Origin of the sequence: Crystallibacter permensis, assembly GCF_025960875.1 — a bacterium.
In the GTDB taxonomy this organism is placed as follows: domain Bacteria; phylum Actinomycetota; class Actinomycetes; order Actinomycetales; family Micrococcaceae; genus Crystallibacter; species Crystallibacter permensis.
The window spans coordinates 172580-286908 of record NZ_JAODLR010000005.1 but is presented as its reverse complement, the minus strand read 5'-3'; the positions used below and the strand labels follow the sequence as shown (position 1 = coordinate 286908).

Here is a 114329-nt window from a genome sequence, read left to right as displayed (position 1 = left end):
AGCAGCACGCTCTTGCGCAGGGGCGCGGCGCAGTGTTCCAGATGCCGGGTGGTGATGCGGCCGAAGCGCTCATAGAGAAGCTTGCGGTTCACGCGCGCGGCGTTCTCGAAGCCGGAGCGGTCCAGGTGGTTATCGCCCAGCCCGATGCGGGTGGAGGCCTCGATGAACTTCGTGATGCCGCCGGGGGAGAAGAACACGTGCGGGCCCACCGGGCGGCCGAAGAACATGTCGTCGTTGGAGTACAGGAAGTGCTCGCTCAGGCCCTCGATGTGCTGCAGCTGGGCCTCGACGGCCTGCGAGTTGTGCGTGGGCAGGACCGAGGGGTCCATGAAATGCTCTTCGCTGCGCACAATGTTGATGGCCGGATGCTCGGCATCCAGCCACTCCGGCACGGGGGAGTCCGTGGCGATGTAGATGTTACGGATCCACGGCGCGAACATGTACACCGAGCGCAGCGCGTACTTGAGTTCGTTGATCTGGCGGAAACGCGCGTCGGCTTCGTCGCCTTCGCCGAGGATGACCCCTTCCATCCGCTTGCGGCGGGCGGCCTGGTAGGCCGGGTCATTCCCGTCCACCCAGGAGAAGACGATGTCGATCTCGAAGTCAATGTCCGTGGCGTGGTCCGCAAACATGTTCTCGATGGTGGGCCAGTCCAGTCCGTACCGGCGCACGGTGCCGCGGACGGCTTCGGCGGCAGGGAGGGAGCGCCGGGTCAGCGAGTTTTCAATAGGCAGGATCAGCTTCTCGTCCTGCCACATCCACAGTTCCAGCTGCACGCCGGCTGACTGGCCGTAGACCAGCCCGCCGTTCGGCTCGATGCGGGGACGGTAGAGCCGGAAGATACGGGCCTGGTTGCCCTCGGCGAGCCGGCCGTCGCCGACCAGCAGCGCGCGCTTTTTCTTGGCGTCCACCGTCATGGAATAGAACGGTTCGTTCAGGCAGGCCTCGGCCAGCGCGTCCTGAAGTTCCCGGCGGTCATCCCAGTTGATGGCGATGACCGGGCGAGCGTCATTGCCCCGGACCAGCAGGTAACCGATGCCTGCATCATCGAGCACGCGGCGGATGAACAGCAGGTCCTCCACCATCGCCTCATGCTGGGTGCGGTCCTTGTTGACCAACGCATAGCGGCGCTTGACCTTGACCACATCCTCGCGGTCGCTCAAGCGGGCGACGGCGGCTGGAGAGGTTACCTCAACGACGTCGCGCTGGCTTTCCTCCGGTTCAGGAGAACCAAAGTAGGCATCCGAAATGTCACTGGGGGCAAGCGATTCGGTAATGGAAGTCTCCTTCTAGTTGAGGGCAGGGCGTGCCACCTCCATAGTAAGCCCGCCTTCCAGCCCGGGAACGCGGCTGCCGGCTCAGCGGGCTTCGAGGGCCGGAGAGGACGCGAGGAGCTGCTGTGTGTAGGGATGCTGCGGCGCCGAGAAGAGCTGCTCCGCCGGGCCTTGTTCGACGATCCGGCCGCGCCGCAGGACGGCAACGCGGTCGCTCATGTGCCGCACCACCCCCAGGTCGTGCGAGATGAACAGGTAGCTCAGCCCCAGTTCCCGCTGCAGGTCATCGAGCAGGTCCAGGATCTGGGCCTGGATCGAGACGTCCAGCGCCGAGGCCGGTTCGTCGCAGATCAGGATCCGGGGCCGCGGCGCCAGGGCACGGGCGATGGCGACGCGCTGGCGCTGCCCGCCCGAAAGGGTGCGCGGGCCGCGGCGGGCGAAGTCCGCAGGCAGCCCGACCATCTCCAGCAGGTCCTTGACCTGCTTCGCGGAGCCCCGGGGATTCAGCGTCCGGCCGCCGGTGGCCGCATCCGCCAGGGTCTGGCCGATGGTCAGCCGCGGGTCGAAGGAGCTGAGCGGGTCCTGGTACACGGTGCCGATCAGCGGCCGCCGGCTCCGGCGGTCCTTCTCGGTGAGCGTGCTCCAGGGTTCGCCGAAGAGCCGGACCTCGCCTGCGTCAGGCACGGTGAGGCCGAGGGCGATGCGGGCGATGGTGGTTTTGCCGGAACCGGATTCGCCCACCAGCCCGAGCGTCTCCCCGGCACCCAGTTCGAAGGACACATGATCGACGGCGGTAAAGCTGGTTTTGTCCGGGGTACGGAACCGCTTGGCCAGGGCTGTGGCCGCCAGGACGGGTACGCCGGCGCCGGACTGCGGGACACCGCTGTCCGCCGCTTTCGGTTTCGCAGCAGCCGGGCCGTACGAGACTGACAAGCTGGACGGGCCGGGCAGGCCTGACAGCCGGGCACCGCGGGGATGGCCGGAGGGCACCGCGCGCAGGAGCTTCTTCGTGTAGTCGTGCTGCGGCGAGCCAAGGACCTGCGCCACCGGACCCTGCTCAACGATCCTGCCCTCGGTCATCACCGCCACCTGGTCCGCCACCGAGCCGACCACGGCCAGATCATGGCTGATCAGCAGCATCGCCGTTCCCCGCTCGCGCAGCGATGCCAGCAGGTCAAGAATCTGCGCCTGCACCGTGGCGTCGAGTGCCGTGGTGGGCTCGTCGGCGATGAGCAGCGCCGGATCCAGTGCGATGGCGGAAGCGATCAGGGCCCGCTGGCGCAGGCCGCCGGAGAGTTCGCCGGAGCGCTGGCCTGCCCGCAACTGAGGGTCATCCATGCCCACGTCCGCCAGCAGCGACAACACGCGGCGGCTGCGTTCGGCGCCGGTCAGCCGGGTGCGCAGCCGGAGCGAATCCTCGATCTCGCGGCCGACGGTCCGCAGCGGATCCAGCGAGACCAGCGCATCCTGCAGCACAAAGCCCACCTTGCTGCCGCGCAGCTGCCGCCAGCCGCGCCGGCCCAGCCCGGTCAAGGACTCACCGCCCAGTTCCATCCGCTCCGCCGAAACATCCGCGGTATCTCCGGCGAGGCCGATCAGGGACCGCGCGGTCACCGACTTGCCGGAACCGGATTCGCCAACCAGCGCCAGGCACTGCCCGCGGTCAATGGACAGGGACACCCCGCGCACTGCCGGGACGGCACCAAAGCCAACGTTGAGGTTCTCAACCCGCAGCACGGCGTCGTTCTTAGCATTCACCGTCCGGCCACCCTTCGCTGCAGGGCACGCCCCAGCACCGTCGAGGACGCCGCCGTCAGGACAATAGCGACGCCGGGGAAGAACGTCATCCACCAGGCCGTGCCCAGATAAGTCCGGCCGGCCGCCAGCATCGCGCCCCACTCGGCTGCCGGCGGCGGTGCCCCGAGGCCGAGGAAGCTCAGCGAGGACGCCCACACCACGGCCTGGCCCAGCCCGAGGGTGCCGAGCACAAAGACGGGGGAGAGGGCGTTGGGCAGGATGTGGCGGAAGAGCACCTGCGCCGGCCGGCGGCCAAGTACGACGGCGGCCTCCACCATCGCGGACGACCTCACCTGGCTGATTTGGCCGCGGATGATGCGCGCGTAGCCCGGTGCCGTGGAGAGTCCGACGGCGACAACAGAGGTGGTGATCCCCGGTCCGGCCAGTGCGATGAAGACCAGCGCCAGCAGCAGGCCCGGTAGGGCGAACAGGACCTCGAGGATCCGGCCCACACCGAAGTCCAGCCAGCGGCCGCCGAGCCCGGCGAGCGTGCCGAGCACCAGAGCCAGGCCCACGCCGATGGCGGTGGCCGCGGCGCCGATCAGCAGGGAGGGGCGGGCACCGTGGATCACGCGGGAGTAGATGTCGCGGCCGGACTCGTCGGTGCCGAACCAGTGCTTGGAGGACGGGCCCTGGAACGAATCGGCCGGGTTGATGGCCAGCGGGTCGAACGGCGCCAGCAGCGTGGGGAAGCAGGCGGCCAGCACCAGGAACAGCGCGACGGCGGCGGCCCCGAGTTCGACGGCGCGCAGGCCGGACACCCGGCGCAGGCTGCGGGTGGGGCCCAAGGTTCCCATGGTGCCCGGGGCGCCGGGCGTGCCGGGAGTCGCTGCGACATCAGGGGTTCCAGCCGCGCCTGAGGTGCCGGCGAGCACCGGGTCCTGGTGGTTGCGCTTGTTCGAAAAGATGCTCATGCGGCCCGCAACCGTGGATCGGCGGCGCGCTCGGCCACGTCGCTGGCGGCCATGACCACCACGTAGGCCAGTGCCGAGACCAGGGCGACGCCGGTGACCAGCGGGATGTCGCGCAGGGTGACGGCGTTGAGCAGGGTCCGGCCCAGCCCCGGGCGCGCAAAGATGGACTCGACCACGACGGCGCCGCTAAGCAGGCTGCCGAAGGCCCAGCCGGAAAGCGCGATACCGGGTAGGGCGGCATGGCGCAGGGCATGGCGGAACAGCACGCCGGTTTCGCCTTCCCCACGGGCGCGGGCCGAAAGGGCGAACGGCGACGTCATGGCGTTGAGCATCGATTCGCGCATCACCTGGCCCAGGAACCCGGCCAGCGGCAGCGCCAGCGCGAGCACGGGCAGCACCAGCCCGTCAGCGGAGTTGGTGCTGACCGGCGGCAGCCAGCCGAGGGTGTTACTGAACAGCAGGATCAGGATGCTGGCCAGCCAAAAGTGCGGCACCGCGGCTGCGGCGATCTCCAGCCCCGAAGCAACGACGGCGGCCGCCTTGCCGTTCAGTGTGGACCAGCCGGCCAGCCCGAGCGCGAGCAGCCAGGCGACCAGCAGGGCCAGGGCGGACAGCAGCAGCGTGCCGGGCAGCTGGTTGCCGAGCAGTTCGGCCACAGGCATCCGCAGCGAATAGGAGTCGCCCAGGTCGCCCTGCACCAGGCGGCCCAGCTGGGTGAAGTACTGGACCAGCAGCGGCTGGTCCAGCCCGTAGTCCCGGCGGACCTGCTCCAGCGCCTCGGGGGATGCCTGCGATCCTGGCCCGCCCAGAATGGCTTCGGCCGGATCGCCGGGGATCAGCCGGATGCCGAAAAAGATCAGCGTGGCCACGGCCCAGAGCACAAAGACCGCGCCCACCACTTTGGCCAGCAGCCAGCGGACGGTTGTTGGAAGGCGGACACCGTCAGCCAGTGTCCGCGCCGGCCCCCGGCCGTCGTCGCTCAGCGCCGGCCGGCCGGGAGCCGGTTGCTCAGGAGTTGAGCCAGACATCGTAGAACGCCGGCGTGGACACGGTGGGCAACGCCCGCAGCCCGGAGACTTCCGAGCGGTACAGGAAATGGTTCTGCTGGTCGTACAGCGGCAGGATGTAGTAGCCCTCCAGCACGATCTTCTGCGCCTCTTCATACAGCGCCGCGCGATCGGCCGGGTCGGAGGTTTCGCTGCCCTTGGTCAGCAGTTCATCGAGTTCGTCGAGCTTCACCTGGGACAGGTTGGCGAAGTAGCCGCTGGGTGCCGGGACGGTGCTGTCCGAGTGGAACAGGATCCGCAGCACGTCCGGGCCCACCTTGGTGTACGGGGCGCTGACCAGGTTGTAGTCGTTCTCGGCCAGGGCGCCGTACCAGCTGGACAGGTCCAGCAGGTTCAGCTTGATCTCGAAGCCGGCTTCCTTGGCCGTGGCCTGCAGTTGCTCGAACAGGGACTGCTCGGCCGGGATGGACTGGTTGGTGCTGACCGGGAATTCCAGGCTCAGCCGCTCGCCGTCCTTCACCCGGTAGCCCTCGGCATCCCGCTCGGTCCAGCCGGCCTCGTCCAGCAAACGGTTGGCCTCGGCCGGGTCGTAGCCGAACAGGGATTCGTCGGAGTAGCCCAGCGGCTCGACGCTGGAGAGCGGCGAGTACGAGCGTTCGGCGGTCCCGAAGAACAAGGAGGAAACGCCGTCGTTCACGTTCACCGCCCGCACGAATGCCTCGCGCACCAGCGGGTCGTTGAAGGGCGCCTTGCTGGTGTTCAGCTCCAGCCGGTTGGAGGCGCCGGGCCGCGGGGCGTCCAGGTGCTTGATCACGTCGTTGTTCTCGGCTGCGGCGATGGTGTCCGGCTGGGCGTTGTCGATTACGTGCACCTCGCCGGCCTGCAGCGCGGCGTAGCGGGTGGCGGATTCCGGAATGAACTTCCAGGTGATGGACTCCAGGTAGGCCGGGCCTTCATGGGCGGCATCGGCCGGCGGGGAGTTGTAGTTCTCGTTGCGGACCATGGTGATCGAGTCCTGCTTCACCCAGTCCTCCACGATGAACGGACCGGTGCCGACCGGCGCGGCGCAGTTCTCTTCCTGGCTGCGCTCGAGGGCTTTGGGGGACTGGATGGCGACCCACGGCATGCTGAAGGATTCCAGCAGCGCGCTGTCCGGAGCCTTGAGGTTCAGCTTGAGGGTGAGGTCGTCGACGGCCTCGGCGCTCTCGATCTTCTGCAGCGCCAGGTAGCCGGTGGAGGACGCGGTTTCGGGGTCCTGGACGTGCGCGATGTTGGCCTTCACCGCCTCGGCATTGAGCGGGGTGCCGTCGGTGAACTGCACACCCTCGCGCAGCGTGAAGGTCCAGGTCAGGCCGTCTTCGCTTTCCTGCCATTCGCCGGCCAGCCACGGGATGATCTCGCCGTCGTCGTTCTTGGAAACCAGCGGTTCCAGGTACTGGCTCGCCGCCAGCGCCTGCGGGTAGTTGCCGCCCACATGCGGATCCAGGCAGGTGGGTTCGGCGTCGCCCGTGGCGTAGACGAGGTTTCCGCCGCTGACCGGCTCGCCCGCGTTCTCCTCGGAACCGGTGCCGCCGGCGCTGCAACCGGCCAAAAGTACGACGGCGGCCACGGCACCTGCCGCGGACACGACGGCACGGCGCGGGGTACGGAAGGGAAACGACATAGGATACTTCCTCAACTGGATCCGCCCGGCGGTGGCCTGCGGCGGTGTTGCGCGGCCGGAAAGGCGCCGGCCGCAGTTTGCTCCCATTAAGGGTAGGTCAGCAGCGCAAACCGGCGCATGACGGGCCGCACAGTGTGAGCAACTTCTCGGGTGGGCCGGCGGGGCCAGCGGGTGGGCCGGGCCGGCGGGGCCAGCCGGTGGGCGGCGGGCATCCCCTCCGGCGTACGGGCGGGCTGTAATGGAAGTCTCATGGCAGCGCGGGGAAACGTACGATGGTGCTGTGGCCGCCCGGCACCGACGCCGAAGGGCAGGACCACCAGACCGGACGGGGGTTCCGTCCGGCTGCCGCAGCTGATGACTTTTGGACTGGAGCCTGTCGCGTGCTTGATCAGACGACTATTGAGAAGATTGCCGATGAGCTGGTGGAGGCCGGGCGCACCCGTACCCCGGTGCCTCGGCTGACGGCCCGCTACCCGGAGATGACCGTAGAGGACTCCTACGCCGTGCAGAACCTCTGGCGGGAGCGCAGCGAAGCCAACGGCCGCAAGCTCGCCGGGCGCAAGATCGGTCTGACCTCCAAGGCGATGCAGGCCGCCACCGGCATTACCGAACCGGACTACGGCATCATCTTCGACGACATGATCCTCGAAAACGGCTGCACGGTGAAGTGGGACCAGTACACCCACCCCCGCGTCGAGGTGGAGCTCGCCTTTGTGCTGAACCGCGATGTCAAGGGCCCCAACGCCAGCATCTTCGATGTCCTGAACGCCACCGAATACGTGGTCCCCGCACTGGAGATCCTGGACTCGCGGATCGAGATGGAAGGCCGCACCATCGTGGACACCATCTCCGACAACGCGGCCATGGGCGCCATGGTGATCGGCGGCAACCCGGTCCGCCCGCAGGACGTGGACCTGCGCTGGATCGCCGCGATCCTGTACAAAAACCAGACCGTTGAGGAGACCGGCGTCGCCGCCGGCGTCCTGAACCACCCCGCCGCCGGCGTGTACTGGCTGGCCAACAAGATCGCCCCGCACGGCGACCACCTCAAGGCCGGCGAAACCATCCTCGCCGGATCCTTCACCCGCCCGATGTGGGTCTACGAGGGTGACACCGTCCACGCCGACTACGGACAGCTGGGATCCATCACATGCCGATTCGAGTAGAGGCAGCGCCGTCCTTCAAGGACCTCGTCAACAACGCCGACCGCACCATCGCCGGCATGTTCGTGTGCTCCGGCGACGCGGGCATCGCCGAGATCTGCGCCGGCTCCGGGATCGACTACCTGCTGATCGACGCCGAACACGGACCCAACGGGTTGGAAACGGTCCTGGCCCAGCTGCGCGCGATCTCCGGCTACCCGGCGGTCCCCGTGGTCCGCGTCCCCTTCAACGATCCGGTGCTGATCAAGCAGTTCCTGGACATAGGGGCGCAGTCGCTGATAGTGCCGATGGTCAACAACGCCGAGCAGGCCCGGGCGGCGGTGGCGGCCATGCACTATCCGCCGCGCGGCATCCGCGGGGTCGGCTCCGCGCTGGCCCGTTCGGCACGCTGGAACCGCATCCCCGATTACCTGAACCGTGCCGAGGACCTGGTCACCCTGGTGGTGCAGGTCGAGGCGGCCGAGGCAGTCCAGAACGCTGCCGAGATCGCGGCGGTGGACGGGATCGACGGCATCTTCATCGGCCCGTCTGACCTGGCCGCCTCCATGGGCGTGCTCGGCCAGCAGGAGCACCCGGAGGTGGTGGCCGCGGTGGCCAAGACCATCCAGGACGTGAAGGCCGCAGGCAAGTTCGTCGGCGTCAACGCGTTCGTCGAAGCCTCTGCCCGCCGCTACGTCGACGCCGGGGCGGACTTCGTCAACGTCGGCGCCGACGTGGCGCTGCTGGCCCGCGGAACCGAGGCGCTCGCCGCCAAATACATTCCGGAAGAAGCAGGGGTCGGAGCAGAAGCACAGGCGCCCCGCGCCAGCTACTGATTTCCGCTCACTGTGCAGCTGGTGCCCTTTTGAACGCTGGAAAGGGCACCAGCTGCACAATGGATCCGCCTGGCCCCCAGCTGGTCCGCCCCGGGAGCCTTGCTCAGCGCAGGTATTCCCGCGCCTGGACGTTCAGCGCGCGCCGCTTCACCGAGATCGCCTTCGCGTAATACCCGACCAGCTGTTCGCACAGTACCGGCCAGGTCCGGCCCTGGACCGATTCAAAGGCCGCTTGGCCGAAGGCGCGGCGCTTGATGTCGTCGCCGATCAGGTCCTGCACGCGGGAGCGCAGTTCCTCCAGCCGTCCCGGGGCATAGATCCAGCCCGTCCGCGACTGGTCCACCAGATCCAGCGGACCGCCCCGTCCTACCGCCACCACCGCCACCCCGGAGGCTTGTGCTTCCTGGATGGTCTGGCAGAACGTCTCGGATTCGCCCGGGTGGACAAACAAGTCGAAGCTGGCCACCATCCGCGCCAGCTCCTCGCCGCCCTGGAAACCGGCGAAATACGCGCCGGGCAATTTGCCACGCAGCGAGTCCTTCAGCGGCCCGGACCCCACAATGACCAGCCGGGTGCCGGGCAGGTCGGCGAGCACGGCAAGATCCTCCACCTGCTTCTCCGCGGCCAGTCGGCCCACAAAACCGATGATCCGCTCGCCCTTGGGCGCCACGGAAGCCCGCCACCCGGCGTCGTACTTTTGCGGGTTGAAACGCGAGGTGTCCACGCCGCGCCGCCACAGGTGCACCCGGCGGACGCCGTGGCTGTGCAGCTGGTTCATGGCGAAACTGGACGGCGCCAGAGTGAGTGTGGAGAGTTCGTGGATGTTCTCCACGTGCTGCCACAACAGCTGCTCCAGCCACGGGGCACCGTAGCGCGCGGCGTACGCGGGAACCTCGGTCTGGTAGATGGACACGGTGGGGATGCCCAGTTGGTGCGCGGCCTGCACGGCCCGCCACCCGAGGACGAACGGCGAGGCCACATGCACCACCTCGGGCATGAAGTCCGCGAAGATCCGGCGAAGCCGCGCCGGCGTCACGGCGGCGACGCGGACATTGGCGTAGCCGCGCAGCGGGACGGACGGCAGCCGGTGCACCGGGTAGCCCTCCACCTCGGCCGGCGCCTCGTCATCCGGCCAGGACGACATCGGCGCGATGACCAGCACGTCGTCGCCCCGCCGGCGCAGGTGTGCAATGACCTGCAGCAGCGAGTGGGTGACGCCGTTCATATGCGGCAGGAACGATTCAGCAACAATGGCGATCCTCACGCTTCTACCGTGGCGGCCGCGCGCAGACTCCCGGCGATGACAGGGTTTCGCCCCGGTGAACAGTTGCAAAAGACTCACGACGGCGCCGGTCCGGGCCGGCGGCGGGAGAGCCGGTCCGGGCACGCGGCGTGAGAGGGCTAGGGTGGTCGGGTGACTCTTGGACTTCTGAGCGTGATTCTGGTGGCGATTTTCCTCGGCTCGGTAGCCCAGCGGATTGCCGGGGTGGGCTTCGCGCTGCTGCTCTCGCCCATCCTGGTGATGCTGCTCGGCGCGCACACGGGGATCATGATGATCAATATCTGCTCGGTGGTCTCCTGCGGCCTGATCGTGCCGCGGGTCTGGGCGGACATCAACTGGAACATGTTCTGGTGGCTGACCATCCCCGCCACACTCGGGACCATCGGCGGCTCCTTCATTGCCGTCAACGTCCCGTCCGCGCCGCTGGTGGTGACGGTCGGCGCCGTCGTTATCTTTGCCCTCGTTCTGTCCGTGATGCTCCACCGCGCTTCCGTGACGGTCAGCGGCAATCCGCCCAAGGCGCTGGCCGGGCTGGGGTCGGGACTGACCAACTCCCTGGCCGGCGTGGGCGGTCCTACCGTCAGCGCCTACGCCGTGCTGGCCCGCTGGCCGCAGCGCGAGTTCGCCGGCACCCTGCAGCCCTATTTCTTCGTGATCTGCCTGATCACCGTCGGCGTGCGGACCTGGCTCAATCCGTCCCATCTGCCGCAGCTGGATTGGTGGATGTGGGCTGCGTTGGGGGTCATGATCGTGGTCGGGATCTTCACGGGCGAGAAGCTGCTGCGGCACATCAAGGACGACCACGCACGGGTGGCGGTCATCATCATGGCGTTCGTGGGCGCCGTCGCGGCTTTGATCAAGGGGCTGCTGGACCTCAACGGTTAAGGCTGGGCTTCAACGGTTAAAACGGTGCCTTTGTTCCCGTAGCGCTCCTTTTACACTGGTTCCGTCCCGCACTGGCTTTTTATTTTAAAGCAGGTATGGTCTCTCATACCGTTGTATTTCGCCTTGAAAAAGGAGCTGGAATGGCAGGAAAGTCCCCGCAGGGGTCCAACACCAAGAAGCAGGGTAAATCTATCAAGGAAAAGCGCGCCGAGAAGCGCTCGAAGTCCTCAGCTGAGGAGGAGATCATTCCCAAGCGCCGCAAGGGCGCCTAAACTGGGGCTGGATGGGAAAACCTAGGCTGGCGGAAATCCGGAGGCAGTCCGCGGCATTCTTGCCGTGTTGATTTCCCGGAATATTCCGCCTTTCCGGGCGGCTGGTTCTTTTTGAACCAGCCGCCCGCTTCCCTTTAAAGTCCATTGATTCAGAAACGCCACCGAAATTGTTTGCCTAAAACACCTTTTTCCGTCAAAGCGGGTTTTCCTTTCCGCGCCGGCGAAAGTGCTGGATCGTCCCGCGCCCACCGCTCAATTTTGGTGCTGGCTGCCCGTCGCTGCCCGGCGTAACATCTGTCTCGGGTGGCCCATGGTGCGAAGGAGCAGACCATGGAATGGATCCGGCCGGAGGACGCCGGCTACGACGAAGCACGCACACTTTTCAACGCGATGATCGACCGGCGGCCGGCCGTGATCGCCCAATGCTCGAGCACGGCCGACATCCGCGAAGCGCTGTTGTACGGGCGGCAGCACGGCCTCGAGGTCGCCGTCCGGTCAGGTGGACACTCCGTTGCCGGCATGTCCATGAACGATGGCGGACTTGTCATCGACGTGCGCGGTCTGAAGGACATCGCCGTGGACCCTCAGGCCCGCACCGCAACCGTTGGCGGCGGCGTGACCTGGGGCGAGTTCGACCGGGCGGGGCAGCCCTACGGCCTGGCGGTCACCGGCGGCCGGGTCTCCACGACCGGCGTTTCCGGTTTTACGCTGGGCGGCGGCTCCGGCTGGATGGACCGCGGTTGGGGACTGGCCTGCGACAACCTGGTCTCCGTTGATCTGATGACGGCGGCAGGGGAGGAAGTGACGGCCAGCGCGACTGAGAACCCGGAGCTGTTCTGGGCGCTGCACGGCGGCGGCGGGAATTTCGGTGTCGCTACCTCCCTCACCTTCAAAATGTACGACGTCGGCGAGCAGGTCCAGTGCGGCCTGCTGCTGTGGCCGCTCGGACAGGCCCGGGACGTGGCGCGCGCCTACCGGGACTTCGTACCGGCCTCGCCCGAAGCCCTGGGCTCTTGCCTGCTCACGGTGATCGCTCCGCCCGAGGAGTTCGTGCCGGCCGAACTGCAGGGCAAGCCGGCACTGGCCATCGTGGTGGTCTATGCGGGCGACCCGGAGGAGGGCAGGGAAGCAGTCCAACCGCTGAGGGCGCTGCAGCCCGCGGCCGACATTGTTGAACCCCGCCCGTATGCGGATTTCCAGTGCATGCTCGACGATGCCCCGGGGCAGCTGAACTACTGGACTGCGGACTACCACGACGAGTTTCCGGACGCGGCGCTGGATGTCTTCCTCCGGTTCGGGGAAGCGCTGCCGCATGAATCCTCGCAGATGCTGCTGGCACCCTGGGGCGGCCAGGCCGGCAGGGTTGACCCGGGCTCCACACCGATGGCCCGGCGCACTGCTCAATGGGTCACCCACCCCTTTGCCTTGTGGCAGGATCCGGCACAGACCGCTGAAGCTATCGGCTGGGCCAAGGGCTTCCGGCGCGATATTGCTCCGTATGCCAGCGGCGGCGTATATCTGAACTTCATCGGCCACGAGGGGCAGGAGCGGATCAAGGCGGCCTTCGGGCCCGAGAACTACGCCAGGCTCGTCCGGATCAAACGGGACTTTGATCCGGACAATATCTTCCGCGGGAACCAGAACATCCTGCCCGCTGCCGGCGAGCCGGCCGAAAGGGAAGGTGCCGTTGCGCCCTGAGGTACGTGCCGCCGTCGTTCGTTGACGCGTTTTCCCGCCGGGGCCTGTCAACCTCTAGCCCGAACCAGAACCGGCGCGTAGCGTTGAAAAGGTTCCCGCCGCCGAGACATCAGGCGGCCCGGCACGCGAATCATTGACAGGAGTTCCAGACATGAAAGCTCTGACCTGGCAAGGCAAACGTCAAGTGTCCGTCGAGGAGGTGCCGGACCCGGCCATCCAGGACCCCACGGATGCCATCATCCGCGTCACCTCCACCGCCATCTGCGGCTCGGACCTGCACCTGTACGAGGTGTTGGGCCCGTTCATGAACAAGGGCGACATCCTCGGCCACGAGCCCATGGGCATTGTGGAGGAAGTCGGCAGCGCCGTCACCAACATCAAGCCCGGCGACAAGGTGGTCATTCCGTTCAACATCGCCTGCGGGAACTGCTTCATGTGCGGGCTCGGCCTGCAGTCGCAGTGCGAGACTACGCAGGTCAGGGAGAAGGGGTCCGGCGCGGCGATGTTCGGCTACACGGAACTCTACGGCTCGGTGCCGGGCGGGCAAGCGGAGTATCTGCGGGTGCCGCACGCGGACTACGGCCCCATCAAGGTGGCCAACACCAGCATTCCGGACGAGCGCTACCTGTTCCTTTCCGACATCCTGCCCACCGCCTGGCAGGCCGTGGATTACGCCAATGTCCCGGGCGGCGGCACGCTGGCCGTCTTCGGGCTTGGCCCCATCGGGCAGCTGGCCAGCCGGATCGGCAAGCATCTGGGCTACCGTGTCATCGCCGTCGAACGCATTCCCGAGCGGCGGCAGATGGCAGAGCGGCACGGCATCGCCACGCTGGACTGGACCCGGAACTGTGCCGATGACCTGCGCGACATGACCGGCGGGCGCGGGCCGGACTCGGTGGTTGACGCGGTCGGGATGGAATCGCACGGTTCGCCAGTGGCAGCCGCCGCCCAGGCCGCTGTCGGGATCCTGCCGCACCCCGTGGCCAAGCTGGCGATGACGACGGCGGGGGTGGACCGGCTTGCCGCCCTGCACGCCGCCATTGATTCGGTCCGGCGCGGCGGGACCGTCTCGCTCTCCGGGGTCTACGGCGGGGAAGCGGATCCGATGCCGATGCTGAAGATGTTCGACAAGCAGCTCCAACTGCGGATGGGCCAGTGCAACGTCAAGCACTGGATTACCGACCTGCTGCCCTTGGTGGACGACGACACCGACCCGCTGGCCTTGTCCGATCTGGTCACCCACCGCGTCTCCCTGGACGAGGCGCCGGCCATGTACGAGATGTTCCAGAAGAAGGAGGACGGCTGCATTAAGGTTGTGCTTCAGCCTTAGTGTTGCGCGGCTGCCGGGCGGATCTCCTCGTTGCAGGGGCGGCGGGCTGTTAGTACCGCTGCTTTTGGCTGCTCCGCCGCGTCGCTGGCCGGACGATGGCCCGTCAACTGGCACCATGGAGACAATGAAACTCAAATGGCGCCCGGGCGGGCAAAGCGGACTGCCCATGCCCCTCTGGCTGCAAGGTGGTTTCGAACTTTTCCAGAGCGCGCTGCTCTCGGCGATCGTCGTGTTGCTGCCGCTCGTCGGTGTGTGGTTCGCGGACGGGTTCGAAGACCGCAGCTTCGACTCGCTGGCCAGGCTTGGCGGACAGGCCTGGCTGCTGATCCATGGCGTGCCGCTGCAGCTGGAGATCCTCATGGGTCCCACGTCCGCCGACATGGAGCGGGGAACACTGTCCCTCGTCCCGCTGGGGCTGACCCTGCTGCCCTTCTTCCTGTCCTGGCGGGCGGGACGCCGCCTGGCGCGTGCCGCGTACACCGACCAGCTCTGGCAGGCTCTGCTCGGAGCCCTCGGGGTGTATGCGTTTGTCGGCGGTGCAACGGCTTATCTGGTGCAGAGCAACGAAGTGGAAATCTCCATGGTGGCCGGCGCCCTGATACCGCTGATCCCGGCCGGGGCCGGCCTGATCATCGGGGCCTACCGTGCGGCCGGATCGTGGGGCCGGCTGATCGGCGTCGACGCGGCGGCCTGGGTGGCCAAGGCCAGCCAGCATTCACGCTGGGCCGGTTCCTATGTCTGGTCCGTCATCCGGGCGGGCCTGCTGGCCGTCACCGCCGCGGTCTGCTTGTCCGCCCTGCTGCTGGCCGTGGACATTGCCCTGCATTGGGCGGACATCATCGAGATCTACCAGGAGCTCAACACGGGCGTGGTCGGTGGGATCGTGCTTACTGTCGCGCAGCTGGGCCTGCTGCCGAACTTCGTTGGCTGGACCTTGGCGTGGTCCTCCGGCGCCGGCTTCGCCGTCGGCACCGGCAGCTCCATCAGCCCGCTCGCCACCACGGTGGGCCCGCTCCCGGCGTTCCCGCTGCTCGGCGCCCTGCCCACTGGCGAACTGACCTACGGCATGGCGGCCCTGCTGCTGCCGGTAGTTGCCGGAGTACTGGCCGGCTGGTGGTTCCTGCGCGAAGGTGAAAACCACTTTGACGAATGGTTGTCCATCAAGGTCCAGGCCCGCTGGTTTACGGCCGCAGCTTCCACCCTGGCACTTGGCCTGTTGATCGGCGCCGTCGCCGGCGCCGGCGCTGCCTTCATTGCCTGGCTGTCCCGCGGTTCCCTGGGCATCGGCCGCTTTGTGGACCTGGGTCCGGACCCGATGTGGACGGCACTGTGGGTAGCGCTGGAAGTGGCTGCCGGCGTCGTTATTGGTTACGCCGTGGGGCCCTGGCTGGAGCGCGAACCGCGCCGCGCTGCAACAACGACGGTGGAGAGCCGCGGCAAGAAAGACTAGTTGCCGCACGAGGGCTGCAGATGGCTGCCGTCATAACGACGGCGGATAGCTGCCGCCGCGCTAACGGCGACGGCGGATCCGTCAGCCCTCCGGGTTGAACAGGCTGTTGTAGTCGAGCAGCTTCTCCGAGTACTCGCTGGTGCACTGCTCCTGCGCGCTCTGGGTGACCGCCAGCCGCGTGCACTCCTCGTACTGTGCCGTGAGCGGCCAGAAGACCATTTGAGCCAGGGCGGTCAGCGCGAAGAAACCGCCGACGATGATGCCGAAAATGAACGTGATCCGCAGCGTCCCCGGCAGGCCGTGCCGGACTGACTTCACCAGGCCCACGATCGAAACCACCACGGTGGCCACGGCCAGGACGAGCGCCGCAATTTTCCACGGTAGCGGCAAGGCCGCCGCCAGGAACGTGGCCAGCACCAGTAACAGCAGAACCCGCAGATAGAGACTGGCGTTTTTTGTTTGTTCCTCGCTGGGCCGCGGCCGAGTGTCATGTTCCATGGGTTTAAGCCTAGGCGAGCCGGGAGCATAAAGTTGACGCATGCGCATCGTGGTACTCGTCTCCGGCTCCGGCACCAACCTTCAGGCAGTCATCGAAGCGGTGAAAACAGGGGAGCTCGACGCCGATGTCGTCGCCGTGGGCTCCGACGTTCCGGGTTGCCTGGGGCTCAAGCGCGCTGAGAGTGCAGGCATCGAGACGTTCGTGGTGGCGCCTACCGACTACGGCAGCCGGCCGGAATGGAACCGCGCGCTGCAGGCCGCCGTCGCATCCTACTCACCTGATGTTGTGCTGCTCGCCGGTTTCATGCGCATCCTGGATGCTGAATTCGTCGAGGCCTTCGATGGCCGCATGGTCAATACCCACCCCGCACTGCTGCCTTCGTTCCCCGGTGCGCACGGCGTCCGGGACGCGCTGGCCCACGGCGTGAAGATCACCGGCGTCACCGTGCACATCGTCGATTCCGGTGTGGACACCGGCCCCATCCTGGCGCAGGCCGCCGTGCCCGTCCGTGAAGAGGATACCGAGGAAGTCCTGCACGAGCGCATCAAAGTGGAGGAGCGCAAGCTCCTGGTGCAGACGTTGGCGGACCTAAGCACACGCACTGGCTAACTGTTCTGGCAGCCATGGCGGCTGCATGGACTGCTATAGCCCTCACGACTTATTACGCTCCCGGAGCCCGGTTTCCTGTGGATAACCTTCCTGCGTAGTTAAACGTGTGATTACACTGGCTCGAACACATCAGTCAGCAACCCGACCAGTGCATAGGGGTCTCGGTGAACCGCAGGACAAAATTCGATACTTTCACGCGTGCCCGATCGTCGGTGTTTGCCGTGCTGGCTGTGGCCGCTCTCGGTCTCACGGCTTGCGGCGGTGACGCGGAGGGCGAGCCAGGCAGCTCTGCCTCACCCGCAACGTCAGCCGTTGCTGCTGAAACTGCTACGCCAACGCCTACACCAAGTGCCACGCCTGAATACAAGCCAGCTTCGGCTGATGGACCCGCGGAGAATGTGCCCGTGCCGAAGTTTGATGCAGAGTCGAACGCGGAAACGAAGGAAGGCCTCGATGCTTTCGCACGCCATTGGTACGCAATGTTGAACTACGCGTACGAGTCAGGAGACTTGGAACCGCTCCAAAACATAACCGAGGACGGATGCGAGCGATGTGACATCGTCTACAAGGGAATCGAAGATTGGACCAAGAAAAACCGCTGGTCAGTCGGCGGTGATGTGCAAATCCTGCAGATCAGCGAAAACTTTGCTGCTGACGATGCCGGAATTTATTAGTTGCCCGTTCAGATAAAACGCAATAGCGCCGCAGTATATGAGAACGGAAATAAAGATTCATCAGAGCCTGCGTCTTCGCCAACCGTCGACTTGTTCATGGCCAAATTCGAAAAGTCTGGATGGGTCGCACATGACGTCGGCGTGATCGACACGCCATAAGTCATGCGCCCACAAATCAGAACCCTCAGACCATACATATTCGCGATGGTCCTGCTAGCGACTATTGGTTTTGGCCCGTCAGCGGCAACTGCCGCCGCTGATCCGTTCTTTTGGGACCAGGCCGGTCTCGAGGTCGGCGGCTACAAGAAACTTCCTGGCGATAAAGAGTTGTGGGCAAAGCTTCCTGGCGCCAGTACGTCGACAGACGACACAGAATACAAGTTCGAACTCGCCTGTCACGAGGGAGACAACATTGTTCAGGCATGCCTTCCTCGGGTGCCTGATTGCGATGCTGGTGACGACGGCATGGCGGTTCAATGGTTTTGGCGGAGTGAATCGTTGGGGTTTGCAGATTGGACTGCGAACTCCCGGTTTGGATGTGTTTATGCAAGCAATCCGAACGAGGTTTTGGAACAGATTGCCGACAGAATCCTCTCGGAATTCCGATCACTTCCTATCGACGCTGGTCGCCTGACACTTCAGCCCAGCCCGCATACTCTAATCCGTGCGAATACGAACGTCTATGCGGAATCAGAAGAACAGATTCATGAGATTGACTTGCTGGGTCAGAATGTCGTTATTGAAGCGATCCCGCAGGACTACAGCTGGAATTACGGCGACGGTACCAGCTTGGGACCCACGTCCACTCCCGGTGGCCCCTTGCCTCAGGGGCGTTGGGGCGAGCAAACGGCGACGAGTCATGTCTACACCAGTACTGGAGACTTCAATGTTTCCCTCACAACCACTTTCAGCGGAACCTACAGCGTAAATGGGGGACCGGCGATACCCATCCCTGGAACAGGAACATTTTCAGCTGAGCCGGTGACGATAAGTGTGTGGCGGTCCGTAGTGAACAACTTCGCCGATAACTGTCTTGAGAATCCGAACGGGGCGGGCTGCTGATCGGCGGAACCGCGATGCGCTTATGCGTCGACTGACAAGTAGGACTGGGCCAGAGCATTCAGTGCAGTTCTGCGCCTTTGGTTTCTGGGGAGAACCGGGCCATCCAGAGAACGGCGATCAGCACCAGACCGCCTGCGATGGCGAAGGACCAGGCGAGGCCGAGGTAGGGCCACATGATGGAGACGAAAATCAACGGGCCGAAGCCAGCGCCGATGCGGGAGAACGTGGAGGCCCAGCCGAAACCGGAGCCGCGCAGTTCGGTGGGATAGAGCTCGGAGACGTACGCGTAGAGCACCGGGATGGCGATCTGGACGACGAAGCCGTAGATAAGCAACCAGGTGATCACGGCCGCGGGAACCTCGATCACGAGTGCAACAACGACCAGGATCAGAGCAGAGAGCGGTCCGGTGACAGCGAGGATCCACTTTCGCCCTGTCTTTTCCACGAAATACGCGGCGACGATGACGCCCAGCAGCCCAACGCCTGCCATGCCAGCGGTGGTGATGAAGGCGCGGACTTCGGCGAAGCCGGACTCGATCAGAATGCGTGGCATCCAGGTCAGAGCCAGGTAATAGACCAACAGAATGCTGAAGAATAAGGCCCACACCGCCGTCGTTATTTTCCAGTTGTGTTTCCAGATGGCCGGGAACTGTTCAAAGATGTTGCCGACGGTAAGCTTCGTAATGGCCTCGGGCTCGGGCAGTCGCCATTCGGTGGGTGTGCCGCCGGTCCGTCTGACCAGATCGTTGATGACGCGCGCCGCCTCTTCGCCGCGGCCTTTGCTGATCAGGAACAGGGGAGACTCAGGGACGGATCGGCGGATCCAGAAGACCAGAAGCGCCGGAAGCACCATGATCAGCATGGTGTAGCGCCAGTCCGCGAAGGTGGCCATGATGCCGGCGGAGACGAAACCGCAGAGGGCTGCGCCCACCGGCCACCAGCCGTCCATCGCGGTGAGGACGCGGCCGCGCTGTTTGCGTGGCGTGAACTCACCGACAAGCGCGTAGTCCACGGGCACACAGCCGCCGAGGCCGAAGCCTGCGATGAAGCGGAAGATGCAGAACCAGACTATGTCCGGGGCGAAGGCGCCGAAGACCGTGAAGATGGAAAAGACCAGCAGCGTGGCTGTGAAGGCTTTCTTCCGCCCGATGAGGTCGGCGATGGTGCCCCAGACGAACGCTCCGACTGCCATGCCGATGAGGTTGGCGGTGCCGATCCACGCTGCTTGTGACGGTTCGAGGCTCCAGTGATCGGACAGCAGGGGGATCAGGACGCCGTTGAGGGTGACGTCCCATGCATCGAACATGAATCCCAGGCCGCCGATGACGAAGATCTTCCCCTGTACCCTCCAGCGCCAGGGGAGTTCCTGCACTATGTGGTCGCCCGTGGGGATCCTCTGGGTTTCGGTCATGACGCCTTCCCTTTGCTACGCCTACAAAAACTCTACTGCGCTCGGTCTTGAGGTGCGCCGCGCGCGCGGAAACATCAAGATGAGAACTCTCTCATCGTCTTCTCCTGTTTATCTCACGTTCCAGGCGCACTGTTGTTACTAGCAAAGCACTCGGCTCGCATCGGAAGGTCACCTCATGAAGAAGCGGAACATCTGGATTGCAACGGGCTCCCTCGGAGTCATGGCACTTGGCCTGGGGGCCGCGGTTGCCGATAGCGTGCCCAGTCAGCAACATCTGGGCAGCAGCATCACGGCACAGGCAGGAGTTTCGGCAAGCACGCCTGTGCTGGAGCGGGCAGTTTCGCCTGCGGAGGTGAATGTCGGGGACCAACCGCTTACGACGGCGGATTCACCCACCAGCGCGCAGACGGCAGACTCGCCCGCGTCCCCGGTGTCCGCGCAGTCCGCGCCATCGCCCGTTTCCGCGCAGTCTGCAGCGTCGCCGGTGTCGGCCCAGTCTCCTGCTACACCGGAGTCGGCGCCCAGCCCCGTGTCTTCGCCCAGCCCGGTCTCTTCAGCAAGCCCGGCGTCCGCCCCGAGCGCAGATACCGCCGCTGACTAAACCCGCCAGAACCGCTTCAACAGACTCGCCGAGTCCCGGATGTTCCCCCATCCGCCGGGGCTCGGCGGATTTATGTCTGATCTCCGGAAGGATGGTCGCGGGGGAGCGGCCTGCCCGGCGCCACTTCACACTCTCCGCTCAAGTCACCCGTGAACTAAACTGATGCCATCCCCCATACTTTTGCATCCTTGGAGATTTGCGTGAGCTTGAAGCAGCTTGACCGTGTTCCCATCCGCCGGGCCTTGATCTCGGTGTACGACAAGACCGGACTGGAGGAGCTGGCGCAGGGCCTCCACCAGGCTGGCGTACGCATCGTCTCCACCGGTTCCACGGCCAAGAAGATCTCCGCGGCGGGCATCCCCGTAACAGAGGTGTCCGAGGTCACCGGCTTCCAGGAGTGCCTGGACGGCCGCGTCAAGACCCTGCATCCGCTGGTCCACGCCGGCATCCTGGCCGACCGCCGCCGCGAGGACCACGTCCAGCAGCTCAAGGAGCTCGGAGTGGAGGCGTTCGACCTCGTCGTCGTCAATCTTTACCCGTTTGTCGACACGGTGAAATCCGGCGCAGGCCAGGACGAGGTAGTCGAGCAGATCGACATCGGCGGACCGTCCATGGTGCGCGCGGCCGCGAAGAACCACCCCAGCGTCGCCGTCGTCGTCGACCCCACCAAGTACGCCGACGTGGTAACGGCCGCTGCCGAAGGCGGCTTTGATCTGACCGCACGACGTCGGCTCGCGGCTGCCGCTTTTGCGCACACCGCTGCATACGACAACGCCGTGGCGTCCTGGACTGCGGCGCAGTTCGGCGACGATACGGATGAGTCCAACCAGTGGCCGCCGTACGCCGGCCTGGCCCTGGAGCGCTCGGAAGTGCTGCGCTACGGCGAAAACCCGCACCAGGGCGCTGCCCTCTATGTCGAGAAGGGCGCGACGCCGGGCATTGCCCAGGCCGACCAGCTGCACGGTAAGCCGATGAGCTACAACAACTTTGTCGATGCCGACGCTGCCCTGCGTGCGGCGTTCGACCATGCGGAACCCGCCGTGGCGATCATCAAGCACGCCAACCCGTGCGGCGTTGCCGTGGCCACGCCCGGTGCTGCCGATCCTATTGCGGACGCCCATGCCAAGGCCCACGCCTGCGATCCGGTTTCCGCGTTCGGCGGCGTCATTGCGGCCAACCGCACCGTGACCGCGGGCATGGCCAACACTGTGAAGGACATCTTCACCGAGGTGGTCATCGCACCGGACTTCGAGCCCGAGGCCGTGGAGATCCTCTCGCGCAAGAAGAACATCCGCCTGCTCACCCTCCCGGACGGCTACCGCCGCGATCCGGCCGAAATCCGCCAGGTATCAGGCGGCGTCCTGGTCCAGGTGTCCGATACTTTGGAGGCCGACGGCGACAGCCCCGCGAACTGGACGCTTGCCGCCGGCGAGGCCGCGGATGAGCAGACGCTGGCCGATCTGGCCTTCGCGTGGAAGTCCGTCCGCGCCGCTAAGTCCAATGCGATCCTGCTGGCCAACGACGGCGCCGCGTTGGGCATCGGCATGGGCCAGGTCAACCGGCTGGACTCCTGCAAGCTCGCCGTAGAGCGCGCCAATACTCTGGGCGTGGCCGTCGACGGCGGTGCCGACGCCGCCGGCGGAGCCGCCAACGTCGAAGGCGCCGGTGCGCCGGAGCGGGCCCGCGGTGCGGTGGCTGCATCGGATGCGTTCTTCCCGTTCGCGGACGGGCTGCAGATCCTGATCGACGCCGGCGTCCGCGCCGTCGTTCAGCCCGGGGGCTCGGTTCGTGACGAGGAAGTTGTTGCGGCAGCCAACGCCGCCGGCATCACCATGTACTTCACCGGAGCGCGCCACTTCTTCCACTAAAGGTTCCGCCGCTGGCCACCTCAGCCGGATAACCCCTTGCCTGCACTGTGCCGGGCACTTAGGTTCGAAGCAACCGTTGTGCCCGGCAACGGCGTTTAAGAGGTGGCCATGCTTCCACTGCAGACCGTCGAATCAGCCGACTCGTCCGACGTATGGATCGGTCTCGCCGTCGTACTCATTGTTGTGGCGGCGGCGCTGGCCTTTTGGCTGGTGCCCCGGTTCAGGGAGCCGCGTTCGAGCTCCACGCATGAGCAGGCAGCTGTCCGCGAGGCCGAAGCACCCGGCGGCGCCATGCGGGACACGCACCTGGAGCAAAACAACGATGCGCACCGCGGCCAGATCTTCGGACCAGCCAGCGGGTTCTAGCCGCGGCGAATCACAGCGGCAGGCCTGCGTGGCGCGGCAGGAGCGCGGTCATGAAATGGCGTATATCGGGCCACGATAGGGATCGAAGCGGCCTCCTCGGGTAAGTTAGATGGTGAATTCAACAGGATTTACAGAGTTCCGTAGACCTTAGGGAGACGCCTCACCAATGGCCAAGATTATCTATACCCACACCGACGAAGCGCCGATGCTGGCCACGTATTCGTTCTTGCCGATTGTCGAAGCCTTCGCTTCGACAGCAGGTGTGGAGGTGGAGACCCGCGACATCTCGCTGGCTGGCCGCATCATCGCCGTCTTCGGTGACTACCTCACTGAAGACCAGCGGACCGGCAACGCGCTGGCCGAGCTCGGAGAGCTGGCGAAGAAGCCCGAAGCCAACATCATCAAGCTGCCGAACATCAGCGCGTCCATCCCGCAGCTGAAGGCCGCCATTGCCGAGCTCCAGGGCAAGGGCTACGCCCTGCCGGACTACCCGGACAACCCCTCCTCGGATGAGGAGACGGATATCCGCTCCCGCTATGACAAGATCAAGGGTTCCGCGGTGAACCCGGTCCTGCGCGAAGGTAACTCGGACCGCCGCGCACCGCTTTCGGTGAAGAACTACGCCCGGCAGAACCCGCACTCCATGGGTGCCTGGTCGGCGGATTCGAAGACCAACGTCGCCACCATGGACGCCGATGACTTCCGCTCCAACGAGAAGTCCGTGGTCATTCCGGCCGATGACACGATCAAGATCCAGCTCGTTGCCGCAGACGGCACCGTCTCCGTCCTGAAGAAGGACTTCCCGGTCCTGGCCGGCGAGGTCATCGACGGCACCGTGATGCGCGCCGCCGCGCTGGACGAGTTCCTCGCCGCACAGGTTGTCCGTGCCAAGGAAGAGGGCGTGCTCCTCTCAGCGCACCTCAAGGCCACCATGATGAAGGTCTCGGACCCGATCATCTTCGGCCACGTGGTCAAGGCCTACTTCCCTGAACTGTTCGAGACCTACGGCGAGCAGCTCGCTGCCGCAGGCCTGAGCCCCAACAACGGCCTGGCCTCCATCCTCAACGGTCTTGAGGAACTGCCGGCCGACGTCCGCGAAGGCGTCCAGGCTGCCATCAAGAAGGGTCTGGAAGAGGGCCCGGCACTGGCCATGGTGGACTCCGACAAGGGCATCACCAACTTGCATGTTCCCAGCGACGTGATCGTGGACGCTTCCATGCCGGCCATGATCCGCACCTCCGGCCACATGTGGGGCCCGGACGGCCAGGAGGCGGACACGCTCGCCGTGCTCCCCGACAGCTCCTACGCCGGTATCTACCAAGTTGTCCTCGACGACTGCCGTGCCAACGGCGCGTACGATCCCACCACCATGGGCACCGTCCCGAACGTCGGCCTAATGGCCCAGGCCGCCGAGGAATACGGCAGCCACGACAAGACGTTCGAGATCCAGACCGCCGGCACCGTCCAGCTTGTGGACGGCTCCGGCACCGTGCTGATCGAGCACCAGGTTGCCCCGGGCGACATCTGGCGTGCCTGCCAGACCAAGGACGTGCCCGTTCGCGATTGGGTCAAGCTGGCCGTCAACCGTGCCCGCGCATCCAACACCCCGGCCGTGTTCTGGCTGGATGAAACCCGCGCCCACGACGCCAACCTGATCGCCAAGGTCAAGGAATACCTGCAGGACCACGACACCGAGGGCCTGCAGATCGAGATCATGTCCCCGGTAGAGGCCACCGCCTTCACCCTGGAGCGCATCCGCAAGGGCGAGGACACCATCTCCGTTTCCGGCAACGTGCTCCGCGACTACCTGACGGACCTGTTCCCGATCCTCGAACTCGGCACCAGCGCGAAGATGCTGTCCATCGTTCCGCTGATCAACGGCGGCGGCCTGTTCGAGACCGGCGCCGGTGGATCTGCTCCGAAGCACGTGCAGCAACTGCTGAAGGAAAACCACCTGCGCTGGGACAGCCTCGGCGAGTTCCTGGCCCTGGCCGTGAGCTTCGAACACCTGGCCAACTCCACGGGCAACAAGCGTGCGCAGATCCTGGCCGACACGCTGGACCGCGCCACCGGAACCTTCCTGCTGGAGGACAAGTCGCCCAAGCGCAAGGTCGGCGAGCTCGACAACCGCGGCAGCCACTACTACCTTGCCCGTTACTGGGCCGAGGAACTGGCCAAGCAGACCGAGGATGCCGAGCTGGCGAAGTCCTTCGCCGCCGTTGCCGACGCCCTGACCTCCAACGAGGATGCAATTATCGGCGAGCTGCTCGCCGTGCAGGGTTCCCCCGTTGACATCGGCGGCTACTACGAGCCGGACGATGCCAAGGCGGCTCAGATCATGCGCCCGTCGGCCAAGCTCAACGAAGTTCTGGCCACGCTGAGCTAAACGCCGACCAGGCACAGCCAAAAGCCTGAAACGTACGACGACGGCCCGCACCTTTGCACTAAAAGGTGCGGGCCGTCGTCGTACTTTGCTATGGAGTAAGGCCAAGCTGCTGGAACCGGGCCAGGGAGTCTTCCAGTCCCCAAGCCCGTGCGATCAGGCCGTCTTCAAAGGTGAAGAAATACACTTCATCAACATTGTTGAAGTGGCGTCCGGTGGGAGCGTGGCCCCGCCAGGTTCCGAGGTGTGTGCCTGAGCAGCGGAACCGGGCGGCCACCGAGGAGCCGTCCGAGATCAGCTGCACTACAGACATCCGGACGTCCGGGAAGGAAACCCGGAACGGCTCGATCCAGCGGCGTGCAACCGGCACCATCCGGGGGACGTAGAACCGTTCCAGGGCGGCCAGATCCCCGCCCACCAGCACTTCGTCGACCAGTTTAATGATGGCTGCTTCGTGGGACATGTTCATGGCCTACACCATAAGCCTGCGGGGAGAAACCACGACCAGGTCTTCGTAGGGGTGTCGGCCGGATCCGTTGCCCAAGTGCGGCAGGATAGGAAGCATGCGATTTATTCCGAAGCGCCAAGCATCGACCGCCCGGTCGGTGACGAGCACCCTGAAAGCCGATCCGGACGCCGTGGAGTCAGCCACCGGCCCCGGGGTGAAGCCGCAGGAACCACGGGGGATTTTCGCCGCCGGCGTTGATCGCACGGCTCGATGGACCGGCCGGGCCGTTGTCATCTCCATCGGCTTGGTGCTGGCCTGGTGGCTGGTGCGTTCGCTGTGGTCGGTGGTTTTCCCGACGATCCTGGCCCTGCTGCTGGCCAGTATCCTGTGGCCGGTGAACCGTCTGGTCCGGCGCATCATGCCCAAAGCACTGGCGGCCTTTGTCACTGTGCTCGCGGCGCTGGCTGCCGTTGTCGGTGTGCTGATGCTGGTGATTCCGTCGCTCGCCTCGGGAACCGCGGGGCTGGCCGGAAGGGCGCGTGAAAATCTCGGGCAGATCACGCAGTTCCTGGCCGGACCGCCGTTCAATCTTGAAGACGCTGACCTGAATTCGCTGGTGGATAGCGCGGTAGCCCAAATCCGCGAGCACGCCGGCGGCATTGTCTCCGGAATCACCACCGGACTGGGGGCCATCACTTCGGGCACGGTCATCTTTATCCTGGTCCTGGTCTTTACGTTCTTCTGCCTCAAAGACGGCGACCGCTTCCTCGCCTGGACCAGCCGGTGGACGGACGCAAAGGTTTACGTCCACACCGCCGCCGTGACCTCCCGCGCTTGGCAGACCCTGTCCGGCTACATCTCGGCCCAGGCAGCCGTTGCCCTGGTCGACGCGGTCTTCATCGGCGCCGCCCTGTTCATCCTGGGCATTCCGCTGGCCTTCCCTTTGACCGTCCTGATCTTTATTGCGGCCTTCATCCCGGTGGTCGGTGCTGTGGCAACGGGCTTGTTGGCCGCCTTGATCGCCCTGATCTCCCATGGCTGGGTCACGGCCCTGATCGTGCTCGGTGTGGTGATTGTGGTTCAGCAGTTGGAGAGCAACCTCCTGCAGCCGTTCCTGGTGGGAACCAGACTGAAGATCCACCCGGCCGTGGTGCTGGCCTCGGTAACGGTCGGCGGCACCCTGTTCGGCATCGTCGGGGCTTTCCTGTCGGTACCGACAACAGCGGTGGGAATTGTCGTACTACGTTATCTGCGGGACGTGGTCTTCCCGGTCCAACCGGAGGGAGACGCAGAGGCGGACGGTTCAGACAGCAGCCCACGGGAAGCCGAGGCAACCGTGGCTGGTGCACAGGCCGAGCGGGACTAGCTGCCCAATGTCAGGCTGATCCTGTCTGGCCCAAAACGTCCAGGTAATGCTGGTTGTACATAACGCCGAGAATGTTGCCGAACGGGTCGACCACTGAAGCGGTCACGAATCCCTCACCTCGCTCGGTGATGGGTTCGTGCTCGGAAGCGCCCATGGCGAGCAGCTTCTCTACCGTGCCCGGCAGGTCATCGACATGCCAGAAGACGACGGCACCGGCTGGTGATGCAGCGGAACCGTCAGGTGCGTAGCCGCTGTCGATAATCCCCAATTCGTGTTGGTAATCGCCGATGCGAAATTCCACGTAGGCGGGCGGGCCTTGTTCCGGCCGCACAAAGTACGCCTCCATTCCCAGCAACTGGCTGTACCAGTCCTTGGCCGCCGTCACATCTTCCGCATAGAAGCTGACAGTAGTGAGTCCTCGCAACATCGGCTCTCCCTCGTCGGTGACGGCACGCCGTCGTTAATGGTTTCCGCCAGCCAAATCCTGTGTCTTGGCCGGAGCTGTTAACCCGCCTCACCCTCCACCGGCCAGGTGTGCACCGGCTCGTTAGTGTGCATGTTGTGCGAATACTGCCGCGTCATCTCGGCCAGCGCTGCCGGACGGTCCAGCCCGCCTGCCTCGAGCAGCCGCAGGGTCTTTATCTGCCAGCTGGCACCGGTCTGTTCCGTCTGGGCGCGGGCGCGCAGGATCTCCATGTAGCGGTCGATCAGATCCGGGGCCACCCGAAGATCTGCCAGTCCTTCGGCGGCCAGCGGCAGCAGGTGGCGGACAATCAACTCCACCACCGGAATATCTCCGATACCCGGCCAATAGACGGTCGCTTCCAGCCCCTGCCTGGCGCAGCTGATGAAGTTATCGGCCGCGCTCTTGAACGCGAGCCGGGACCACAGCGGCCGGTCCGCCGTCCTGAGCATCCGGACCAGCCCGAAGAAGAAGGCCGCATTGGCAACGGTATCCACCACCGTAGGCCCGGCAGGAAGCAAACGGTTTTCGAGCCGCAGATTGGGTATGGCTTCACCGGGATCGTAGATGGGGCGGTTCCAGCGGTAGACCGTGCCGTTGTGCAGGCGGAGTTCCGGCAGCAGCGGCGCGCCGGCCTTGGTCTGTTTTCCGGTGGTCCGCGAGAGCTCCGGCAACAGGGCCGGGAAGTAGCGGACGTTCTCTTCGAACAGGTCGAAAATCGAGGTGATCCACCGTTCGCCGAACCACACGCGGGGCCGGACGCCTTGGTTGCGCATTTCAGGCGGCCGCGTGTCGATCGACTGCTTGAACACTTCGATCCGCGACTCGTGCCAGAGCAGCTTCTCCATGAACACCGGTGAATTCGCCGCCAGCGCCACCTGCGGTCCGGCAACGATCTGGGCCGCGTTCCATACCGGCGCGAATTCGGCCGGCTGGACCTGCAGGTGCAATTGCACGCTGGTGCAGGCGGCTTCCGGGGCAATGTTCTTGGCATAAAAGGACAGCGATTCGATTCCCCGCACGTCCATCAGCACGTCTTCGCCGCGGGCCTGCAGCACCGAAGTATTAAGGGCGGCATAACGCTTGCCGGCACTGAGCCAGGACATGTCTTCCACCAGTGCGCGTTTAAGCGTGGGCAGGATACCGATCATGAGGATGCGGGCCTCCGCCGATGCAGCACGTTCGTCCGCCTGGTTCAACTGGTCGCGCAAGCTGTTCTCGAGCTCCTCCAGCCCACGGCCTGCCACGGCGAGGGCAGGATGGTTGAGCTCAATGTTGAAGGCGCCGATCTCGGTCTGGAAAGCGGGATCGGCGATGGCTTCGAGCACCGCGGAGTTGCGCAGCGCGGGGGAGCAGTCCGCATTGGTCAGGTTCAGCTCCAGCTCCATGCCAATGGAACCTGTTCCGGCGAAGTCGGCAGTGGCTAGATAATGCCCAAAGCTTTCCAGGTTTTCCAGCAGACGTTCACGGTAGCGGGTGCGCTGCTCACGGCTGAACGTCTTGGTTTTGACTTCTGAGCCCATGCTTGAAGGTAACCATCACACAGGCACCTTGTATAGGGTGGCGGGCCATCAGCGATAGCCAACCACACAAGGGTGCGGCCCTTACCCGGAAGGGCAAGGGGCCGCACGCTCCACACCGGCCGGGAATTACGCCTCGACTGACTTCTGGCCGTCCGTAGCTTCGGCGCTATCCACCGCCACGGTTTCAGCCGCTCCGGTGACAACCTCGATCTTGCGCGGCTTGGCCTTCTCGCTGACAGGGATGGACACCGAGAGCACGCCATTTTCGTACCGGGCGGTGATGGCATCGATGTCGATGCCCTGGCCCAGGTTGAGCTGGCGCAGGAATGAGCCGCCTTCGCGCTCGCGGGTGAGCCACTTGACACCTTCCGCGCCGCGCACGGTGCGCTCGGCCCGGATGGTCAGCAGCTGCCCGTCGACGTCGATGTCAACGGATCCCGGATCGATGCCAGGCAGGTCAGCGTTCAGAATGTAATGGTCCCCGTCGCGGTACAGATCCATCGGCATCAGCCGCAGGCCCGGGCGGTTTTCCAGCAGGGCTCCGGCGACGCGGTCCAGTTCACGGAATGGGTCAAACTTCATGGCCATTGTCATCAACTCCTTCGCACCAACGCCCCGTACGGAGCGGCTGTCTTGGCTCTCCATAGTTGAGTCTCCTTCGCTCAACTACGTTCATAGATTAGCACTCAGGTAGGAGGAGTGCTAACTCTTTTTGATAGCTGTCAGCGAACAAATGACTAACCGATTCACCCATTCCTCTGGACGGGTGCTGGCAACGGACGTAGCCTGAAATTCGGAAGCAAAACTGGTCGTCACGGGGGTGGTCACGGTGCGCGTTGAGCCGCTGTCCCGTGTGCCCGTTCTGGTGCGCAGGGTCGTGTTCACAGCTGCAGCCACCGCCGGATTCGCCCTTTTCGGGATCGCCGGCGCGAGTGCCGCAAACGCTGACGACGGCCTTCTAACCGAAGTGCTCAGTTCAGAAACACAAAGTACGACGGCGGCGCTCACCGAGGAGCTCATAGCCGTTACCGACGACGTCGGGGCAGTGGCAGGGAAGCTGGTGCCCGTTACCGGCGAACTTGCGGCCGTGACGGACGAGGTCGCCCCGGTTGTCGAAAAGGCCGCCGCACCTGTCCTTGAATCAGCCGCGCCCCTGATCGATCCGGTGCTCGAAACCGCTGCGGACGTCGTGAAGCCTGTTGTTGAAGCCGGTGCAGCCGCTGTGCAACCGGTAATCACTCCGGTTCTCGAAGCCGCGGCACCTGTCGTCGAAGCAGCAGCACCTGCTACCGCCCCGGTGATCGAAGCTGCTGCTCCCGTCGTCGATCCGGTCAAAGAGGCAGCTGAACCTATCGTTGACGCAGTAGAAGCCGGTGGGTTGGCAAGCGAAACTGCCGGCTCGAACGAAACGATTACCGCGGTCGAAGACGGTCCGACCGAGGATGCATCATCGGTCCCCGTTGCAGTAGTTGAGGTTCCCGCCAACCAACCGGCGAATGTCCCGGTTGAAGTTGTTCCCGCCGATACCGCCGCTGGCGCACCGGACAACGGCCAGGAAAACGAGCGCGAAGCAGCGCCCGCCCCGGCCGAGCTGCGACCAACTGCGGCGCAGTTCTTGGCCCAAATGGCCCCAACATCTTCGGCGGTCACGGATCAGGATGCCCATAGCGCGGCCGGGGAATCGTATCCTGGCCAGCCCGTCGCGGCTCCTCCGAATGCCGTCCCAGCGGGCGTTGGCGGAAGCGGCACTGCTGCCGCTGGCGGAAGTGCCTCCGGCGGCCAGGGCGCTGCTGACGTTCCTTTTTCTGATCTGCTCCCGCCGTTAGCCAATTCGGGCACTGCCGATGGCTCGGCTTGGAGCCTGCCCGCTTCACGTTCTTCGGATCCCGGTTCCTCTCCTGATTGATACCGGTCCACGCTGCCCGCTTGCCGGCAGCACACGGACCCTGCCGTCCGCAACGGGCGGCAACAGATTCAATCAGGAGAAGAACCATGCGTAGAACAATGCGGACGGCGCTGTGCAGCGTCGTCTTTAGCGGAGGACTTATCGTCCTCGGTACCGCGGCTGCTTCAGCCGCGGAATCTGAACCAGCGGAGACTGCGGTTGCTCCGGACAGCACAGTGGCAGTTGAAGCGGACCTGGATGTGATCACCGACGACGTCGGGCTCGATGCCGTAGCGGATGTGGACGCCGAGGTCCTCGGTCTCAAGGCAGACGCCGATCTCGACGCCGAACTGCTTGGAGCTGAGTCGGTGGCTGACGTTATGGCCGACGTGGAACTAGGCGGCGACGCAGTGGACTATGCCGCTTCCATCGAGGCAGAGCCCGAGCCAGATGCCGTCGAAGCTGAGGCAGCCGTGGTTGTTGATGCTGACGTTGCCGTCGGGATAGCCGAACCTACCGGCACCGAAGCGGTGCAACCTGAGGCCGTCGAACCTGAGGCAGTCGTAGTTGCGGATGCTGACGTTGCCGTCGGCATCGCAGAACAAGATTACGCGGTTGCCGAGGAACCTCAGGTTTCGGAAGCGGACGTGGATACGGTTGCGGATGTAGAAGCCGAAGCCGATGTCGTACTCGGCGATTCTGACGCGGTGGTCGATGACAATACCGTCGAAGCGGACGTGATGGCAGCAGCCACGGTAGGCACCGAGGAAGGCGCTCTGGCCGAAGCAACGGATGATGCCGAGGCCCCAGCAGTAGAGACCGATGCGGACGCCTCTGCCGATGTGGTGGTCGAGGACGTTGCTGCTGCTGACGTTGACGCCGCCGCAGATGTAAATGTGGCACTCGACGAAGACAACCTCGTCGACGTTAATGCGCACATTTGCCTTGATGCTGATGTTGCCTTGCTGGGTGAGGGACTCTCGGCGGACGGGTTGCCATGCCGCACTGCACAGAGCAGCACCGGTAACGATGACGGTCTGCTTGCCACCGATGCGGACGTACTTGCGGATGCAACGGTGGTGATCGGCGAAGTGATCGCTACCGATGATTTCAATAACGTCGAGACTGATGCTGCCGGAGACCTTGTTGCCGAGGTGGAGACGGTTGTAAACGCTGGCGACGGCGTTGGCGTACTGGCCGACATTTGTCTGGACGCCGCGCTGGTCCTTGGAGGCTTTGCGACAGGTGACAATGACTGCCTGGCTGGAACAGCGGGCAATGGAGCAGGATCAGACGGCACAGTCGGCGATGCAACTGACGAAGATGCAACCGGAGGAGACAACAACGACGGAGACGGTGTAGCTGGAACGCAGGGTTCCGGCAATACCGGGATTCCGGGTGGCGACGCCACCACCGGGACTGATGCCGGAACCGATGCAACCGAGTCGAACACGGATTCGCCTGCAGGGATCGCCGGAGACCGAGGGGTCCTCGCCGGCGGTGAAGGAACTCCCGGAATGGAAGGAACTCTGGATTCTGCCTTCGTTGCTGCTGCTGACGGCAGCGAGGCAACCATAGGGGCACAGGGGGAGTCAGCGTCGAACGGCGTTGAAGCGTCGGCAGCCGCTACCCGCATCGCAGGCAGCGACGCGACCGGAACCAACAGCGGAACGCTGGCGGCCGGCGTCGTTGTTGGTAGTTCGGGTGCCAACGCGCCTGGTGCCGGCGCTGAAACCCTCGCGGAGACAGGAGTGGCTACGACGCACCTGCTGTTCGGCGGGATGGCGATGATTCTGCTCGGCGGCCTGCTGGCCACCAGGCGGAAGGAAGTTGCTCCGATGAGGAGCTAACGGAAGGGCAGGCAGCGGTGCGGCCTCTTCACTAGGACCTTGGCGGAAGACAAACGCCGGAAGAGGCCGCACACCTGTCCGTATATTGATACAACCTCCACATAGTGGACGCTCGGGGCGGAGCATTTATAAGCTTGCGCAATGACTTCGCCAGTTGAACCACCGCGGACAGCAACCGCCACCATCGATACCATCCGGGAGGACCGGGCTGCGACAATAGCGGTCACGCTGTTCCCGATCCTGATTCTGGCCGGCGGCGTTGTCGCTTTCCTGTTCCCCTCGGCCTTCACCGGCTGGGGAGCACTGGTCACGCCGGCACTGGGCATCATCATGTTCGGCATGGGGCTTACCCTGACGCCGCCGGACTTCGCGCTGATCGCCAAGCGGCCGATTCCTGTGGTGCTCGGGGTGATTGCGCAGTTCGTCATCATGCCGCTGCTGGGCCTGCTGATCAGCATGGCGCTTGGATTGCCGCCGGCTCTGGCTGCCGGTGTGATCCTGGTGGGCTGCTGCCCCGGCGGGACCGCCTCCAACGTGGTGTCCTACCTGGCCAAGGGCGATGTCGCCTTGTCGGTGGCGATGACTTCGGTGTCGACGTTGCTGGCGCCGCTGCTGACGCCGGTCCTGACCTTGTGGCTGGCCAACCAGTACATGCCGGTTGACGCCGCGTCCATGGCCGGATCGATCGTGCAGATTGTGCTGATCCCGGTGGTGCTGGGCCTGGTGGCACGCTTCTTCCTGCCCGGGATCGTGGCCAAGGCGCTGCCGCTGCTGCCCTGGGTCTCGGTCCTGGCCATTACCTACGTGGTGATCGCTGTCGTCTCCGGCAGCGCGGCGGCCATCGCCGCGGCAGGGTTGCTGGTGTTCATCGCGGTAGTGCTGCACAACGGCCTCGGCTACGCGCTCGGTTACGGCGCCGCATGCCTGTTCAAGCTGCCGATTTCCTCGCGCCGCACCACGGCCATTGAGGTGGGCATGCAGAATTCGGGCCTTGCTGCCGGCCTGGCCGCCCAGCACCTCACGCCCGAATCCGCGCTGCCCGCCGCCATCTTCTCCGTGTGGCACAACGTCTCCGGCGCGCTCATTGCAGCGTTCTGGCGCCGTCGGGATGCGGCCAAGTCCTAACCAAGGAAACAGCCGGGCGGCGGGTCAGTCCGCTACCGGCACGGCCCGGTCGTTGACATAGCTGACGCCGAGCTGGGCGCGGATGCCGTCGAACAGGCGCATGGTGTTCAGCGTGTCGTCCAGCGGCATGGTCGGATTCTCCAGCATGCCCTGTTGGATGCAGCGGGTGACATCGCGCAATTCGTAGACGTAGTTCTGGCCCACCGGCTCGAAGGTCTCGATCCGCGGGGTTCCGTTGTGCTCCCGGATGATCAGCTCGGTTGGATTGTGCAGCGGGCTGTTGGTGCGAAGCCAGCCGTTGCTGCCGCAGACGGTGGCGGTCCGCGGCGAGGACGCCAGGAGTGAGGAAGTCAGCTGCGCCTGGGCACCCGAACTATAGGTCAGGGTCAGCGCGTTCTGGGCGTCCACGCCGTCGTCGTTAATATGGCCGACGGCGGAAATGGTCTGGGGGAATCCCAGCGTGCCGAGCGCCCAGGTGAGCGGATAGACGGTCAGATCCAGCAAGGCACCTCCGCCGGCAGCGGGATTCCACAGCCGGGCGGCCGCCTCATAGGGGGCGGGAAAGCCGATGTCCGCCTGCAGCCACTGGATTACGCCGAGCTCCCCGGAATGGAGGATCTCCCAGGCCCGGTGGACGATCGGCAGGAACCGCGTCCATACCGCCTCCATCAGGAACAGCGAGTTGTTCCGGGCAAGTTCGGCCAGTTCCAGGGCCTCGCGCGCATTGATGGTCAGGGACTTTTCACACAGCACGTTCTTGCCGGCTTCCAGGGCGCTCCGGGCAATTTCGTAATGCTGGCCGTGCGGAGTGGCTACGTAGACAATATCGACGTCGGGGTCTGCGAAGAGCTGCTCGTAGCCTTTGCCGCCGTCGTTATCGAAATAGGCGGTGGAAAAGCCGAACTGGTCCCGGAAGGCCAGCGCGTTTTCCGCCACCCGTGAGCTCACCGCCTGCAGGACGGAGTCCTCGAGCAGGGCGAGGTCACCGCTGACCTTGGCAGCGACTTTGCCCGTCGAAACCACGCCCCAGCGCAACGGCCGGCCGGTTGCGGCTAGCGGGCTGGGTGCCCCGGGGGCGGCACAGGGCGGCGTGATGATTCGCGGGGGCGTTGTCATGAATCCATCATTGCCGCTGCAAATGATAACGTCCATCAAGCGGGGCAAGTCTCAACGTTTCACCTTATGGTGGTGCCGCGCTGTTCGGGTGCCCGGTGAGTGGCACCTTCGTCGAAATGGGGGATAGGCATGAGCGCCGTGCGCCGCTACGTTTTTCCGATTGTTTGGATGGCCATTTTTGCCGTCATCGCCGTGGCACTTTTCAAGCTGGCCTTCGTGGATGGTATGCGCGCGGAGGCCGCCGGCCAGCAGCCCGCCGCGCAGCTGGTCACGCCGAGCATCCCGGCCGCCCGCGGCACCGTGACCAACGTCGTCCAGGTGCAGGGGGCCGTTGCCAGCGATCCGCCCGTTGTGGTCCGCAGTACCGCCGAAGGCACCGTGAACTTTGTCCATGTGGCAGTGGGTGTGGTCGTCGCTAAGGGCGAACCGCTCTTCCAGGTGCAGAAGCTCGTGGAGCCGGATCCAGCGCAGGCAACGGAACTCTTTGCTGGCCGGACCGCCGACGACGGCGGGACCTCCGACATCGGCGGGTCCAACGGGACCGCCGGGAACGCCGAGCTTGAGCCCGTACGGCAGGCTGCTCCGCCCGCTCCTGTCTATACCTACACCGATGTGGTGGCCACGGCAGCGGGCAAAGTCACCGATCTGGCGGTGCTCGTGGACCAGCAGGTCAGCGTCGGCACCGACGCCGTGACGCTTTCGCCCGGCACCTTTTCCGTCTCCGGCTCCCTGACCTCGGACCAGCAGTTCCGGCTGCTGGACCGCCCGAGTACCGCGATGGTTACCGTCGCCGGAGGTCCCGCGCCGTTCGAATGCCAGGCCGTTACGGTGGGCGAAGCGTCCTCCTCGGATCCGGCACCACAGGCGCCGCAGGCGCCGCAGGGCCCGGCACCCATGGGGCCGTTCGGGCCTGCAGCCCCTGAGACGTCCACCGGCACGGTCAGCTGTGCCGTACCCAAGGATGTCACCGTTTTCGCCGGCCTGGGCGCCAGCATCGATATCAGCGCCGGCACCGCCGAAGACGTGATCACGGTGCCCACCACCGCGGTCAAGGGCGCGGTGGACTCCGGCGTCGTTTGGATTGTGGAGAACGACGGCGGTGCGGAGCCCGTTGAGCGCGAAGTGAGCCTTGGTCTCAACGACGGCCAGCAAGTGGAAATCACCGAAGGACTGGACGAGGGCGAGCTGGTGCTGCAGTTCGTCCCGGGTGCTCCCGCCGATGAACTGATGGGGCCGGGCATGGAGGACTTCGGCATGGTGATGGGCGGATGACGGCCCCAGCCACTTCGCGAACGCCGGCGGCGCAGCATCCGGAACCACCGCTGGTTGCGCTGGAGCGCGTGGAGCGCACGGTGCTCATTCCCGACCACGAACCGCTGCGCATCCTGCAGGGCGTGGATCTGGAAATCCGGATCGGCGACCACTTGTCCATTGTGGGCCGGTCCGGCTCGGGCAAGTCCACGCTGCTCAACATCCTGGGGCTGCTGGATGTTCCTACCGGGGGCGCGATGTCTTTCGGCGGCGTGCCGGTCCGGTCCATGAGTGAAAAGCGCCGCGCCGTGACGCGCGGCGCACGGGTGGGATTCATCTTCCAGCAGTTCAACCTGCTGCCCGGCCGCACCGCGCTGGAGAACGTCATGACTCCGCTGCTCTACGCCCGGGGCAAGCAGTTCTGGCAGCGCGAGCGTCTGGCCACCGAAATGCTCGGGTTGGTGGGGCTGGGGGACCGGCTGCGGGAGAAACCCCACAAGCTCTCCGGCGGCGAGCAGCAGCGCATCGCCATCGCGCGGGCGTTGGTGCGCTCGCCCCAGCTGATCCTGGCCGACGAGCCGACCGGCGCACTGGACATCGAAACGGGACAGTCCGTCATGAAGCTGCTGGACGACGTGGCGCGGGAGTCCGGGGCCGCGTTGGTGACCATCACGCACGACCCGAACGTCGCCGCGCTGGCACATCGGCATTACAGCCTGCAAAATGGTGTGCTCGTTGACGGAGAGTTGACAGCATGACCGGCTTGATAGCGGCCCTTGTCGAAGCCTGGTCCGAGTTGCGGATCCATAAGACGAGGGTCCTGCTGGCGCTGATCGGGGTGGCATTGTCAGTTGCGGCCCTGACCACCGTCGTCGGACTGGGCAACATGTCCCGGGAAGCCATGGTGCAGACGCAGGAGCAGCAGGGCGGCCGCGCGGCCACCGTGACTGCCGAAGTTTTCCCGGCCAGCGGCGAAGTGGACGTACCGCAGGTGCGGAAAGCTCTCGAGGGGCTGGTGGAGCGCTACGGCGTCGAGCATTCGAGCCTGCGCTACCAGACGTCGGTTCCGTTCCAGTTCCCCGACGGCGCTTCGACGGCGGAAACCATGGTGGTGGACCGCGGCTACGGCACGATGCGTAGGGTGGATCTGTCCCTCGGGCACTGGTTCACACGCTCCGATGAACAGCGGCTGGCACCTGCCGTCATCGTTAACGAGGCCTTCCACCAGCGGCTGGGGCTGCCCGATCTGCAGCAGAACCCGGCGGTGCAGATCGTCCGGGAGCGGCCGATCACCGCCACCGTCGTCGGCGTGGTCCCCAACCAGTGGCCCGAGGCGCCGCCGCAGGCAATGATGCTCGCCGGGCACTACGACGCCTGGGCGCTGGGCGGCGAGGCCATGATGCCCCCGGCGATGGAGATGTGGGTTCCGAAGGAGATTGCGGAACCGCTCGCCACCGCCATGAGCAGTGACCTCGCGGCCCAGTTCGGGCCCGGCTCGGCGCAGGTATTCAGATCCGACTACGCAGCCTTCGGCGACCCGTTCGAGAGCATCCAACTCGCAGTCGGCGGAATTGCGGGTTTGGTGCTGCTGCTCGGCGCCGTCGGGCTGCTCAATATCTCCATGGTGACGGTCCGCTACCGGGTGCGCGAAGTCGGTATCCGGCGCAGTTTCGGTGCGACGGGTGGCCGGATTTTCTTCGGCGTGATGCTCGAATCCGTAGTCGCGACGTTCGTGGCCGGGGTCGTCGGCGTGATGCTGGCGGTGGCCGTCGTCAAGAGCCCGTGGGTGCAGGACCTGATTGCCGCCGGCGTGAGCGAGCTGCCGCCCTTTCCGCTGGAGGCTGCCTTGATCGGCCTGGGGGCGGCAACCGTGGTGGGTGCTCTGGCCGGTCTGATCCCGGCCGTGGTGGCGGTCCGGGTCAAGGTCATCGACGCCATCCGGTACTGAGCGTAGCTGCCGGCGCGTTCCTGTCCTGGCAGCTGCCGGGGCCGCCGCCGGCTGGCACGCATTGCCGCTGACCTGCGGTTTCGGTGTTGCGCCCCTGTTACTGCTCCTCCATGAGTGGTACAAAGTAAGTAGGCTGATATTCCCGTTCAGCAGGAAAGAGGCGCTATACCCATGGATACATCCCAGATTGTATGGATCGTTGTTGCAGTTGTAGTTCTTCTGATCATCATCGGTTTGATTGTCTTCTTCGCGAAGAAGCGCAACAAGGCCAAGATGCAAGAACGGCAGGAAGCGGACCGGGCGAAAGCCGCCGAAGTCCGCCAATCGGCCCAGGCTACTGCACTGGGCGCCCGTGAACGCGAAGCGGAGGCACACCGCGTCCAGGTCGATGCCGAGCAGGCGGACATCGAGGCCGAGCGTGCGCGGATCGAAGCGGACCGGATGCGGCGTCAGGCTGATGAGCGCAAGGCCGATGCGCAGGGCATCCGCGATGAATCGCAGGAGCAGCTGCGCAAGGCTGACGAGATGGACCCGGACGTCAATACCGACGACAAACGCAAGGGAGGGCGCGGAAACGACCGGGGCGCCGGTGACCGCGACGAAAACCGTGGCCCCGACCAGAACCGCGACGACCAGAACCGCGACGACGAGGGCCGCCACGTTGCCCGCGACGCGGACGGAGACCAGCGCCGCCCGTGACACCTCCGTCCTGAGCTCGCTTCGTAAGGAACTGCTCAGCGGCCGGCATCTCGCAGTAACACATGTTCCGCGAAGGTGCCGGCCGCTGCTTTGTGTCCGGTGGTGGGTTGGCTACCCCTTGACGGAGCCGCTCATCAGACCGCCCACAAAGTACTTGCCGAGGATGATGTAGACGATCAGGGTGGGCAACGATGCGATGAGCGCGCCGGCCATGGACGCGGCGTAATCGGTCAGCTGGCCGCCGGCGAGGAAGCTCAGGGCAATGGTGACCGGTCCGTTACTGCCTGAGGAGAAGAAGGCGGCGAACAGATAGTCGTTCCAGGCTGAGGTGAACTGCCAGATCAAGACAACAACGAAGCCCGGCGCGGAGACCGGCAGGATGACCGAGGCGTAGGTCCGCAGCAGGCCCGCACCGTCCATTCTGGCCGCTTCGATCAGTTCGCTGGGAACCGACTCGTAGTAGTTGCGGAAGATCAGGGTGCAGATGGGCAGGCCGTAAACGATGTGCAGGACCAGCAGGGAGGGGATCCCGTTGGGGATGTTGAGCCCCTGCATCAGCTGGGTCAGCGGGATCATGACCGCCTGGTACGGGATGAACATGCCGAACAGGATGAGCGTGAAGACCACGTTGGCGTAGGGGAACCGCCAGCGCGAGAGGACAAAGCCGTTCATCGAGCCCAGCATCGCGGAGATGATGGACGCCGGAATGACCAAAGCGAAGGTGCGCCCCAGCGCAGGCGCCAGCGTTTCCCAGGCCTTGGCCCAGCCGGCGGTTTCCCACGTCGTCGGCAGTAGCCAGGCCGTTGAAGGATCCGCGTCGGCGGGTCCCTTAAAGCTGGTAATGAACAGCACGTAGGCCGGAATCAGCACGATGACGACGAAGACCAACAGCAACGCGTACTTGAGCGTGCGGTTGATTTTCTGCCGGCCGCTGCTGCGGGCGGGCGCGCGCGGGGTCGAGACTTCGACCGGGGGCGGGACTGTGGAGGTCGCCATCAGCGCTTCTCCTGCCGGGAGGTGTAGACGAGATAGGGGACAACCACCAGGGCCACCAGGATAAGCATGATGGTGCCGATGGCGGCGGAGTCGGCGTAGTCGCTGCCGATGTACTTAACCCACATCATGGTGGCGGGCACCTGGATGTCGTAGGTGTTGGCGTCCGGGACGATAGCACGGATCAGGTCGAAGAGCTTGAGCGACATGTGGCCGATGATGATGACGGCGGAGAGCATGACCGGGCTCAGCTGCGGGAAAATGACGTGGCGGTACAGCTTCCATTCGCTGCAGCCGTCGATCCGGGCGGCCTCGCGCAACTCGTCCGGAATGCCGCGGAAACCGGCCAGGAACAGCGCCATGACATAACCCGAGAGTTGCCAGATCGCGGGTACGGCGATCGCCGCCACACCCCAGTTGGGGTCCGACCACCAGCTGTTCTGCAGGAAACCCAGCCCAATGCTCTCCAGCAGGCGGTTTAGGCCGGTGGTGCGCTCGCCGCCTGGCTGGTCCGTCTGCAGGCTTGAGAGCAGCCAGCGCCAGACCACGCCGGAGGCGATGAAGGATACGGCCATCGGAAAGAGGTAGACGGAGCGGAAGAAGCCTTCGCCGAAGTCGGGGCGCTCGAGAATCCAAGCCCAGAGAAAACCGAGGATGAGCGTGCCGGCCAGGAAGACAACCGTGAGCAGCAGCAGGTTGCGCAGCGAGTGCTGGAAGTCCGCGTCTCCGAACAGGCGGAAGTAATTGTCCAGACCGACGAAGTCCGCGCGGGGCAGGGACGTGTGCTGGTTGGTCATGGAAATTTGGACGTTCTGGGCGATCAGTCCGTAGACGAAGATGCCCAGCAGAAGGATGGTGGGGGATATCAAGGCCAGCGCCGGACCCCAGGTCCTGATTTTCGTGAACACGAACCCTATCTCTCCTCGTGCAGCAGCGGAACCAACGCGGTGGGCGGGTGCTTTAGGCCTGAGCCGCACCCGCCCACCGGTTTGTCCGGGACTACTGCGCGAACTTTTCCGCTATCGAAGCAGCAGATTCCTGCAGTGCGGCAACGTCCTGGGGCCCGCCGAACTTGCTCACGGCGGTGCTCAGTTCGTTCAGCCACGCCACCGGCACCGCAGCGCCGTGGGCGAGCGAGGAGACGATGGTGTCCGAGGAGAAGTCCTCGATGGCGCTCTTTTGGTACTCGCCGAATTCATCGCTCGGCACGTCCGTGCGGGCGGGGATGGATCCCTTCGCCGCATTGAACGCCTGCTGGCCTTCGACGCTGGAAATGGTGGTCAGCCATGCTTTGGAGCCGGCCGGATTCGGTGCGCCCTTCGGCAGTGTGAACGAATCGGCCAGGAAGTCGAAGACGCCGTCGGTCCCGGGGGTCGGGAAGTAGACGTAGTCCGTGCCCGGCTTCAGCCCGTCCTGCGCGAACTTGGCTTCGGCCCAGTCACCCATGACGTTGTAGGCGGCGGCACCGTCTTCGACCAGTTGCGTGGCCGGGCCCCAGTCACTGAGGGTGTCGCGGTCCGAGTTGGTATAGCTGAGCGCCTTCTTGTAGTTCTCGATTGCCTCAGTCACCTCGGGGCTCTTCCAATCCGTGGTGCCGTCCCAGAGGCCGCTGTAGCCTTCGGGACCGAGGGTTGCCAGCAGGATGTTCTCGAACAGCTGCACCTGGGTCCAGGTGCCGGCGACGGCCAGCGGAGTGGTGCCGCTTTCCTTGATCTTGTCCATGTCCGCGAACCAGGCGTCGAGATCGGCGGGCGGATTGTTCGGATCCAGGCCGGCTTTCTCAAGGACTTCTACATTGGCCCACACCACGTTGGCCCGGTGGATGTTGGACGGAACCGAGTAGATCTTGCCGTCCACGGTCAGGCGGTCCAGCAGATCCTGCGGGAAAGCTTCGTTGAGCTGGGCTTCCTCGTAGAAGGAGCTCAGATCCTCAAGCTGGTCCGCATTGATGTAGTCCTGCAGTTCCGCTCCGGCATGGGCCTGGAACGAGTCCGGCGGATTGCCGGACTTGAGGTTGGCCGCCAGAACGCTCTTGGCCTGGCTGCCCGCGCCGCCGGCTACGGCCAGGTTGTCGAAGGTCAGATCCGGGTACTGCTCGTCGAAGATGTCCACGAGCGCATCCAGGCCTACTTTCTCCGAGCCGTCCGCCCACCAGGTAAAGACCCCGACCGAGCCGGTAGCTTCTGTCGGGTTCGCTTCTTCGACCGAGCTTCCTCCGCCGCATGCGGACAGGAGCAAGCCTGCTGCCGCAACGCTGGCGAGCAAAGATACGCGTCGCATAACGCCTCCATTACTGAGCAGTCATTGACTACTTTGTCGTCTGCTTGAAGATTGCACACGGGTTCGTGGCTTGCCTTGAAGTTAACTCCGTCACACACGTTGCCGTCAAGAGTTGAACGCAAAACTTCTGTGTAGCGTGCTGGGTAGTTCTTACAGTGAGGGCAGCTCGGCCTGCTGCAGGACCAGCGTGGCAGCGCCGAGGGCTTCTGCCCGGTTGCTCAGCCCGGACATGGCCAGCTCGGTGGATTCGCCCACGGCGGGTACGGCGTGGCGAAGCAGGCCCCGGCGCACGGGGTCGAGCAGGATGGCGTCCAGCCCCGTCAGGGAGCCGCCGAGGACAATGACTTCCGGGTTGACCAGATTGCACACGTTGGCTAGCGCCCGGCCAACAGCCAGTCCTGCGTCGTCGATAACCCGCAGTGCAGCGGGATCGCCGTCGAGGGCGATCCGGACGATGTCTTCGGTGCTGACCGGCTCGGACCTGCCGCGGCTCAGCAGATCGATCATGGTGGAGGTCGACGCTACCGTTTCGAGGCAGCCGCGGTTTCCGCAGCGGCAGATGAGCCCGTGGTCGGCGACGGTGGCGTGGCCGATTTCGCCGGTCACGCCGATGTTGCCGTAGAACGGTGCGCCGTTAAGGATCAGTCCCGCACCGATGCCGGATCCCAGTTTCAGGAAAACGAGGTTCTGCACATTCTGGTAGGGGCCCCAGCTGACCTGTGCCAACGCACCCAGGTTGGCGTCGTTGTCGATGAAGACCGGAATGCCGAACGCCTGGCGGAGCCGGCCCAGCAGGTCGATGCCCACCCATTCGGGCAGGATCGCTCCGTGGATGACCCTGCCGGTGCGGTGGTCGATCGGGCCGGGAATGCCGGCGCCGAGGCCCAGGAGCGACCCGGCGTCCACGCCGGTATCCGCCAGCAGTCGCCGGACCAGCTGGGCGGCGGCCTCGATGCCTTCCTCCGCCTGGTGGCCTAGGGGCAGTTCGACGCCGTCCTCGGCCAGTACCCGGTGGTCCAGGCTGACCAGCACCACGTTGACATGCCGTCGGCCGAAATCCACTCCGACCGCTACCGCACCGCGGCCGTTCAGCGTGACGGAGAGCGCCCGGCGGCCGGAGCTGGTGGTCGGTGACGTCAGGATCAGGCCGTTGTCGACCATTGCCTTGACGATGTTGGACACGGTGGCAGTGGAAAGACCGGTCTGCCGGGCCAGCTCGGCCTGGGTCAGCCGGCCGCTGGTCATAAGCGCGCGGATGATCCGCTGGCTGTTGCGCCTGCGCAGTGCACTCTGGGAGCCGGGCCGCTGGTGGGTGCCCGTCGCTGTGGCTGGTTCGGCTGGCATACCTAAAAGAGTGCGCCCGCCACCTCTTGTAGTCAAGAAGTTAACCCAAGGCGACTCCTAACAAGCTACGCGTTGGCGTCCCGGTGCAGCTTGGCGAGTTCGACGTAGTGTGATGCGTTGTCGAGGACAGACTGGTATTCCTCGTCGCTGAGTTCGCGGCGGACCTTTGCGGGAACTCCGGCCACCAAGGACCGGGGCGGGATCTGCGTTCCCTCCAGGACCAAGGCCCCGGCGGCAACCAGCGAGCCTGCACCGACCACGGCACCGTTCATGATGGTCGCGCTCATGCCGATCAGGCAGTTGTCCTCCACCGTGCAGCCATGGACCACGGCGGTGTGTCCGATGCTGACGCCGGCGCCCACGGTGCACGGGAAGCCCTCGTCAGCGTGAAGCACCACGTTGTCCTGCAGGTTGCTGCCTGCCCCCACCCGGATCGGGGCGGTATCGCCGCGGACCGAGACGCCGTAGAAGGCGCTGGAATCGGCAGCCAGTTCCACATCGCCGCTCAGGGTGGCGGTGGGAGCGACAAAGGCGGATGGGTCGGTGGCCGGGGTTTTGCCGGCGAGCGTGATGATGTGGGCCATGGCAACCAGCCTACCCAAGCCGCGGTGGCAGCGCGGGGTGCGCACCGCCGTCGTAAATCAGGGTTTATAGATGATGAAGTACTGGTAGTGCCCGGGATCCTGCCCGTGTTCCCACGTCGCGAAGTCCCGGATGGTGCCGTGCGGTTCGAACAGGCTCAGGGTTGTTTCGTCCGAGCGGCGGCTGAAGAAGCGCTGCGGTTCATGATCGTCCGCGTCGTTGATGCCCTCGCTGTCGGAGCCGGACCAGAGGCCTACTGCCAGGGGAGATCCGGGTTTGAGGACCCGCATGATTTCGGTCAGGACCCCGTAGAGATCGGTGTTGGCCACATGCAGCAGCGTGCTCATGGTCCAGCCGGCGTCGAAGGTTTCGTCGGCGAAAGGCAGTTCGCGGGCAGAGGCGACCGAGGCTTCGAGCTGTTTGTGCCGGGCCAGCCGGACGCTCGTTTCGGAGAGGTCCACTCCGTTGTAACGGATGCCGGCGGCCTTGAACGCCAGGCCGTCCACGCCGGTGCCGCAGCCGATCTCCAGCAGGTCATGCCGGCGGCTCTCCTTGAGGTGCTCGATGAACTCGCTGCGCTTGGCCACCCGCTGCGGATCCGGCTCGCGGGCATCGCGGACCTCGGCCTGCCGGTCATAGTAAGTTGTCAGGTCCCTCTCGTAGTTACCCATGCTCCGACCCTACGTGGGGACGGCAGCCAGGAGAAGGGCAGGTGAAGGGCCAGGGCAGGCGGAGGCTCGGGAGGTGGGCAGGCCGGAGCCTCGAGGTCAGTTGAAGACGACGGTCCGGTGCCCGTCCAGCAGGACGCGGTGCTCGGCATGCCACTGGACGGCGGTGGCCAGCGTGCGGGCTTCCACGTCGCGGCCCATGGCCACGAACTGCTCGGCCGACTTCGCGTGGTCCACGCGGATGACTTCCTGCTCGATGATGGGGCCCTCGTCCAGGTCCGGCGTGACGTAGTGCGCCGTGGCACCGATCAGTTTGACGCCGCGGTCATGCGCCTGGTGGTAGGGCCTGGCGCCCTTGAAGGACGGCAGGAAGGAGTGGTGGATGTTGATCGCCTTGCCCTGCAGGTCCCTGCAGAGTTCATTGCTCAGGATCTGCATGTAGCGGGCGAGCACCACGAGTTCGATGTCGTACTCGGCGACCAGGTCGCGCAGCGCTTGTTCGGCTTCGGCTTTGGTGTCCGGCGTGACCGGAATATGGCGGAACTCGATGCCGTAGAACTTAGCCATGTCAGCCAGGTCCGTGTGGTTGGAGACGATGACCGGGACGTCGATGGGCAGCGTGCCCGAGCGCTGCTGGAACAACAGTGAGTTGAGGCAGTGCGCGGACTTGGAAGCCATCAGCAGGGTGCGCAGCTTGGCGCCCTGAGGGTTCAGGCTCCACTTCATGGTGAAGGTTTCGGCCACGGGCTGCAGCGCCCGGTGCAGGTCTGTGTAGGACGTGCCGGTGGTGATGGCAACGCGCATGAAGAACCGGCCGGAACTCGGGTTCCCGTACTGCTGGGAATCAACGATGTTGCAGCCGGCTTCCACCAGCGCTCCGGTTACGGCATATACAATGCCCGGGCGGTCCTGGCAGGAAAGCGTCAGATTGTAGGTGGAATCGGTGCTGGGCAGGGAAGCTTCACTCACAGCTCCAAGGCTACCGGTGCGGGCGAAGCTGCCGATGCAAGCAACGAACGACCACGGCGCCAGCCGCTACCCGCCTCGGCCCGCTACGGCGTCAGCCCGCTACCGCCGCCAGTGCGCGCGATCCCCGGTCCGGCACCCCGGCAGTCTTCAGTTGCCGCACCGCGGCCATCGCCGCCGCCCGGCCGGCCCTGGTGGCGCCGACTGTCGAGGCGGAGGAGCCATACCCCACGAGGAACAGCCGCGGTTCCTTGACTACGGAGACGGCGTCCGGACCCATGCGGATGCCGCCGCCAGGTTCGCGCAGTTGCAGCGGGGTCAGATGGTCCAGCGAGGGACGGAAGCCGGTTGCCCACAGGATGGCATCCACTTGCTCGGCCGATCCGCCCGCAAACACCACGCCGTCCTCGGTGATCCGGGCAAGCCGCCCGCGCGAGACCAGGACGCCGGCGTCGATACCGGCCTTATAGGTCTCGTTCAGCGGCAGGCCCGTCACGCCGACCACGCTCACCGGCGGCAGCCCGGCGCGCGTGCGTTCGTTGACCTTCCGCTCCACTTCGATGCCCCAGCTGGCGTCGAAGGGCTCGGTAATGAAGTCCGGCTCCCGCCGCGTGGACCAGACGGTCTGGGCGCCGGCGGCATCGAGCTGGAGCAGGAACTGCAGGGCCGAGGTCCCGCCGCCGACCACCAGCACGCGCTTGCCGCGGAACTCGTCGGCGGACCGGAAATCATGGGTGTGTAGCTGCCGGCCGCGGAACGTCTCCCGCCCGGCGTAGTAGGGCCAGTACGGCCGGTCCCACGTGCCGGTACCGCTGATCACCGTGCGCGCCAGCCACTCGCGGCCCGAGGCGCTGGTGACCCGCAGCAGCTGCCCGGAGCCGCCGTCGTTGTTGGTAATGGATTCAACGCGTTCGGGACGGTGGACGGGAAGGTTGAACTTCTGCTCGTAGGCACCGTAGTAACGGCTAACGACGGCGGAGGCCGGCTCTGCGGGGTCCGGAACCCCGAGCGGGAAGCCGGGGAGATCGTGCAGCCCGTGCGCTGCGTCGAAGGTCAGGGAGGGCCAGCGGTGCCGCCACGCGCCGCCGGGTCCTTCGTTTGCGTCCAGGACAATGTAGTCCTGCTCCGGCACCAGGCCGCGCCGCTGCAGGTGGTAGGCGGCGCTGAGGCCGGCCTGGCCGGCGCCGATAATCACTGCATCCAGAACCTTGTCCATGCCACTCCTGTCCAAATTGGTTGATACGTCAACTTCTATTGGTTCCAACGGCCCCGGGCGCGCAGGTATTCCTCGGTCGCAGTGGGCGGACTCTTGCGGGCGGGGGGAACCGGAAGCACCATGGAGAAATGCAACTGATTGCGGCCGCTGCCGAATCGAGGGCGGCATGAAACCTCAACTACGCCGCCACCTGGCGAGCGCGGGTGTCGTAATCTCCCTGGCGTCGGTGGTCGCCTGTACAGACAATGATCCGGATCCTTCCGGCAGCAGCGTCCCTGTATCGAGCAGCGCTTCGGCCAGTCCTTCCATGGCCGGAACAGCGCAGGTGTTGTCCGACGCCGAGCTCATGGCCGTTCTCGTTGGCTTGGAAAACGTGCATGGTGTTCCGGCCCGGGTCGTGGATACTGCCAAAATACGTGGGGACAGGGAGTTACCCGGCGATGGTGACTTCGCGCCAGGTTATCAGCCCGGCGAATGCGAGTTGTTCGATCCTGAATCGAGCGCGTTGAATCCGGAAATCCTGAATGTCGAATTTGCCGAGGCGATCGTGCCGGAAAGCGGGCAGGAAAGTCCCGGCAGGCCCCGGCGAAGCGGCAGTGCCAGTCCGAGCGGCAATGCCGGACCAGCTCCTCCAGCGGGCGAAATTCTGATTCTGATCAAGAGCGCTCCGCGAACGGTGCTGGAAGAGTCCGCCTTCTCCTACACGCATCAGCAGTTCACCGACTGCATGAACTTTCGGATGTCCGTTCCGGAAGGATCCATCTACGACGGGCAGTTCGAAGTTCGCCGGTGGTAGGAGACCGGTCCTACATCGTTGTTGTCGGCGGCGGGCGGTCCCCGGAGCGGGTTGGAGTGTCCATGCAGGTGCTTGCGGGAAACCTCTCGATAGGACTCTCCCGCAGCGTTCCCGTAGAGGCCGAAGAGACCGCCATTGAGTCAATGTCGTACTTGGCCCAGAAGATTATTGACCGTGCAGCCTCGCTCGGCGAGTGACAGAGACTCCCGTGACGCAAGCTGCCAAGGAGGCCGCCGCCGTCGTACTTTTTCGCTCCCTGCCGGAGGCACAGTACACTTGCTTTTCGTCGCGACTGGCGTCAGGTGGACCACCATCAGGAAGCGGCGGCAGGGCCAATCGACTACCGGGTTGACTGGAGCTGCACAGTGCAGACCACGGATCGCACGCCTGGGCCGAGGGTCAAGTTTCAACCGGATGCGCCTCATCGGCGTAATTTCCGCAGGCCGGACACACAATGCGTGAGTCTGCCCGCAACCGGTAGCCTGACCTGTAGCAAATCCCTTATCTCCAGGAGAACCCCGTGACGTCTTCCACCCCGTCAGTCACCGACCAGCCTCTGGCCGAAGTCGATCCCGAAATCGCCGCCGTTCTCGATGCCGAGCTCGGGCGCCAGCGCGACACGCTGGAAATGATTGCCTCTGAAAACTTTGCCCCGCGCTCCGTGCTGGAGGTCCAGGGGTCGGTCCTGACCAACAAGTACGCCGAGGGCTACCCGGGCCGCCGCTACTACGGCGGTTGCGAGCACGTGGATGTGGCCGAGAACCTGGCCATCGAACGCGTCAAGAAGCTGTTCGGTGCCGAGTTCGCCAACGTCCAGCCGCACGCCGGCGCGCAGGCCAACGCCGCCGCGCTCGCCGCCCTGATCAACCCGGGCGACAAGATCATGGGTCTGTCCCTGGCCCATGGCGGTCACCTCACCCACGGCATGAAGCTGAACTTCTCCGGCAAGCTCTACAAGGTCGCCGCGTACGAGGTGGACCCGCAGACCTTCCGCGTGGACATGGACAAGGTCCGCGAGCAGGCCCTGGCCGAGCGCCCGAACGTCATCATTGCCGGCTGGTCCGCCTACCCGCGCCAGCTGGACTTCGAGGCGTTCCGCTCTATCGCTGACGAGGTCGGCGCCTACTTCTGGACCGACATGGCGCACTTCGCCGGCCTGGTGGCCGCCGGGCTGCACCCGAACCCGGTGCCGCATTCCGACGTCGTGACCTCCACCGTGCACAAGACTCTGGCCGGACCGCGCTCGGGCGTCATCCTGGGCAAGCAGGATTTCGCCAAGAAGATCAACTCCAATGTCTTCCCGGGCCAGCAGGGCGGGCCGCTTATGCACGTCATCGCCGCCAAGGCCGTGGCGTTCAAGATTGCCGGCAGCCAGGAGTTCAAGGAGCGCCAGGCCCGCGTGCTTGAGGGCGCCCGGATCCTGGCCGAACGCCTGACCGCCGCCGATGTCACCGAGGCCGGCGTCTCGGTGCTGACCGGGGGCACGGACGTCCACCTGGTCCTGGTGGACCTGCGCAACTCCGAACTGGATGGCCAGCAGGCCGAAGACCTGCTCCATTCAGTCGGCATCACCGTGAACCGCAACGCCGTGCCGTTCGACCCGCGCCCGCCGATGGTCACCTCCGGCCTGCGCATCGGCACGCCGGCCCTGGCCACCCGCGGTTTCGGCTCTACCGAATTCACCGAGGTTGCGGATATCATCGCCACAGCGCTGAAGGGCGGCGCCGACGTCGAGGCGCTGCGCACGCGCGTGACCAAGCTGGCCCAGCAGTTCCCGCTGTACCCCGGCCACGAGCAGTGGTAACGCCGGCTCCGGCCGGTTCCCGCAGTCCACACGTATTTCCGAACAGGAGCCCGATGAATTCTGAAGCCACCCAGACCGCGCAGAAGCTGGACGGAACGGCCACGGCCAAACGCATCAAGGAAGAGCTGGCCGAGCGGGTCGCCGCACTGAAGACCCGCGGGATCGTTCCCGGCCTCGGCACCGTGCTGGTGGGGGAGGACCCCGGCAGCAAGTGGTATGTCGGTGGCAAGCACAAGGACTGCGCCGAGGTGGGCATCAATTCCATCCGCCGCGACCTGCCGGACACCATCTCGCAGGAGGAACTGGAAGCCGTCCTCGATGAGCTGAACAACGATCCGGCCTGCACCGGCTACATCGTCCAGCTGCCGCTGCCCAAGCACATCGACACCAACGCCATCCTGGAGAAGATCGACCCGGCCAAGGACGCGGACGGCCTGCACCCGATGAACCTGGGCCGGCTGGTGCTCAACGTCAACGCGCCGCTGGATTCGCCGCTGCCGTGCACCCCGCACGGCTGCGTGGAACTGCTGCTGCGCCACGACATTAAGCTGGCCGGCAAGCGCGTGCTGGTGGTGGGCCGCGGTGTGACCGTGGGCCGGCCGCTGGGACTGCTGCTGACCCGCAAGACCATCAACGCCACCGTGGTGCTCGCCCATACCGGCACCGTTGACTTGGCTGACGAGCTGCGCCGCGCGGACGTTGTGATCGCCGCCGCCGGCATGCCGCACATGGTCAAGGCCGAAGACCTCAAGCCCGGCGCCATTGTGCTCGACGTCGGTGTCAGCCGCGTTGAGGATGAGGAGACCGGCAAAGCCAAGGTCACCGGCGACGTGGAGCCCGCGGCCCAGTCCGTGGCCAGCTGGCTCTCGCCGAACCCGGGCGGAGTGGGTCCGATGACCCGCGCCATGCTCCTGGCCAACGTGGTGGAAGCCGCCGAGCGCCAGGCACGCTGACCGCAGGTCCACTGCGTTTCGGGATTCTGCTCTGCTTTCACGGCGGCAGCAGAATCCCGTTTCGCAGTTAAACCACGCTTCCAGATGTGTGTACTCCCAGCGGAGTAGGCCCGCTACACCGCTGGGCGGAAGCGCAGCGCCCCGTCGCGCAGGTACGCTCGGATCATGAACCCGGGCTTCCGCGGGCCGCCCACTGCCGTCCTGATTGCGGTGACGGCCATCATCCAGCTGGTCGGCACCAGTTTCGCCGCAGCCCACCAGTTTTCCCAGCGTCCGCTGGATCCCCTGGCCTACGTGCTGCTGCTGGCCGGCCCCGCGCTGCTGTCGCTGCGCCGCAAGGCTCCCGGCCCGATGGCGGCCGGGGCAGCCCTGGCAACGGGAACCTACTTCGCGGCCGGCTATCCGGGCGGACCCATCTGGCTCTCCCTGGTGGTGGCGCTGTTCATCGCGGTGCGCTCCAAGGCACGTTGGTGGGCCTGGGGAGCCGTGGGCGGACTGGCCCTGCTGTTCTTCTTCGCCGCACTGTTCACGGGCGGGCTTGCAGGTACGGCTCGGGCCGGGGCAGGCGTGGCCTGGCTGGTCATTGTGGTCATGATGGGGGAGCTGCTGGCCTCCCGCGCCGGACGACGCGCCGAACGCCGGCGCTCCGAGCTGGAGGCGGAGCAGCGCCGCCGGAATGAAGAGCGGCTGGTTCTGGCCCGGGACATTCACGACGTCGTTGCGCACTCCCTCTCGATGATCAATGTGCAGGCATCGGTCGCCCTGCACTTGGCGCGGAAGGACCCGGATCCTGAGCAGATGCGGCAGGCACTGGAGGCCATAAAATCCGGTTCCAAGGACGCCCTTGCCGAGGTCCGCGACGTCCTCGCCGTGCTGCGCCAGGACGCGCCGAGGGCTCCGGCCCAGCGGCTGGACCAGCTGCCGGAACTGCTGGCGCGGGCCGAGCAGGGCGGGCTGCAAGTCACCCTGGATAACCGTGCGGTCCGGCTGCCCGAAAGCGCAGCCTCTGCGGAAAGCGCGGCGTACCGGGTCATCCAGGAAGCTGTCACGAACATCGTCCGTCACGCGCATGCCAGCCAGGCGAGGATAGGCATCAGCATCGCCGATGCCGTGCTCGAAGTGACAGTGGAGGACGACGGCGTGGGGCTGGGTAATGCGCCGGAAGGCAACGGATTGCGCGGGATGCGGGAGCGGATTGATTCGCTCGATGGCGAACTGGCGGTAGGAACCCGCGAGCCTGCAGGCACCCGCGTGCACGCACGCATTCCCCTGCCTGCCGACAGGCTTGCACCGGGCGGCGCGCCCGCCTCGGGAGGGGCAGAGCGATGATTAGAGTGCTGCTGGCGGATGACCAGACCCTGATCCGGGCAGGCTTCAGGGCGCTGCTTAATGCTGAAGACGACATGGAGGTCGTCGCGGAGGCCGGTACAGGTGCCGAAGCCGTCCGCCTGGCCTCGGCAACTAAACCGGACGTGGTCCTGATGGACATCCGCATGCCTGGAGGAGACGGAATCGGCGCCACCGCAGCGATTCTGGCCGCGGGCGAGCTCTCCGGCACGCGCGTGATCATGCTGACCACGTTCGAGCTGGATGACTACATCATCGATTCCATCCGGGCCGGCGCCAGCGGCTTCCTGGTCAAGGACACCGAGCCCGAAGAGCTGCTCCGCGCCGTGCGTGCAGTGGCCGACGGCGACGCCCTCCTCTCCCCGTCGGTCACCCGCCGACTCCTGACGAAGGTGGCGGCCGAGTCCCGCCCCGCGCCGGCGGCGCCGTCGTCGTTGGAGCAGTTGACCGCGCGGGAACGCGAAGTCCTTGCGCTGGTAGGTGCCGGGCTGAACAACGCCCTGATTGCGGAGAAGCTGTACATCACGCCGCTGACGGCAAAGACCCATGTCTCGCGCATCATGACCAAGCTGATGGTCCGCGACCGCGCGCAGCTGGTGGTGCTGGCCTACGAGTCAGGCCTGGTGCGGCCGGGCTGGACGGGCGCGGCGCCGGACCGGTAAGCAGGCAAAGCGGCCAGCCGCAGACGTGCAGCCCGACCGGCCAACCAAGCCGCCTTCAGCGTACTGCCAGGCACTCCCAAGGGAGTAGGCGGCGGTGCATAAGTGTCTCCACCGGGGCGACGACCGGCGGCGCCGCGTTCGGAAGACTTGAACCGTGATCGACGGACGGTCACGGACGAAAGTTTGGAGTAATCATGTTGACCGCAGCAACCGGTGCCCTCGCCGCCACGAGCCTTGTTGCCCAGGGACCCTGGAATGATGGCCGCGGACCAGGCTGGTGGATCCTGCTGGTTCCGCTCTTCTGGATTCTGGTTATCGGCCTCGCTGTCTTCCTGATCCGCCGCACCATGTGGCGCAACCGCAGGCAGGAAAGTGTCCTCGGGGCCGAAGGCGTCCTGCGCGAGCGGTATGCCCGCGGGGAGATCGATGAGACGGAGTTCCGCCAGCGACTGGAGGTCCTCCGCGCCCAGCCGCAACGCTGACCGGGTCCGCAGTGGTCCGGTCCCGGCGCAAACGAAGAGGCCCCGGACATCAATCCGGGGCCTCTTCGGCCAGTTCTGCGCAGGAGCGCTTTAGACCGTGGCCTTCGCGACGTCGACGTCGACGTCGTCGGTGGAGGCGCCGCGGCGCTTATCGAAGATGGTGGCTCCGACTTCCTGCTCGGCCTGGTTCTTGATGCTCAGGTCGATGCCTGGGCGGTCCCGCAGGACTAGCACGGCGCCCATGGCCACGAAGGTCATCAGCAGCAGGTAGACAGAAATGGCCGTGGAGGAACCGGTGGCCTGCACCAGTGCCTGCGCAATGGTAGGCGCGAACGCTCCGCCGAGGATGGCGCCAAGGGCGTAGGAGATCGAGACGCCGGAGAAGCGCACGGAGGCGGGGAAGATCTCGCTGTACCAGGCCGCCTGCGGCCCGTAGCTCAGTCCCAGACCTACCGAGAACAGTCCCAGCGCCAGGTAGAGGCCCCAAAGCTCGCCGGTGTTGATCAGCCAGAACAGCGGGAAGACGGTGATCGCCTGCGCGGTGAAGCCGATCAGGTAGGTCTTCTTGCGTCCGATCTTGTCGGCGAGAATGCCGGCCAGCAGGGTAAAGACAAACCACATGGCGGCACCGAAAGTGATGGCCAGCAGGACCGGGGTGCGGTCCAGCCCGACCGGGCCGTTCGGATCCGTGGCGTAGCTGGGAATGAACCCGCCGGTGGCCATGTAGCCCGCGGCGTTGTTGCCGGCGAAGACCAGCGCGGCCAGGATGACCAGCAGCCAGTGCTTCTTGAAGAGCTCGACGGCGGGAACAGAGCGCTGCTCTTTCTTCTCCGCGATTTCCTGGAAGACCGGGCTTTCCTCCACGGTCCGGCGGACAATGTAGCCGACCACAATGAGCACGAAGCTCAGCAGGAACGGTACGCGCCAGCCCCATTCGACGAATGCTGCGCCGGGGGAGATGACACCGGTCATCAGGGCGGTGACGCCCGAGGCCAGCAGCATGCCCAGGGGGACGCCCAGCTGCGGGAAGGAGCCCGCGCGGCCGCGTCGGTCCCGCGGAGCATGCTCGACGGCCATCAGGACGGCTCCGCCCCATTCCCCACCGGCGGAGATGCCCTGGACGATGCGCAGCAGGAGCAGCATGATGGGTGCCAGGACACCGGCGGTGGCGTAGCTGGGCAGGAAGCCGATCAGCGTGGTGGAGGCGCCCATCAGGACCAGTGTGAGCACCAGCATGGCGCGGCGGCCGATCTTGTCGCCGTAGTGGCCGGCCAGGAACGCACCCAGCGGCCGGAAGAGGAAGCTGATGCCGACGGAGGCGAAGGCAAGCAGCAGGCCGATCGAATCGCCGGCCGGCTTGAAGAAGAGGTCGGCGAACACCAGACCCGCGGCCGTGGCGTAGATGAAGAAGTCGTACCACTCGATGGTGGTGCCGATGATAGTGGCAAAGGCCACCCGGCGCTGGGTCGAAGCCTCGGAGCGGGGCTGCGCATGAGTGCTCATACATGTTCCTTGATTGGGCGCTAGTGCAATACGGCCGACGGGCAGGTCGGTTGAAATCCTGAACGGTTGAAAAGTAGAACTAGTCCACGGTTGTTACTAGTATCACAACAAAACTTCCTCCGGTAAACTTCAGAGATCCGCACAACTTCTTTGATTGGACTGAAGAATCGTGGCTAACTTCACGCTCCGCCAGCTGGAGCTTTTCGCTGCTCTGCCGGATTTCCCTACCTTGAGTGCGGCCGCCGCCAGCCTGCACATCTCGGAGTCCGCCCTCTCCCAGGCCATTACCGCACTGGAGAAAGTGGCGGGGGAGCAGCTGTGCGTGCGGCGCAAAGCGCGCGGACTCCAATTGACTCCTGCCGGACAGTTCTTTGCCCAGCGCGCGCGGCGGCTGGTCCACGACGCGGATGAGTTGGTCCACGATCTGGCCGGGGAGGCCGGCATCCTCAAAGGACCGGTGAAGCTGGGCTGCTTCAGCAGTCTGGCCCACAATTTGCTGCCCGGCATCCTTGAAGGCCTGCCGTCGGCGTATCCGGAGCTGAAGGTGGATGTCACCGTGGGCACGCACACCGAACTGCTGCCCGCGTTGGATGCCGGGCTGCTGGACATGGCCATCGTCTACGACATGCAGCTGCCCGCCGGCTACAACCAGCGGACCATTTACCGGACGGAACTTGAGGCCGTCCTGCCGCCGGACCACACGCTGGCCGCCCAGGAGACGGTGGATCTGGCGCAGCTGGCCGAGGAGCCTCTGATCATGTACGACTCCAGCCCCAGTACTGCCAACACCCTCCATGTCTTCGCCGAACGCGGCCTGCGTCCCAACGTTGTCTCCTCCATGCCCCAGATGGTCCTCGTGCAGGCCATGGTCGGCCGCGGACTTGGATACGCCCTGCTGATGTCCAGGCCGAACTCGCCGGGGCTGACCGTTGAAGGCCGTCCGGTGGCCATCCGGCCGTTGTCTCCGCCGGCCACCCGGACCACGGTCTGCGCCATCTGGCCCGAAGAGATGTCGCTGAGTCCGCGGGCGGAAGCCGTGGTGAACCTGGCCGCGCGGATTCTGGATAGCGAGGACTGAGAACTAAACCCGCTACACGCCTGCCGCGGCAGCCTTGGAGTAGGCCTTGAAGTCGAACTCCAGGTCCGCCGCCTGTTCCGGGGTGAGGTTTCGTTCCTGGGCGAGGATCCGGCGGGCGGCCATGTGGTCGGCGGGCTGGTTCACCGATTCCACGGCGGCGAGGCGGCCATTGCGGAAGCAGAAGACGGAGAACTTCCCGTTGTCCGGGTTGCCGCGCAGGACGGTTTCGTCGTCCGGGTGGGCAATGCCGGCGATCTGCAGCCGCAGGTCGCCCTGGGTGGACCAGAACCAGGGCAGCTCCGTGTAGTCGCGGCCGGCGTCGTGGGTGTCAAGGATGGATTTGGCGGTGTGCCGGGCCTGGTCGGTGGCGTTCTGCACTGACTCGAGCCGGGTGCGCGCCTCGGCGTGGTGGCTGGGGTAGTTCGCGCAGTCGCCCAGGGCGTAGATGTCCTCGTCGTCGGTGCGCATGGCGCTGTCCACCGTGATGCCGTTGGAGACCGCGAGCCCGGCCTGCTCGGCGAGTTCGGTGCGGGGGATGACCCCGATGCCCACCAGGACCATGTCCGCGGGGTAGGTCTCGCCGGTGGTGCTGACCGCGGCCGCCACGTGCCCGCCCTCGCTGTCGACGCTTCCGCCACCGGTGAAGGAGGCGATCCCTTCGCCCAGGCGCAGGTCCACGCCCATGTTCAGGTGGGCCTGGGCGAACCAGTTGCCCATCACGGGGCTCAGTGCGCGGGCCATCGGCCGGTCCGCGTATTCGAGCACCGTGACGTCCAGTCCGCGTTTGCGCGCGGCGGCGGCGAACTCGAGGCCGATGAAACCGGCCCCGATGACGACGACGGACCGCACCGTGTCGAGGCGGGCGTGGACGGCTTCGGCGTCGGCCAGGGTCCGCAGGCCGTAGATCCCCTGCAGGTCACTGCCCGGAACGTTGAGTTCGCGGTTGGCGGCGCCGGTCGCCAGGACCAGCGTGGTGTAGCTGATGCTGGATTCGTCGGACAATTCAACGGTATGTCCGGCGCGGTCGATGGAGGTGACCTGCACGCCCAGGCGGGAGTCGACGTCGTTATCGGTGAAGAACTTTTCCGCGCGCAGCGGCAGCGGCTTCGGTTCCTTGTCCGCGGCCATGAAGTCTTTGGACAGCGGCGGGCGCTGGTACGGGAAGTGCGTTTCCTCGCCGATGACCGTGATGGTTCCGGCGTAGCCTTCCTTGCGCAGCGAGTCGACCAGCTGGATGCCGGCCTGCCCGTTGCCGACGATGACAATATTCTGCGGGTTCGGCTGGTCCTGCGCGTTGCTCGGGGTGCTGGGTGCGGCGGTCATGGTGGCCCTTCTCTGCGGTGGCGGAATTCCTAGATCTGGCTGGCGGGGACGTCGACCTCGATCTCGTCGAACCCCTCGCCTGCCTTGATCTGGCAGCCCAGCCGGCTGCGGTCCTCATCGCGCGGGTCCGCGGTGCATTCGAGCATTTCCTCTTCGTCCTCGCTGATTTCCGGGAGGCCGTCGAGGTACTCCGGGCGGACGTAGACGTGGCAGGTGGCGCACATCGCCTGGCCGCCGCATTCGCCGACGATCCCGGCAACGCCGTTGGTCACGGCCGCGCGCATCAGCGAGGTGCCCGGATCAACCTCGAGCACGTCTACATTGCCGTCATTGTGGTGGAAGCTGACTTTAGCCATTGGAAGTTCCTTCTCGAAAAGTACGGTTTGGTCTGATGATATGCCGGTTACTTCGCGTCCCAGCGGACCGGCAGCGCGGTCATGCCGCGGAACACCCAGCCGGCATCGACGGCGGGCCGTTCCGGATCCAGACGCAGATTGGGCAGTTCAGCGAAGAGCTGCGGCAGCGCGATCCCCGACACGGAGGCCTTGGCCACCCACGCGCCGGCGCAATAGTGGTTGCCGCCGCCGAAGGCCAGATGCGGCTTCTTCGGCCGGTTGATGTTGAAGCTCTCCGGATCCTCGAAGACCTCCGGGTCGCGGTTCGCAGCGCCAACAACGACGCCGAGGCGGGCGCCCTTGGGCAGCTGCACGCCTTCCAGGACGGTGTCGCGCGTCGTTTCGCGCGGGTACATGCCGATGGGCGCGACCCAGCGGACGGACTCCTCGAACACGGTGGGATAGAGTGCGGGGTCTGCGAGCACCTGGGCCAGCTGGTCCGGATGGGAGAGCAGGGCCCAGACTGCCACGCCGAGCACGTCGCGCGGTTCGTTCAGGCCGCCGCCGATGGTCATCTTCATGTTGGCCCGGATGGCCTCCAGCGGGATCGGCATGCTGGTCATGCCGGAGAGCAGACTGGAATCCGGGTTCTTGCGCAGGTACGGCAGGATTTCGTCGATCGCGTCGTCGACCTCGTTGTAGGACTTTTCCGAGGCGGCCCAGACGTCGGGGTCATCGGCGTAGTTGCCGGTGCCGTTGATCATTGTCTGCGACCAGCGCTGCATGTCTTCCTGCGTGGCGTTGTGGAAGCCCATGACCAGGCGCAGGTTTTCCGCGGCGTACGGAGCGGCGTACTCCCAGATCAGGTCCGCGCCCGGGCCGGCGGCCTTGAGGCCGGCAAGGTACTTCTCGTGGTTGGCCTGGAAGATCGCGTTCCAGTGCTCCTTGATCGCCTTCGGCCGCAGCACTGAGCCATAGGACTTGCGGTCGACGTCGTGCTCCGGATCATCCTTGCGGAGCATCGAGTGGCCCATGGCGCGCTTCATCAGCGAGTTGGTCTCGTCCGCTGAGAAGATTTCCTGGTCATTCTCAACCGTGTGGCAGGCCTCGTAGCTGGTGACCATGTAGCGGTTCACGGCCGGCACCCAATGGACCGGCGCCTCGGACCGCATCTTCCGGTAGATCGGGAAGGGGTTGCGGTAGAGATCCTCGATGGTCACCCAGTCCGCGGTGGGCACCGGGCGGGCTGCAATGGCTTCGGCAGTCATCGTCCACTCCTTGTTGCTGCCGGTCGGACCGGCACGATAGGTGAGCTGTCTTTCATTCGAGTGTGGCAGGAGTCATATCCCCGGGTAAAGTTCATAAATGGTTGCTTTATCCGCAGAAAAGCGGGGGATAGGAGGAATGGTGGCGCGCTACACGCTCAGGCAACTCTCCTACTTTGCTGCCGTGGCGGAAGCAGGAACCATTTCCGCGGCCGCGGCGAAGCTGCACGTGTCCCAGACCGCTGTCGCGGCAGCGGTGACCGAGCTGGAAAGAATCTTCAAGACGCAGCTGACGGTCCGGCGCAAGGCCCACGGGGTTTCGCTGACGCCGGCCGGAACGTACCTCTACATGCAGGCCGCGGAACTTCTGCGCTCGGCCGAGGAGTTGGAGCTCAACGCCAGCAGCGGCGGACGGGAGCTGGCCGGCCCGCTGGTGATCGGCTGTTATGCCACCGTGGCGCCGACCATCCTGCCGGTGCTGATCGAGGGCTTCACCGTGAACCATCCGAAGGTGCAACTGGACTTCGTCGAAGGCCCGCAGGACCGGATCCAGGAGCGGCTCTTCGCCGGTGAGCTGGACCTGGCCATCGTGTACGACATGGACCTGCGTCCCGGGCTGGGTTCGGTCCGGCTTTACGATGTGCGGGGCTACGTGCTGCTGCCGCAATCCCATCGGCTGGCGGAACGGCCGGAGGTTTCGCTGCAGGAGTTGGCCGAGGACCCGATGATCCTGCTGGATGCCCCGCCGAGCAGCCACCACACCATGACGCTGTTCGAGCAGGCGGGCGTCAGCCCCGTCATCCGCTACCGCACCACGGACTTCGAGCTCACGCGTTCGCTGGTGGGCCGCGGCGTCGGGTATTCGGTGCTGGTGCAGCGGCCGGCGATCGATTCGTCCTACGAGGGGCTGCCGGTGGTGCCCAAGCCGATCGCGCCGGCGGTGAAGCCGGTGGGGGTGAAGATGGTCTGGCCCGAAGCCATCCGGCTGACGGACCGTGCGGAGGCAATGGTCACCTTCGCCGCGAGCGCCGCCCGGAATGCCCGCAATCTGCCGCCGGCCTGACCCGGCTCGGGGTGATTGACTTTGCTCAATCACTGAACTCGATTAGGCTTGTGATGTGCCTAACATCGCCGTGCCGAAACAGCTGACCAGAACGGTTATTTCCGCCCGCGGGCTCACCAAGAAGTACGGGGACTTCGCCGCGGTCAACGGCATCTCCTTCGACGTGCCCGCCGGTGAATCTTTCGGGTTGCTCGGCCCCAACGGCGCCGGCAAATCGACCACTATGCGGATGATCGGCGGCGTCTCCCAGCGCACCTCCGGCGAACTGGCCATCATGGGCCTGGACCCGGAGCAGCATGGACCCGAGGTCCGCGCCCATCTGGGCGTGGTCCCGCAGCAGGACAATCTGGACGAGGACCTCAGGGTCCGCGACAACCTGATCGTTTACGGGCGCTACTTCGGCCTGCCGTACAGCTACCTGCGCCCCAAGGCGGACGAACTGCTCGAGTTCGCCCAGCTCTCGGACAAGGCCAAGGCCAAGGTCGACTCGCTCTCCGGCGGCATGAAGCGCCGGCTGACCATCGCACGCTCGCTGATCAACGAGCCGAAGATCCTGCTGCTGGACGAACCCACCACCGGCCTGGACCCGCAGGCGCGGCACATCCTGTGGGACCGGCTGTTCCGGCTCAAGGAACAGGGGGTGACCCTGGTGCTGACCACCCACTACATGGACGAGGCCGAGCAGCTCTGCGACCGCCTGATTGTGGTGGACAAGGGGCAAATCATGGCCGAGGGATCACCGGCCGCCCTGATCCGCGAATACTCCACGCGGGAGGTGCTCGAGTTGCGCTTCGGCTCCGAGCGCAACGCCACCGTGGCCGCCCAGCTGGAGGGGATCGGCGAGCGCCTGGAAACCCTGCCGGACCGCGTGCTGATTTACACGCACGACGGCGAAACATCGCTGGAACAGGTCAGCGCCCGCGGCCTTCACCCGGTTACCTCGCTGGTGCGCCGCTCCAGTCTGGAAGACGTGTTCCTGCGCCTGACCGGCAGGAGCCTCGTTGACTGAGAACCACCTCCAGCACGGGTCCGCGGAGCACGGGTCCGCCCATCCCGGGCCCACCCCGTCCCCGGGATCCGCCAGCGCGCGGGAGGCAGACGCGGCCACACCGCTGCTGTCCCTCCGCGTTCCCCTGACTCCCGAGCAGTCCGCGGCGAAGGCCCGGAAATACGGTTCTCTCTACTTCGCCGAACACTGGATCCGCACCATGCGCGGCTACGGCTGGACGGTGGCCATGACGGCCGTGGGCATGCCGTTGGTCTACCTGTATGCCATGGGCATCGGACTGGCCTCCCTGGTCGATGCCAACACCAATGCAACGCTCGACGCCGGCAACGGCGCCGCGGTTTCCTACCTCACCTTTGTGGCCCCGGCACTGCTGGCCACGGCCGGCATCATGGTGGCGAGTGAGGAGAACACCTATCCCGTGATGTCGGGCTTCAAATGGCGGCGGACCTACTACGGGCCCAACGCCTCCCCGTTGGGCAGCCATCAGTTGGTCAACGGCCACGCGCTGGGGGTTTCCTTCCGGCTGCTGCTGACCACCGGAATCTACTTCGCGTTCCTGCTGCTGTTCGGGGCCGTGCCCGAATCGACCGGCTGGATCATGATCTTCACGGCTGCCCTAGGCGGAATGGCCTTCGGGCTGCCGCTGATGGCCTACGCCGCCAGCATCACGGAGGACCGCGGGCAGTTTGCCATGGTCCAGCGGTTCATCGTCATGCCGCTGTTCCTGTTCTCCGGCACCTTCTTCCCGCTGGCCTCCATGCCGTGGGCTGTGCAGTGGATCGGCTGGGTTTCCCCACTGTGGCATTCCGCCGAACTTGGCCGGGTGCTCAGTTACGGATACGAGGAACCGGTCTGGCTGACCATCACCCACGTGCTGTACCTGGCGGTGCTGGCACTGGCGGGCTGGGTCTTCGCCCAACGGATCTACGAACGGAGGCTGGGCAAATGAGCCGGATCGCCGGCAGCGGCCAAACTTCCTCCGGCGACCAGTTCCGGCTCCTGCCGTCCGGCCGCCCCTTCGGTTCCCTGTACTCGGGAAACGTACGTGCCGTCGTCGCACGTGGTCTGAAGGCGACGTGGGGCAGCAACTGGGCCATCATGGCCAGCGGTTTTGTGGAGCCGGTGCTCTTTCTCATTGCCATGGGCATCGGGCTCGGCTCGTTGATCGGAACCGTGGAAGGCCCGGGCGGCCAGGAGATCGGCTACATCGCCTATATCGCCCCGGCGCTGCTGGCCGTCTCTGCGATGAACGGCGCGGTATACGACTCCACCTGGAACGTGTTCTTCAAGCTGAACTTCGCCAAGCTGTACCAGGGCATGCTCTACACCTCGCTGGGCCCGCTGGACGTGGCGCTCGGCGAGATCACGCTGGCCCTGCTCCGCGGCGCCCTCTACGCCACCGGTTTCACCGCCATCATGGGGGTGATGGGCTTGATTACCACGCCCTGGGCGCTGCTGATGATTCCGGCGTCGGTGGTTATTGCTTTTGGTTTCGCGTCCTTCGGGATGGGCATCACCAGCTTCATGAAGACCTTCCAGCAGATGGACTGGATCAACTTCATCATGCTGCCGATGTTCCTGTTCAGCGCGACGTTCTACCCGCTGTCCGTCTACCCGCAGGCCATCCAGTGGGTGATCCAGGCGCTGCCGCTGTGGCACGGAGTGGAACTGCTGCGCCAGCTCAGCGTCGGCACTTTTACCGCCGCCACCGGCATCCACGTGCTTTACTACCTGGTCATGATCGTGCTCGGCTTGATCCTGACCACCGCGAGGCTGCGGAAGCTGTTCCTGAAGTAAACGAGGGCTTCTTATCCGTTCGGCAGGCCAGCTGCGGTAGCCAGCTCCTCCCGGTGCAGGTCATGATGGAAAGTGCCCCGTGAAACGCGTGAACCAAGTTCAGGAGTTGGCGATGATAGGCACATGGCAGTCGCTGGTCATAGATTGTCCGGATCCGGATTCCCTGGCCACGTTCTACGAACAGTTGTTGGGCATGATCCGCATCCAGCACGACGAGGACGGCTGGATCAGCATCGGCGACGGGACGGGCCGCCCCGGTATCGATTTCCAAAAGGTGGAGGACTACGTGCCGCCGCAGTGGCCCGGCAGCGAGCACCCGCAGCAGATGCACGTCGACGTGCGGGTCAAGGACCTGGACATTGCTGAAGAACTTGCCCTCAAGCTCGGCGCCACCAGCATGGAGGCGGGCACGAAAACCTTCCGGGTCTATCTGGATCCGGCTGGCCATCCCTTCTGCCTGGTGCTCTGGTAACGCTGTCTGGTGAACGGATGAGAGACGGTCTGACGTCGGGCTAAGAGGGGACCTCGTACACGGGCCGGGGCGGATCGTTCGCCTGCGGTGGAAGCAGCCCGCGCGCTGGGGAAGGATTTGAGACAATAAGTCCATGCAATCCCTTGGGAACCCCTCAGCCAACACCTCTGCCAACCGCGTCCTACCGTTCAAGGCGGGCAACCTCGGCATCGCCGTCATGGTGCTGGTCTTTCTTTTCGCCGTCGTTTTCGCCGCCAACCAGAACGATGTGATCGGCTGGATTGTGGCCATCATCGCGCTCGGCTGGCTGCTGTTGGCTGCCTTCGTGGTGTTCAGCGTCCGGGGTGCCACCAAGAAGGCCAAGGAGAAGTTCGCCACGGCCCAGGCAGACTTCGCGGCCCAGCAGATGCCGCAGGGCACCGCCGGCGGCACCGCCGTGGTGGAGGAGCAGGTGGCCAGGGCCAACGCCGTCCGGGACGAGAAGCTGGACCACAGCTTCAAGATCGTCCAGGTCCAGGCCAAGGTCGTCCGGGACTACCTGGGCAAGGACGAGGGCATGGTGGAGCGCGCGCTCGATACCATCGAGGTGACCGCCCACAACGGCCGCGGCATGATCCGCAAGAACGACGGCGAGGGTCCGGTTACGGGCACGGTTGTCAACTGAGCTGCGGGCTTGGGTAAGGTAGTCGAGTGAGTTTGGCACCCGAGGGCATCGTTCAGGAATCCGGTACTGCAGCAGGCGGAGCAGGCACCGCACTACGGCAAAAACTACGGATCGCCACCGTCAACGTCAATGGCATCAGGGCCGCCTACAAGCGCGGCATGGAAGCCTGGCTGGCGGAGCGCGATGTGGACATTCTGTGCCTGCAGGAAGTCCGGGCACCTGACGCGATTGTGCGCGAACTGCTCGGGGACGGCTGGCACATCCTGCACGCCGAAGCCGAAGCGAAGGGCCGTGCCGGCGTCGCCATCGCCTCCCGCACCGCTCCGGTGGCCACCCGGGACCACATCGGCGACGACTATTTCGTTGCCTCCGGCCGCTGGGTCGAAGCGGACTTCGAGATCCCGTCCGACGGCGGCACGAAGACCCTGACCGTGGTCAGCGCTTACGTCCATTCCGGCCAGGTGGACACCCCGAAGCAGGTGGACAAGTTCCGCTTCCTGGACGTCATGGGCAACCGCCTCACGGAGCTGAAGACCACCAAGGACTACGCGCTGGTGGTCGGCGACCTCAACGTCGGCCACACCACCCTGGACATCAAGAACTGGAAGGGCAACGTCAAGAAGTCCGGCTTCCTCCCCGAGGAACGGGCCTACTTCGACCGCTTCTTCGGCGACGACGTCGGCTGGCAGGACGTGCACCGTTCCCTCGCGGGCGAGGTCCCCGGTCCGTACACCTGGTGGTCGTGGCGGGGGCAGGCATTCGACAACGACGCCGGTTGGCGCATCGATTACCACATGGCCACCCCGGAGCTCGCGGCCCTCGCGTCCGACGCCGTTGTCGACCGCGCCGAGACCTACGACGCGCGCTTCTCAGACCACGCACCCTTGGTAGTGGACTACCGCTTCTAGAAAGATCCTGCTCATATGACCAGCACAACCCAGACCACCGATAGCGCCGCAACCACCCAGGCCGCCGGAAGCACTTCGCGAAAGCGGCTGCTCTCCGGCATGCAGCCCTCGGCGGATTCGCTCCACCTCGGCAACTACCTCGGCGCCCTGGTGAACTGGGTCAGCATGCAGGACGAATACGATTCGATCTTCTTCGTCCCGGACATGCATGCCATCACGGTGGACCATGACCCGGCCGGGCTGGCCACGCGCACGCGGGTGACCGTGGCGCAGTACATTGCCGGCGGGATCGACATCGAGAAGTCCACCCTTTTCGTCCAGTCCCATGTGCCCGAGCATGCTGAGCTGGCCTGGGTGTTGAACTGCATTACCGGTTTCGGCGAGGCCTCCCGGATGACCCAGTTCAAGGACAAGTCGCAGAAGTCGGGAGCCGAGCACTCCAGCGTGGGCCTGTTTGCCTACCCGGTCCTCATGGCCGCGGACATTCTGCTGTACCGCCCGTACGGCGTGCCGGTCGGCGAAGACCAGCGCCAGCATCTGGAACTGGCGCGCAACCTGGCCCAGCGCTTCAACCACCGCTTCGGCGAGACCTTCGTGGTTCCTGAAGCGGTGATCCCGAGGGAGGGGGCGAAGATCTACGATCTGCAGCACCCGAACGCCAAGATGTCCAAGTCGGCCGATTCCCCGGCGGGCCTGATCAATATCCTGGACAACCCAAAAACCGCGGCCAAGAAGATCAAGTCCGCGGTGACCGACGACGGCACCGAGATCCGCTTCGACCGTGAAGCGAAGCCCGGCGTGTCCAACCTGCTGACCATTTACTCCACGCTCAGCGGCAAGAGCATCGACTCGATCGTTGCGGATTACCAGGGCAAGATGTACGGCCACCTGAAAGTGGATCTCGCTGAACTCGTGGTCGAGCGGCTCGCGCCCATCCAGACCCGTGCCCAGGAACTGCTGGACGACCCGGCCGAGCTGGACCGGCTGCTTGCCCGCGGAGCTGAAAAGGCCCGCGGAATCGCCTCAGCTACACTGGCCGATGTGTATGACAAGGTCGGTTTCCTGCCCGCAGGAGCACGGCGCTAGCAATGTGCCAGCACCGGCTGCAGGTGGACCCCGGCGTCACTCCCGACGGCGGCGTCCTTCAGGCTGCCCTGCCTGAGGTGGGCTGCGCCGGCGTCGTTATTGGTATTCCGGAGCCGCTGGCCGGCGACCTTGAAGGCTGGCGTGCCTCCTTCGGCGACCCGATGGCCGCCGTCATCCCGCCGCACGTCACACTGGTGACGACGACGCCGGTAGCGGACTGGGCCGAGACTACCGAGCACGTCCGCCGGATTGCCCGCAGCCAGCAGCCCTTCACCGTGGCCCTGCGCGGCACCGGCAGCTTCCGCCCGGTATCGCCGGTGGTCTACCTCAACATTGCCGAGGGCTTCGATGAGATCGTTGCACTGCACCGGAAGCTGCAGGCGGGCCCGTTGGCCCGGGAACTGGAATTCGACTTCCACCCGCACATCACCGTGGCCCACGATGTCAGCGACGCCGGCATGGATGCGGCCGAAAACAAGCTTGCAGACTATGACGCTTCCTTCACCGTTAGTAGCATGGGCCTGTACGAGCACGATTCGTCAGGTGTCTGGATACTGCGGGAAGAGCTGAGCTTTGGGACAGAAATCGGCGCAGAGGGCAGCGCGCAAGGCGACGGGCAGCAGCGGGAGTAAATCCGAAACACCGCACCCGCTCGAACGGCAGAAGCTGAAGGTCGCCGAGCTGGAAAAGCGGCGCGCCTACGTCCGGGCCCGCCGCCAAGGCTTCTCGGGCAAGACCCTGCTGGCCGCCGTGCAGTACCTGCTTGCCAAAGCCCAGGCCCGGCGGGTGATGCGCGTCTGGATGCTCTACAGCATGCGCCACGGGCCGCTGATGGCCGCTGGCAGCGCCTACAACATGTTCTTCTCCGTGGCAGCGATGCTGGTGGCCGGATTCTCCATCTTCGGCCTCATCGCCTCCGGAAACCGCGACCTGCAGCAGGCCGTGGTGGAAGTGGTTATCGATTCCACTCCCGGCCTGATCGGTGAGGGCGGCTTAGCCACGCCGGAACAGCTCTTCTCCCAGGGCGGGGCGTTCGGCGTCTCTCTGATCATTTCTACAGCCGCCATGGTCCTGACTTCCCTGGGCTGGATTGCGGGGCTGCGCGAAGGGATGCGCGGGGTCTTCGGGCTCACTCGGCTGCCGGGGAACCCGGTTCTGATCAAGCTCAAGGACATTGGCACGCTGCTGTTACTGGGAGTGGCGCTGATGCTGACCTCAGCTGTGGCCGGCATCGCCAACACCGCGCTGGACCTGATCATCGACCTGCTCCATTTCGACGGCGGGGCAGTGGTTCCGCTGACCAAGATCACCGCGGTGCTGGTCATGCTGCTGCTGGACATGGCGGCCGCCGTGGTGCTGTTCCGGATCGCTTCCGGCATCCGCATGCCGCGCAGCATCATGTTCCAGGCGGCGCTGATCGCCGGGCTCGGCAGCACCGTGCTGCGGTACTTCGCCTCCGACCTGCTGGGCACGGTGGGGAACAACCCGTTGCTGGCGCCGTTCGCCGTGATCCTTGGCCTGTTTGTCTGGTTCTACTTCCTTAGCCAGATATATCTGATTGCGACGGCGTGGGGTGCCATCGGCAAGGCGGACCTGCACGCGCGCGAACAGGCCGGCGGCCGGACGCGCGGCTTCCTGTCGCTGCGCCGGCGCGCCCGGCTGAAGCAGGACGGAAGTCTCGACCCCGCGCTCGGCGGCGCAAGCCTTCCCTGAGCCGGCAACCGAGCCGGGTCAGCTCAGCGGGTCTTCGGTATCCAGGTACTGGTTGGCCCAGGCGGCGATCAGGAGGCCGGCGCGGTCCGTTTGATCCCGGTCGGTGAGCATGTGGTTGCTGCCTTCGAGCGAGATGAATGACTTGGGGTGCTTGGCTGCCGCGAAGATCTCTCCGGCGTTCTCCACACCCACGGTGTTGTCAGTGGGGGAGTGCATGACCAGCAGCGGCCGGTCCAGGTTGCTGATGCAGCCGGTGAGATCGGTTCGGCGCAGATCTTCCACGAGTTGCCGGCGGATTTCGAGCCGTTTGCCGCCTAAGGTAATTTCGGCCGAGCCGGTGCGTTCGACGTCGTCAATCTCTTCGTCGAAAAGGTGCATCACATGGTCCGGCCGGAACGGGGCGGCCACGGTGGCCACGGCCTTGACCTCGTCGAGGCTGCCGACGGCACCCAGCACCGCCGCCCCACCGAGGGAGTGGCCGATGAGCAGCGAGATCCGGCGCCCGCTGCCGCGCATGAATGCCGCCGCACTGCCGATATCCGCCATCTTCGTGGAGAACGTTGCCGCCGACCAGTCGCCGGTGGAACCGCCCAGGCCCGCGGCATCGTAGCGCAGCACGCCGATGCCGTGCCGGGCCAGCGCTTTGGAGATCCGGGCCGCGGCCGCGCTGTTCTTGCCGAGTGTGAAGCCGTGGCAGAACAGCGCCCAGGCCCGCACTTCGCCGTCGGGAATATCCAGGACCCCGGCCAGCGTGGTGCCGTCAACCCCGGGGAAGCTCACTTTCTCGAACGTGGTCATGCTGCTCCTGTCTGGCCGTAAAGCCGGAATGCGGGCGGATGGTTAAAAGCGTAAGGTGCCGATTCCTGACGAATCGGCACCTTACGTATGCTGGCAGGTCGTAAGGACCTGGCAGACCCGGCAAGCCGGGACGGATCAGATCTTGCGGTTCAGCACAGCGTTCTTGACCTCGGAGATCGCCTTCGTCACCTGGATGCCGCGGGGGCAGGCCTCGGTGCAGTTGAAGACGGTGCGGCAGCGCCACACGCCTTCCTTGTCGTTGAGGATCTCCAGACGCATGTCGCCGGCATCATCGCGCGAGTCGAAGATGAAGCGGTGTGCGTTGACAATGGCGGCCGGGCCGAAGTACTGGCCGTCGGTCCAGAAGACCGGGCAGGACGAGGTGCACGCAGCGCACAGGATGCACTTGGTGGTGTCGTCGAAACGCTCGCGGTCCTCGGCGGACTGCAGGCGCTCCCGCGTCGGCTCGTGCCCGGAGTTGATCAGGAAGGGCATGATCTCGCGGTAGGACTGGAAGAACGGCTCCATGTCCACGATCAGGTCCTTCTCCACCGGCAGGCCCTTGATGGGCTCGACGAGGATGGGTTTGGACGTGTCCAGGTCCTTCAGCAGCGTCTTGCAGGCCAGACGGTTGCGGCCGTTGATGCGCATGGCATCCGAGCCGCAGACGCCGTGGGCGCAGGAACGGCGGAACGAAACCGAGCCGTCGTGCTCCCACTTCGCCTTGTGCAGCGCGTCCAGCACACGGTCCGTGCCGTACATGGTCAGCTTGAAGTCGTCCCAGTGGGCTTCTTCCGAAACCTCCGGGTTGTACCGGCGGACCTTCAGGGTGATGTCGAAGCTCGGGATTTCCCCGCCGCCGCCGACCCCCGGGGCCAGTTCAACCTTGGATGCAGGTTCCACAGTTTCAGCGGTCATTAGTACTTCCTCACCATCGGTTCGTAGCGCGTGAAAATAACCGGCTTCGTTTCCAGACGGATACCGGCGACGGACTCGGACGTAGCCAAGTCATCCTTGTATGCCATGGAGTGCTTCATGAACTTTTCGTCATCGCGGTCCGGGAAGTCTTCCCGGAAGTGGCCGCCGCGCGACTCCTCGCGGTGTAGGGCGGCAACGGTCATGACCTGGGCCATGTCCAGCAGGAAGCCCAGTTCCACGGCTTCGAGCAGGTCCAGGTTGAAGCGGCGGCCGCGGTCCTGGATGCCGATGTTCTTGTAACGCTCGCGCAGGGAAGCGATCACATTCAGCGTCTCGTTCAGGGTCTGCTCGCTGCGGAAGACCTGGACGTTGGCGTCCATGGTGTCCTGCAGTTCCTTGCGCAGCTGGGCCACGCGTTCGGTGCCGTTGGCGGAGCGGACCTGTTCGATCAGATCGATGGTGAACTGGTCGGCGTCTTCCGGAACCTCGACGTACTCGGCGGTCTTGGCGTACTCGGCGGCGGCAATACCGGCGCGCTTGCCGAAGACGTTGATGTCCAGCAGCGAGTTGGTGCCCAGACGGTTGGAGCCGTGGACCGAAACGCAGGCAACCTCACCGGCGGCGTAGAGGCCCGGAACAACGGTGTCGTTGTCCTGCAGCACCTCGGCCTTGATGTTGGTGGGGATGCCGCCCATGGCGTAGTGCGCGGTCGGGAAGACCGGCACCGGATCCGTGTACGGTTCCACACCCAGGTAGGTGCGGGCGAACTCGGTGATGTCCGGGAGCTTGGCGTCGATGTGCGCCGGCTCCAGGTGCGTCAGGTCCAGGAGGACGTAGTCCTTGTTCGGGCCGCAGCCGCGTCCTTCGCGGACTTCGTTGGCCATGGAACGGGCCACGATGTCACGCGGAGCGAGGTCCTTAATGGTCGGCGCATAGCGCTCCATGAAGCGTTCGCCGTCGGAGTTACGCAGGATCGCACCTTCACCACGGGCAGCTTCAGAAAGCAGGATGCCCAGGCCGGCGAGGCCGGTCGGGTGGAACTGGAAGAACTCCATGTCTTCCAGGGGGATGCCGCGGCGGAACGCGATGCCCATGCCGTCGCCGGTCAGGGTGTGCGCGTTCGAGGTGGTCTTGAAGACCTTGCCCACGCCGCCGGAGGCGAACACAACGGACTTGCCCTGGAAAACGTGGATCTCGCCGCTGGCAAGGTCGTAGCTAACGACGCCGGCAACCCGCTTCTGCTTGTAAGCGCTGCCGTCCTCGCGCGTTGCATCTTCCTCAACGATGAGCAGATCGAGCACGTAGTACTCGTTGTAGAACTCAACGTTGTGCTTGACGCAGTTTTGGTACAGGGTCTGCAGGATCATGTGACCGGTACGGTCGGCGGCGTAGCAGGCGCGGCGGACGGGGGACTTGCCGTGGTCGCGGGTGTGCCCGCCGAAGCGGCGCTGGTCGATCTTGCCTTCGGGCGTGCGGTTGAAGGGCAGGCCCATCTTTTCCAGGTCCAGCACAGCGTCGATGGCTTCCTTCGCCATGACCTCGGCGGCGTCCTGGTCTACCAGGTAGTCGCCGCCCTTGACCGTGTCAAAGGTGTGCCATTCCCAGTTGTCTTCTTCCACGTTCGCCAGGGCGGCGCACATGCCGCCCTGTGCCGCACCGGTGTGGGAACGGGTGGGGTAAAGCTTGGTCAGTACTGCTGTTCGTGCGCGCTGGCCTGATTCAATGGCGGCGCGCATACCGGCGCCACCGGCACCGACAATAACGACGTCGTACTTATGGACCTGCATACCAGATGCTCTTTCTGTTGAAACCAAATGTTCTTCACGGGCTGATGCTGCCTCAGGTGCTGCCCCGACGGCAGGGCCCGCGGCGTTCTGCTTGATGATCTGCCGGCCGCGTTTCCTGCGCGGCCGGGCACCGGACTACGGTGCGGGGCAGAAGGAAGGCAGCAGTTCAGCAGCGGCGTTTGGCGGGCACGGATTGAAGGTGAAGATCACCAGGGTGCCGAGCACAATGATGACAGCCGTGGCCGCGTACAGCACGGTCTTGAGCCAGAAGCGCGTGCCGTCCTTGTCCGCGTAGTCGTTGATGATGGTGCGCACACCGTTGGTGCCGTGCAGCATGGCCAGCCACAGCATCGCCAGATCCCAGATCTGCCAGAACGGGTCGGCCCACTTGCCGGCCACGAAGCCGAAGTCGATGGCGTGCACGCCCTCGCCGACCATGAGGTTCACAAACAGGTGGCCGAAGATCAGGACAACCAGGACGAGGCCCGAAACGCGCATGAAGAGCCATGCGAGCATTTCGAAGTTGCCGCGGGAGCTGCCATGGCGGGTGTACTTCGGTGCAACGCGACCGGAGCGCGGAGCCTGGATTTCAGATGAAACTGCCATGATTAGTGACCCCCGGTGAATGCAAGCGTTAGGTGACGGATCAGGAACGGAACCATGACGAGAACCCACAGTCCGACAACGCCCCACAGCAGCTGTGCCTGGTACTTCGGGCCCTTCTTCCAGAAGTCCACGAGGATGACACGCAGACCGTTAAAGGCGTGGAAGACGATGGCTGCTACGAGCCCTGCTTCCAGAAGTGCCATGAACGGGTTCTTATACGTGGCTATAACGACGTTGTATGCCTCCGGCGATACGCGTACCAGCGCGGTGTCCAGTACGTGTACTAAGAGGAAGAAAAAAATTGCGACGCCGGTGACGCGGTGTCCTACCCATGACCACATGCCTTCTCGGCCGCGGTAGAGGGTCCCTGCTGGTGTCTTCGACACTGAATTAACCTCCCTGCATCGCAAGGGCGCTAGCGTGGTTTCCACGCAGAGTTACGCCATGCGAGAGCGCTCTTCGTTCAAGACTAATCTAGGCTTCGCTCAGGGCTTATTCAATTTGAAGACACTCACATGTGAGCTTTTTAACAGCGGTGCTGTCACGAACGCCGGATCCGCGTGAAATAGGGGCAAATTCAGCCATTTAGGCCATTAAAACGTGCCCTATTCCGGGCCTCACAAAGTGACTGCAACGACCGGACCTCGCGTTCACGGAGCGGACGGCCCTTGACAGGGGAGTCTGCCGGATCCATCCACAGGATGAGTACACCCGGCGCCGGACTGGTCTACCTTTGAACTGATGACTACTGATAAGCCGCTGGGCAATGACCCGGCCAACGAAGACGATGTGCTGGGCCGTTTTTACGGTGTTATTCCGGCTGGCGGGGTGGGGACCCGGTTGTGGCCGCTCTCGCGGGCGGCGGCGCCGAAGTTCCTGCATGATTTGACCGGGTCCGGGAGCACGCTGATCCGGGCGACGTATTCTCGCCTGGAGCCGTTGTGCGGGGACCGGACCATGGTGGTCACCGGCACCGCGCACCGCAAGGCGGTGCTGGCGCAGCTGCCGGAGCTGACGAAGAACAACCTGGTGCTCGAGCCCGAGCCGAAGGACTCCGCGGCGGCGATCGGTCTGGCCGCGGCGATCCTGTACCACCGGGATCCGCGGATCATCATGGGTTCCTTCGCTGCGGACCAGGTGATCAACCCGGTGGAGAAGTTCCAGGACGCGGTGCGCGAGGCGATCCATACCGCGGCCGAAGGCTACATCGTCACGATCGGGATCACGCCCACGCACCCCTCGACCGGGTTCGGGTATATCCGCACCAACGGGAACCTGGGCATCGGGGCGGCGCCGAACGCGCTCGGGGTGACGGAGTTCGTGGAGAAGCCCGACGCCGAGACCGCGCAGGCGTACCTGGCCGAGGGCGGGTATTCGTGGAACGCGGGCATGTTCGTGGCCCCGGTGGAGCTGTTGCTCAAGCACCTGGAGACGAACGAGCCGCTGCTCTACGCCGGGCTGATGGAGATCGCCGCCGCGTGGGACACGTCCAAGCGCCGCGAAGTGGTGCGCCGGGTGTGGCCCGGGCTGGCGAAGACCGCGATCGATTACGCGGTGGCCGAGCCGGCGGCCGCGGCCGGGGATGTGGCGATGATTCCGGGCGACTTCTCCTGGGACGATGTGGGGGATTTCGCCGCGATCGGCCGGCTGAATGCCGCGTCGGAGACGAACAACCTGACCGTGCTCGGCGAGGGCGCGCGCGTGTATGCGGAGAACGCGACCGGGATGGTGGTCTCCGATACCAAGCGTGTGATCGCGCTGATCGGTATTGACGACGTCGTTGTGGTGGACACCCCGGACGCGCTGCTGATCACCACCAAGGAACACGCCCAGCAGGTCAAGAAGGCCGTCGAATCCCTCCGCGCCAGCGGCGACATCGACGTCCTCTGAGCTCGGCCGTGGGGTCCGCTTAACGCGGGTACGTTGAACACGCCCCTTCCGGCGGCAACTGGGTAGAGTTTGTCTGTGCAGACTATTTCAGAGACTTCGGACAGCATTCCCCGCATAGGTGTGTGGACGGCCCCGTTCGTGGACGGGTTGCGGCAGTTCCGTCGGGATCTGCACCAGCATCCGGAGTTGTCCCACAAGGAGTTCCGTACGACGGCCAACCTCATTGCCCGGCTGCGGGAGGCGGGGCTCGAGCCCGTGCCGCTCGAAGGTACCGGGCTGTACGTGGACATCGGCGAGGGGCCGCTGGCCATCGGCCTGCGTGCCGACATCGATGCGCTGCCGATCATGGAGGAGACCGGGCTGGAATACGCCTCGGTTAATAAGGGCATCAGCCACGCGTGCGGCCACGACATCCACACCACGGTCATGCTCGGCGTGGCACTGGTGCTGTGCAAGCTTGAAATGGAGGGTGAGCTCGGCGGCCGGGTGCGCGTCATCTTCCAACCGGCCGAGGAGACCATGCCCGGCGGTGCGTTGGCCGTGATTGAACAGGGCGTCCTGGCGGATGTGCCCCGGATCCTCGCGCTGCATTGCGACCCCCGGGTTGACGTAGGCCAGGTGGGCACCCGGATCGGCGCCATCACCTCGGCCTCGGACACCATCCGGATCGAGCTATCCGGCCGCGGCGGGCACACCTCGCGGCCGCATCTGACCGAGGACCTGGTCTTTGCCCTGGCCGAGATTGCCGTCAACGTTCCGGCGGTGCTGAGCCGCCGGATCGACGTGCGCAGCGCCGTGTCCGTTGTCTGGGGCCAGATCCGCGCCGGCGCCGCGCCGAACGCCATTCCCTCGCACGGGTTCATGGCCGGCACCATGCGCTGCCTCGACGGCGAGGCCTGGCACGCCGCGGGGGAGTTGCTCGATGAGGTGGTCAGGCAGGTGGCCGCGCCGTTCGGCGTGGAAGTGAAGCTTGAGCACATTCGCGGGGTGCCTCCAGTGATCAACACCGAGCGGGAAACCGGCTTGATCGAGGCCGCCGCGCGGTCGGAGCTCGGACCGGGTTCCGTCATGCTGACCCCGCAGTCCATGGGCGGCGAGGATTTCGCCTGGATGACGCAGGAGATTCCCGGCGCCATGATGCGGCTGGGAACGCGGACGAAGGGCGGAGAGACGTTCGACCTGCACCGCGGCGACTACACGCCGGATGAGCATGCCATTGGCGTAGGAGTACGGGTCATGGCCGCCGCCGCCGTCATGGCCTGCCGAGGCAAGGACCTGGGCTAAGCAGTCCGCCTCCGCCGTCGTCGTTGTTCTGTGGCGATACCGGTAAGTAACAAATTTTCAACAATGTTCGTCCAAGCACCGGAAATTGATACTCTGCCCTGCCCGCGGCCGCTATTGTAGGCTCGTAACGCACCTGCAGGACGGGTGCGCCCGCCGCGCGGATGCCAGTGGTGACAGGACACGATCCTGACTGCACTCAGTGGCCTACGGCAGTGGGGCAATCTTTCTTTTTTGGAGGAACCTTGAAGAAATCACTGCGCACCATTAAGCGCGGCACCGGTCTGTCCGCGGCCATGCTCGGCGCATCCGCCCTCGTCCTCGCCGGCTGCGGCGCGCCTCCGGCCGAAACCGAAGGCAGCGCGGGAGCGGAAGGAGCCGACTACCTCGGCTGCATCGTTTCCGACTCCGGTGGCTTCGACGACCGTTCCTTCAACCAGTCCAGTTACGAAGGCCTGAAGATGGCCGAAGAGGACCTGGGCATCAAGATCCAGCAGGCAGAATCCCAGGCGGAAACCGACTTTGTGCCGAACGTGGACGAAATGGTGCAGTCGGGCTGCGACATGGTCCTGACCGTCGGCTTCCTGCTCGGCGATGTCACCAAGGAAGCCGCCGCCGCCAACCCCGAGACCAACTTCGCGATTGTCGACTACTCGGATCCCGAGTTCACCGACAACGTCAAGCCGATTGTCTACGACACGGCCCAGGCCGCCTTCATGGCCGGCTATCTGGCCGCCGGCGTCACGGAGACCGGCAAGGTTGCCACGTACGGCGGCATCCAGATTCCCACCGTCACGATTTTCATGGACGGCTTTGCCGACGGCGTGAAGTACTACAACGAGCAAAAGGGCGAGGACGTCCAGCTGCTCGGCTGGAACAAGGAACGGCAGAACGGTACCTTCGTCGGCAACTTCGAAGACCAGGGCAAGGGCAAGACCAACACGCAGAACTTCATCAACGAGGGCGCGGACATCATCATGCCCGTCGCCGGTCCGGTGGGCCTGGGCACCCTGGACGCTGTGATCGAAGCCAACGAAGGCGGCAAGGAAGCCAAGGTCGTCTGGGTTGACTCGGACGGTTACGAAAGCGCCGGCAAGGGTGAAGAGTTCATCCTCACCTCGGTCATGAAGGGCATGGCTGCCTCCGTCGAGGACGTCATCCGAACCGATCTCGAAGGCAACTTTGACAGCACCCCGTACGTCGGCACACTGGAAAACGAAGGTGTCTCGCTGGCACCGTTCCACGATCAGGAGGCCAACGTTCCGGATGAGCTGAAGCAGGAGCTGGAGACCATCAAGGAATCCATCATCTCCGGCGAAATCACCGTTGAATCCGAGGCAAGCCCCAAGTAGCAGCTGAACCGGCTGGACCGCCGCCTCCGTGCGCTCATCCGCATGGGGCGGCGGTTCGTTCTGTTATTGGTGTGATCGGTTTAGGCTGTAGACAGTTCGCCCGTTGCACGAAATCGTTCCGCTGACTCCTACAAAGAACAGGTTGGTTGGGGTTTTGAAGCTCGAGCTAAAGGGAATTACCAAGAAATTCGGTTCCTTTGTTGCCAACGACCACATAGACCTCGTGGTCGAACCGGGACAGGTACACAGCCTGCTTGGCGAGAACGGCGCAGGAAAATCCACCTTGATGAACGTCCTCTACGGTCTGTACGAACCCACCGAAGGACAGATCCTGATCGACGGCAAACCGGTTGAATTCAACGGCCCCGGCGATGCCATGGCAGCCGGCATCGGCATGGTGCACCAGCACTTCATGCTGGTACCGGTGTTCACCGTGGCGGAGAATATCGCGCTGGGCAACGAGGCGACCAAAGCGGGCGGAATCCTCAATCTGGACGAGACCCGGACGAAAATCCGGCAGATTTCCGAGCAGTACGGCTTCCAGGTCGACCCGGATGCCGTGGTGGAGGACCTGCCGGTGGGTGTCCAGCAGCGTGCCGAGATCATCAAGGCGCTGGTCCGCGACGCCGAGGTGCTGATCCTCGACGAGCCCACGGCCGTCCTGACGCCGAAGGAAACCGACGAGCTGCTCGCGATCATCGCCCAGCTGAAGTCGGATGGTAAATCGATTGTCTTCATTTCCCACAAGCTCCGCGAGGTCAAAGCCGTCTCCGACCTGATCACGGTCATCCGTCGCGGCAAGGTGGTCGGCGATGCGGATCCCAATGCTTCCACCACCGACCTGGCCTCCATGATGGTGGGCCGCTCGGTGAGCCTGTCCCTTAATAAGGCGCCTGCCCAGCCGGGCGAAGCAACCTTTGTCATTGACGGCCTGACCGTGACGGCCCCGACCGGCCAGCGGGTGGTGGACAACCTCTCCCTGCAGATCGCCCAGGGCGAGATTCTGGCCATAGCCGGTGTCCAAGGCAACGGCCAGACCGAACTCACCGAGGCCATCCTGGGCCTGCAGGAGCATGTGTCCGGTTCCATCCGGCTAGAGGGCAAGGAGCTGGTGGGCCGCGGAACCAAGGAGATCATCAACTCCGGCGTCGGCTTTGTCCCGGAGGACCGCAGCGTGGAGGGACTGGTCGGCGCCTTCTCGGTAGCCGAGAACATGATCCTAAACCGCTACGACCAGGCGCCGTTCGCCAAGGGGCTGGCCATGAAGCCGGCGCGGGTGGCGGAGAACGCCGCCGAGCGGATCGCCGAGTTCGACGTCCGCACGCAATCGGCCACTGCTGCCGCGGGAACGCTCTCCGGCGGTAACCAGCAGAAGGTGGTCATGGCCCGGGAGCTGTCCCGGCCGCTCAAACTCTTCATCGCCTCGCAGCCGACCCGCGGCGTCGACGTCGGTTCGATCGAATTCCTGCACAAGCGGATCGTCTCCGAACGCGACCGGGGCACACCGGTGATGATCGTATCCACCGAATTGGACGAAGTCCTGGAGCTGGCGGACCGCATTGCCGTGCTGTACCAGGGACGGCTGATGGGGATAGTTCCCGGCAACACCTCGCGCGACAGGCTCGGCCTGATGATGGCGGGAATGGGCGCGGACGAAGCGCAAGGCACTGATCCGGCACGCACAGATCCTGAAAGCGGGGACAAATGAGCGAGGACGAGCATAAGCACGCCCGGAAGAAAACCGACGAGCACGCCTCCGAGGTACGCCTTGAGGCCATGGTCGACACGGAGGACGGCCGGATTGCCCCGCCGCCGGTACCGGCCACCGCGCAAAGCGGGGACCTGCACCCGGAAGCCAGCTCGCAGACAGTAGTCCAGCGGATCATGAGCGGCGACGCCCTGGTGGCCGTGCTCGCCGTCGTACTTTCGCTGATTGCCGGCGGAATCCTGATCGCGCTGACCGACGAGGACGTCGCGCAGACAGCTACCTACTTCTTCGCGCGTCCGCAGGACATGCTGCTGGCCGCGTGGTCGGCCGCGTCCGAGGCCTACCTTGCGCTCTTCCAAGGGTCGGTCTTCGACTACGAGGGCGAGACCTTCACGCGGATGATCTCCCCGCTGATGCAGACCCTGACGGTGGCGACGCCGCTGATCTGCGCCGGCCTGGGCGTTGCGCTGGCCTTCCGCGCCGGCCTGTTCAATATCGGCGCCCAAGGCCAGATCATCATCGGTGCCACGCTCGCGGCCTGGGTCGGTTTCAGCCTGCACCTTCCGGTCGGCATCCACCTGCTGCTGGTGATCGTGGCCGGCATTATCGGCGGCGCGATCTGGGGCGGCCTGGTGGGCCTGCTCAAGGCAAAAACCGGCGCGCACGAAGTCATCCTGACCATCATGCTCAACTACGTGGCGATCTACCTGGTCACTTATCTACTAACGACGCCCGCCTTCCAGCGGCCCGGGTCCTCCAATCCGATCAGCCCCCAACTGGATGAAACGGCCATGTATCCGCCGCTGTTCGGCGACGCCTTCCGGCTGCACTGGGGCTTCATCGTGGCGCTGCTGGCGACGGTGTTCGTCTGGTGGCTGCTCAAGCGCTCGATCATCGGTTTTGAACTGCGTGCGGTGGGGGCGAACCCGGTGGCGGCGCGCACCGCAGGCATCAGCGTGACCAAGGGCTACGTTGTCGTCATGCTGATTGCCGGGGCACTGGCCGGACTGGCCGGCGTGGCCCAGGTGGCCGGTACCGAACAGGTCCTGTCCTCCGGCGTGGCAGCCAGCTTCGGCTTCGATGCCATTACCGTGGCACTGCTGGGGCGCTCGACGCCGTGGGGAACGTTCTTCGCCGGACTGCTCTTCGGCGCGTTCCGGGCCGGTGGCGTGACCATGCAGATCAGTACCGGAACCAGCATCGACATTGTGCTGGTGGTCCAGTCCCTGATCGTGCTCTTCATCGCGGCCCCGCCGCTGGTCAGGGCGCTGTTCCATCTGCCCGAGCCAGGCAAGACCAAGGGGCCCAGGAGGCCCAAGGGAACCAGATCCCGCAAGCCCGCCACGACCGGAGGTTCAGCATGAGCACGGCAGTGTCAACCGCGCCCGAGCAGAGCACCACCCGCGCCGGTGCGGTGCGGAGCTGGAAGACCCCCATCACGCTGGCCGTGCTGGCCGTCTTCGCGCTGTTGGTCTTCGCCATCGGGGCGCCCGGCAACGAGGTGACCTTCCGCCTGTCCGATCCGGGGGATGCCATTGTGCTGCCGCCGATTGTCGTCTTTGCCCCGGTCATGGGCTGGATCGGCGCGGTGATCATGCTTGCCGCGGCCGCGCTGGCCTTCGTGCAGGTCCGGGCCGGCCGGCCGGTCCCGGGCTGGCTGATCGCCGTGTTCGCCGTCGTATTTGTGGCCGCCTTCCTGAGCTGGATTGTCGGTAGCGCGCGCACTCCCAACGTGGCGCTCTACGGTCTGCTGGCCGGATCCGTGACGCTGGCCGTGCCGCTGATCTTCGGTTCGCTTTCGGGCGTGCTGTGCGAACGCTCCGGCGTGATCAACATCGCCATTGAGGGGCAACTGCTCTTCGGCGCGTTCTCCGCGGCGGTTGCCGGATCGCTGTCGGGCAGCGCCTTTGTCGGACTGCTGGCCGCCGCCGTCGGTGGTGTCCTGGTCTCGCTGGTGCTGGCGGTGTTCAGCATCAAGTACCTGGTCAACCAGGTCATTGTCGGCGTGGTGCTCAATGTGCTCGTGTCCGGCCTGACCGGTTTCCTGTTCTCCACCGTCCTCAGTGCCGACGCCGAAACCTGGAACTCCCCGCCGCGACTGCCGGTGATTTCCATCCCGTTCCTCTCCGACATTCCCATCATCGGACCCATCCTGTTCGAGCAGGCCATTGTGGGCTACCTGATGTACGTCGCCGTCGCGGTGATCTACATAGGCCTGTTCCACACCAAGTGGGGCCTGCGGACCCGGGCCGTCGGCGAGCACCCCAAAGCGGCGGACACGCTCGGCGTGAAGGTCAACCGCATGCGCTTCATGAACGTGTCCCTGGCCGGGGTGGTCGCCGGACTCGGCGGCGCGTTCTTCACCCTGGTGTCCGTCTCCAGCTTCGGCCGCGATATGACGGCGGGGCAGGGCTACATCGCCCTCGCCGCCCTGATCTTCGGCCGCTGGAATCCGATCGGCGCCTTCTTCGCGGCCCTGCTGTTCGGCTTCGCCACCAACTTGCAGTACGTGCTCAGCTTCCTGGGCACCCCGGTACCTAACCAGTTCCTCGCCATGCTGCCGTACATCGTGACCATCTTCGCCGTCGCCGGTCTGGTCGGCCGGTCCCGGGCGCCGGCGGCCAACGGCGTGCCGTACATCAAGGGGTGACATGACTGAGCTGCCAGCGAATCCAAATAACGACGGCGGGGCGTCACCTCACGATGGCGGGTCACCTCAGGCAGACCGAACCGACGTGGACCGGACTGAGGTGGACTGGGCCGCCCTGCAGGACGCGGCACGCACAGCCTCCGCGCATGCCTACGTGCCCTACTCGAAGTATCCGGTGGGCGCAGCCGCCCTGACCGAGGACGGCCGGCTCGTCACCGGGGCGAACGTGGAGAACGCCTCCTACGGCCTGACGCTGTGCGCGGAGTGTTCGCTGGTCAGCGCGCTGCACATGTCCGGTGGCGGGCGGCTGATGGCATTCAGCTGCGTCGACGGCGCCGGCAACATCCTCATGCCGTGCGGGCGCTGCCGCCAACTGCTCCACGAATTCAGGGCGCCGGGCATGCAGTTGATGACCATCTCCGGCATCAAGACCATGGACGAGGTCCTGCCGGATGCCTTCGGGCCCGAAAACCTGGGTTGAGTCCAGCACGCTGAAGAAGGAGAGCCACGTGGGAGAGAAGTTCGACGCCGTCGACATCATCCGGATCAAACGCGACAAGGGCACGTTAAGCCAGGAGCAGATCAGCTGGACCATCGACGCCTACACCCGCGGTGCCATCGCCGACGAGCAGATGTCCGCCCTGAATATGGCCATCCTCCTGAACGGCATGAGCCGCGAGGAAATCTCCCAATGGACGACGGCGATGATCGCCTCGGGCGAGAAGATGGACTTCTCCTCGCTCGGCAAGGCGACCACCGACAAGCATTCCACCGGCGGGGTGGGGGACAAGATCACCCTGCCGCTGGCCCCGCTGGTAGCCGTCTTCGGGGTAGCAGTCCCGCAGCTGTCCGGCCGCGGGCTCGGGCACACGGGCGGAACGCTGGACAAACTGGAGTCGATTCCCGGCTGGCGCGCGGACCTGTCCAACGACGAAATGATGGCCCAACTGGCCGACGTGGGTGCAGTGATCTGCGCCGCGGGCGCCGGCCTGGCCCCGGCGGACAAGAAGCTCTACGCCCTGCGCGATGTCACCGGCACCGTCGAGGCCATCCCGCTGATCGCCTCCTCCATCATGAGCAAGAAGATCGCCGAGGGCACAGGTTCGCTGGTACTGGATGTCAAGGTCGGCTCCGGTGCGTTCATGAAGGATAAGGACATGGCCCGCGAGCTGGCCGAAACCATGGTGGGCCTGGGCAAGGACGCCGGCGTGAACACGGTGGCCTTGCTGACCAACATGCGTACGCCGCTGGGACTGACCGCAGGCAACGCCATCGAGGTGGAAGAGTCCGTCGAAGTGCTGGCCGGCGGCGGTCCCCAAGACGTGGTGGAACTGACAATCCGGCTGGCCGAAGAAATGCTGCAGGCTGCCGGCGTGGCGGACGCTGATCCGGCCGCCGCGCTCAAGGACGGGCGGGCGATGGACGTCTGGAACCGCATGATCGAGGCGCAGGGCGGCGATCCGCGGGCATCGTTGCCGGTCGCAAAGGAATCCGAAGTGGTCTATGCCGCGGCGGACGGCGTGCTGCTGGAACTGGATGCCCTCGCCGTCGGTGTCGCCGCCTGGCGCCTGGGTGCCGGCCGCGCCCGCAAGGAGGATCCCGTCCAGGCCGGTGCCGGGGTGCGGATGCATGCCAAGCCGGGCGCGATGGTCCGGGCGGGGGAGCCGCTGATGACCCTGCTGACGGACACTCCGGACAAATTCGACCGGGCGAAGGAAGCGCTGGCAAACGCCGTCGTTATTGGTCCCGAAGGGGACAGGCCCGACCAGCAACTGGTCATCGACCGCATCGCCTGAGCCCCCACGACAGCGACCTACCCCAGCACCCGGAAACTGGGGTAGGAGTATCTACATGATGGACAAACCTCTTCCGCAGAGGGCATGGGACTCGGGGATGATGCGTGCAGGGTTGCGGGCACGTACCGTTATCTCAGGGTGTTGATCAGGGCAACGCCCCATAGCGGCACTTATTGCAACGTGACATCGTTGGAATAACCAACCGGCGAACAGGATCATTCACGTGCAGGCTTTTATGGACGCTCTCAACGTCTTCATCATCGATGCGGCCGCCCAATGGTGGGTGTATCCGCTGCTTTTCGCGCTCTGCCTCATTGACGGAATTTTCCCGCCGGTGCCGAGCGAGTCCGTGGTCGTTGCCCTGGCCGCGCTGGCCGTTTCGGCGGGCGTTCCGAATATCTGGCTGGTCATCTCGATCGCTGCCGCGGGTGCCATGGCGGGGGATAACATCGCGTATCTGATCGGCAGGCGCATCGGCTCGAACCGCTTCAAATGGATGCAGCGGCCGCGCGTCGCCTCGGCCTTCGCCTGGGCACGGAAAGAACTCGACCGCCGCGGGGCCCTGCTGATCCTCAGCGCCCGCTACATTCCCATCGGCCGTGTGGCGGTCAATATGACCGCCGGCGCCACCGGCTTCCATCATCGCAGGTTCGTGTTCTTCAGCATCATTGCCGGCATCTCCTGGTCGCTCTATTCCGTGGGCATCGGCGCCCTCGCCGGGCAGTGGTTCCACGACCACAGCCTGCTGGCTGCCGGCCTGGCCATCGTCATCGCCCTGGCCCTGGGTCTGATCATCGACCATGGCCTGAAACTGCTCTACAAGCGCAAGGCGCGTAGGAGCCATGCGGCGGAGGACGCAGCTTCGGCCGCGGAAGATTCAGCAGCCACCTCCAAGCGCGCGCAGGCGCGGTCCGGCACTCCGGTCTCGCACTGAACCTCCGTTTCCACCACCTCTACACAACCGGCACCGAGGCGTGCATCGGTTCGACTGTCGACGTAAGGTGGTGCCTGTGACTGAGCCTAATTACTCTGCTGACCCTGCCGCCGACGTCGACATTGATATCCGCAGCCTCCCCAAGGTTTCGCTGCACGACCACCTCGACGGCGGACTCCGCCCCGGGACCATCATCGAACTGGCCGCGGAAGCGGGCCACCAGCTGCCGTCCACCGACCCTGTCGCCTTGGGCGAGTGGTTCCGTGAATCGGCGGACTCCGGCTCGCTGGTCCGCTATCTGGAAACGTTCGACCACACCGTAGCCGTAATGCAGACCAAGGAAGGCCTGCACCGGGTCGCCAAGGAGTTCGTCGGGGATCTGGCGGACGACGGCGTGGTGTACGGCGAGGTGCGCTGGGCGCCGGAGCAGCACCTCACCAAGGGGCTGACGCTGGATGAGGCAGTCGAAGCGGTCCAGTCCGGGCTTGAAGCAGGCGTGGACGCGGTCGAGGCCAGCGGCCGTCCCATTCAGGTCGGCCAGCTGATTACCGCCATGCGCCATGCGGACCGCGGCCAGGAAATCGCCGAGCTCGCCCTCCGGCACCGGGACAAGGGCGCCGTCGGCTTCGACATCGCCGGCGCGGAGGACGGGTTCCCGCCCTACCGGTTCAAAGACGCGTTCACCTACCTGGCCGAAAACCAGTTCCCGGTCACCATCCACGCCGGCGAGGCCGCCGGGCTGGACAGCATCGTCGACGCACTGGTCAGCGGCCGCGCCCTGCGCCTGGGCCACGGCGTGCGCATCGCCGAAGACATCCAGGTGGACTTCAGCCCGAATGAAGAGAACGACGCCGACCTCGGCCTCGTCACGCTGGGCCGGGTTGCCGCCTGGGTCCGGGACCGCGGCATCGCGCTGGAATGCAGCCCGTCCTCGAACCTCCAGACCGGTGCCACCGCGCCCTTTGGCGAGGGCATCGAAAACCACCCGTTCGACCTGCTGTACCAGACCGGTTTCAAGGTCACTATCAACGCGGACAACCGTTTGATGAGCGGCGTTACCCTCTCCGACGAGTACGAACTGCTGGTCGAAACCTTCGACTACGACCTCGATGACCTGCTCGAAATCACGCTCAATGCGGCGGAAGCAGCCTTCCTGCCGCTGGAAGAGCGGGAAGCGCTAGTCGAGTTCATCGCCGAAGGATTCAGGGCCTACCAGGGCTAAACCTGCCGTGACTGAAAGCACGACGGCGGTCGGCCGGCTTGTGCAGGTGGTGGCGCTGCTGCGCGAGCACTGCTTGTGGACAGCCGCGCTCACCCACGAGTCCTTGGTCGAGTACCTGATCGAGGAATCCCACGAGCTGGCCGAGGTCATCGAGGCCGGGCCGGGCACCGCAACCGCCGAGCTCAAGGGCGAGCTGGCCGACGTCCTCTTCCAGGTGCTGCTGCATGCCCGGATCCAGGAGGAGCTCGGCAACTTCAACTTCGAGGATGTGGCCGAGTACCTGAGTGCAAAGCTGGTCCGCCGGAACCGGCATGTGTTCAAGCCCGATGGTTCGCTGCAGGAGTCCTTCCCCGAAAGCATTGAGGAGATTGTCGCCAGCTACGATGCAGTCAAGCAAGGTGAGCGCCCCGAACGGGACAGTCCGTTCGACGGCATCCCGCCCACCTTGCCCGCGCTGACCCTGGCGGCGAAGTCGATCGACCGGGCCAGGCGTGCCGGCTTCCCGGTGGATCAGCAGCTGGGAAGCTCCGAGGCAGGTAGCCCGTCACCGACGTCGCACGGCGAGCCGCAGGCCCCGCAAAGCCGGCCCCCGGCGTCGGAAACCGAACTCGGAAACCTGCTGCTCGCCGTCGTTAGCCAGGCTTCGGCCGCAGGCCTGGACGCGGAGCAGGCGCTGCGCGGCGCGGTTCGCCGGTTTCAACGCGGCGTAACGGGCGCATAAGCACGCCCCGTTCTCGATTACGCTTAGACCGACAGTGCTGTCCGGCGGCCTGTTGTAAAGAGTTTCATCTTTCGTTCCAATGAACAGGAGCAATCAATGGCGCTTATTGATGCCATCCACGCGCGTGAAATCCTTGATTCCCGCGGCAATCCCACGGTTGAGGTTGAGGTCTTGCTCTCGGACGGCTCCATGGGCCGCGCTGCTGTGCCGTCCGGGGCATCCACCGGTGCTTTCGAAGCGGCCGAGCGCCGCGACGGCGAGAAGAACCGTTACCTGGGCAAGGGCGTCAGCCAGGCCGTCAACGCGGTGCTCGACACGATCCAGCCCGCCCTGGTGGGCCGCGACGCGACCGACCAGCGCCTGATCGACCAGACCATGATCGATCTGGACGGCACCTCCAACAAGTCCAATCTTGGCGCCAACGCCATCCTGGGCGTTTCGCTGGCCGTGGCCAACGCTGCCGCCGAGTCGGCCAACCTGCCCCTGTACAAGTACCTGGGCGGACCGAACGCGCACGTGCTGCCCGTTCCGTTGATGAACATCCTCAACGGCGGCTCCCACGCGGACTCCGACGTCGACATCCAGGAATTCATGGTGGTGCCCCTGGGCGCTGCCACCTTCTCCGAGGGCCTGCGCTGGGGCGTCGAGGTCTACCACAGCCTCAAGGCCGTGCTTAAGGAAAAGGGCCTGTCCACCGGACTGGGCGACGAGGGCGGTTTCGCCCCCAACCTGCCGAGCAACCGCGCCGCGCTGGACCTGATCACCGAGGCGATCAACAAGGCCGGCTACACCCCGGGCAAGGAAATCGCGCTGGCCCTGGACGTCGCCTCCTCCGAGTTCTACTCCGACGGCGCCTACCAGTTCGAGGGCAAGTCCCTGACCGCGGCCGAGATGAGCGAGTACTACAAGCAGCTCGTGGCCGACTACCCGCTGGTCTCCATCGAGGACCCGCTGGACGAGGACGACTGGGAAGGCTGGGCTACCCTGACCGCCGAACTCGGCGACAAGGTGCAGCTGGTGGGCGATGACCTCTTCGTCACCAACCCCGAGCGCCTGCAGCGGGGCATCGACGCCAACACGGCGAACTCGCTGCTGGTCAAGGTCAACCAGATTGGTTCCCTCACGGAGACCCTGGAAGCCGTCTCGCTGGCACAGCGCAATGGCTACACCACGATCACCTCGCACCGTTCCGGCGAGACCGAGGACACCGCCATCGCGGATATCTCGGTGGCCACCAACGCGGGCCAGATCAAGACCGGCGCCCCGGCCCGGTCCGAGCGTGTGGCCAAGTACAACCAGCTGCTGCGCATCGAAGAAGAGCTCGACGACGCCGCGCGCTACGCAGGCGCCGGCGCTTTCCCGCGTTTCAAAGCCTGAACCCTGCCCCTGAATCTGTATCGTCTTAAGCGGGAACTGATAACCTCAATGCCTGCCGACGACTAATGATCTAGGAGCTCCATGGCCACCCGACGTCCCAGAGTGCCACGTGCCGGCCGCCTGGCCGGCGGCAGCGGGCCTGTGCAAACAGGTGCCGGTTCAGGGGCGCCGGGTGGTTCCATGTCCGGGAACACCGACCGCGACCATGGCGGTGCAGCGGGGCACGAGGCGCAAGAGGGTGCCTCGTCCGAGGCAAAGGTTATCCGCGCGGACTTCGGCGGCTCCGAGGCCAAGTCCCACGGACCGAAAGCCGGAGGACCCAAAAAGAAGCCCTCGCCATCGGAGGCCCGGGCGGCCGAACGCCGCGAGCTCTCCGGCGCCATCCGGCAACCCATTATCAGCAGGACGACGCCGAAGGACCGGCCGGAGGGCGGCGGCGACGGCACCGGAAGCACGCCGGTACCGGCCAGGGGTTTTTCCGGACGCATGCTCGCCCTCGCCGTCGTACTCGTGACGATCACCATTCTGCTGGCCCCGTCCGTGCGGATCTTCATCGAGCAACGCTCCGCGATCGCCGCCCTGGAACGCGAGATTGCTGCCGAGCAGAAGACCCAGAGCCAGCTGGAGAAGGAGCTGGCGCGCTGGGAGGACCCGGAGTACATCAAACAACAGGCCCGGGATCGCATATTCTATGTAATGCCGGGTGAGACACGTTATCTGGTGACCGGGACCGAAGGGCTGAGGGAATCCGAGGAACATGCGTCTGTAGCGGCGCCGTCCAACCTGCCGTGGGTGGACGCGCTGTGGGACTCGGTCAAGCGGGCAGCGACCGACGTTCCGGCAGAAGAGAACGCCGACAAACCGGACAACTCGGAAGAGCCGGACAGCTCGGAAGAGTCGGACAGCTCCGAAAATCAGGACGAGCCGGCCGGGAAACCAGCGGAATAGCCGGTCTGCCCGACTGCATCGGACGCCGGCGGAACCGAGGCAGCGCCGAAGCATTGTCCGCATCGGACCAGGACGTTATCGGGAAGCCGGGGCGAGCATTAAAGCCGGACCCGATCTGCCTGCCGGCCCGCCACACAAAACAGCCCGAACTAGTCAGCCAACCTGCCCGGCCCGCCCCCACCAGTCACCCAGCCCGCCCGCACCAGCATGTCCGCACAGTCAGGAAGGACCGCGCCATGGAAGACCCGCGCACACCCACGCCCCAGGACCTGGAGACCCTCAGCCGGCAGCTCGGCCGGCCGGTGCGGGACGTGGTGGAAATCGGAGCGCGCTGCGTCTGCGGCAACCCCCTGGTGGCGACGACGGCGCCGCGGCTGGGCAACGGCATCCCGTTCCCCACGACTTTCTACCTGACCCATCCGATCATCACCTCGGCCGTGTCCCGGCTCGAGGCCGCCGGCGTCATGACCGAAATGACCGAACGGCTCGAACAGGATCCGGAACTGGCTGCCGCCTACCGCGAAGCGCACGAGGACTATCTGCGCGTCCGCGATGAAATCGGCGCCCGAACCGGCGTCGGGTCTGTCCCCGAGATCGCTGGCGTCTCCGCCGGCGGCATGCCAACCCGGGTCAAGTGCCTGCATGTGCTGGTGGGGCATTCGCTGGCTGTCGGCCCGGGCATCAACCCGCTGGGCGACGAGGCGCTGGACGGGATCGCCGAATGGTGGACGAAGGACCGTTGTTATTGCGACGGCGCCTGGGACGTTGCGGGGCCGGCCCCCGCGAAGGACCTGAGCCGCCACACCAAGACCCAGGGCCTCAGCCCGGAAGAGCTCGAAGCCAAGAAGGCCGAACGCCGTCGTGCTGCCGAAGACGAGCCTGCCGGCGAACACAGCGCACCTGAACACAATGCACCGGAACAGGAAGAGGGAGCCCGATGAGCCGCGTAGGGGCCATTGACTGCGGAACGAACTCCATCCGCCTGCTGATTGCCGATATCGACGACGACGGCGTGCTGACCGACGTGGTGCGGTTGATGAAAGTGGTCCGGCTTGGCCAAGGCGTCGATGCCACCGGCATGCTCGCCGAGGAAGCCCTGGCACGTACTTTTGCGGCGGCGGAGGAATATGCGGGCCTGCTGCAGCAGCACGGCGCCGAACGCCTGCGTTTCGTCGCGACCTCCGCCACCCGCGACGCTGGCAACCGGCAGGTCTTTGTCGACGGGATCCGGGAGCGCCTCGGGGTGGAACCGGAAGTGGTCACCGGCGCCGAGGAGGCCGAACTGTCCTTCACCGGCGCCGCAAGCGTGCTGGCCACGGCACCGGGGGAGAAGGTACTGGTGGTCGACCTGGGCGGCGGCAGCACCGAGTTTGTCCTCGGCACGTCCGGGGGAGTCCAGGCGGCTTTGAGCACGGACATGGGCTGCGTGCGCTTCACCGAACGGCACCTGAAGTCAGACCCGCCGACCGCCGTCGAAATCGCCGCGGCGGAAGCGGACATCAACGCCTACATCGACGCTGTGCTGGCGGACGTACCGCTTGCGGACACGGACCGGCTGGTCGGTGTGGCCGGGTCCATCACCACCGTGACGGCCCACGCCCTGGGGCTGACCGAATACCAGCCCAACACCATCCACGGCGCCGAACTGGATACGGCCAAAACCGCCGCCGCCTGCACGTCGCTGCTGTCCATGTCCCGCGCTGAACGCGCCGCGCTGCCCTACATGCATCCGGGCCGGGTGGACGTGATTGGCGCCGGAGCCCTGATCTGGCGCACCATTAACAACCGTGTCAACGCACTGACCGCCGGCAGGGTCAACGGGGCCACCGCCAGCGAGCACGACATCCTCGACGGCATCGCCATGAGCGCCGCCCGCAGGTAAGCAGGAAGTAACCGAGAAGGGCCGCCGGTCCGATCAACGGTAGGATTGTCCGCCATGCCCCGTACAAGGGGACTGGCAGGACACCGGGGAATCCAGGAAAGAGGACACGTATGCACAGCAGAGCCGGAAGACCGGGCCGTCGGGCCACGGTCCGAGCCGCCGCACTCTCTGTGGTCTCCGTGCTGGCCCTGGTGGGCGGCACAGTCTTCGCCCCGGCAGCCATGGCCGATGCAACCCGCGACAAGCAGTACTGGCTGGACTCCTACGGCATCCGCGAGGCCTGGAAGACCTCGCAGGGCGAAGGCGTCAAGGTCGCCGTCATCGACAGCGGCGTGGACGCCACCCACCCGGATCTCAAGGGCGCCGTCGTCGGTGGTACGGATGTTTCCGGAGCCGGTTCGGCCAACGGGCAGCGCGGCATCGGCCAGACGCCTGAACACGGCACCCTCGTGGCCACCTTGCTGGCCGGCCGCGGCCACGCTCCGGAAAAGAAGGATGCGGACAAGGACGGCAAGGACAAAGACCAGAAGGACGACGACGAGAAGGCGCCGGAGCCCAAGGACAAGGGCATCGGAGCCGGTACCGACGGGGTTATCGGGGTGGCGCCCAAGGCCGACCTGCTGACCGTCTCCACCTGGCTCGGCTCGCCGAATCCGGCCGGTGTGAGCATCGAAGAACAGATCCCCGCCGCGGTGAAGTGGGCCGTGGACAACGGGGCCAAGGTCATCAATATGTCGCTGACCAGCTCCAGCACGTCCTGGCCTGAAAACTGGGACGAAGCGTTCCTCTATGCCGAGCAGAACGACGTCGTTATTGTGGCTGCCGCGGGCAACCGCGCCGGCGGAACGGAGCAGTCCGGCGCACCCGCCACCATTCCCGGCGTGCTGACGGTTGCCGGGCTGAACCGTGAAGGCGAAGCCAGCGAAGGCGCTTCAGCCCAGAGCATCGTGATCGGGGTGGCGGCCCCGGCCGAAGACCTGGTGGGCGGGCTGCCCGGAGGCCTCTATGCGGACTGGTCCGGCACGTCCGGCGCCACCCCGCTGGTTTCCGGCGTCGCGGCGCTCATCCGTGCCGAGTATCCGGAGATGAGCGCGGCCCAGGTGGTCAACCGCATCATTTCCACGGCCAAGGATGCCGGCGTGCCAGGTCACGACCCGATCTACGGTTTCGGCATTCTCGACGCCGAAGCGGCCCTGACCGCGGACGTGGCCGTTGTCGGCGCGAACCCGGTGGGCTCGATCGCCCAGTGGATCACCGTGCACCGCAGGGGACAAGTGGCCCCGCCGGAAACAAAGGCCCCCGCCAACCGTGTGGAGGAAGAGCCGGCTGTACCCGAACCCACCACTCCCGTGGCGGAGGCGCCGCGGCTCGAAGGGGACGTGCTCCCCGCCGTGATCGTGGTCGGATTCGGCCTCGTGTTTATCCTGGTCATCGGCCTTGGCGTCCAGCAGACGCTGCGGGCCCGACGTCTGGCGGCCGCCGAAGAGGGTGGGGCCGAACAGACTGCGACCGACGACGGCGAAGACACCGGTTTCCTGCCGCCGATCCGCGAGCCGCTGCTCAAGGAAACGGGCAAGAGTGTGGGCCACGGAACGGGCAAAGGAAGCGGTCCGCGGAACCGCTGACCACGAGGGGACCTGACGGTGCTGCAGCCCTGCTCGGTGCGGCGGCTGTGTGCAGCAGGAGCGGCGCGGCTACTTAGTGAAAACTTTCACAAAAGGGTTTACACTATTGCGTATGGCATACACTCCTGCTCTCTCAGACCGTCCTCGCGTCCTCGTAGTCGGCGGCGGCTACGTCGGACTTTATGTGGCGCTTAAGCTCCAGAAGAAGGTTAAAGCCCACGGCGGCATCGTAACCCTGGTGGATCCGCTGCCCTACATGACTTACCAGCCGTTCCTGCCGGAGGTTGCTGCCGGCTCCATCGAGTCGCGCCATGCCGTGGTTTCCCACCGCATGCACCTGAAGCAGACCGAAGTCATTACCGGCCGGGTCACCTCGATCGACCACGCCAACAAGACCGCCGTGGTTGAATCCGAAGACGGCGAAGTCAGCTTCAACGTCCCGTACCGCGACGTCGTGATTGCCGCCGGCGCGGTGACCCGTACGTTCCCGATCCCGGGCCTTGCCGAAGAGGGTATCGGGCTGAAGACCATTGAAGAAGCGCTGGAACTGCGCAACACGGTGCTGGAGCGGATCGAAGCCGGCTCCATCATGCCGGACGGCCCGGAGAAGCAGCGCGCCCTGACCTTCGTCGGTGTCGGCGGCGGTTTCGCGGGCATCGAAGCCATGACCGAGATCGAGGACATGGCCCGCCACGCGGCCGAGAACAACCCCCGCCTGAAGCGCTCGGACCTGCGCTTCGTGCTGGTGGAGGCCATGGGCCGTATCATGCCCGAGGTCACCGAGCACCAGGCCGAGTGGGTTGTCTCGCACATGCGCTCGCGCGGCATCGAGGTACTGCTGAACACCTCCCTGGCGTCGGCCGTGGGCGGCAAGCTGGAGCTGATCAACATGCCGGACAAGACCCCGGCGCAGTCCTTCGAAACCGACACCCTGCTGTGGACCGCGGGCGTGCAGGCCAATCCGATCGTCCGCCAGTTCGGCTTCCCGCTGGACGACCGCGGCCGGGTCAAGGCCAACGCCGAACTGCACATCATCGATGACAACGGCCAGCCGATCGACGGTGCTTGGACCGCAGGCGACGTCGCAGCGGTCCCGGACCTGACTGGCGGCGGCGTGGGCGGCTTCTGCGTCCCGAATGCCCAGCACGCTGTGCGCCAGGCCAAGCTCATGGCGAAGAACATCCTCGCCGAGCGCTGGGGCGTGGGTGAGGTCAAGGAGTACAAGCACGAGAACCTCGGCGCGGTGGCCGGCCTGGGGCTGAACAAGGGCGTTGCCAAGGTCATGGGAATCAAGCTCAAGGGCCGGCTGGCCTGGCTGGCACACCGCGGCTACCACGGCTTCGCCATGCCGACTATGGAGCGCAAGATCCGCGTCGTCGCCGACTGGCTGCTCAACGCGGTCCTCGGCCGCGACACCACGGAGATCGCCGACCTGGAAACGCCGTACCGCGCCTTCCGCACGGCTGCCACGCCGCGCAAGTCCGCCGAACCGAAGCCTGCTGAAAAGAAGGCAGAGGATAAGGCCGACGAGCAGGCACCCGCAGACTCGCGCTAACAACGCGCCACGCCTCGGATCGCTAGCAACCCGGAATTCGGACCTAGCGACGGCGGCAGCAGAACCTAACGACGGCGGGAGCCGGGGTTTCGTACGGAACCCCGGCTCCCGCCGTCGTCCGCTTGGTTGGCGGTTGGCGGTTGGCGGTTTGGACGGCGAAGGTTGCTGTCGAAGTGTGGCTGGCGATCTACACTGCAGTGGTGGAATTGCGCAGCGAACACGCCAGCGACCGGCCGGCGATACTGGAAATGACCCGCCGCGCTTTCGCGAGCGAGGATGGGCCCAACCCGCCGATCGAGGTTGGTCTGCTGGCCGAGTTGTTCGAATGCGACGGCTACCTGCCCCGGCTCTCGATCGTTGCTGCCGATGCGGGCACGGTTGTTGGGCATTCGATCACCACCCGTGGTTTTATCGGCGATCAGCCGGCGCTGGGACTGGGCCCGATTTCCGTTCTGCCCGAACGCCAGCGGCAGGGGATCGGGGCGGCGCTGTTGGAGGAAACCAGAATCCGGGCCGCGGGAATGGGCGAGTCGGTGATCGTGCTGCTCGGACACACTACCTACTACCCACGATTCGGTTATCGCCGGGCCTCCGAGCTCGGTATCCAAGCGCCGGATCCGCAATGGGGTGACTACTTTATGGCGCTGCGGCTTGGGGGACAAGAAGTTCCTGTGGGAACGTTCCGCTACGCGGAGCCCTTCGCACGGCTCTAGTCCTGCGTGCCCGTCTCGTTCTGGCCGGGGCGGATCGAGTAGGCTTAGGGCGTGCATTTTCACGGCACGCCCCCGTAGTCCAATGGCAGAGACAGTCGACTTAAAATCGATCCAGTGTGGGTTCGAGTCCCACCGGGGGTACAACTGGGCACGACGGCGCCCGTTCGGGCGAATCTCAGCGCGGGGACAATGTCTCCGTTGGAGGGCGCGACGACGCCCCTTGAGGAAATGTGCCTGTCCAACTGGCCCGATAGGGCTCGGAGGGGTCCATTTTGGGGCATAATTCGACAGCTGTGACGAGCGTTACAAGGATGTAACCGAATAGTCTTATTTTTTGGCGATTTGTGCACTAGCTTTTCTTCTAATCAGGAAACCCTGATATTCGCATCGAAGGTTCGCGGACCTTTGGATCGAGGAGAAAAATTCATGACTGCAACACGTAACGCAGTGCTGTTTGGCGCCGGCGGTAACACCGCGCGCGCGGCCAGATTCGCGGCACTCGGTCTCGGCGTCGCACTGTTCGCGTCAGCCTGTGGGGGCGGCACTTCGACCGAAACCGAAGGAAACAGCGGCTCTGCACCCGCAGCCGCCGGGCTTGTCTGCCCAGAGGGCGGCGAAGGCGCGGGTCCGACCACCGGAACCAAGGGGGATCCGGCAGCCGTACCGGAGACAAAGGGGTCCACGGATACACCGCTGAAGATCGGCTCACTGCTGCCCACTACCGGCGCGCTGGCCTACCTTGGCCCGCCCGAAATTGCCGGCGTTGATCTGGCCATCAAGCAGATTAATGAAGCAGGCGGCGTTCTTGGCAAAGACGTCGACGTCGTGCACCGGGACTCGGGCGACACCACCACTGATATCGCCACCCAGTCCGTGTCCGCACTGCTCGGCCAGGACGTCAACGCCATTGTCGGCGCAGCGTCCTCTGGCGTTTCGAAGACCGTAATCAACCAGATCACCGGTGCTGGCGTCCTGCAGATCTCGCCGGCGAATACCTCGCCGGACTTCACTGACTGGGACGACAACAACCTGTACTGGCGTACAGCCCCCTCGGACGTGCTCCAGGGCCGCACCCTTGGCAGCTACATGGTCGCCTGTGGAGCGCAGACGCTTGGCATGATCGTCCTGAACGATGCCTACGGCACCGGCCTGCGGGATAACGTGAAGACCGCGTTTGAGGGCGCCGGCGGCCAGATCGTCGCTACGGAAATGTTCAACGAGGGCGATTCGCAGTTCAGCTCGCAGGTTGACGCCGTCGCTGCCGCCAACCCGGATGCCGTCGCGCTGATCACGTTCGACCAGGTGAAGTCCATTGCCCCGCTCCTGCTGGCCAAGGGAATCACTCCGGACCAGCTGTTCCTGGTTGATGGCAATACGGCTGACCTGAGCAAGGACCTGGACCCGGGCGCCATGGAAGGCGCGCAGGGCACCATCCCAGGCACCTTCGCAAAGGACGAGTTCAAGGCCTCGCTCGCGGAAATCGACGACGGGCTGACTTCCTACGCCTACGCCGGTGAAGCCTATGATGCAGTGAACCTCGTGGCTCTGGCCTCCGAAGCTGCCGGGAGCACCAAGGGCGAAGACATCGCTGGGGAAATGCAGTCGGTGTCCAGGGACGGGGAGAAGTGCTACGACTTCGCTGGCTGTGTGACCCTGCTCCGCGAGGGTACCGATATCGACTACGACGGCATCTCCGGTCCGATCTCCTTCGATGAGAATGGTGATCCGACCGAAGCTTACGTCGGTATCTACGAATACGATGCCGAAAACCGTCCGCAGCCGATGCGTGAGGAGTTTGGCCAGCTATAAAATAAGACAACGCCACTCACAGTCACTCGCACTGACGCAGGAAGCCTCCGCTCTTGGCGGGGGCTTCCTCGCGTGTGTGAGGTACAAACGGACCTCCAACTGTGGCATCCCACGCGCGGCGGGTTTGAATGGCCGTTCCCCTGGTCGTCTCGATCCAGGGAAGGTGGGAATTTGCCAGTAGGTCGACAAGCGTTCGTGGGGTTGTACACAGCCCCGCAAGTGGCCGTTGTACTCCTCGTCACACCACAGTAGAATCGAATGTATGTTCGAGTCAATCGTTCCAGCAGAGATGGAGCCGGTGAAGCCGGTTCCCGGTGATGCGGGTGCTGTGCTGGTCCGCGCCGCGATCCTGGAACTGGCGGACATGGACCAGGACGTCTCCGAGGGGGTGCGGATTGACCGGATCACGGCGCTGGAGGAACTTAAAGCCGCCGCGGCTGCCGCGCAGGCCCGCGAGACGGAGGCGTTTGTTGCCTCCCGCCGGGAAACCCGGGCTGCCGCGGGGGTCGCGGCGGAGAAGCGGGGCCGGGGGCTGGCTAAGGAGGTCGGCCTGGCACGCAAGGACTCGCCCAACCGGGGCGGTAAGCACCTGGGAATGGCGACCACGTTGATCAGGGAAATGCCGAACACGTATACGGCGCTGGCCGAGGGCCGGTTGAACGAGTGGCGGGCGACCATCCTGGTCCGCGAAACCGCGTGCCTGAGCGTGGAAGACCGTGCCAAGGTCGACCGGGAGCTGTGTGGGGATCCGAAGACGCTGCGCGGCTGCGGGGATAAACAGATCGGGGCGATGGCGAAGCAGGCCGCGCTGCGGCTGGACCCCCTGTCGGTGGTCCGCCGGGCTGCGAAAGCCGAAACCGAACGCCATGTGTCCTGCCGTCCGGCGCCGGACACCATGGCCCAGGTGAGCTGCCTGGTGCCGGTGGTGCAGGGCGTGGCCGTCCTCGCCGCCCTGACCAAGGAAGCCGACCGGCTGAAGGCGCAGGGCGATGAACGCTCCCGGGGCCAGCTCATGGCAGACATCTTCGTGGAACGCGTCACCGGCCAGCCCGCGGAGAACCCCGCGAAAATCGAGGTCCAGCTGGTCATGACCGACCGCACCCTGTTCCAGGGCGACGCCGAACCGGCCCACCTTACCGGGTACGGCATCGTCCCCGCCCAATGGGCCCGCGACCTCCTCCGCACCGGCGACAGCGACCACGAGAACGGGAACGGGAACGGGAGCGACAGTGTCGGCACGGACAACATCGGCGCCGGGAACGGCAACCCAAATCACCCAGCGGTCGGCAACCCGGTAAAGGGCGCCGAGGAAGACAAGATCGTTACCGGCGCAACGGATGCCGGCAACGGGGACGGCGCTACGGGTTCCAGCCCTGCAGGCACGGCCGAACCGGTACCGGCCAACGATGCTGCTACCGGGAACGTAGACACCGGAACCACCGGAGCCACCGGTTCGGCGGCCTGGCCGCCGGGTTCGGAGCGAAGAGCCTCCGGCGATAAAGAAGATGTGGAAGTGTGGGTGCGCCGGCTGTACACCGCGCCGGGTACCGGGCAGCTGCTCGGCATGGATTCGCGGGCAAGATTGATGCCGGCCGGACTGCAGCGCATGATCCAGGCGCGGGACCAGCTCTGCCGCACCCCTTGGTGTGATGCACCCATCCGCCACCACGACCACGTCGTGCCCTGGCGTAACGCCGGGGCGACCAGCGAGCTCAATGGGCAAGGGCTTTGTGAAGCGTGTAACCTGGCGAAGGAATCTGAAGGCTGGCACGCCCAAAGGATCCCCGGACCGCGGCACACCGTCGAAACGACCACCCCGACCGGACACACCTACCAATCCACCGCACCAGCCCTGCCCGGCACCCCACCGGCGAGGGAGCAGGCGGACGAGACAGTGGAGCCGTTCTCAGTCTTCGAGCAGGCCCTCGGCCGCATCGACTTCATCTACCGCCGCGCAGCCTGAGCTGTACTGCGCTATCGGCAGCGCGGAAAGCGTGGTTCAGGGGTAGGACCTGAACCACGGCAACTAAGCGGAATCGGCCAACGTTCCCAGATACAGCTGGATGACCTTGGGATCCTTCATCAATTCACGTCCGGTCCCCGTGTACGCGTCCTTGCCCTGATCCAGCACATACGCGCGGTCGCAGATCTGCAGGCACCGGCGCGCATTCTGCTCGACCATGATTACGGAAACCCCGGCACGGTTGATCTCATGTACCCGGAGGAAGGTTTCGTCCTGCTTAACAGGGGAGAGCCCCGCGGATGGCTCATCGAGGAGCAGAACCGCCGGTTCCATCATCAGAGCGCGGCCCATGGCCACCATCTGCCGCTCGCCGCCGGAGAGCGAACCCGCGCGCTGGGTGCGGCGCTTCCCGAGTTCCGGAAACAAACTCGTGACAAAGTCGAAGCGTTCCTTGAAATTCTTGGGCTGCTGGAACATGCCCATTTGCATGTTCTCTTCGATAGTCAAAGAAGAGAATACATTGTTTGTCTGAGGCACGAAGCCGACGCCCTGCGTGACAAGCTTGTTCGCCTTGAGCCCGGTCAGGTCCTTACCGCGGACGACCACGGTCCCTGAATGTACGCGCACCAGGCCGAACATGGCTTTGAGCAGTGTCGACTTGCCGGCACCATTCGGGCCGATGATGCCGATCAGTTCACCGGGGCGGGCCTCAATACTGCACCCATTGAGAATATTGACGCCGGGAAGGTATCCGGCGACGAGGTCTGTGACCTTGACGACCGCTTCCTCGGATACGGCCTCGCGGTTCTGCTCACTCATCGCTGTTCCTTACTGTCTCCGGAGCCCGGTTCGTCCGGGCGGTCAGTTCCGCCGTCGACTTCGGTGATGTGGCGCCCGATGACGCCTTCGTCCTCTGTTCCGACAACCGATTCCTGGTCGTGTGAAAGCTGTTCTTCCAGAGCCTCGATGCCTTCCGCGTCGCCCAGGTCCACGTCGTGGTGAGCGCCAAGGTAGGCATCAATTACGGCTTGGTCCTTCATGACGTCCTGTGGCGGACCTTCGGCAACGATTTTCCCTTCCGCCATAACGACTACCCAGTCGGCAATATGGCGAACCATCTGCATGTCGTGTTCCACGAACAGAACCGTCATGCCCTCGGCTTTGAGGTTCTTGACGTGGTCCAGCAGTGACTGTGTGAGAGCCGGGTTTACGCCCGCCATCGGCTCGTCAAGCATGACCAGCTTCGGACGCACCATCAGGGCCCGGGCCATCTCCAGCAGCTTGCGCTGCCCGCCGGACAGGGACGCTGCGTAATCATCCTTCTTCGTATCCAGTTTGAACTTCTCCAGCAGGCTGGCGGCCTGCCTGGTGATCTCCTTTTCCCGGCTGCTCCACATGCCTTTGAAGAGTGCTTTGCTCAGCCTTTCACCGGGCTGGCTATCCCCGCCGAGGCGCATGTTCTCCATCACCGTAAGCTTGCCCATCACTTTGGTGAGCTGGAAGGTGCGGACCATACCCATGCGGGCAACTTTGTGGGACGGGACGCCCGCCAGCGATTGGTCGTCGAACTTCCACTCGCCGCTATGCGGCACGTCGAATCCGGTCAAGAGGTTGAACAGCGTGGTTTTGCCTGCGCCGTTGGGGCCGATCAACGCGGTGATCTTGTGTCGCGGAACTTCCAAGTATTCGACGTCGACCGCCTTGAGTCCGCCGAAGGTCCGGGTCACGTTCTTGGCAATGAGGATCGGATCCCGCTTCTTGCAGCCCGGTGCGGTTTCACCGGCCGCGATGGGCCTGGTGTCGGTCATGAATTCAGAAGCCGCAGGCTCCCGCCCACTGCCAACGGGCGCCGGGACTGCGGTGTTGTTGTCGGTCATGCGAACGCCAGCTCCTTCTTATTGCCCATGACGCCTTGGGGCCTGAAGATCATCAACAGCATCAGCGCCACACCTACCAGAATGTAGCGAAGCTGGCCGGCTTGGGTAGCTGTGAGGAAGGTGATGTAACCGGAGCCGATGGCGCCATAGAGGATGCCCTGGGTCAGTGAGAGGACGACCCAGAAAATCATGGCGCCGATGACCGGACCGAGTACGGTAGCCATGCCGCCGAGCAGCAGGCAGGTCCACAGAAAGAACGTCAGTTCCGTTGCGTAGTTGGCCGGCTGCACGGCGCCGCGCGGCAGCGTGAAGATCATGCCTGCCAGCGAACCGAAGATGCCGCCGATGATAAGGGCCTGCATTTTGTAGGAATAGACGTTCTTGCCCAGGGAGCGGACCGCGTTTTCGTCCTCGCGGATGCCCTTGAGCACGCGTCCCCAAGGACTGCGCATGAGCAGCCAGACGATCACACAGCAGACGGCCACCACACCCCAGCCCACGATCCGGATCCACAGGTCCCGTTCGTTGAAGTCCACCAAGCCGAGGTCGTACTGGCCCGGAGGGATGGGGTTCATAGCAAAGAATCCGCCTTCGAAGGCCGCTAGGCCATTGGCGGAACCGGTGATAGGGGTGAGCGAGTTGGTGGTGACGATGTAACGGAGGATTTCCGCCGCCGCGATAGTCACAATGGCCAGGTAGTCAGCGCGCAGCCGCAGGGTGGGAATGCCGAGCAGGAGGGCGAAGAGGACAGAAGCGATGAGGGCGATCAACAGTCCGACGACGAATGGCACGTCCCATAGGATCGTGGGGATGGCGAAGCCGTAGGCGCCGACCGCCATGAAACCGGCCTGGCCGAAGTTGAGTAGCCCCGAGTAGCCGAAGTGTACGGCGAGGCCGAGAGCCGCAAGGGCGTACGCCGCCGTCGTCGGGCTGATGATTTCGCCGAAGGCGTTGGCGAGAATGTTGAGAAAGTCCATATCGAAGCTCCTATCCCACTCGCTCTTTACGGCCCAGAATGCCCTGGGGCCTAAACAGGAGTACGACGATCATGATCAAGAGGGCGCCAACGTACTTCAGGTCGGCTTCCAGCCAGAGGGTGGACAGCTCAACGAACAGGCCCACGAGCACGGAACCCAGCAGGGCGCCGAAAATGGTACCGAGACCGCCGAGAACGACGCCGGCGAAGATCAGCAGGAGGATCTGCTGCCCCATATTGAACGTCACGCCCGGACGGTAGTAGGCCCAGAGGATGCCGCCGAGGGCTGCGAGCACGCCGCCAGCGGTCCAGACAATCCGAATGACGCGGTCCACATCGATTCCCGATGCCGCTGCGAGAGCCGGGTTGTCGGAAACGGCCCGCGTGGCCTTGCCCAACCGGGTCTTGAGCAGCAGCAGGCCGATGGCAACGATGACGATGGCGCTGACCACCAGCGACGTCAGGGTGTTGCGGCTGATGGAAATGGAGCCGAATTCGAGAATGGGGCTGTTGGAACCGGGCAGCTGCTGGGTGGCGCCGCCGAAGAAGAACTGGATGACGTAGCGGCTGGCGAGGGCGAGACCGATGCTGACGATCATCATCGGGATCAGGCCCGAACCACGGCGCCGGAGCGGGTTCCATAGCCACGCATCCTGGATGTAGCCGAAGATGCCGCCGCCGAGGATCGCCAGGGCTATTGCGAGCCAGACCGGGAGCCCGGCGGCGTTGAAGCCGAACACCAGGACGGCTCCGAGGGTCACCATCTCTCCGTGCGCGAAGTTCGTCAGGCCGGTGGTTCCGAAGATCAGGTTCAGGCCGACGGCGGCGAGGGCCAAGAGCAGCCCGAAGCTCAAGCCCGCGATCAGACGTTCAACAAGCTGTTCCCCGAAGCTGGCGCCCTGGATGACAATGCCTTCGCCGAGCGGGAAGATCGCTGCCGCGTTGGAGGTGTTGGTGAAGGTTACTTCGCGTGGATTGGGCGTTCCTTCCGCAAGCTCCACGCCCTCGGGAAAGGTGGATACATCCACTTCCACCTGATAGGTGCCCCGCTGCGGAACCCCGATGGACCAGGAACCGTTTTCCCCGGTGACGGTTTCCCCCGTGAATCCTTCACCAGTGGCGGTTATTCTCACGCCAGGCACGGGGCCCTCGGCATTGCGCAGGACACCGCTGATCGTGTCCCGGAACGGTTCGGCCCGGGCACTCGTTGTTGAGTCCGGCGCCGGCGCGGGCGCAGTAGTAGCAGCCAGCGAGGGCGAAGCGATGAACAGCATTGCCGCCGTCATCGCCAGAATTGCGAGTAACTTCCCCCAGGGCCGAGCGAGCTTCGGCGTAGTTCTCAAAATACAAACCTCCACAGTGTGGGGTGACCCGACGTTTTGGCGGCAGGCAGCTGACGTCGCCTGTGATCTGTATCACGGACGTGTCGTTTATGTTACTCGGGGAATGCGTTCAGCATGTTGCGAAATGCTTGCTTTTCATCGCAATCGGATAACACTTGCACAGGTTCGGTGAAACGAAGCTGAGTTTAGCGCGCAGGGGAGGCCGGCAAGTACCTCAGGTCAGAGGTAAAGCCCGGTGCTCTTGTCCTGTTCCTCCGGCTCGGCCACTGCGTGGATGTCACGCTCGCGCAGCAGCACGTAGTCTGTGGCGTTTACTTCCACCTCGGCGCGGTCTTCCGGATCGAAGAGCACCTTGTCGCCTACGCTGACCTGGCGCACGTGGGGGCCCGCAGCGACGACGGCGGCCCAGGCCAGCCGCTTACCCATAGCGGCGGTGGCCGGGATAACGATGCCGGAGGAAGAACGGCGCTCGCTGCTGTCCTTGTCCAGCGCCACGAGAATGCGGTCATGAAGCATCCGCAGGGGCAGCTTGGGTGCGGCGGTGCGGCTGGAGGAGGAATCGGGGCGCGGGTTCACCCCCATATTCTAGCCATGCTGCCTGCCTGCGCGGGCCGCAACTGATGGTAAGCCACCGCAGGTCTGCGGCCATTTGAACGCCGATTCGGCATGCGGAAGCAGACGATCCGGACATTATTCACGGAACGGGATAAATTTCGAGCCTTCAAACGTTGTCATTGGTAGGGTTTATTCAGCTCGTACCCCTTAGATGGAGGACAACAACAATGGCCATGGGTGGAAATCCGGTCTTCAATAATCCAAATGCGTTCCGCAGCCAGCCGCAACGCTCGGCGAACGCCGGCGCAGGCATGCTCGCGGGCCAGTCCCAAATGTCCAGCCAGCAGCTCAATGAGCTGTACAACCAGCCCTCGGCCGGTCCCGCACAGACCGGGCGGATGACCTACGACGACGTCATCATGAAGACCATGGCCTGCCTGGCCTTGGTCCTCGCCGGTGCCGCCGTCGGTTGGATGATCCCGGCCCTGATGATTCCGGGCATGCTCGTCGGCCTGGTGCTCGGCCTGGTCAACGCCTTCAAGAAGGAGCCGTCCAAGGGCCTCATCCTGGCGTACGCCGGAGCCGAAGGCCTCTTTGTCGGCGGCCTGTCCATGGTGCTCGACAGAATGTACCCCGGCGTCGCACCCCAGGCCGTGCTGGGCACCGTCTGCGTCTTCGCCGTGACCCTGCTCCTCTTCAAGAGCGGCAAGGTGCGCGCGACGCCGAAGGCGATGAAGTTCTTCATGATCGCCATCATCGGCTACGCAGTGTTCTCCCTGGTCAACCTGGGGCTGCAGATGTTCGGCGTGATGGACACCCCGTGGGGCGTCCGCGGTATTGAAATCAACATCATGGGCATCGGCATTCCCCTCGGCGTGATCATCGGCCTGTTCGCCATCGGCCTGGCCGCGTTCTCGCTGATCATGGACTTCACCTCCATTGAGCAAGGCGTCCGCGCCGGTGTGGACCGCAAGTACTCCTGGACGGCCGCGTTCGGCCTGACGGTGACGCTGATCTGGCTGTACGTGGAGATCCTGCGCCTGCTCGCGATCCTTCGCGGCACTGAGTAGCAGCACCTTCCATAGTTCGACCTCAGCGGGTCCCGGCAGCAATGCCGGGGCCCGCTGTGTTTGGCGGGCTGTATTTATCGGGCACGCCAACAGGTGGCGTTCAGGCCAACCGCCGGGCGCCGTCGGCCGGGGCAACCGGAAAGACATCGGGCTGCTTGAATCCTGCCATCCGGAAAGAATTGACGACGGCGGTGCCCACCTTTTCTGCCGCTTCTTCCGGCACCAGCGCGATGGCCGAACCGCCGAATCCGCCTCCCGTCATCCGGGCGCCCAACGCGCCGTGCTGCAGTGCGGTGTCCACCGCGAGGTCTAATTCCGCACAAGACACTTCGTAGTCATCACGCAAGGAGACATGGCTGGCCGTTAAGAGGTCGCCGATGGCTGCGGGCCCGGATGCTGGGCCGGCTGTAGGCGCTGATGCAAGCCCCGCCGCGTGGCCTGCGGACGTCAGCAGGTGGGCTGTCTGCTGCACTCGCTGGTTCTCCGTGAGGACGTGCCGCACTCGGCGGAAGGTTGTTTCGTCCAACCGGCCTCGCGCGTCCGAAAGCATTCCTTCCTCCACATCCCGCAGGGAGTCCACGCCCAGGGCGTCGACCGCCCGGGCACAGTCGGCACGGCGTGCCGAGTATCCGCCGCTGGCGTGCGAGTGCGAGACCCTTGTGTCGATCACCAGCAGTTGCAGCCCCGCCTCGTGCAGCGGCAGGGGGACCGGCTGCGTAGCCAGGCTGCGGCAATCAAGGAGCAGGGCATGGTCGCCGCGGCCCAGGAGGGAAGCGGTCTGGTCGAGAATGCCGGTTGGTGCGCCTGCCATCTCGTTCTCCGCCTGACGGCAGATCTGGACCAGCTCCGGCAGATCGAAGCCAGCTCCCAGCAGATCGTTGAGGGCAACGGCCACGGAGCATTCCAGCGCCGCCGACGACGAGAGCCCGGCCCCGATGGGAACGTCCGATCCCAACTGCAGCTCCAGGCCGGGAATTTCCACCCCACGCTGGACGAAGGCCCACACGACGCCGAGAGGGTAGGTCGCCCAGCCGGTCACGGCGCCAGGTGAGATGTCAGCGGCAGCGAGCGTCACGTCGTCGTACGCAGGATCCAGGGCGGTGGCGTGGACGGTCGAATCCGTACGCAGGGAAACCGCGGCGATGGTGGAGCGGTCGATGGCCAGCGGAAGGGCGAAGCCAAGGTTGTAGTCGGTGTGCTCGCCGATGAGATTGACACGGCCCGGGGCGGCCCAGATGCCGTCGGGAGCGTGGCCGAAGCGTTGGGTGAAGGCGTCGGCAGCGGCGGTGGTGCGGCGGGTCATGCCGTGTCCGCCGCCCGGAGCCGCGCGGCGGTGTCCTCGGGCGCGGTGTCGTTGATGAAGGCGCCCATGGCGGCTTCGGAGCCGGCCAGGTACTTGAGCTTGTCCTCGGCCCGGCGCGGGGAGGTCAGTTGCAGATGGAGGTGGCCGGAGGGGCGGAAGTCTTCGGCGACGGGTGCCTGGTGCCACGCGGCGATATAGGGAGTGGGGGAGTCATAGAGATTGTCGAGCCGGCGCAGCAGTTGCGGGTAAAGCTCGGCGAGTTCGTCCCGTTCCGCTCCGGTCAGGGCGGCGAGGTCGGGGACCTGGCGGTGCGGAACCAGGTGTATTTCCAAGGGCCAGCGCGCGGCGAACGGAACGTAGGCACTGAAGTGGCTGCCCTCGACGATCATGCGCTCGCCGTCCGCCCGTTCGGCTGCCAGGACCGAACTGGTCAGGGTTTCCAAGCCGCCGGAGCGCAGGTAATGCCGCCGGGCCAGCTTCGCCATGCCGACGGTCCGCGGCGTAATGAACGGATAGGCGTAGATCTGGCCGTGCGGGTGATGCAGTGTCACACCGATCTCGGCGCCGCGGTTTTCGAAGCAGAAAACCTGCTGCACCCCGGCCATCGCGGACAGGGCCTCGGTGCGCTGGGCCCAGGCGTCCACCACCGTGCGGACCCGCTCGAACGGGAGCGAGCCGAAGGAACCGACGTGGTCCTCGGTAAAAGAGATGACTTCGCAGCGTCCGTACGCCGGGGCGCTGGCGGCAGGGGCGCCGTCGGGGGCGGGCAAGGCGCCGAGTTGCGGGCCAAAGGACGGGAAACGGTTCTCGAAGACCGCGACTTCGTAGCCAGAGGGAATTTCCGTTTGCCGTGCGTCGTCGGAGGGGCACAGCGGGCATTCGTCCGCCGGCGGCAGGTGGGTGCGGTTCTGCCGGTGCGCGGCCACGGCCACCCATTCTCCGGTCAGGACGTCATAACGCACCTGGCCGGTCTCTTCGCCGCGTGGATCCAGCTGCCGGCGGTCTACAGAGGAGGTGTCGCGGCGCAGCTTTGCTGCATCGGGGGCGCTGTCAAAGTAGATCAGTTCCCGCCCGTCCGCGAGCCGCGTGGAAGTCATGGTCGTCATGGCGGCTCCTGAGGATGCATTCTCCGGTACGTTTTAGCTATGAGCCACCCTACCTTTGCCACCGGTGAACAGTTTGAGATTGTCCGCGGAGACTCACGCGCCGTCATTACGGAACTCGCTGCCTGCCTGCGGTTGTTCGAGAAGAACTCCGTGCAGCTGACGGAGACCTTCGGCGACGACCAGATTCCGCCGGGGGCAGTGGGGATTCTGCTGGCACCGTGGCCCAACCGGGTGGACAAAGCGGTCTGGACCCTCAACGGCAAGGAACAAAGGCTGGACATCACGGAGCTCAAGCGCGGCCACGCCACCCACGGGCTGCTGCGGAACACCGGCTACCGCAAGGTGGAACACACCGAATCCGCCGTTTCGCTCCAGGCCGGGATCTTCCCGCAGCACGGCTATCCGTTCCACCTCACCCACCGCGTGCGCTACGAGCTGGATAACGACGGCGACCTGAAGGTCACGCAGTCGCTGGTCAACCATTCGGCGGAGGCCGCGCCCGTGGCCCTCGGCGCGCATCCCTACCTGCGGCTGGGACAGGAAGACACGTCGGGCCTGACGCTGACCGTCCCCGGCGAGACGTACCTGATCACGGATGAGACGCTGATTCCCCGGGACAAGGCGCCCGCCGCAGAAGGAGTGGACCTGCGCGCCGGGCGAGAGGTGGGCCCGTTGGACATGGACCGTGCCTACACCGACCTGATTCCGGCCGCCAGCGGCCGGGTGGAAAGCACCTTGAGCGTCTCGGACGGCAGATCCGTGACTTTATGGCAGGACGAAACATTCCCCTACACGCATGTGTTCGTGACAGACAAGTACCCGGGGCGGGCACAGGCGGTGGCCATTGAACCGATGACGGCGCCTGCGAATGCGTTCAACTCCGGCGATGGGCTCATCTGGCTGGAGCCCGGCGCTGAATTCGGCGGCAGCTGGGGCATCAGCGCCAAGGTCAGTCCGACGAATGTCCGGGCGTGAATATGAAACTATTGACACTATGACCCGGCCCTTCCCCGAGAACCGTCCACCGGCCGCCGGCCCGCGCGCCGGAACCGGTGCTCACCATGTCCGCGAGGACGTTCCGTACGCCCTGCGGATCAGTGCGGCCTGGGCCTGGCGGCTCGGCTTGATCATTGTGGTGGTCGGGGTGCTGATCTGGCTGCTCAGCTATATCTCGCTGATCATCATTCCGCTCATGGTCGCCGCCCTGCTGGCGGGCTTGCTCCAGCCCGTGGTCCGCTTCCTCCACAAGGCCAAAGTGCCCGGCGGCCTGGCCGTCGCCATCACGATCCTGGGCTTCCTGGGCCTGATGGGCGGGGCGCTGTCCCTGGTGGGGCGCCAGCTGTTCTTCGGCTTCCGCGAACTGTGGGACCAGGCGCTGGAGGGTGTGCGGCAGATCCAGGGCTGGCTGACCGATGGTCCCTTGGCACTGACCTCGGCCCAGCTGAACGACTACATCAACGAGCTGCTGGACCAGCTGCAGAACAATAGCAGCGCCATCCTCTCGAGCGCCCTCTCTGTCGGCTCCACTGCCGGCCACCTCGTGACCGGACTGCTGCTGGCAATTTTCGCGCTGATTTTCTTCCTGCTCGACGGCGAGCGGATCTGGACGTTCGTCGTCGGGCTGCTGCCTAAACGGGCCCGCGCGGCAAGCAACGGTGCCGGCCGCAAGGGCTGGCATTCGCTCGTCCAATACATCCGCGTCCAGGTGTTCGTGGCGTTTGTGGACGCCGTCGGCATTGGTGCCGGCGCGGCGATCATCGGCGTCCCGCTTGCACTGCCGTTGAGCGTGCTGGTGTTCATCGGCTCCTTCATCCCGATTGTCGGTGCCTTGGTCACCGGCTTCGTGGCGGTGCTGTTGGCCCTGGTAGCCAACGGCTGGGTCAACGCCCTGATCATGCTGGCCATTGTGCTGGGCGTCCAGCAGCTGGAAAGCCACGTCCTCCAGCCGGTGATCATGGGCAAGGCGGTATCCCTGCATCCGCTGGCCGTGGTGATTGCCGTGGCCGGCGGCACCATGGTGGCCGGAATTCCCGGTGCGCTCTTCGCCGTTCCGCTGCTGGCCATCGTCAACACGGTAGTGAAGTACATCGCGGCCCGGGACTGGGAACATGACAGCGCGCTCGTCGGGCAAGGGCCCAGTGAACCGTTGGCCGAGGCGCCGGGTACGAAAGGTGCACGCGGGGCCGGAGGTTCTTCGCCGGACAACGATGACGGGTCCGGGGATGAGGCAAAGAACGACGCCGGGGTCGCCCTAAAACAGGGCGGCGCGGTGAAACCCGATGCCAGGGACGGGACTGCGGAGGGCGCCGCCGTCGAGAATATGAAGCCCGAAAAGACTGAAGTTGGGGAACCGGGCGGTAATGCCCCCGAGGATAGGAACGAACTGCGAAAATGATGGATCTGAAAGCACTTCCCGTTACCGTTGACGACATCATGGATGCCGCCGAATTGCTCGACGGCGTGATCGAGCTGACCCCGGTCGAGCAGTCCCGAGCGCTGGGCCGGATGACCGGGTCCGATGTCTACTTCAAGTGTGAGAATCTGCAGCGCGCGGGCTCGTTCAAGGTCCGCGGCGCCTATGTGCGCATGGCCCGCCTGAACGAAGAGGAGCGGGCGCGCGGCGTGGTTGCGGCGTCCGCGGGAAACCACGCCCAGGGCGTGGCCGTCGCCGCGGCCAGGCTGGGCATCAAGGCCCGGATCTTCATGCCCATGGGCGTCGCCCTGCCCAAGCTGGCGGCAACCCGCGGCCACGGCGCGGAAGTTGTCCTGCACGGCCACAACGTTGACGAAGCCCTGGCCGAGGCCCAGCGTTACGCGGATGAAACCGGCTCCGTCTTCGTCCACCCCTTCGACAACACGGACATCATCGCCGGGCAGGGGACCGTCGGCCTGGAGGTGCTGGATCAGATCCCCAACGTGGACACCGTGGTCATGGGTGTCGGCGGCGGCGGACTGCTGGCCGGGGTGGCGACGGCGATCAAGGCCCGCGCCAAGGAGCTGGGCCGCGAGATCAGGGTCATCGGTGTGCAGGCTGAAAACGCCGCCGCCTACCCGCCGTCGTTGGCCGCTGACGCACTGGTGCCGCTGCAGAAAGTCTCCACCATGGCGGACGGCATTGCCGTTGGCCGGCCGGGACAGGTGCCGTTTTCCATCATCCGCGAGCTGGTCGACGACGTGGTCACGGTCAGCGAGGATGCCCTCGCCAGGGCGCTGATCTTCCTGATCGAGCGGTCCAAGCTGGTGGTGGAGCCGGCCGGCGCCGTGGGCGTGGCCGCGCTGATGGAAGGGGTCATCGAGAATCCCGGCACCACGGCTGTCATCCTCTCCGGCGGCAACATTGATCCGATGCTGATGCTGAAGGTAATCCAGCGCGGTCTGTACGCCTCGGGGCGGTTTATGTCCGTGCGCATCATGCTGGACGACCGGCCCGGTTCGCTGGCCCAGATCTCGCGCATCATCGCCGAGTCGGACGCGAACGTCACCCGCGTGGACCACACCCGCATCGGCGGGTCCATCAGCATGGGGGACGTGGCCATCACCATCGACATCGAGACCAAGGGCCACGAGCACTGCAAGCAGGTGCTGGGAAATCTGCGCGCGGAGGGCTTCCAGCCCGTCGTTGTGCATTAGCCATGGCCGACTCGTCAGGCCAGGCACCCCGGATCCAAGCGTCACGGGCGCGGCGGGGACTGGTGGTGCTCGGGGTCCTCACTGCCGTGCTGTGGGGCGTCCAGATAGTCAACGTGTCGACCGGGCGCGAGCTCAATTTCCTGCTGGGAAACATCCCGCGGACGCTCTACGGGCTGGACGGCATCATCTTTTCGCCCCTGTTGCACGCGGACTTCAGCCACCTGCTCAGCAACAATCTGCCCTTGGTGGTGCTGGGGTTCCTGGTGTTCCTGGAGGGCGTGCGCCGGTTTGTCGCGGTCCTCGCCTCCAGCTGGCTGGTATCCGGCGTCGGCGTCTGGCTCACCGGCGCGGGCCTGACGGTCGGCTCCTCGGGACTGGTCTTCGGCTTCCTGACCTACCTGCTGGTGCGCGGGTTCTACAACCGCAGCTGGAAGCAGATTCTGCTGGCCGTGGTGATCTTCATGTTCTACGGCTCGGTCCTGTGGGGCGTATTGCCGACGCCGGGCTCCGGCATTTCGTGGCAGGCCCACCTTTTCGGGGCGGTCGGGGGAGTGCTGGCGGCCGTCCTGCTGCGCAAGGGTTCGCGGCGCGGGAACCGGCGCGTGGGCAGCTAAAGCCAACTGCCGCCGTCGTTATTTTGGCGCCGTTGGCAAAGGGCTGCTGAGAAAAATGGCGGGCTCCCGGTGGGGAACCCGCCATTCGAATCCGGTCTGGCCGGATGCTGCTTTAGCCCTTGTACGGCTTGGCGGAGATGATTTCCACCGTGATTTCTTTGCCGTTCGGGGCCGTGTAAGTGGTCTTGTCGCCTGCTTTGAGGCCTTGGATTGCGGCGCCGAGGGCTGACCGCTCGCTGTAGACGTCGATGGCGGCGTCGCCGGCAACTTCGCGGCTGCCGAGCAGGAAGGTTTCCTTGTCGCCGGCGACTTTGGCTTCAACAACCATGCCCGGTTCGACAACGCCGTCATCGGCAGGTGCTTCCCCCACGTGCGCGTTGCGAAGCAGCTCGCTCAGCTGCCGGATGCGTGCCTCTGCTTTGCCCTGTTCCTCTTTGGCTGCATGGTAACCGCCGTTTTCCTTGAGGTCTCCCTCGGAACGGGCCTGCTCAATACGGGCAACAATCTCCGTACGGCCGGGGCCGGAGAGATGATCCAGTTCAGCCTTCAGGCGGTCGTAGGACTCCTGGGTGAGCCAGGCGACGGATGCGCTGGATGTAGACACGTACTTCTCCTTAGTTACTGCCGGTTTTCAAAGCTGAGACTCCGGCACGGTTACTTATTGCAGAAACGGCCGCCTGGTGGCAGCCGCTTCCATGCAAAGACCCCGCCATACTGGTGACTCGTCTAGCGAATTTCCTTAGTCACCTGATGGGCGGGGTGGAATGTATTTGAATAAGTCTAGTCAATCACAGAAGCAAATCCCAATAACCGAGACCGAGCTGCAACATTTGCTTCGGATTTTGACGCCCGTTTCGGCACGGGCACCGGAGAGCCACCGGCCGGGTCAGTCCACAATCCAGCAGCTGTCGACGCCGCCGGTAGTCGCGGGGGATTCCGTCCTGAGTTCTACGCGGTGTGCCGTGGTGCGGCCGTTGGCTGCTCCCTCGTCCTCCCCGTTGGGACCGATGGTGACAACCTTCCAACCGACGATCGCGTAGTTCTCGCTCAGGGCCTGGACCGCGCACTGCGCCGTGGCGTCCGCATCCTTCATGACCTGGAAGTCCACCACTACTGTTCCGTCGTCGCTAAGATTGAATCCGACGTCGGTGCTTGAGACGTCCTCGGAGCCCTGGATGGAGAAGGACATCCAGCCGGCGATGACGACGGCGACAGCCAGCGCGGCGATGGCCATCCACTTTTTGGCTTTCCCGCTGAGCCCGCGCTTTGGGGCGCCGTAGCGATTGGCTACGCTTAAGCCGGACGAGGTGTCCGTGGGAGTGGGTCCGGTGGTGCTCACACCACCACTTTATCGCGTCCCGGGAGCGCCCCGGTCCCTTCAGAATTCAGTCATAGTCCGTTCGTAGATCACCAGGAGTCTTTCGTGAGCATCCCCGCACAGCCCGGCGTGGCCACCAAGGGAAGCAGTTCCGGGGGCCGGCTTCGCCTGCTCGCGGTCCATGCGCACCCCGACGACGAGTCGAGCAAGGGTGCGGCGACGATGGCCAGCTACGCAGCGGCCGGCGTCGACGTTATGGTCGTCACCTGCACCGGCGGTGAGCGGGGCGACATCCTGAACGCGGAGGTGGCCGCGGTTCCGCACGCCCTGCGCGACCTGCCCGGCCTGCGCCGGCTGGAAATGGCCGACGCCGCCAAGGAGCTCGGCGTTGCGCACCGCTGGCTTGGTTTCGTCGACTCGGGCCTGCCGCAGGGCGACCCGCTGCCGCCGCTGCCCTTCGGCAGCTTTGCCACGCTGCCGCTGGAGCGCGCCGCGGCACCGCTGGTCCGCCTGGTCCGCGAGTTCCAGCCCCACGTGATCATCAGCTACGACGAGAACGGCGGCTACCCGCACCCGGACCACATCATGGCGCACAAGGTTGCCGTGGAGGCCTACAACGCCGCCGGCGACGCCGAGAGCTACCCCCATGCCGGCGAACCCTGGACGCCGCTGAAGCTTTACTTCGACCGCGCCTTCAATCCCGAGAGGTTCCGCGCCCTGCACTTCGCCCTCGAAGAGGCCGGCCTGCAGTCGCCGTATGCCGCCCGCATTGCCGCGTGGCAGGAGGCGGATGCCGAGGGGCACCAGCCGCCGATGCCGGTCCACCGGACCACCACGCAGATCGACTGCGGGGACTTCTTCGAGCATCGCGACCGCGCCCTGCTGGCCCACCGCACGCAGATCGAGCCCGACGGTTTCTTCTTCGCCGTATCGCCGGATATGCAGCGCAAGGTCTGGCCGTGGGAGGACTACACGCTGGTTGACGCCCGGGTGAAAACCTCGGTGCCGGAAACGGACTTCTTTGCTGGCATACGATAGAGACAGCACCACCTGATTTTCCGGGCACCTTGTGCCTCTTCCGGGCGATTTGTCCCGGGTTCTGCCAGAAAGAGACTGACTTTTGCACCTGTTGCACGTATTTGCCGCCGCAGCCCCGAACGACGAGCCCTCGCTGCGTCCGGGCCTTGACCCCGACCAGGTCACGCCCGGTGCCTGGGGCTTCTTCGCCACCTTCTTCCTGGCTGCAGCCATCATCCTCCTGATCTGGGACATGGCCCGACGGATCCGGCGCGTGCGCTACCGCCAGCAGGTTGAGGAAGCCGCCGTGCTCGAGGCAGCAGAGCGGAAGGCAGCAGACCAGAACGACGACGGCGAAGGCCGGCCGGGCGGCTCCGCTGCGGACACGGGGCGCGAGTTCCGGCTTCAGGACGGGTTCGATGAAAAGATCACCGGCGGCAAGCGCACCGATGAAGCCCGCGGGGACAAGTCCGGCCCGGATCGCGTGGGGTAGCTGATCATGGCCGGCAGACTGCGCAGCGAGGCCTCGGCCTACCTGCGCCAGCATGCCGGCAACCCGGTGGACTGGTGGCCGTTCGGCGACCAGGCTTTTGAACAGGCACGTCTGCGCGACGTGCCTGTTTTCATTTCCATCGGCTACGCCGCCTGCCACTGGTGCCACGTCATGGCACATGAATCCTTCGAGGACCAGGCCACTGCGGACGAGCTGAACGAACACTTCGTCAGCATCAAGGTGGACCGGGAAGAGCGCCCCGACGTTGACTCCGTCTACATGGCGGCGACGCAGGCCATGACCGGCCAGGGCGGCTGGCCGATGAGCGTTTTCGCGCTGCCGGATGGCCGCGCGTTCTACGCGGGCACCTATTACCCGCCGCGGCCGGTGTCCGGCATGCCCTCCTTCAGGCAGGTCCTCGCCGCGGTCACGGAGGCGTGGAGCCAGCGGCGCAGCGGCGTCGAGGAAAGCGCCAGCGCACTGGCGGAGGCGCTGGGCCAGGCCGAAGACGGCAACCGGCAGCTGCTGGGAGACCTGGTCCAGATGCCCGACGGCGGGTGGAACGGACAACTGCCGGCCTACCTTGAGCAGGGGGTCCGGCTGCTGGCGCAGCAGGAAGACCGGCAATTCGGCGGCTTTGGCGATACGCCAAAATTCCCGCCGTCGTCGGTTGTGCAGTTCCTGCTCCGGCACGCGGCCGGCGGCAGTTCCACGGCTGAGCTGGCGGACGGGCTCGCCGGGCGGACGCTGGGAACCATGGCCGGCTCGGCGCTCTACGACCAGCTGGACGGCGGCTTCGCCCGCTACGCCGTGGACCGGCAGTGGTCGGTGCCGCACTTCGAGAAAATGCTGTACGACAACGTCCAGCTGCTGCGGGCCTACGCGCAGTGGGCCATGCAGTCCCCACCGGGAGCGGACCGGGAGCTGGGCGCCGCGGTGGCATCGGAAACGGCGGAGTGGATGGTGGCGCGGCTCGGCATGCCCGGCGGCGGCTTCGCGTCCTCGTTGGACGCGGACACGGTGGTGGGCGGGGTGCACCACGAGGGCGCCACCTACCTCTGGTCCGTTGCCGAACTCGAGGACGTCCTCGGCGCGGACGGGGCCTGGGCGGCGGAAACCATGAACGTCGGGGCGCGGGGCACTGTCAGCGAAACGGGCTCGCCGCTGCATCCCGGGCGCCGGCTCGATTCCGCGGAGCAGCAGCGGTGGAACGCGCTGAAGCCCGCGCTGCTGGAGGTACGCAACCGCCGTCCGCAGCCGGCGCGGGACGACAAGATCGTTGCGGGCTGGAACGGACTGGCAATCGCCGCCCTGGCCGAAACAGCCGAGCTGCTGGACCGGCCGGACCTGCTCGCGGCAGCCGAGGCCGCGGCGGACTATCTGCTCCGGGTACACCTTGACGACGGCGGACGGCTGGCCCGGGTATCGCACGACGGCGCGGCGCAGGGCATCGAGGGGCTGCTGGAAGATTATGCCGGCTGCGCCGAGGGCTTCTTCGCGTTGTACGCCGTATCGGGAGCGCAACGCTGGTACCGCGCGGCCGAACAGTTGGTGTTACGGACCCGCGAGCTTTTCCTGCGCGACGGCGTGCTCAGCGACTCCGCAGTCCGTCCCGCACAGCTCTCGGCCGCCGCAGGGGAGCGGGGTGCGGCGGATCCGCTGGAAAGCGCCACCCCGAGCGGGGCCAATCTTTTCGCCGGGGTACTGCTGACCTACGCCGCCTACAGCGGATCGACCGAGCACCGCGGGCTGGCGGAGAACCTGCTCCAGTACCTGGAACGTGCCGCTCCCAAAGTGCCGCGGGCGGCAGGCTGGGGCATGGCCGCGGCCCAGGCCCTGCTCGCCGGACCGGTGGAACTGGCGGTCGTCGGGGAACCGGATGCGGTGGTGGAACTGGTGCGGGCGGCGCGGAAGACCGGGCTGCCCGGCATGGTGGTCGCCCGGGGTGCTGGGGGAACTGGGGGAACTGGCCGGAGTGGGGGAGTTGCCGGGACTGGGGGACCTGCTGGCGCCCGCGAGACTACGGGGAACCGGCGTGCCGCTGCTGGCGGATCGTCCGGCGCCCGCCGCGGGCGCTCTGGCCTACGTGTGCCGGGGGATGGTGTGCAGCCGGCCTGTCGGCAGCGTGGAGGAGCTCGTCGCCGAACTTGCCGGCTAGGCGGCGGCGCCGGCGCTCAGAACGGCCATCATGATGGCGGCGAAGTGGCAGCTGAAACCGACCACGGTGAACGCGTGGAACAGCTCATGGAAGCCGAACCACGTCACCGAAAGGTTCGGTTTCTTCAAGCCGTAGAACACCGCGCCGGCAATATAGAAGGCACCGCCCACACAGATGAGGATGGTGGCGGCGGGGTCCGCGGAGTAGAAGTCCGGGAGATAGAAAAGCGCGGCCAGACCAAGGCCGATGTAGACGGGCACATAGAGCCACCGGGGGGCGTTGGGCCACAGCACCCGGAAAGCGACTCCGGCGAGGGCTGCGCACCAGA

Annotated in this window: 106 protein-coding genes, 1 tRNA gene and 1 pseudogene (2 of these 108 running past the window's edge); 68 read left to right on the top strand and 40 right to left on the bottom strand. The window is 65.3% G+C overall.

From position 1 onward, the window contains the following. The 5 genes from B0G38_RS08740 to B0G38_RS08720 form a co-directional block, all read right to left on the bottom strand. On the bottom strand, positions 1-1085 hold the 5' portion of the coding sequence (locus B0G38_RS08740) for a stealth family protein (protein WP_413542048.1). It extends 334 nt beyond the left edge of the window; 1085 of the gene's 1419 nt are visible here — the first part of the coding sequence; the start codon lies at positions 1083-1085; its stop codon lies off the left edge, out of view. Positions 1086-1358: 273 nt separating this feature from the next. Further along, entirely contained in the window at positions 1359-3032 is a 1674-nt protein-coding gene (locus B0G38_RS08735) for a dipeptide ABC transporter ATP-binding protein (RefSeq protein ID WP_264669069.1), read from the bottom strand. Beyond that, on the bottom strand, positions 3029-3868 hold the full coding sequence (locus B0G38_RS08730; RefSeq protein ID WP_264669092.1) for an ABC transporter permease: 840 nt from the start codon (positions 3866-3868) through the stop codon (positions 3029-3031). The genes B0G38_RS08735 and B0G38_RS08730 overlap by 4 nt, the downstream gene beginning before the upstream one ends. Positions 3869-3981: 113 nt before the next feature. Beyond that, a complete protein-coding gene (locus tag B0G38_RS08725) occupies positions 3982-5013 on the bottom strand; it encodes an ABC transporter permease (protein WP_264669068.1) in 1032 nt (343 codons plus the stop codon). Then, positions 4994-6655: an ABC transporter substrate-binding protein gene (locus tag B0G38_RS08720; protein WP_264669067.1), complete on the bottom strand. Its 1662-nt coding sequence runs from the start codon at positions 6653-6655 to the stop codon at positions 4994-4996. The genes B0G38_RS08725 and B0G38_RS08720 overlap by 20 nt, the downstream gene beginning before the upstream one ends. Positions 6656-7035: 380 nt before the next feature. On the opposite strand from B0G38_RS08720, the gene hpaH reads away from it, so the two are divergent. Both hpaH and B0G38_RS08710 read left to right on the top strand, forming a co-directional pair. Then, positions 7036-7821: a 2-oxo-hept-4-ene-1,7-dioate hydratase gene (gene hpaH, locus B0G38_RS08715; RefSeq protein WP_074699314.1), complete on the top strand. Its 786-nt coding sequence runs from the start codon at positions 7036-7038 to the stop codon at positions 7819-7821. Continuing rightward, the gene (locus tag B0G38_RS08710; RefSeq protein ID WP_264669066.1) at positions 7806-8633 is read left to right on the top strand and encodes an aldolase/citrate lyase family protein; all 828 of its coding nucleotides are present in this window, start codon (positions 7806-7808) and stop codon (positions 8631-8633) included. The genes hpaH and B0G38_RS08710 overlap by 16 nt, the downstream gene beginning before the upstream one ends. A gap of 103 nt (positions 8634-8736) precedes the next feature. On the opposite strand, the gene B0G38_RS08705 is transcribed toward B0G38_RS08710, so the two are convergent. After that, a complete protein-coding gene (locus B0G38_RS08705) occupies positions 8737-9897 on the bottom strand; it encodes a glycosyltransferase family 4 protein (protein ID WP_264669065.1) in 1161 nt (386 codons plus the stop codon). Between the two features lie 150 nt (positions 9898-10047). Here B0G38_RS08705 and B0G38_RS08700 point away from each other — a divergent pair, with 150 nt between their 5' ends. From B0G38_RS08700 to B0G38_RS08680, 5 genes are all read left to right on the top strand, one after another. Continuing rightward, positions 10048-10800, top strand: a complete 753-nt coding sequence (locus tag B0G38_RS08700; protein WP_264669064.1) for a sulfite exporter TauE/SafE family protein — start codon at positions 10048-10050, stop codon at positions 10798-10800. 140 nt (positions 10801-10940) lie between these two features. Continuing rightward, positions 10941-11072 carry a hypothetical protein gene (locus B0G38_RS08695; RefSeq protein ID WP_264669063.1) on the top strand — a complete coding sequence of 44 codons (132 nt, stop codon included), beginning with the start codon at positions 10941-10943 and terminating at the stop codon, positions 11070-11072. Positions 11073-11402: 330 nt separating this feature from the next. Then, positions 11403-12770 carry an FAD-binding oxidoreductase gene (locus B0G38_RS08690; protein WP_264669062.1) on the top strand — a complete coding sequence of 456 codons (1368 nt, stop codon included), beginning with the start codon at positions 11403-11405 and terminating at the stop codon, positions 12768-12770. A 151-nt stretch (positions 12771-12921) separates the two neighbouring features. After that, positions 12922-14100, top strand: coding sequence for a zinc-dependent alcohol dehydrogenase (locus B0G38_RS08685; RefSeq protein WP_264669061.1), 1179 nt, complete (start codon positions 12922-12924; stop codon positions 14098-14100). Positions 14101-14224: 124 nt separating this feature from the next. Beyond that, the gene (locus tag B0G38_RS08680; protein ID WP_264669060.1) at positions 14225-15550 is read left to right on the top strand and encodes a cell division protein PerM; all 1326 of its coding nucleotides are present in this window, start codon (positions 14225-14227) and stop codon (positions 15548-15550) included. Between the two features lie 81 nt (positions 15551-15631). Here B0G38_RS08680 and B0G38_RS08675 read toward each other — a convergent pair whose 3' ends face one another. Further along, positions 15632-16048 carry a hypothetical protein gene (locus tag B0G38_RS08675; RefSeq protein WP_264669059.1) on the bottom strand — a complete coding sequence of 139 codons (417 nt, stop codon included), beginning with the start codon at positions 16046-16048 and terminating at the stop codon, positions 15632-15634. 40 nt (positions 16049-16088) lie between these two features. Here B0G38_RS08675 and purN point away from each other — a divergent pair, with 40 nt between their 5' ends. The 3 genes from purN (at position 16089) to B0G38_RS08660 (ending at position 18394) form a co-directional block, all read left to right on the top strand. Then, positions 16089-16658 carry a phosphoribosylglycinamide formyltransferase gene (gene purN / locus B0G38_RS08670; protein WP_264669058.1) on the top strand — a complete coding sequence of 190 codons (570 nt, stop codon included), beginning with the start codon at positions 16089-16091 and terminating at the stop codon, positions 16656-16658. 164 nt (positions 16659-16822) lie between these two features. Then, complete coding sequence (locus tag B0G38_RS08665; RefSeq protein WP_264669057.1) at positions 16823-17332, top strand: DUF6318 family protein; 510 nt, start codon at positions 16823-16825, stop codon at positions 17330-17332. Between the two features lie 204 nt (positions 17333-17536). Next, complete coding sequence (locus tag B0G38_RS08660; protein WP_264669056.1) at positions 17537-18394, top strand: PKD domain-containing protein; 858 nt, start codon at positions 17537-17539, stop codon at positions 18392-18394. A 58-nt stretch (positions 18395-18452) separates the two neighbouring features. Here the strand turns inward: B0G38_RS08660 and B0G38_RS08655 are convergent, their stop codons facing one another. Further along, the gene (locus tag B0G38_RS08655; RefSeq protein WP_264669055.1) at positions 18453-19805 is read right to left on the bottom strand and encodes an MFS transporter; all 1353 of its coding nucleotides are present in this window, start codon (positions 19803-19805) and stop codon (positions 18453-18455) included. An 801-nt stretch (positions 19806-20606) separates the two neighbouring features. Between B0G38_RS08655 and purH the strand changes: the two genes are divergently transcribed. The 3 genes from purH to B0G38_RS08640 all read left to right on the top strand — a co-directional run bounded on the left by purH (position 20607) and on the right by B0G38_RS08640 (position 25026). Continuing rightward, positions 20607-22274 (top strand): bifunctional phosphoribosylaminoimidazolecarboxamide formyltransferase/IMP cyclohydrolase, encoded by a 1668-nt coding sequence (purH, locus tag B0G38_RS08650; protein WP_264669054.1) that lies wholly within the window; start codon positions 20607-20609, stop codon positions 22272-22274. Between the two features lie 108 nt (positions 22275-22382). Beyond that, complete coding sequence (locus tag B0G38_RS08645) at positions 22383-22640, top strand: hypothetical protein (RefSeq protein WP_264669053.1); 258 nt, start codon at positions 22383-22385, stop codon at positions 22638-22640. 166 nt (positions 22641-22806) lie between these two features. Then, positions 22807-25026, top strand: coding sequence for an NADP-dependent isocitrate dehydrogenase (locus B0G38_RS08640; protein WP_264669052.1), 2220 nt, complete (start codon positions 22807-22809; stop codon positions 25024-25026). Between the two features lie 88 nt (positions 25027-25114). Here B0G38_RS08640 and B0G38_RS08635 read toward each other — a convergent pair whose 3' ends face one another. Further along, positions 25115-25492, bottom strand: coding sequence for an ester cyclase (locus B0G38_RS08635; protein WP_264669051.1), 378 nt, complete (start codon positions 25490-25492; stop codon positions 25115-25117). Between the two features lie 94 nt (positions 25493-25586). Between B0G38_RS08635 and B0G38_RS08630 the strand changes: the two genes are divergently transcribed. Further along, positions 25587-26837, top strand: coding sequence for an AI-2E family transporter (locus B0G38_RS08630; protein WP_264669050.1), 1251 nt, complete (start codon positions 25587-25589; stop codon positions 26835-26837). 10 nt (positions 26838-26847) lie between these two features. On the opposite strand, the gene B0G38_RS08625 is transcribed toward B0G38_RS08630, so the two are convergent. The 3 genes from B0G38_RS08625 to B0G38_RS08615 all read right to left on the bottom strand — a co-directional run bounded on the left by B0G38_RS08625 (position 26848) and on the right by B0G38_RS08615 (position 29411). Then, positions 26848-27264, bottom strand: a complete 417-nt coding sequence (locus tag B0G38_RS08625; RefSeq protein WP_264669049.1) for a VOC family protein — start codon at positions 27262-27264, stop codon at positions 26848-26850. A 77-nt stretch (positions 27265-27341) separates the two neighbouring features. Next, entirely contained in the window at positions 27342-28823 is a 1482-nt protein-coding gene (locus B0G38_RS08620) for a glutamate--cysteine ligase (protein ID WP_264669048.1), read from the bottom strand. Positions 28824-28949: 126 nt separating this feature from the next. Further along, positions 28950-29411, bottom strand: a complete 462-nt coding sequence (locus tag B0G38_RS08615) for an Hsp20/alpha crystallin family protein (protein WP_264669047.1) — start codon at positions 29409-29411, stop codon at positions 28950-28952. A gap of 289 nt (positions 29412-29700) precedes the next feature. Between B0G38_RS08615 and B0G38_RS08610 the strand changes: the two genes are divergently transcribed. The 3 genes from B0G38_RS08610 (at position 29701) to B0G38_RS08600 (ending at position 33683) form a co-directional block, all read left to right on the top strand. Continuing rightward, entirely contained in the window at positions 29701-30729 is a 1029-nt protein-coding gene (locus tag B0G38_RS08610; protein ID WP_264669046.1) for a hypothetical protein, read from the top strand. Between the two features lie 86 nt (positions 30730-30815). Continuing rightward, the gene (locus B0G38_RS08605; protein ID WP_264669045.1) at positions 30816-32558 is read left to right on the top strand and encodes an LPXTG cell wall anchor domain-containing protein; all 1743 of its coding nucleotides are present in this window, start codon (positions 30816-30818) and stop codon (positions 32556-32558) included. 141 nt (positions 32559-32699) lie between these two features. After that, positions 32700-33683, top strand: a complete 984-nt coding sequence (locus B0G38_RS08600) for a bile acid:sodium symporter family protein (RefSeq protein WP_264669044.1) — start codon at positions 32700-32702, stop codon at positions 33681-33683. A 24-nt stretch (positions 33684-33707) separates the two neighbouring features. Here the strand turns inward: B0G38_RS08600 and B0G38_RS08595 are convergent, their stop codons facing one another. Then, positions 33708-34799, bottom strand: a complete 1092-nt coding sequence (locus tag B0G38_RS08595) for a Gfo/Idh/MocA family protein (protein ID WP_264669043.1) — start codon at positions 34797-34799, stop codon at positions 33708-33710. Between the two features lie 129 nt (positions 34800-34928). Between B0G38_RS08595 and B0G38_RS08590 the strand changes: the two genes are divergently transcribed. The 4 genes from B0G38_RS08590 to B0G38_RS08575 all read left to right on the top strand — a co-directional run bounded on the left by B0G38_RS08590 (position 34929) and on the right by B0G38_RS08575 (position 38697). After that, complete coding sequence (locus B0G38_RS08590; protein WP_264669042.1) at positions 34929-36071, top strand: efflux RND transporter periplasmic adaptor subunit; 1143 nt, start codon at positions 34929-34931, stop codon at positions 36069-36071. Further along, positions 36068-36808: an ABC transporter ATP-binding protein gene (locus B0G38_RS08585; protein ID WP_264669041.1), complete on the top strand. Its 741-nt coding sequence runs from the start codon at positions 36068-36070 to the stop codon at positions 36806-36808. The genes B0G38_RS08590 and B0G38_RS08585 overlap by 4 nt, the downstream gene beginning before the upstream one ends. Next, complete coding sequence (locus B0G38_RS08580) at positions 36805-37998, top strand: ABC transporter permease (protein WP_264669040.1); 1194 nt, start codon at positions 36805-36807, stop codon at positions 37996-37998. Before B0G38_RS08585 ends, B0G38_RS08580 begins: the two co-directional genes overlap by 4 nt. Positions 37999-38169: 171 nt before the next feature. Next, positions 38170-38697 carry a hypothetical protein gene (locus B0G38_RS08575; protein WP_264669039.1) on the top strand — a complete coding sequence of 176 codons (528 nt, stop codon included), beginning with the start codon at positions 38170-38172 and terminating at the stop codon, positions 38695-38697. Between the two features lie 111 nt (positions 38698-38808). On the opposite strand, the gene B0G38_RS08570 is transcribed toward B0G38_RS08575, so the two are convergent. The 8 genes from B0G38_RS08570 to B0G38_RS08535 form a co-directional block, all read right to left on the bottom strand. Further along, positions 38809-39693, bottom strand: coding sequence for a carbohydrate ABC transporter permease (locus tag B0G38_RS08570; protein ID WP_264669038.1), 885 nt, complete (start codon positions 39691-39693; stop codon positions 38809-38811). Then, entirely contained in the window at positions 39693-40598 is a 906-nt protein-coding gene (locus tag B0G38_RS08565) for a carbohydrate ABC transporter permease (protein WP_264669037.1), read from the bottom strand. Before B0G38_RS08565 ends, B0G38_RS08570 begins: the two co-directional genes overlap by 1 nt. A gap of 91 nt (positions 40599-40689) precedes the next feature. Continuing rightward, the gene (locus B0G38_RS08560; RefSeq protein ID WP_264669036.1) at positions 40690-41970 is read right to left on the bottom strand and encodes an ABC transporter substrate-binding protein; all 1281 of its coding nucleotides are present in this window, start codon (positions 41968-41970) and stop codon (positions 40690-40692) included. Between the two features lie 150 nt (positions 41971-42120). Continuing rightward, positions 42121-43314 (bottom strand): ROK family transcriptional regulator, encoded by a 1194-nt coding sequence (locus B0G38_RS08555; RefSeq protein ID WP_264669035.1) that lies wholly within the window; start codon positions 43312-43314, stop codon positions 42121-42123. A 65-nt stretch (positions 43315-43379) separates the two neighbouring features. After that, positions 43380-43898 carry a gamma carbonic anhydrase family protein gene (locus B0G38_RS08550; RefSeq protein ID WP_264669034.1) on the bottom strand — a complete coding sequence of 173 codons (519 nt, stop codon included), beginning with the start codon at positions 43896-43898 and terminating at the stop codon, positions 43380-43382. 57 nt (positions 43899-43955) lie between these two features. Beyond that, the gene (locus tag B0G38_RS08545) at positions 43956-44567 is read right to left on the bottom strand and encodes a class I SAM-dependent methyltransferase (RefSeq protein WP_264669033.1); all 612 of its coding nucleotides are present in this window, start codon (positions 44565-44567) and stop codon (positions 43956-43958) included. Positions 44568-44663: 96 nt separating this feature from the next. Further along, a complete protein-coding gene (gene purU, locus B0G38_RS08540; RefSeq protein ID WP_264669032.1) occupies positions 44664-45533 on the bottom strand; it encodes a formyltetrahydrofolate deformylase in 870 nt (289 codons plus the stop codon). 91 nt (positions 45534-45624) lie between these two features. Continuing rightward, positions 45625-46746 carry an NAD(P)/FAD-dependent oxidoreductase gene (locus B0G38_RS08535; protein WP_264669031.1) on the bottom strand — a complete coding sequence of 374 codons (1122 nt, stop codon included), beginning with the start codon at positions 46744-46746 and terminating at the stop codon, positions 45625-45627. Between the two features lie 166 nt (positions 46747-46912). Here B0G38_RS08535 and B0G38_RS08530 point away from each other — a divergent pair, with 166 nt between their 5' ends. From B0G38_RS08530 to B0G38_RS08500, 7 genes are all read left to right on the top strand, one after another. Then, positions 46913-47542 carry a hypothetical protein gene (locus B0G38_RS08530; protein ID WP_264669030.1) on the top strand — a complete coding sequence of 210 codons (630 nt, stop codon included), beginning with the start codon at positions 46913-46915 and terminating at the stop codon, positions 47540-47542. After that, positions 47536-47739, top strand: coding sequence for a hypothetical protein (locus tag B0G38_RS08525; protein ID WP_264669029.1), 204 nt, complete (start codon positions 47536-47538; stop codon positions 47737-47739). Before B0G38_RS08530 ends, B0G38_RS08525 begins: the two co-directional genes overlap by 7 nt. Before the next feature lie 323 nt (positions 47740-48062). Then, positions 48063-49346 carry a serine hydroxymethyltransferase gene (glyA, locus tag B0G38_RS08520; protein ID WP_264669028.1) on the top strand — a complete coding sequence of 428 codons (1284 nt, stop codon included), beginning with the start codon at positions 48063-48065 and terminating at the stop codon, positions 49344-49346. A 53-nt stretch (positions 49347-49399) separates the two neighbouring features. After that, positions 49400-50299, top strand: a complete 900-nt coding sequence (locus tag B0G38_RS08515; protein WP_264669027.1) for a bifunctional methylenetetrahydrofolate dehydrogenase/methenyltetrahydrofolate cyclohydrolase — start codon at positions 49400-49402, stop codon at positions 50297-50299. Positions 50300-50464: 165 nt separating this feature from the next. Beyond that, positions 50465-51628: a sensor histidine kinase gene (locus B0G38_RS08510; protein ID WP_264669026.1), complete on the top strand. Its 1164-nt coding sequence runs from the start codon at positions 50465-50467 to the stop codon at positions 51626-51628. Further along, the gene (locus B0G38_RS08505; protein ID WP_264669025.1) at positions 51625-52308 is read left to right on the top strand and encodes a response regulator; all 684 of its coding nucleotides are present in this window, start codon (positions 51625-51627) and stop codon (positions 52306-52308) included. Before B0G38_RS08510 ends, B0G38_RS08505 begins: the two co-directional genes overlap by 4 nt. A gap of 194 nt (positions 52309-52502) precedes the next feature. Continuing rightward, entirely contained in the window at positions 52503-52790 is a 288-nt protein-coding gene (locus B0G38_RS08500; protein ID WP_264669024.1) for an SHOCT domain-containing protein, read from the top strand. Positions 52791-52880: 90 nt separating this feature from the next. Here the strand turns inward: B0G38_RS08500 and B0G38_RS08495 are convergent, their stop codons facing one another. Then, on the bottom strand, positions 52881-54293 hold the full coding sequence (locus B0G38_RS08495; RefSeq protein WP_264669023.1) for an MFS transporter: 1413 nt from the start codon (positions 54291-54293) through the stop codon (positions 52881-52883). A gap of 169 nt (positions 54294-54462) precedes the next feature. Between B0G38_RS08495 and B0G38_RS08490 the strand changes: the two genes are divergently transcribed. After that, a complete protein-coding gene (locus tag B0G38_RS08490) occupies positions 54463-55371 on the top strand; it encodes a LysR substrate-binding domain-containing protein (RefSeq protein WP_264669022.1) in 909 nt (302 codons plus the stop codon). Between the two features lie 12 nt (positions 55372-55383). On the opposite strand, the gene B0G38_RS08485 is transcribed toward B0G38_RS08490, so the two are convergent. The 3 genes from B0G38_RS08485 to B0G38_RS08475 are packed head-to-tail and all read right to left on the bottom strand — an operon-like array spanning position 55384 to position 58297. Further along, on the bottom strand, positions 55384-56694 hold the full coding sequence (locus B0G38_RS08485) for an NAD(P)/FAD-dependent oxidoreductase (protein WP_264669021.1): 1311 nt from the start codon (positions 56692-56694) through the stop codon (positions 55384-55386). 29 nt (positions 56695-56723) lie between these two features. Continuing rightward, positions 56724-57050, bottom strand: a complete 327-nt coding sequence (locus tag B0G38_RS08480; RefSeq protein WP_264669020.1) for a (2Fe-2S)-binding protein — start codon at positions 57048-57050, stop codon at positions 56724-56726. A 47-nt stretch (positions 57051-57097) separates the two neighbouring features. Then, on the bottom strand, positions 57098-58297 hold the full coding sequence (locus tag B0G38_RS08475; protein WP_264669019.1) for a cytochrome P450: 1200 nt from the start codon (positions 58295-58297) through the stop codon (positions 57098-57100). 136 nt (positions 58298-58433) lie between these two features. Here B0G38_RS08475 and B0G38_RS08470 point away from each other — a divergent pair, with 136 nt between their 5' ends. The 10 genes from B0G38_RS08470 (at position 58434) to B0G38_RS08425 (ending at position 67006) form a co-directional block, all read left to right on the top strand. Then, positions 58434-59357: a LysR substrate-binding domain-containing protein gene (locus tag B0G38_RS08470; protein ID WP_264669018.1), complete on the top strand. Its 924-nt coding sequence runs from the start codon at positions 58434-58436 to the stop codon at positions 59355-59357. A gap of 55 nt (positions 59358-59412) precedes the next feature. Beyond that, entirely contained in the window at positions 59413-60366 is a 954-nt protein-coding gene (locus B0G38_RS08465; protein ID WP_413542047.1) for an ABC transporter ATP-binding protein, read from the top strand. A 103-nt stretch (positions 60367-60469) separates the two neighbouring features. Then, positions 60470-61315, top strand: a complete 846-nt coding sequence (locus B0G38_RS08460) for an ABC transporter permease (protein WP_264669090.1) — start codon at positions 60470-60472, stop codon at positions 61313-61315. Next, the gene (locus B0G38_RS08455; RefSeq protein ID WP_264669017.1) at positions 61312-62163 is read left to right on the top strand and encodes an ABC transporter permease; all 852 of its coding nucleotides are present in this window, start codon (positions 61312-61314) and stop codon (positions 62161-62163) included. The genes B0G38_RS08460 and B0G38_RS08455 overlap by 4 nt, the downstream gene beginning before the upstream one ends. A 112-nt stretch (positions 62164-62275) precedes the next feature. After that, the gene (locus B0G38_RS08450; protein ID WP_169991979.1) at positions 62276-62635 is read left to right on the top strand and encodes a VOC family protein; all 360 of its coding nucleotides are present in this window, start codon (positions 62276-62278) and stop codon (positions 62633-62635) included. 133 nt (positions 62636-62768) lie between these two features. Beyond that, complete coding sequence (locus tag B0G38_RS08445; RefSeq protein WP_264669016.1) at positions 62769-63299, top strand: hypothetical protein; 531 nt, start codon at positions 62769-62771, stop codon at positions 63297-63299. A 47-nt stretch (positions 63300-63346) separates the two neighbouring features. After that, positions 63347-64207, top strand: coding sequence for an exodeoxyribonuclease III (locus B0G38_RS08440; RefSeq protein ID WP_264669089.1), 861 nt, complete (start codon positions 63347-63349; stop codon positions 64205-64207). 15 nt (positions 64208-64222) lie between these two features. Further along, entirely contained in the window at positions 64223-65293 is a 1071-nt protein-coding gene (gene trpS / locus B0G38_RS08435) for a tryptophan--tRNA ligase (RefSeq protein ID WP_264669015.1), read from the top strand. Between the two features lie 2 nt (positions 65294-65295). Beyond that, the gene (locus B0G38_RS08430; RefSeq protein ID WP_264669014.1) at positions 65296-65925 is read left to right on the top strand and encodes a 2'-5' RNA ligase family protein; all 630 of its coding nucleotides are present in this window, start codon (positions 65296-65298) and stop codon (positions 65923-65925) included. Next, a complete protein-coding gene (locus tag B0G38_RS08425) occupies positions 65867-67006 on the top strand; it encodes a YihY/virulence factor BrkB family protein (protein ID WP_264669013.1) in 1140 nt (379 codons plus the stop codon). The genes B0G38_RS08430 and B0G38_RS08425 overlap by 59 nt, the downstream gene beginning before the upstream one ends. 18 nt (positions 67007-67024) lie before the next feature. On the opposite strand, the gene B0G38_RS08420 is transcribed toward B0G38_RS08425, so the two are convergent. The 5 genes from B0G38_RS08420 to sdhC all read right to left on the bottom strand — a co-directional run bounded on the left by B0G38_RS08420 (position 67025) and on the right by sdhC (position 71501). Continuing rightward, a complete protein-coding gene (locus B0G38_RS08420) occupies positions 67025-67804 on the bottom strand; it encodes an alpha/beta hydrolase family protein (RefSeq protein WP_264669012.1) in 780 nt (259 codons plus the stop codon). Between the two features lie 135 nt (positions 67805-67939). Next, a complete protein-coding gene (locus tag B0G38_RS08415; protein WP_169991144.1) occupies positions 67940-68722 on the bottom strand; it encodes a succinate dehydrogenase iron-sulfur subunit in 783 nt (260 codons plus the stop codon). Beyond that, positions 68722-70509, bottom strand: coding sequence for a succinate dehydrogenase flavoprotein subunit (sdhA, locus tag B0G38_RS08410; protein ID WP_264669011.1), 1788 nt, complete (start codon positions 70507-70509; stop codon positions 68722-68724). Before sdhA ends, B0G38_RS08415 begins: the two co-directional genes overlap by 1 nt. A 135-nt stretch (positions 70510-70644) precedes the next feature. Beyond that, positions 70645-71115, bottom strand: a complete 471-nt coding sequence (locus B0G38_RS08405) for a succinate dehydrogenase hydrophobic membrane anchor subunit (protein WP_264669010.1) — start codon at positions 71113-71115, stop codon at positions 70645-70647. Positions 71116-71117: 2 nt separating this feature from the next. After that, positions 71118-71501: a succinate dehydrogenase, cytochrome b556 subunit gene (gene sdhC / locus B0G38_RS08400; protein ID WP_139006899.1), complete on the bottom strand. Its 384-nt coding sequence runs from the start codon at positions 71499-71501 to the stop codon at positions 71118-71120. Positions 71502-71856: 355 nt separating this feature from the next. On the opposite strand from sdhC, the gene B0G38_RS08395 reads away from it, so the two are divergent. The 21 genes from B0G38_RS08395 (at position 71857) to B0G38_RS08295 (ending at position 96541) form a co-directional block, all read left to right on the top strand. Beyond that, on the top strand, positions 71857-73005 hold the full coding sequence (locus B0G38_RS08395; RefSeq protein ID WP_264669009.1) for a mannose-1-phosphate guanylyltransferase: 1149 nt from the start codon (positions 71857-71859) through the stop codon (positions 73003-73005). A gap of 105 nt (positions 73006-73110) precedes the next feature. Further along, positions 73111-74289, top strand: a complete 1179-nt coding sequence (locus B0G38_RS08390; RefSeq protein ID WP_264669088.1) for an amidohydrolase — start codon at positions 73111-73113, stop codon at positions 74287-74289. A 242-nt stretch (positions 74290-74531) separates the two neighbouring features. Beyond that, positions 74532-75638 (top strand): BMP family lipoprotein, encoded by a 1107-nt coding sequence (locus B0G38_RS08385; protein WP_413542046.1) that lies wholly within the window; start codon positions 74532-74534, stop codon positions 75636-75638. A 154-nt stretch (positions 75639-75792) separates the two neighbouring features. Then, positions 75793-77346, top strand: a complete 1554-nt coding sequence (locus B0G38_RS08380; protein WP_264669008.1) for an ABC transporter ATP-binding protein — start codon at positions 75793-75795, stop codon at positions 77344-77346. Then, a complete protein-coding gene (locus tag B0G38_RS08375) occupies positions 77343-78710 on the top strand; it encodes an ABC transporter permease (RefSeq protein WP_264669007.1) in 1368 nt (455 codons plus the stop codon). The genes B0G38_RS08380 and B0G38_RS08375 overlap by 4 nt, the downstream gene beginning before the upstream one ends. After that, a complete protein-coding gene (locus B0G38_RS08370; protein WP_264669006.1) occupies positions 78707-79996 on the top strand; it encodes an ABC transporter permease in 1290 nt (429 codons plus the stop codon). Before B0G38_RS08375 ends, B0G38_RS08370 begins: the two co-directional genes overlap by 4 nt. 1 nt (position 79997) lies before the next feature. Beyond that, positions 79998-80477, top strand: a complete 480-nt coding sequence (locus B0G38_RS08365) for a cytidine deaminase (RefSeq protein WP_413542045.1) — start codon at positions 79998-80000, stop codon at positions 80475-80477. Positions 80478-80505: 28 nt separating this feature from the next. After that, the gene (locus B0G38_RS08360; protein WP_264669005.1) at positions 80506-81792 is read left to right on the top strand and encodes a thymidine phosphorylase; all 1287 of its coding nucleotides are present in this window, start codon (positions 80506-80508) and stop codon (positions 81790-81792) included. A gap of 223 nt (positions 81793-82015) precedes the next feature. Beyond that, positions 82016-82726, top strand: coding sequence for a DedA family protein (locus B0G38_RS08355; protein ID WP_264669004.1), 711 nt, complete (start codon positions 82016-82018; stop codon positions 82724-82726). A gap of 76 nt (positions 82727-82802) precedes the next feature. Next, positions 82803-83948, top strand: a complete 1146-nt coding sequence (locus B0G38_RS08350) for an adenosine deaminase (protein WP_264669003.1) — start codon at positions 82803-82805, stop codon at positions 83946-83948. A gap of 7 nt (positions 83949-83955) precedes the next feature. Next, the gene (locus B0G38_RS08345) at positions 83956-84669 is read left to right on the top strand and encodes a MazG nucleotide pyrophosphohydrolase domain-containing protein (RefSeq protein ID WP_264669002.1); all 714 of its coding nucleotides are present in this window, start codon (positions 83956-83958) and stop codon (positions 84667-84669) included. A gap of 96 nt (positions 84670-84765) precedes the next feature. Beyond that, entirely contained in the window at positions 84766-86046 is a 1281-nt protein-coding gene (gene eno, locus B0G38_RS08340) for a phosphopyruvate hydratase (RefSeq protein WP_264669001.1), read from the top strand. Positions 86047-86127: 81 nt separating this feature from the next. Next, on the top strand, positions 86128-86994 hold the full coding sequence (locus B0G38_RS08335) for an FtsB family cell division protein (RefSeq protein ID WP_264669000.1): 867 nt from the start codon (positions 86128-86130) through the stop codon (positions 86992-86994). A gap of 236 nt (positions 86995-87230) precedes the next feature. Then, the gene (locus B0G38_RS08330) at positions 87231-87935 is read left to right on the top strand and encodes a DUF501 domain-containing protein (RefSeq protein WP_264668999.1); all 705 of its coding nucleotides are present in this window, start codon (positions 87231-87233) and stop codon (positions 87933-87935) included. Then, positions 87932-88876 carry a Ppx/GppA phosphatase family protein gene (locus tag B0G38_RS08325; RefSeq protein ID WP_264668998.1) on the top strand — a complete coding sequence of 315 codons (945 nt, stop codon included), beginning with the start codon at positions 87932-87934 and terminating at the stop codon, positions 88874-88876. Before B0G38_RS08330 ends, B0G38_RS08325 begins: the two co-directional genes overlap by 4 nt. Positions 88877-88986: 110 nt before the next feature. Beyond that, the gene (locus tag B0G38_RS08320) at positions 88987-90501 is read left to right on the top strand and encodes a S8 family serine peptidase (RefSeq protein ID WP_264668997.1); all 1515 of its coding nucleotides are present in this window, start codon (positions 88987-88989) and stop codon (positions 90499-90501) included. Between the two features lie 112 nt (positions 90502-90613). After that, positions 90614-92056 (top strand): NAD(P)/FAD-dependent oxidoreductase, encoded by a 1443-nt coding sequence (locus tag B0G38_RS08315; protein ID WP_264668996.1) that lies wholly within the window; start codon positions 90614-90616, stop codon positions 92054-92056. Positions 92057-92229: 173 nt separating this feature from the next. Further along, on the top strand, positions 92230-92769 hold the full coding sequence (locus B0G38_RS08310) for a GNAT family N-acetyltransferase (RefSeq protein WP_264668995.1): 540 nt from the start codon (positions 92230-92232) through the stop codon (positions 92767-92769). Between the two features lie 68 nt (positions 92770-92837). Further along, positions 92838-92910, top strand: a tRNA-Leu gene (locus B0G38_RS08305). 285 nt (positions 92911-93195) lie between these two features. Next, a complete protein-coding gene (locus B0G38_RS08300; RefSeq protein WP_264668994.1) occupies positions 93196-94578 on the top strand; it encodes an ABC transporter substrate-binding protein in 1383 nt (460 codons plus the stop codon). A 262-nt stretch (positions 94579-94840) separates the two neighbouring features. Further along, complete coding sequence (locus B0G38_RS08295) at positions 94841-96541, top strand: HNH endonuclease (protein ID WP_264668993.1); 1701 nt, start codon at positions 94841-94843, stop codon at positions 96539-96541. Positions 96542-96604: 63 nt separating this feature from the next. On the opposite strand, the gene B0G38_RS08290 is transcribed toward B0G38_RS08295, so the two are convergent. The 5 genes from B0G38_RS08290 to B0G38_RS08270 form a co-directional block, all read right to left on the bottom strand. After that, the gene (locus B0G38_RS08290) at positions 96605-97360 is read right to left on the bottom strand and encodes an ABC transporter ATP-binding protein (RefSeq protein WP_264668992.1); all 756 of its coding nucleotides are present in this window, start codon (positions 97358-97360) and stop codon (positions 96605-96607) included. Next, a complete protein-coding gene (locus tag B0G38_RS08285; protein WP_264669085.1) occupies positions 97357-98349 on the bottom strand; it encodes an ABC transporter ATP-binding protein in 993 nt (330 codons plus the stop codon). Before B0G38_RS08285 ends, B0G38_RS08290 begins: the two co-directional genes overlap by 4 nt. 65 nt (positions 98350-98414) lie before the next feature. Further along, positions 98415-99395, bottom strand: a complete 981-nt coding sequence (locus B0G38_RS08280) for a branched-chain amino acid ABC transporter permease (RefSeq protein WP_264668991.1) — start codon at positions 99393-99395, stop codon at positions 98415-98417. Between the two features lie 10 nt (positions 99396-99405). After that, the gene (locus tag B0G38_RS08275) at positions 99406-100668 is read right to left on the bottom strand and encodes a branched-chain amino acid ABC transporter permease (protein WP_413542044.1); all 1263 of its coding nucleotides are present in this window, start codon (positions 100666-100668) and stop codon (positions 99406-99408) included. A 288-nt stretch (positions 100669-100956) separates the two neighbouring features. After that, the gene (locus B0G38_RS08270) at positions 100957-101319 is read right to left on the bottom strand and encodes a GroES family chaperonin (protein ID WP_264668990.1); all 363 of its coding nucleotides are present in this window, start codon (positions 101317-101319) and stop codon (positions 100957-100959) included. A gap of 200 nt (positions 101320-101519) precedes the next feature. Between B0G38_RS08270 and B0G38_RS08265 the strand changes: the two genes are divergently transcribed. Continuing rightward, positions 101520-102362 carry a Bax inhibitor-1/YccA family protein gene (locus B0G38_RS08265; RefSeq protein ID WP_169991092.1) on the top strand — a complete coding sequence of 281 codons (843 nt, stop codon included), beginning with the start codon at positions 101520-101522 and terminating at the stop codon, positions 102360-102362. A 100-nt stretch (positions 102363-102462) separates the two neighbouring features. Here B0G38_RS08265 and galK read toward each other — a convergent pair whose 3' ends face one another. Beyond that, positions 102463-103665: a galactokinase gene (gene galK, locus B0G38_RS08260; protein ID WP_264668989.1), complete on the bottom strand. Its 1203-nt coding sequence runs from the start codon at positions 103663-103665 to the stop codon at positions 102463-102465. Further along, the gene (gene galT, locus B0G38_RS08255) at positions 103662-104771 is read right to left on the bottom strand and encodes a galactose-1-phosphate uridylyltransferase (protein WP_264668988.1); all 1110 of its coding nucleotides are present in this window, start codon (positions 104769-104771) and stop codon (positions 103662-103664) included. The genes galK and galT overlap by 4 nt, the downstream gene beginning before the upstream one ends. A 39-nt stretch (positions 104772-104810) precedes the next feature. Here galT and B0G38_RS08250 point away from each other — a divergent pair, with 39 nt between their 5' ends. From B0G38_RS08250 to B0G38_RS08235, 4 genes are read left to right on the top strand one after another with little or no spacing between them, the layout of a single operon-like run. Further along, positions 104811-105746, top strand: a complete 936-nt coding sequence (locus tag B0G38_RS08250) for an aldose 1-epimerase family protein (RefSeq protein ID WP_264668987.1) — start codon at positions 104811-104813, stop codon at positions 105744-105746. A 19-nt stretch (positions 105747-105765) separates the two neighbouring features. Beyond that, positions 105766-107166, top strand: a complete 1401-nt coding sequence (locus B0G38_RS08245) for an AI-2E family transporter (protein WP_264668986.1) — start codon at positions 105766-105768, stop codon at positions 107164-107166. After that, complete coding sequence (ilvA, locus tag B0G38_RS08240; RefSeq protein ID WP_169991082.1) at positions 107163-108401, top strand: threonine ammonia-lyase; 1239 nt, start codon at positions 107163-107165, stop codon at positions 108399-108401. Before B0G38_RS08245 ends, ilvA begins: the two co-directional genes overlap by 4 nt. A 2-nt stretch (positions 108402-108403) precedes the next feature. After that, complete coding sequence (locus B0G38_RS08235) at positions 108404-109015, top strand: rhomboid family intramembrane serine protease (protein WP_264668985.1); 612 nt, start codon at positions 108404-108406, stop codon at positions 109013-109015. Positions 109016-109127: 112 nt separating this feature from the next. On the opposite strand, the gene greA is transcribed toward B0G38_RS08235, so the two are convergent. Then, positions 109128-109619, bottom strand: coding sequence for a transcription elongation factor GreA (gene greA / locus B0G38_RS08230; protein ID WP_264668984.1), 492 nt, complete (start codon positions 109617-109619; stop codon positions 109128-109130). Between the two features lie 282 nt (positions 109620-109901). Continuing rightward, positions 109902-110354 carry a DUF4307 domain-containing protein gene (locus B0G38_RS08225; RefSeq protein WP_264668983.1) on the bottom strand — a complete coding sequence of 151 codons (453 nt, stop codon included), beginning with the start codon at positions 110352-110354 and terminating at the stop codon, positions 109902-109904. 90 nt (positions 110355-110444) lie between these two features. On the opposite strand from B0G38_RS08225, the gene mca reads away from it, so the two are divergent. The 3 genes and pseudogenes from mca to B0G38_RS23225 all read left to right on the top strand — a co-directional run. Further along, positions 110445-111371: a mycothiol conjugate amidase Mca gene (gene mca / locus B0G38_RS08220; RefSeq protein ID WP_264669083.1), complete on the top strand. Its 927-nt coding sequence runs from the start codon at positions 110445-110447 to the stop codon at positions 111369-111371. A gap of 82 nt (positions 111372-111453) precedes the next feature. Next, a complete protein-coding gene (locus B0G38_RS08215) occupies positions 111454-111843 on the top strand; it encodes a hypothetical protein (protein ID WP_264668982.1) in 390 nt (129 codons plus the stop codon). A gap of 6 nt (positions 111844-111849) precedes the next feature. Next, positions 111850-112278 (top strand): annotated as a pseudogene (locus B0G38_RS23225) (DUF255 domain-containing protein); the annotation flags it as partial. A gap of 1719 nt (positions 112279-113997) precedes the next feature. Here B0G38_RS23225 and trhA read toward each other — a convergent pair. Further along, positions 113998-114329, bottom strand: the end of a protein-coding gene (gene trhA / locus B0G38_RS08205) for a PAQR family membrane homeostasis protein TrhA (protein WP_264668981.1). The gene runs 412 nt beyond the window's last position; the window shows 332 of its 744 coding nt (coding positions 413-744); its start codon lies beyond the right edge, outside the window; the stop codon is at positions 113998-114000.

Coding starts and splice junctions, on each gene's coding strand:
- galK (WP_264668989.1), bottom strand. CDS start 103,665: ATGACCCGCCGCACCACCGCCGCTGCCGACGCCTTCACCCAACGCTTC.
- eno (WP_264669001.1), top strand. CDS start 84,766: ATGGCGCTTATTGATGCCATCCACGCGCGTGAAATCCTTGATTCCCGC.
- B0G38_RS08530 (WP_264669030.1), top strand. CDS start 46,913: ATGAAACCTCAACTACGCCGCCACCTGGCGAGCGCGGGTGTCGTAATC.
- B0G38_RS08600 (WP_264669044.1), top strand. CDS start 32,700: ATGACTTCGCCAGTTGAACCACCGCGGACAGCAACCGCCACCATCGAT.
- purN (WP_264669058.1), top strand. CDS start 16,089: ATGCGCATCGTGGTACTCGTCTCCGGCTCCGGCACCAACCTTCAGGCA.
- B0G38_RS08475 (WP_264669019.1), bottom strand. CDS start 58,297: ATGACTGCCGAAGCCATTGCAGCCCGCCCGGTGCCCACCGCGGACTGG.
- B0G38_RS08555 (WP_264669035.1), bottom strand. CDS start 43,314: ATGCCAGCCGAACCAGCCACAGCGACGGGCACCCACCAGCGGCCCGGC.
- B0G38_RS08560 (WP_264669036.1), bottom strand. CDS start 41,970: ATGCGACGCGTATCTTTGCTCGCCAGCGTTGCGGCAGCAGGCTTGCTC.
- B0G38_RS08250 (WP_264668987.1), top strand. CDS start 104,811: ATGAGCCACCCTACCTTTGCCACCGGTGAACAGTTTGAGATTGTCCGC.
- B0G38_RS08395 (WP_264669009.1), top strand. CDS start 71,857: ATGACTACTGATAAGCCGCTGGGCAATGACCCGGCCAACGAAGACGAT.
- B0G38_RS08580 (WP_264669040.1), top strand. CDS start 36,805: ATGACCGGCTTGATAGCGGCCCTTGTCGAAGCCTGGTCCGAGTTGCGG.
- B0G38_RS08585 (WP_264669041.1), top strand. CDS start 36,068: ATGACGGCCCCAGCCACTTCGCGAACGCCGGCGGCGCAGCATCCGGAA.
- B0G38_RS08535 (WP_264669031.1), bottom strand. CDS start 46,746: ATGGACAAGGTTCTGGATGCAGTGATTATCGGCGCCGGCCAGGCCGGC.
- B0G38_RS08370 (WP_264669006.1), top strand. CDS start 78,707: ATGAGCACGGCAGTGTCAACCGCGCCCGAGCAGAGCACCACCCGCGCC.
- B0G38_RS08445 (WP_264669016.1), top strand. CDS start 62,769: ATGCAATCCCTTGGGAACCCCTCAGCCAACACCTCTGCCAACCGCGTC.
- B0G38_RS08450 (WP_169991979.1), top strand. CDS start 62,276: ATGATAGGCACATGGCAGTCGCTGGTCATAGATTGTCCGGATCCGGAT.
- B0G38_RS08315 (WP_264668996.1), top strand. CDS start 90,614: ATGGCATACACTCCTGCTCTCTCAGACCGTCCTCGCGTCCTCGTAGTC.
- B0G38_RS08570 (WP_264669038.1), bottom strand. CDS start 39,693: ATGGCGACCTCCACAGTCCCGCCCCCGGTCGAAGTCTCGACCCCGCGC.
- B0G38_RS08625 (WP_264669049.1), bottom strand. CDS start 27,264: ATGTTGCGAGGACTCACTACTGTCAGCTTCTATGCGGAAGATGTGACG.
- B0G38_RS08415 (WP_169991144.1), bottom strand. CDS start 68,722: ATGACCGCTGAAACTGTGGAACCTGCATCCAAGGTTGAACTGGCCCCG.
- B0G38_RS08660 (WP_264669056.1), top strand. CDS start 17,537: ATGGTCCTGCTAGCGACTATTGGTTTTGGCCCGTCAGCGGCAACTGCC.
- B0G38_RS08235 (WP_264668985.1), top strand. CDS start 108,404: ATGGCCGACTCGTCAGGCCAGGCACCCCGGATCCAAGCGTCACGGGCG.
- B0G38_RS08270 (WP_264668990.1), bottom strand. CDS start 101,319: ATGGGGGTGAACCCGCGCCCCGATTCCTCCTCCAGCCGCACCGCCGCA.
- B0G38_RS08640 (WP_264669052.1), top strand. CDS start 22,807: ATGGCCAAGATTATCTATACCCACACCGACGAAGCGCCGATGCTGGCC.
- B0G38_RS08485 (WP_264669021.1), bottom strand. CDS start 56,694: ATGACCGCCGCACCCAGCACCCCGAGCAACGCGCAGGACCAGCCGAAC.
- B0G38_RS08500 (WP_264669024.1), top strand. CDS start 52,503: ATGTTGACCGCAGCAACCGGTGCCCTCGCCGCCACGAGCCTTGTTGCC.
- B0G38_RS08575 (WP_264669039.1), top strand. CDS start 38,170: ATGGATACATCCCAGATTGTATGGATCGTTGTTGCAGTTGTAGTTCTT.
- B0G38_RS08605 (WP_264669045.1), top strand. CDS start 30,816: ATGCGTAGAACAATGCGGACGGCGCTGTGCAGCGTCGTCTTTAGCGGA.
- B0G38_RS08365 (WP_413542045.1), top strand. CDS start 79,998: ATGACTGAGCTGCCAGCGAATCCAAATAACGACGGCGGGGCGTCACCT.
- B0G38_RS08685 (WP_264669061.1), top strand. CDS start 12,922: ATGAAAGCTCTGACCTGGCAAGGCAAACGTCAAGTGTCCGTCGAGGAG.
- B0G38_RS08655 (WP_264669055.1), bottom strand. CDS start 19,805: ATGACCGAAACCCAGAGGATCCCCACGGGCGACCACATAGTGCAGGAA.
- galT (WP_264668988.1), bottom strand. CDS start 104,771: ATGACGACCATGACTTCCACGCGGCTCGCGGACGGGCGGGAACTGATC.
- B0G38_RS08590 (WP_264669042.1), top strand. CDS start 34,929: ATGAGCGCCGTGCGCCGCTACGTTTTTCCGATTGTTTGGATGGCCATT.
- B0G38_RS08630 (WP_264669050.1), top strand. CDS start 25,587: ATGCGATTTATTCCGAAGCGCCAAGCATCGACCGCCCGGTCGGTGACG.
- B0G38_RS08545 (WP_264669033.1), bottom strand. CDS start 44,567: ATGGGTAACTACGAGAGGGACCTGACAACTTACTATGACCGGCAGGCC.
- B0G38_RS08320 (WP_264668997.1), top strand. CDS start 88,987: ATGCACAGCAGAGCCGGAAGACCGGGCCGTCGGGCCACGGTCCGAGCC.
- B0G38_RS08515 (WP_264669027.1), top strand. CDS start 49,400: ATGAATTCTGAAGCCACCCAGACCGCGCAGAAGCTGGACGGAACGGCC.
- B0G38_RS08690 (WP_264669062.1), top strand. CDS start 11,403: ATGGAATGGATCCGGCCGGAGGACGCCGGCTACGACGAAGCACGCACA.
- B0G38_RS08720 (WP_264669067.1), bottom strand. CDS start 6,655: ATGTCGTTTCCCTTCCGTACCCCGCGCCGTGCCGTCGTGTCCGCGGCA.
- B0G38_RS08325 (WP_264668998.1), top strand. CDS start 87,932: ATGAGCCGCGTAGGGGCCATTGACTGCGGAACGAACTCCATCCGCCTG.
- B0G38_RS08730 (WP_264669092.1), bottom strand. CDS start 3,868: ATGGGAACCTTGGGCCCCACCCGCAGCCTGCGCCGGGTGTCCGGCCTG.
- B0G38_RS08265 (WP_169991092.1), top strand. CDS start 101,520: ATGGCCATGGGTGGAAATCCGGTCTTCAATAATCCAAATGCGTTCCGC.
- B0G38_RS08275 (WP_413542044.1), bottom strand. CDS start 100,668: ATGCTGTTCATCGCTTCGCCCTCGCTGGCTGCTACTACTGCGCCCGCG.
- B0G38_RS08635 (WP_264669051.1), bottom strand. CDS start 25,492: ATGAACATGTCCCACGAAGCAGCCATCATTAAACTGGTCGACGAAGTG.
- B0G38_RS08495 (WP_264669023.1), bottom strand. CDS start 54,293: ATGAGCACTCATGCGCAGCCCCGCTCCGAGGCTTCGACCCAGCGCCGG.
- B0G38_RS08550 (WP_264669034.1), bottom strand. CDS start 43,898: ATGGCCCACATCATCACGCTCGCCGGCAAAACCCCGGCCACCGACCCA.
- B0G38_RS08595 (WP_264669043.1), bottom strand. CDS start 34,799: ATGACAACGCCCCCGCGAATCATCACGCCGCCCTGTGCCGCCCCCGGG.
- B0G38_RS08615 (WP_264669047.1), bottom strand. CDS start 29,411: ATGGCCATGAAGTTTGACCCATTCCGTGAACTGGACCGCGTCGCCGGA.
- B0G38_RS08675 (WP_264669059.1), bottom strand. CDS start 16,048: ATGGAACATGACACTCGGCCGCGGCCCAGCGAGGAACAAACAAAAAAC.
- B0G38_RS08510 (WP_264669026.1), top strand. CDS start 50,465: ATGAACCCGGGCTTCCGCGGGCCGCCCACTGCCGTCCTGATTGCGGTG.
- trpS (WP_264669015.1), top strand. CDS start 64,223: ATGACCAGCACAACCCAGACCACCGATAGCGCCGCAACCACCCAGGCC.
- B0G38_RS08620 (WP_264669048.1), bottom strand. CDS start 28,823: ATGGGCTCAGAAGTCAAAACCAAGACGTTCAGCCGTGAGCAGCGCACC.
- B0G38_RS08405 (WP_264669010.1), bottom strand. CDS start 71,115: ATGGCAGTTTCATCTGAAATCCAGGCTCCGCGCTCCGGTCGCGTTGCA.
- B0G38_RS08280 (WP_264668991.1), bottom strand. CDS start 99,395: ATGGACTTTCTCAACATTCTCGCCAACGCCTTCGGCGAAATCATCAGC.
- B0G38_RS08420 (WP_264669012.1), bottom strand. CDS start 67,804: ATGACCACGTTCGAGAAAGTGAGCTTCCCCGGGGTTGACGGCACCACG.
- B0G38_RS08455 (WP_264669017.1), top strand. CDS start 61,312: ATGAGCCGGATCGCCGGCAGCGGCCAAACTTCCTCCGGCGACCAGTTC.
- B0G38_RS08480 (WP_264669020.1), bottom strand. CDS start 57,050: ATGGCTAAAGTCAGCTTCCACCACAATGACGGCAATGTAGACGTGCTC.
- B0G38_RS08505 (WP_264669025.1), top strand. CDS start 51,625: ATGATTAGAGTGCTGCTGGCGGATGACCAGACCCTGATCCGGGCAGGC.
- B0G38_RS08695 (WP_264669063.1), top strand. CDS start 10,941: ATGGCAGGAAAGTCCCCGCAGGGGTCCAACACCAAGAAGCAGGGTAAA.
- B0G38_RS08725 (WP_264669068.1), bottom strand. CDS start 5,013: ATGTCTGGCTCAACTCCTGAGCAACCGGCTCCCGGCCGGCCGGCGCTG.
- B0G38_RS08285 (WP_264669085.1), bottom strand. CDS start 98,349: ATGACCGACACCAGGCCCATCGCGGCCGGTGAAACCGCACCGGGCTGC.
- ilvA (WP_169991082.1), top strand. CDS start 107,163: ATGATGGATCTGAAAGCACTTCCCGTTACCGTTGACGACATCATGGAT.
- B0G38_RS08245 (WP_264668986.1), top strand. CDS start 105,766: ATGACCCGGCCCTTCCCCGAGAACCGTCCACCGGCCGCCGGCCCGCGC.
- B0G38_RS08300 (WP_264668994.1), top strand. CDS start 93,196: ATGACTGCAACACGTAACGCAGTGCTGTTTGGCGCCGGCGGTAACACC.
- sdhA (WP_264669011.1), bottom strand. CDS start 70,509: ATGCAGGTCCATAAGTACGACGTCGTTATTGTCGGTGCCGGTGGCGCC.
- B0G38_RS08430 (WP_264669014.1), top strand. CDS start 65,296: ATGTGCCAGCACCGGCTGCAGGTGGACCCCGGCGTCACTCCCGACGGC.
- B0G38_RS08290 (WP_264668992.1), bottom strand. CDS start 97,360: ATGAGTGAGCAGAACCGCGAGGCCGTATCCGAGGAAGCGGTCGTCAAG.
- B0G38_RS08335 (WP_264669000.1), top strand. CDS start 86,128: ATGGCCACCCGACGTCCCAGAGTGCCACGTGCCGGCCGCCTGGCCGGC.
- B0G38_RS08680 (WP_264669060.1), top strand. CDS start 14,225: ATGAAACTCAAATGGCGCCCGGGCGGGCAAAGCGGACTGCCCATGCCC.
- B0G38_RS08375 (WP_264669007.1), top strand. CDS start 77,343: ATGAGCGAGGACGAGCATAAGCACGCCCGGAAGAAAACCGACGAGCAC.
- B0G38_RS08470 (WP_264669018.1), top strand. CDS start 58,434: ATGGTGGCGCGCTACACGCTCAGGCAACTCTCCTACTTTGCTGCCGTG.
- B0G38_RS08295 (WP_264668993.1), top strand. CDS start 94,841: ATGTTCGAGTCAATCGTTCCAGCAGAGATGGAGCCGGTGAAGCCGGTT.
- B0G38_RS08710 (WP_264669066.1), top strand. CDS start 7,806: ATGCCGATTCGAGTAGAGGCAGCGCCGTCCTTCAAGGACCTCGTCAAC.
- B0G38_RS08645 (WP_264669053.1), top strand. CDS start 22,383: ATGCTTCCACTGCAGACCGTCGAATCAGCCGACTCGTCCGACGTATGG.
- B0G38_RS08330 (WP_264668999.1), top strand. CDS start 87,231: ATGGAAGACCCGCGCACACCCACGCCCCAGGACCTGGAGACCCTCAGC.